The following is a 115343-nucleotide window of genomic DNA, read 5'->3' on the forward strand; positions in this document are numbered from 1 at the left end:
TATGGTTATTATAGCAGTGCTCGGATTTTTACTGATTATCAAGCAGCTTGAAGTATGGCGTCTTGAACATAATGAAAGAATGTATATTATGGAGCTTTTCGGTGCGCCTTTCTGGTTCAGAGGGGCAGCGCTTTTCAAAATTGCTTTTATTGATTCTATAATTGCTTTAATTTTTACTGTCGCTATAATTTTTTATATGGAAAATTCAATTTATTTTCAAGCGGTTATGAGAGATTTAAATATTACATCCGGGCTTGATTTACAAAAAGAAATTTTAATACTTTTAATTGTCAGTCTTTCTATTTCGTTTATTTCATCGATAGTAGTAGTAATCGGAAGGAAAAAATGAAAAGAATAGTTTTATTGATTGTTTTTTCGGTTTTTGTCTTTGCTTCTGTTACTTCCACTAAAAAAGAGCTTAGATACACTTCTTATAAAATTGCCAAAATGAATAAAAAGCTGGATAACCTGGCCAGACAGATTTTGTCAAAAGAGCGTCAGATAGAACTTTTGAATAAAAAAGAAAAAGACGTCCAAACCGATATCAATACATTACAGCAGCAGTTGAAAAACTCAAACAGAACATTAAACGAGCTGACAGATCTTGCCAAAGGTTTAAACAGAAAAAAAGAGGATATAAAAGCGGAAGTGATTAAATTTATTTCTCAGAATTATTACCTTGATACGAAACAAATAGATTCTCTGAATGACCTCATTTACAGTGAAATAAATAAAAAAGCGCTTGAGCTTTATTCCAGACAGATATCAAATCTGCTTTTCCAGTATAAAAAAATTGATAAAAATCTTGCAAGCACCAATAAAAAAATTTACGATATCAAATCCAAACAGGCTGTTCTAATAAAAAAAAGAAACGAACTCGCCAAACTGAGAAGAGAAAAAGTCATAGAGCTTGCTTCTTTGAAAAAACAAAAAGAAGACTATAAAAAGAAACTTCTTTCTATGATAAGAAAACAGCAGAGTTTGAGAAAAAAACTGCAGGAACTTAAAATTGTTAAAAAAAGAACCCCTCAGATTAACGTCAAAAAAGTGGGATCTGTATATTTTAAGCCTAAAACGGCAACTTACAAAGGAAGAAAAACCATTCCTCCGGTATACGGCAAAGTAATTAAAAAGTTCGGTTCATACATTGATCCTATTTACAAAATAAGAATATATAACGATTCCATTACAATAAAAACAAAGCCGAATTCCGTTGTCAGATCCATTATGAGTGGTCAAGTGGTTTATATAGGCGATAACGGGGACAGGAAAGTTGTTTTTATAAAACACCCGGGCAATTTATTCAGTGTTTATGCGAATCTTATAAAAGTTTCGCCGCTTCTTAGAAAAGGAAGTTACGTAAAAAGAGGACAGATAATAGCAAGGGTGAAAAACTCCCTTGAATTTGAAGTAACGTATAAAGACAAGCCTATTAATCCTCTTAAGGTTATAAGGTTGCGTTAAAACTTGACAAAACAGTTCATTTTAACTAAAATCGCAAAACCAAAACACTTCTATTTACTACATTAATCTTACAAGGATATTTATGGAAAACGAAAATCAAAATACCGCAAATAACGGTAATAATAAGAAACAGAGAACTCATATACCGGTTGAAGGGTATACAATTGAAGATTTAAGAAGCAAACCTACAGAAGAGCTTATTAAAATTGCAAACGAACTTCATGTTGAGAATCCTCAGGAATTTAAACGTCAGGATTTGATGTTTGAAATTTTAAAGGCTCAGGTGGCGCAGGGCGGATATCTGCTCTTTACCGGTATACTTGAGGTAATGCCTGACGGATACGGATTTTTAAGAAGTATCGGAGGGAACTTTGAAAACTCTTTAAACGACGTATATGTTTCTCAGACACAAATAAGAAGATTTGCCCTAAGAACGGGTGACATCGTAACGGGACAGGTCAGACCGCCGAAAGACCAGGAAAAATATTACGCTCTTTTAAAAATTGAGGCTATTAATTATCTGCCTCCGGAAGAAGCCAAAAAAAGACCTCTTTTTGACAACCTGACTCCGCTTTATCCTCAGGAAAGAATAAAACTCGAATACGAGCCTACAAAACTCACAGGAAGGGTTTTGGATCTGTTTGCTCCTATCGGAAAAGGGCAAAGGGGTCTTATTGTTGCGCCTCCTAGAAGCGGTAAAACCGTATTTTTAAAAGAAATAGCCCATGGTATTACTAAAAACCATTCTGAAATCGAATTAATGGTTTTACTTGTTGACGAAAGACCGGAAGAAGTTACGGATATGCAAAGAAGTGTAAAAGGCGAAGTGTTTTCATCTACGTTTGACAAACCCGCTCAAAACCATGTCAGAGTTGCGGAGCTTGTTATCGAAAAAGCCAAAAGAATGGTTGAAATGGGCAAAGACGTTGTAATTTTACTCGATTCAATCACAAGGCTTGCAAGAGCATACAACACAGTTACTCCCGCAAGCGGTAAGGTGTTAAGCGGCGGTGTAGACGCAAACGCTCTTCATAAACCTAAAAGATTCTTCGGTGCTGCCAGAAACATCGAAGAAGGCGGAAGTCTTACTATCATAGCCACGGCTCTTATTGAAACCGGCAGTAAAATGGATGAGGTTATTTTTGAAGAATTTAAAGGTACGGGTAATATGGAAGCTGTTCTTAGTCGAAGAATTGCCGATAGAAGAATTTATCCTGCGATTGACCTGCTTAAATCCGGAACAAGAAAAGAAGAACTTCTTTTAACTCCTGAAGAACTTGCTAAAGTATGGGCGATTAGAAACATTATTTCGGAAATGGATGAAATAGAAGCGCTTAAACTTATGTATTCAAAAATGCTCAAAACCAAAAACAATCAGGAGTTCTTAAGTATAATAAATGAATAGATGCGGAGTATTTGACAGCGGAATAGGGGGCTTGAGCGTAGCCTCCGAAATTCTTAAATCCAGACTGTTCGATGAAATAATTTATTTCGGAGATACGGCCAGGGTACCGTACGGAAACAAAAACGAATCTACAATAATAAGATATTCCCTCGAAGCTCTCGAATTTCTTAAAAATTTCGATATTGATTTTTTGGTTGTCGCATGTAATTCGGCAAGTTCCGTTGCCATTGAGGAATTAAGACGCGAAGCAGGGTTTCCTGTTGTAGGAGTTATAGAAGCCGGAGTAAAGGCTTTAAATGCTGAAAAAGAAGCAAATATTCTGTTAACAGGAACTAAAAGAACAATCAACAGTAACAAATATCAGTCTATGCTTAAAAAGCTTGATTATAAAAATATTATATCAGTTGCGACTCCGCTGTTTGTTCCTTTGGTTGAAGAAGGGATTACAGAAGGTAAAATAGTTGATGAGGTTTTTGATCTGTATTTTAACGATATTGATAAAAACGGTATTGATTATGTGATACTAGGCTGTACTCATTATCCTTTTTTAGAAAAAAGTTTTCAAAAGTATTTTCCAAATGCCAAACTGATTCATTCAGGCCAGGCGATAGTCGAACTTCTCAAAAACGAATACGGTTTAAAAGAAAAATCGGACACCTCCATTAAACTCTTCGCAAGCGACAATCCGGAAGAGCTAAGAAGCAAAGCAAAAGAGTGGCTTAATTTGTGATATAATTATGTACATAATTATGTAAAGGATTGGCTATGGAAGTAGTAACGATGAGTGAAGCCAGAAATAACCTTAAAGAAATTTTTGAAAAAGTTTATTTTAATCATGATGAAATAATCATACACAGAAAAGGAAAAGAAAGTGTTGTGATGATTTCTCTTGATGAATTCAACTCTTTAAAAGAAACCGAATATTTAATGAAAAACCAGGCAAACAGAGAGTGGATTAAAAAATCCATAAACAATGCGAAATCAGGTAAAAAAATCTATAAAGAAATATAATGAAAATTGCTTTTACGCTTGAAGGCTGGGAAGATTATATATATTGGCAGAAAATTGATAAAAAAATTGTAAAAAAAATAAACGAATTGATTAAAGATATTAAAAGACATCCGTTTGAAGGTTTAGGCAAACCTGAAGCATTGAAATTTGATTTTGCAGGATGTTATTCGAGAAGAATCAATCACGAACACAGACTGATATATATGATTGATGAAAATGAAGTTATAATAATCGCCTGCAGATATCATTATCAGTAAATTTCTTCATCTTTCCCAATATCTATTAAAAAAATTTTTCATCTATTACGATAAAATCTATAATTATTCTGTATCTCATATCTATTGAAACTGAATAAAATTCATGCATTTTGCCTTTTAGTTTATGAAGTCTTAGAGAAGGATGAAAAGGGTTTGCTTCTAATAAATAAATTGTTTTTTCATATTTTTTAAAAATTTCAGGATGTTTTTTTTTAAAAACTTTTTTAGTTTTCTTTTGTATGTTTTGGTTTCAATTAATTTAAACATTTAATTCTTCTTTTAAAGATTCGATATGTTCTTTTGTACTTAAAACTTTATAGTCTCCATTTTTATAATCTTCCATTACCTCTTTATAAGCAAGCTCAAGCTCTTTCATTCTAAGCTCTTCGTATCTTTTTATATCCATAACTACGAATTTCTTTTTATCCCTGAATGTTATTACTATTTCATTGAATTTTTTAAGCATTTCATCAAAAATTGAAACGCCTCTTTTTTTTACTTCGTTAGCGCTGATAGTCATACGTTCCTTTAAAAGTACTTTTTAAAGTATTGTATAAGTATTTTAATTTTTGTCAAGTTTAAAAATCTGAGGTTTAACTACCACTTCATGCATAACGATATTTTTCGGTGCTTCAATTATATCTTTGACTATTTTGGCTATATCTTCAGGTTTAATGTGTGCGAGTTCGTCGGATGAAGGTTTGAAATAAGTGTTTTTATGAAAATTTGTAAGTGTCATATCCGGCAGTATAGTACATACTTTTACACCGTATTTTCTTACTTCTTCAAACAGTGAAGTGCCGAAATGCCTCAAAGCCGCTTTTGTAGCGCCGTAGACGACACCTTGACGTGCCGGGTGGATTGCTGAAGTGGAAGAGATGTTTATTATAAAACCTCTGTTTTTTTTGATGTCTTTAAGATGGTTTTTGGTAATAATCATAGGTGCTAAAAAGTTAACGTTTATCATTTCTTCTATTTTGTCTATTCCGATATCCTCAAACTGCCCGAAATAACCGGTTCCGGCATTATGTATTATTCCGTAAACGTCTTCAAACTTTAGATCTTTTAATGTGTTTATGTCATTGAAATCTATTTTCTTATCACAGTTTCTGCAAAGTGTTATTATTTCGTAATCTGCAAGTGTTTCTTTTATAGCTCTTCCTATTCCGCTGCTTGCACCGGTAAGAAGTATTTTCATTTATTGCCTTTTTATTTTTTAATTCTCTTATTAAGAAATTATACATAATTTATATACTTATTTAGTGTCTGGCGTTATCCCAGCTATTATTATTTTATTGAGTTAACGATTGAGTTGTTGTGTGTTGAATCCTGTGTTTAAAATTTAAATTCTTAGATGTTATTTTCAAACCGTTAATTATAAACCATAAACCATCAACTATCGACTGTTGTCTATCAATTATCAACTATCAACTATCTACTATCAGCTCCCTCACATACTCGATAATCTCTTTTTCATCCCTGTATCTGGCTTCGCCCTGTTTGATTTCATACGGGTACCATGTAACTTCGCTTAAATTAATTTTGCGCAGGCGTTTTAAAAAATCTTTATTCATTCTAAATGCACCGATTTCTATGTTGATTTTTGAGAGGTCTATTTCGCTTTTCAGATATTCAATAAAGTTTTTATAAATTTCTTTGAAATTTTCTGTTTTTATTACAGGGTCTATTGCTATTTCTACATTGTATCCTTTATCGATTGCAAGCTTAAGGGCTTTTATGCGTTTTTCTAAATTTGGCGCTTTTTTTTCGAATCTGTTTATTTCAACAGGCGAGAGTGAAAATCCAAGCAGAAAGTTTGGCGGGGGATTATCCGGAAGTCTATGTGTATTCGCAGATTTTGTGCGGCTTTCTATTAATAAATCGGGGCATTTTGCGGCTAATTCAATCCACTTTTTGTGAAAAGGATAAATCCCTTCAAAAGCAAGCAAGTCCGATTCGTAGCTTATTGCTATATATGCGTTTTTAAGTTTTTCGGCTTCTTTGATAAAATCGTCTTCGTTTACGAAAACAACGGGATATCCGCACGGATACATGCCTCCTATGTAGCAGTATTCGCAGTTATAGACACATCCGAGTATCTGTGTTGAATAGTAGAAATTTTCATATCCTCTGCTGTTGCAAAAACCGCTGCCTTTATATAAAAATTTATCTTTTTTTTCGGCTAATATAAGTACATTTTTATTCTTTTGCCAGTTAAAATCCTGATGAGAGCGGTTAAAAATATCTTTGTAATGGTTTATCAATATAATTTTTGGGTTAAATTTACCGATTATTTGCTGTGTAATAGGAAAACTGAGAACTTTTTTTTCTATATAGCAGATCAAATTTTGCCTTTTTAAAGAATTATATTACAACTCTTTTACATTTGTTAATATAAGTATTTATTTAATTATATAGAATTTTGTAATTTTATTAAAAAATTGTATAATGTATATAGTAAATTAAGATTAATATAAAGGTATATTATGAAAAAATTTTTAATACTGATAACATCATTTTTAATTCTCTACAGTGCAACAACATATCATGAAGGTTTTCAGGATTTTACCGTAGTCAATCCTGACAATACACGAAATGTAAATGGAAATTATGCTATTGTTGGTAACACAGTTGAATGTGTAACAGATAATGCATATAATTTTGATGGAGAGTGTGTTGGTACTTTTAACTATCATGATAATGATAATAATAGAGTAACAAAATACATTGATATTGACGGAAACAGCTCAACATGGAATTCCTCTGTAGCTACATTTAAGCTGCCAAGCAATTATGACGGTAAAATACTTTGGGCCGGGCTTTTTTGGCAGGGAAACGTAAACGATTATGCATATTATTATAAAAAATATCATTATCCCCAAAGAAGAGCTTATTTGGATCCGAATGCTCAAAACGGATGGAGTTATAAATATATAACAGATTATGAATATTTAAATATTGAAGATACTGATGCAAATAAAGTGTTGTTAAAAATCAACAACGTTCCTTATCAGTCAATAACAGCGGATGTAATAAATTATCATAGATGGTATGGTGATTATGGTATGGTTTATGCAGGATATGCTGATGTAACAGATAAAATAAAAACTATTTTGGAGGGTATGGCTCCTGGCAGTGAAGTAAATGTAACAGTGGCAAATATTACTACAAATGAAGGTCATGAAAGTTCATTAGGAGATTTTTCAGGGTGGAGTTTTGTTGTCATATATGAAACAAGTATGATTGATTTATCAAATTTTAAGAGGGTTATGATTTATAACGGATATAAAATTTTAAAAAATGCAGACGGATACAGAACTAGTGATATTAATATTACTAATTTATATTTACCTCCGGAAGGAGATGTGAATTCTTTTTTGGGAGTATTTACAGGTGAAGGGGATTATCCTTATACTCCTGATACTATGGAACTTGACGGACAAACTATGCCAGGAGCATTGGATACTAATAATATTTTTGATTCACGTATTATAGGAGTAACAAGACCGAATATAGGCGATAATAATCTTACAAATACGGACGGGATAGATATCGACGAATATAATGTAACGAGTGTAATGACTCAAATAAGAAATCAAAATCCTAATACTACTTCAGTAACAATTTCTCTAAGTACAGAAAATGATGCATTTTTCCCTAGTATGGTAGTGTATTCCACAAGACTTTATGTTCCCCATTTTTGCTATGACTATTCATTTATGCAGGACGGTGTATATATAACTACACCGTATGTACCTAATCAGTTTCCTAAATTACCAGAATTTGTTAAAGAAGGTGATGATATAAATGTTTCTATTTATTTAAGAAACACTGAGCAAAATGACTTAATTGCAAAAGATATAAAATTTCATATAGAAGATATTAACACGACCCATTTAGATTTTCAGCCTGATAGTATATATTTATATAAAAGCGAAGACGGTATTACGGAGTATATAGATCCGAGTGAATTTAATATAAGTGTTTCTGGAAGTGATTTAAATGTCACAAATATTCCTTTTGGTGATGTGAACGGTACAGTTTACAGATATCTGTATTTTGCATTAAGACCTCAGACAAATGAACTTAACGATACAATTAACGGATACTTTACATATAGGCTTTATAAAGTTATTAACGGAGAAGTAATTGATATACCTATGCCTAAAACACCTTTAAAACTTTTACCTATGTGTCAGGAAAATTATGTTTATGAACCGGCATGGAGTGTATTTAATGTATCAGATAAAAATATTTATGATATTGACCCAACCAAATATAATATTCCGACTCAGGTAAGCGGAAGAAGTAATGATTATATGGTTGTGTCCTATGATGCTAATAATACAAATCAGGAAAAAGATTATAATTATTCTGTAATTCTTGAAGCTATCAATGTTGGCGGTTTCCATGATATTAATGCATCATGCTTTAATCCAAACACTCCTAGATTTGATATAAATAATATTCTTCAATTACCTGTTGATTTTAACGGTTCAAAACATATAGAAGAGACTTTGGCTATAAACGGAGCAATAAGAAATGCTGCATTTAGGATTAAATATATAGACTGGGAAAAATATTTTGAAAAATTAACGAATGGCTGTAATGACAAAACTCAATCAAATACTTTAAAAGGTGTGCCTGAATGTTTAACAGATGAAAATAATTTTAAAGAAGCTTTTGGAGACAATTCTCCTTGTTTAAATATATGTTTTAACAATACTTCTCCAAATCCTGACGGTTATGACTGTTTAAGATGTTTGGCAGACGATTATGGAAATAAAGTATGTTCAAGGGATAATTTTTCAGTCAGGCCGGACAGCTTTTATGTGATTATTAAAGACCCTGTAAGTAATAATTCAATTATTACAAATACTGTTTCGAACCCTACAGCCAAATTAGCAGCGGGTGTGAATTATAAAGCCGATATAAATGCTACATCTTATCTGTCTACTAACGGTATTAAAGGTTATGTAAGATATTTTAATGCCAATAATATAAATGATTATAATGTGTCTTTACTTTGGAATAGCGATAAAAATTTATCTGTTTGTAACGATATATCCAACAGATTTTTAACTTTTTATATGATAAACGGTGTAGTAAATTCACAGGATTTTAATAATACAGAAATAGGGGAATATAATTTTACTATTTCAGATAAAGACTGGACGAGAGTTGATTGGGACCCCGCGTATTTAACACATCATACAAACTCTGTTCACAGTGCTAATTTTTTTCAAGGTTCTGACTGTGAAGAAAACAGCAGTATTGTTGAGCCTGTTGGAACACAGATAACTGAATCGAATGGAGAACTTGAACATTTAAACGGTTGTGTTATTGATAATAAAAATCATTTTTCACCAGGGCTTAATAGAACATTTAAAGAAATAAATGCAACTTATGTTCCATATAAATTTGTATTTAATACCAATGTTTCATATTCTTTGGCAAATTTAACAAATTTTCCAGGCTGGCTTTATGATACAGATATTAAGCAATATCCTAAAGATGAAAATAATTCACTAAAAATTAAAGGTTATCTATTGGCCGAGGCCAAAGGCGGCAGTATTACTAAAAATTTTGTAAATGAATGTTTTGCAAAAGATGTAAATATCACTATAGGATATGTTAATAATAATCCAACAGCAGTTAAATTTATTTATAAAGTAAATGAGGATAACGGAAGTAAACAATATTATGATATAAACGATACGTTAGTATTAAATAAAAATAATTTTTTAAAATCAAATCAAGGAAAAACAACAGTTAATATTTTAATCAATTATCCAAAAGAATTTAATCAGACTGTAAGGCCGATTGATTTTAATTTAACAGATTTGAATGCTTCTCCTTATAACAATAATGAACTTTCATATGAATACAATAATACTAACATGACAGCAAAAGGTGATATCAATTTTTCAAAAGAAATTGTGTTCAGATACGGAAGAATAAAAGTATCAACTGCAGCCGCTTACAGTAACGATATAAATACTACTTTCTTATATCAGTATTGGACTGATTCTCAGGGATGGGTGACAAATACCGAACATAACAGCACGGCTTTCGGTGATTTTAACCATACTTTAAATTCGGCTATTAATCCTTATGTAACGGTTACAAGTGCACCTTCAATAACAAACGGGCAGGAAAAAGTAGTTTTCCATACCACTCATGCACTGCCGTACAGTGCAAAAGTTCATTTGCAGATTAATTCTTGGCTGTGGTATTATCCTTTAGCCAAAGATTATAAAGATCCTAGCCCTGCAAACACAGACTGCAGGACTCATCCGTGTCTGAAATTAGATTTTCTAAAATCAGGTTCAGGCTGGGGAGGCGTGCAGGCTATAAATAATGCTAAATTCAGCGAAGAAAACAGAACAAGCGATATGAATATGAGCAGACCGGATGTAAACGTATCTAAGTCTCAAGTGAAAAAAATAAACTGGTAATCATTACCGGTTTATTTTTATATTTGTGGATTCTTAATTAGTAACTGGTAGCTGGTAGATGGTAGATGGTGGATGGCAGATAGTTGATGGTGGATAGTTAATGGTGAATGGGGAATTAAGCTCCGAGTACCGGGTTCCCAGTTTAAGGTACCGGGTTGTGAGTTTTGAAAACACTTAGGTGCCTGACACCAATAATTCCGAAAACCTAACTAATTATAATTAGCTCAACAACTTCCAAACTTCAATAACTTTAGTAACCTTAAAAAACCATAACAACTTAATTAACTATAACAACTTTTAATTAACCTCAACAACCTTAATAACCTCAATAACCTTAATAACCTCAATAACTTTTACTCAACGATTCTAAAAACTTTTTAACTTCTTCTTTTTTCTTTACTTCTTTAAAAGTGGGGAAGGGGATGTTTTTTATTTTATAAAGAGTAAGAAGCTGTTTTAATTGGTTTTCCTGTGTTTTTGTAAGTTGCATTTTATTTTTTGCTTCTGTTAAGGCATTATTTATTTCATTAAAAAAATCGTTTTTTTCTGCTGTTTGCATTATCAGGTTTTCAATTGTATTAAGATGTGATTTGATAAGTTCCGGTATTTCATTTTTGTCTGCTTTATGAGAAGGTGTATCACTGACGATTTTGTATAAGATTATTTCATTTACGTTTAGAAATTTATATGCCGCTTCAAAAAAGCCGCTTGATTCCATATCTGTCAGAGTATAATATTTTCCAAGAGCTGAAACGGTATAAATTTCTTCACTGTTTTCGTTAAAGTAATCCGGAAAATAATTAAATCCTGTGTCGGTATCGGTAATTTTATGGATAAAAAAGCCTCTTCCTGTTTCATGTTTATTGCTTCCGGCTAAGCCGATGTTTAAAGTCGGAAAGCGGTGTTTTGAAAGCAGCAGGGCGGTGTTAACAGCACATTTAATTTTTCCCTGGCCTGTAATTATTAAATTGATATTTTCGTTTTGATAAATGCCGTTTCTTGACTTTAATTGAAAATAATTTATAATAGGATCGGCTTCTATTTTAAGAGCGGTTACAATGTTTAACATAAAAAGCCTTTTTTGAAATTATAGTAAAAAGAAGGGTTTATATTATATGACAGTTAAAGTTAATTATTTAAAGGTTAGTTATGAGTGAATTTGAAAAGTATAAAAAATATATTGTAAACGGAGAATATTTTGAAGCTCATGAGGTTTTGGAAGAAGTATGGCAGGATTTAAGGAAAACTGATAATGATTTGCAGTGGGCATATAAAGGTTTGATAAACGCGGCAGTGGCTTTAGAACTCAAAAAAAGAAAAAGGGACGTAAAAGTTTATAAAGCAGTGTGGGGCAATTTTGAGAAATACAGGGAATATTATAACTTGACTGAGGAATTAAAAAAAACGGCTGAATTTATAGAAAAATTCAGACCTTTTTAATAAACTTCCCAGAAAAAGTTAATCCATTCGTTTGTTTCGTGAAAAAAGATATCGGGTTTATATTTTGAAGTAGGTTTGTAAAAAATAGCTATTGTTTTAAAATCTTTATCAGGGTATTTTTCTTTTAGTACTTTTAAAACTTCAATGAAAGTATCTCCGCTGTCGCTTATATCGTCTACCACTAAAATATTTTTGTAATTTTTTAAATCAGGAATATTAAAAATATTAATAGTGTCGAGTTTTTTGTCTTTATCGTAAGATACGGCGTTGATACTGAATACTTCTCTCATGTTTAGTTTTTCTGCAAGATGATGGGCAAATGTAAGTCCTCCTCTTGCTATGGCAAGTATGGCGTCAGGTTTTTTTATTGTTAAATTTTGCAGGTCCGATTTGAATTCCTTAAACGTATAGTCTTTCATTTATGTCCTTTATTGTTTTGATGTCATTTTATTTGGATATAATAATGTAATAATATCAAAAAGGGTGGAAAATGGGATTTTTTTTCAAGTTAATAAGAGAATTAAATAGTTCAAATAACGAAAAGTTTATAACATTAGCTTTGGTACTGGGTTTAATAAGCGGATTTTTACCGTTTTTTAATATATTTACTTTGAGTATACTTTTTTTGGCTTTTATTTTGCGTATACCTTTTGGTCTGTATCTGGCAAGCTGGGGTGTTTTTTCGATTGTCGGCTATTTTCTTGATCCTGTTTTTGCAAAGACGGGATATTATATACTGACTGCTCCGTTTCTAACTCCGTTGTGGGAGTTTATTTATAATCTGCCTTTTATGAGATGGAGCGGATATAACAACACCGTTGTAATGGGAGGACTTTTCTGGGGTGTTGCAATCGGGATTTTTCTTTATTTTGTTTTAAATAAAAGTATTAAAATTTACAGAGACAAGATTTTTGCCTTTTGTTCTAAATACAAATATTTAAAATGGATTGTGCCAGGCGAAGTAAAGAAGAAAGGAATTATCAGGGTTTCTGGTATTGCGGGCTTCATAATTATATTCGGGGGCTTATTTTTGCTTATCTCACTGACATTTGATCCGTTTGTAAAAATGATTATGCAGTATTCAATGTCTAAAATATTTAAAAAGCCTGTAAAAATAGAAAAATTAAACACTTCGTTTTTTAAAGCGGATGTAGATATAAAAAATATGTATATCGGTAGTGTTAAAACAGAACATATTAATTTAAAACTTTCGTGGGACTATCTTGTATGGAGAAAATTTGATATAAAAAATTTACAAATAACAGACATTCATTCGGAGAAAACTTTAAAAGAAATTGCGTCATCAAAGTCCGCATCTTCTGCAAAAGCTTCAAATAGCTCAAAGTTTAAACTGAATATCAGTATTCCGGATCCTAAACAGCTTTTGCAGGGATATCAGCTGGAGTCTTTGCAAAAAATAGACAAACTTAAAAAAGATTATGAGGATTTTATCGATTATGCCAACAGTATTAAAAAAACGGTGGCAAATGACAAAACTCAGATAGAAAAAATAAAAAAAGAAATTAATAATTTAAGCAATACAGCAAAGAATATTAAATCTGCCGGTGATATACAGAATATTATTGCCCAAAGCGATAAAATAAAAAATGAAATACAAAATATGCAAAAAGATATAAAAGATAAAAAAGACAGACTTGCAAAAATGAAACAGCAGATCATAAATGATCTTAATGCTATTAAAAAAGCCGGACAAAACGACTACACAAAACTCAGTAAAAAATACGATTTATTAAAAAGTGGAAAATATTATCAGTTTGCAGAGAGCTTTTTAAAACCTCAGGTTCAGGTATATGTAAATAAAATATTAAAATATTATAAACTAGCAAAACCGTATATTTCAAAATCTAAAAAAGAAGAAAACAGATATGTCAGATCTAAAGGCAGATATATTGTATATAAAGACAAAATTAAATATCCTGATTTTGTATTGGAAAACGCTGATGTGAGCGCTTCGTTAAAAGATGCAGATTTTATTATAAAACTGAAAAACATTTCTTCAGATCAGACTCTTTTGGCTAAAAAAGGTTTAATCAGAGTTGACTCTTTATCTGATTATTACAAAAAAGCTTATTTGGAAATTACTTATTTAAAACAGATAAATATAAGATATTTAATTAAAAATATGCATTTTGAAAACTTTAAATATAACAGATTTGTTTTACATAATGTTAACATTGACGTTGACGGTAAAGGCTTTATTAACGGGCCTAAAATAGTATTAAGTACAAATGTGCTATTAATACCGGGAAACATTGAATATAACGGCAATAAGTATGTTTCACGAATAGTGAAAAATATTAAAAAAGTTAATTTAAACATTATAATTGACGGAAAAATTGATGATTTTAAAATTAAGATAAAATCAAACATTGACAAACTGTTTTCAAAACTTTTAAAAAGTGAACTTAACAAACAGATAGCTGAAAAAAAATCAGAGCTTCAAAGTATGCTGAATGAAAAAATTCAAAAACAAATTAAAGAAACCGGATTTGATTCAAATAAGTTAGGAGTATTAAAAGACCTTGACTCATTAAACGGGGATCTGAATTCTTTAACCGAGTCGTTAAAGCAATATTCACAAAAAGAGCTTCAAAAACAGCTGTTAAAAAAAGGCGTTGGAAATTTTATTAATTTCTAACACTTCCTCTTGAAATTCAAATAAAAAGTAGTTATAATTTCAGTCCACTGAGTGGACTCGTAGCTCAGTTGGTTAGAGCAACCGGCTCATAACCGGTTGGTCGCAGGTTCGAGTCCTGCCGAGTCCACCACTTTTGCCCAGGTAGCTCAGTCGGTAGAGCAAGGGACTGAAAATCCCTGTGTCGGCGGTTCGATTCCGTCCCTGGGCACCATTTAGAAGTTTTTATATCGGTGTCTGTCACTAAATCTTGCTTTTTCCAGTAACTAAAACTTTTTTTTTATTATAAGTTATTAATGATATAGATATATTTGTTAAAGTTTACTGTAAATAATTAGGTATATATTATTTGCAATTTCTCTGGCTTTATTATGGAAAAATTTAAATTTTAAATAGAATTTTATTAATAAGAAACTGTTAAATGATTTATCATCAACCGTTAATCATAAACATTAACTGTCAACTATCAATCATAACTATTGACTATCAACTATCAACCATTAACCATCAACCATCGACTATTGTCTATTGTCTATTGTCTATTTCACTCCGTAAGTATGTATAAATTCTTTTTTGCTGATTAAATTTTCCAAAATAGCAAAAAGTATCATAAAATTGATAAAACTGGTCCCACCATGGCTTATGAGAGGTAATGGCACGCCGACGACTGGGGCAAGGTTCATAGTCATTGCAATATTGATGTAAGAATAAATAAAAAGCATCAATCCTACACCCGCAAACATAACTTTTGCAAAATAGTCTTCTTTAAGTTTTTTTGCTATTCGCAATAAATAAAAAATAAGTATAAAATATAAAAATATAACGGAACTTGCACCTATAAAACCAAATCTTTCTACCAGATAAGCGAAAATAAAATCACTGCTGGCAATAGGTAGAAATTTAAGCTGGGTTTGAGTGGCCTCATCTTTACTTTTACCGCTGAGTCCTCCGCTTCCTATGGCAATCATAGACTGTCTGACATGGTAGCTTGGTTTATTTAAAAAATCTTCGATTCTCTGTTTTTGATAGTCTTTCATTATATATTTGTAGTATATCGGTGCGAATAAAACTGCCCCTATACTGAGAGTGATCCATATTTTTTTATCTACTCCTACGATAAACAACACTCCAAAACCGATAATAAGTGTAATTAATGCCGTTCCTAAATCAGGTTCTTTCGCAATAAGTATAAACGGAAGAATAATAAAAAAAGAAAGTTTTAAAAATTCTTTAAAATTATACTGGGGTCTTGGAGGATACTTATATATTAAATATCCAAGCATAAGAAGAAGCGTGGTTTTCATAAATTCGGAAGGCTGTATTGTAATATTTAAAAGAGGTATTTTAAGCCATCTTTGTGCACCTAATATTCTAAGCCCCACAGTGTCCACGAGAATGAGTAAAAATATATTAAACCAATAGATTATCGGTATAAGCCATAAAAGCTTTCTGATAGGAAGTATATATGTAATAACGAATACTATTACTCCTATACCGATATATATCAGCTCTTTAATAAAAAGCCTATGGGATATTTCATTAACCAGAAAAAGACTTAAAAAAATAAAAGGGAGAATGAGTAAGATGAGAGTTATATTGAATTTTTTGCTCACTTACACGGCTCTTTTGAATATTTTTCAAATACGTTGTCGATAGTTTGAGAAAGTTTATGAGAGATGTTTTCGATTTCTTCAAAGTTTTTAATTGTCTGATCTTTATTGGAAATACATGTTTTTTCTTTAGTACATTCAAGAGCTTTTTTGGTAAGTTCATGAATTTGTCTATGAAGATTGTCTTTGATTAGTTTATATTCAGGATAACATCCGATTTTTTGTATAGACTCTTCGCTAAGCAGCCATTTACCGAAATCACATTCTGTATCTGTCGAAATTTCTATCGGTTTTTCTTCGATAATAGCGGCATGAGCATTTAATTTAAATATCAGATGTGAAATTTTTGCTAAGTCCATAAGCATTCTTGTAAGTGCTAAATCTACGTTTCTTCTGTTTTCAAGAGATTTGTCTCTGAAGCCTATAACCATGTTTTGAACAATTTCTATATCTTCTCTCGAAGTAGTGGCCATTTCTGTTATTTTTTCAGAATTTGCCTGAATATCGCTTGTTTCCTGCTGCAGTGTTTTAATTGTAATGGAAATTTCGCTTGTTGCTTTTTGGGTTCTTTCAGCAAGTTTTCTTACTTCATCAGCAACTACGGCAAATCCTCGTCCGTGTTCTCCGGCTCTAGCCGCTTCTATAGCTGCGTTTAGGGCAAGAAGATTTGTCTGATCCGCAATATCGGTAATAAGTTCTACTATTTTGCCTATTTCATCTGTTCTTTGAGAAAGCATGTTAATCGCTTCGTTGGTATGTGCAATAAAATCAATAAGTTCGTTTAATACATTAGTAAGGTTTTCTATTTTAACCGCACTGGCGTCTGCGCCTTCATATATTTCGCCGGAAAGCTCATCGATTTTAATCATAAATTCTTTAAGTTTTGTATCGAGAGAAGTTTTTATCTCATTTATTTGAGTTTTTATTCCTCCTCCTAGATTGTTTAAAGTCATTGCGAGTTCGCTTCTCGCCTGTTCTTTAAGGGCTGTTGAGATAGCGTCAATTGCGTCGTTTAGCATAATTACCGTTCTTCTGAATGTTCCCTTATATCCCTGAGGAGCGATATCTCTGTAATCGATACCGTTTTTGGCTGCTTCAATAGATTCTTTTATGTCTCTTTCGAAAGCTTCTAACTGATCTAACAGATCATTTAAAGCCCATGCGGCTTTTGAAGAAGGATCAGAAAGATCGATATGAGTTATTCTGTTTTCAAAATTTCCGTTTGACGCTTCTAATAATATCTTTTCTATTTCTTCTTGAAGATTGCTTTGTTTTGATGAAGATTTTTTATTGTTGGATATAAAAATAAGTAACGTTATTATCAAACCTACCGCTGAAATAACTGCAGACACGTAATCAGCATTGATTCCAGTGTAAATGCCCAGAATTAAAAATATAACCCCGCTTATTGCCGCCAATACTTTATAGTTCATTGATTATTCCTTTTTGGATTTTTAGCATTACTTCGTTAAAACTCATATTGTGTTTTTTGAGCAGATCATCGACTGCTTTCAAACTTCCGTCCATGCCTTCGCTGTTTTCTATGTTGAGCAATGTTCTGTAAAGCGGTTCGATAATAAACTTGAATCCTTCTTTTGGTTTTCTTCTGACCGAATAATATCCGATCATGTTTCCGTTGTTGTCGTATGTAGGCGAAATGTTTGCGAATACCCAGTAATATCCGCCGTCTTTTCTTAAGTTTTTAACATATCCAAACCATTCTTTTCCGTTTTGGATATGATCATAAAGAACTTTGAATGCACATCTAGGCATATCCGGATGTCTTAAAATATTATGAGGCTTTCCTAACAGTTCTTCTTCTTGCCATCCGCTCATTTGAATAAAGATCTGATTACCGTATAATATTCTGCTTTTCAGATCTGTTTTGGATATGATAAAATCTTCTTCGTTTAAAACAACTTCCTTTTCTATAGGAGTTACAGCCGGTTTTTTCATCTTTTCCCCTTTAATTTGATTGCGTCGATGTTATGTTTTGCTATTTCTTCAATATTGTCGAAATTATCGACTAAAAGAACAATTTTAGCATCCAGTAAATAATTATCGGCAATTTTTTGAAAATCTTTTGCATTTTTTATTGTATCACAAAAAATATATTTTGCGCCTAAATTAGTGCAGAAAATCATTTCTTTTACGTTTGATGCAATAACTCCGTAAGGGATATTGTTTATTTTACAAAAATTGTACAGTTCAATAGAAGAATCGCAGTAATGAAAAATGAGCGTGGCGTTATTTGGGGAGTTTTTAATGTCTTCCAATGTGTCGGCATAAAAAAACTCTTCATTGCTAAAAGGTTTTTCAAGAATCAGCATAGCAGTCCTTGCATAAAAGTTTGCCGTTTTTTTCTTTCATTTCTTTTTTCAATACAAAAGTACCGCATTTTTGGCACTGAATAAATTCGTTTTCCTCTTCACTGTTTTTATTGTTTTTAGGCTCGTCTTTCGGTTTTATGAAAAAATAATAAAATCCGAAGCCTATCAGCAGTAATAATATCAGTTTACCCATTGACGTCCTTTAATATTAAATAATTTCTGTGGCCTTTTGAAATGATTTCGGCTTTTAGATTTAAATCTTTCAGTTCGTCCAGTACGCTTGAACCTTTGTATAAGAGTATTTTACCATCTTTTTGAAGGCAGGGTTTTGATATTTCTATAATTTTAGCTGTCGGCATTACTGCTCTTGTTGTTATCAGTTCTACAGGTTTTATGTCTGCATTTTCCAATCTGGAAGGAATAATTTCTACATTTTTCAGACCGAGTTTTATTTTCATGTAATTTAAAAAGGAATACCGTTTTTTAAGAGGTTCTACAAGATACCATTTTGTTTCGGGCATGGCAATTGCCAGAATCAACCCTGGAAAACCGGCACCGGTGCCTATATCAAGTGCGCTTTTCGTATGAATGATTTTATCTAGCGGATACAATGAGTCTTCAATCTGTTCTTGAATTTCCTCTTTTGTTTTGTAGTTGGTAAATTTGTGTACTTTGTTCCATTTTAAAAGTTCGTTTGTAAATATTTTTAATTGCTCATTTTCAACTTTCAATTTTCAATACTCCATTTCTAAAGTTTGTGCCCGAGTTTTTCTTTTTTTGTTTTTAAATAATTTTCGTTGTAAGGATTGGGTTTGATTTTAATAGGTATTCTTTCTATTACTTTTATATTTTTAAAAGCAAATTCTTTTCTTGGGTTGTTAGTGAGTAGTTTTATCTGTTTGATACCGAAGTGGCTGAGTATTTTTTCTACAATAGAGAAATCTCTCATATCGGCTTCAAATCCAAGCTGATGATTGGCTTCTACGGTATCTAACCCCTTATCCTGAAGAGCGTATGCGTTTACTTTGTTAAAAAGACCTATGCCTCTTCCTTCCTGTCTTAAATAAAGTACTATTCCGCCTTTCTCATTAATGATTTTTAACGCATAAGCGAGCTGGTCTCCGCAGTCGCATTTAAGGCTTCCTAGTGCGTCTCCCGTCAGACATTCGCTGTGAATTCTTATATAAGGAGTTTCGGGAAGGTTTTCTGTAAATATAGCTAAGTGCTCTTTATCCCCTTCTTTAAAAGACTGAATTTTAAATGTGCCGTATTTTGTAGGAAGAGTAGCTATTTCAGATATTTTCAAAAACGCTCCTTTTTTTGATAAAATTATACCTTAAAATATTTAATTAAAAATGAGTTGTAAAATCTGTAAATAAAAACCATTATGAATAAAAGGATATAAATTGAGACATTTTTTATGGTTGTGTGATTACACAAAAGAAGAAATAAAAGAGATTATTGAATTGGGTTTTCAGATTAAAAAAGAAACAAAAAACGGCGTATACAAACCGTATTTAAAACATCAGCAGCTTGCCATGATTTTTGAGAAAAGTTCTACACGGACCAGAGTATCGTTTGAAGCCGGAATAAATCAGCTGGGAGGCAACGGGCTGTTTTTAAGTTCGAGAGATATTCAGCTCGGACGAGGCGAGCCTCTTAAAGATACGGCGAGGGTAATTACAAGAATGGTTGATTTGGTGATGATAAGAACATTCGGTCAGGAAAGACTTGAAGAGTTTGCCGAATATTCTAAAGTACCGGTAATAAACGGTTTAACGGATTTATGCCATCCGGTACAGCTTCTGGCTGATTTAATGACAATGATTGAATTTGATAAATTCGATTTTAATTCTCCTGAAAGTACGACTGTCGCATATGTGGGTGACGGTAATAACATGGCTAACTCATGGGCTGTTTTGGCTGCTAAATTAGGATTTTCTCTAAGAATAGCGACACCTCAGGGTTATGAGATTGATGAAAGTATAAGAGTAAAAGCGTTGGAATTTGCAGAAAAATCAGGTGCTAAAATCGAGTTTTTATATGATCCTAAAGCCGCTGTTAAAGATGCGGATGTCGTTACCACCGATACTTGGGTCAGTATGGGACAGGAAGACGAAAAAGAGAAAAGAATAAATGATTTTAAAGGTTTTGAGGTAGATGCCGGGTTGATGAGTTTAGCTAAAAAAGACGCGATATTTTTACACTGTCTTCCTGCGTACAGAGGATATGAGGTTAGCGAAGAAGTTTTTGAAAATCACGCTGATGAAATATTCAGCGAAGCGGAAAACAGATTACATGCTCAGAAAGGATTGATGGTTTGGCTGAAGAAGTAGCAAAAAAACTGAATATAACTGAAAAAACGGTTGTTGAGTGTAAAGATTTTGAAGTGATTGAAGGTAATCTGGACAGTCCTCTTTGGATTTTAATGATTCAAGACAAACTTAAAATAGTTTTGGAAGTTGATGAATATATGAAACTTATGGAAACGCTTAAAAATGTTATGAAAGAAAACTTTGAGCTTAAATTGGAAAAAGCGATATTAAGTGAGTTTCCGGTAGATTATGATGACGTTAAAGCTGTTGTTTTGGAAGAAATGAAACAAAATGAAAACGCGACTATTGATGAAATATTAAATAAAGTAAAATTAGAACATCCTAATCTTTTTTATAATCTGGATTTAGATAAAATCTTCTAAAGGAAAATTTTTTTCCTTTTTGTTAAATTATCCTTGACAAAAAAGTTTTTATTGATTATAATTGCAATGTAAAAAATAATGGAGGTGCCGCATGGCATGTGAAAAAGATACAAAAACAGCAATAAAAGATGAAAAAACAACAAAACCAGAGGAGGTAATTATGGAAGAAATTAAAACACAAGAAGGCGTATTGGTATTAAAAGAAATGCCTGAATTTAAAATGGAAGCATATAATGCGGAAACAGGAAACTATACAGAAGTGTCTAGTGAAGATTACAAAGGTAAATGGACTGTAGTATGTTTTTATCCTGCAGACTTTACATTCGTATGTCCTACAGAAATAGCGGCAATGAATGCAGCGTTACCGTTTTTGAAAGAATTAGACGTAGAAGTTTTAGCGGTGTCAACTGATACAAAATTCTCACACAAAAGATTTGTTGAAACTGAGCCTTTATTAAAGGATCTAAAACTTACTATTGCAGCTGACCCGACTGGTGAAGTTACAAGAAAATTCGGTGTAATGATCGAAGGTGCAGGTCTTGCTCTTAGAGGAAGATTTTTAATTAATCCTGACGGAGTGATTGTTGCTCAAGAAGTTCAAGCTCCGCCTGTAGGTAGAAGCGTAAAAGAATTCTTAAGACAAATTATTGCTCATCAGCACGCATATAAAACTGGTGAAGTTTGTCCTGCAAACTGGAAACCTGGTAAAAAAACATTACCTGTAAACACTGATATTGAGCCAATGACTGGAAATGTTGGAGCTTATGTAACTTTAGCTGATTTAGTAGATGCTGAAGACGTTAAAGAAATGGAAGAAATGGTAAAAGCTTTTAAAGCTTAATTTCTTCCTTTTTTATATTTGAAAAAGTATAATTTCATATATTTTTTCAAATATAAATTATGAAAGGCATTAATGAAAGAACTTAAAACACTGTTGGAAGAATCAAACCTCAAAATAACTCCCCAAAGACTTGCTATTCTTAAAGAACTTGAGAAAAAAGGGCATGCCAGTATTGAAGAAATATATGAAGATATCAGAGATTTTTTTCCTTCCATATCACTGGCTACGATTTATAAAAACATAACTGCTTTAAAAGATGAGAATATAATAAGTGAAATTTGCCTTCATCATAAACCTAAATTCGAAATTACAAAAGAGCCTCATGCGCACTTTATATGTAAAAAATGCGGCAAAGTGGAAGATGTGCCTTTTAGCGATTTAATTAAAGGCGAAATAGAAAAACAGTATCCTGATGCACAGAAAGAATTATATATTTATGGAATATGCAAAGAGTGTAAAAACTGTAAACAGTAATGGTAATAGTTAACCTGATTGCCGATTTTGATCTTCCTTTTGTGTTTTCTTTAAAAGAAAGACGAAAAATAGTCAATTCAATAAAAGATAGACTCAAAAAATTTAACGTATCGGTATTGGATATTTCAGACGAATATCCTAAAGAAGCATCAATAGCTATTATTTTTGCGGCTCATAATGAAAAAATAGCAGGAGAAATAAAAAGAAACATCGAAGAATTTCTTTTTAAAAATTTTCCTGAAATCGAATTTGTTTTTGATGCAGAAATTATTTAAATTTCAATAACCCTTATCATGTTTGTAGTACCTTCTTTTCCGACTAAACTTCCCATTGTGACTATTACTATATCGCCTTTTTTAAAACATCCCGTTTTAATAGCAAGAATTTTAAATTTTTCAATCAGTTTTTCAGGGTTTTTTATTTTAGGAATTTCAAAAAGCGGTTTTACACCCCATACCATATTAAGTTTTCTGCTTGTTTCTCTGCTGTGCGTTACGGCAAAAATAGGGGCTTTAGGTTTATATTTTGCGATGCTTTTTACTGTTGTACCGCTGCTTGTAAAACAGATAATGCCTTTTGGAGATATTCCTCTGCATAGATCGGAAACACTTGCGGCTATTGCGTCTTTATCTTCTATTTCATATTTTTTATAGTAAGGATAGATATTTTGTGTTTCGAGGATTACATTTTTTAAAGTTTCAACCGCTTTTACCGGATATTTTCCGACTGTGGTTTCGTCGCTGAGCATTACTCCGTCGCTTCCGTCCATTACAGCGTTTGCCACGTCGCTTACTTCCGCTCTGGTCGGAAAAGGCGAATTGACCATAGAAAGCAGCATCTGTGTTGCGGTAATTACAGGTTTTTTCAGTTTATTTGCGCGTCTTATAATCTTTTTTTGGATAACAGGCACTTTTTCTATTCCCACTTCTATTCCCAAGTCACCTCTTGCAACCATTACACCGTCACTTACTTCTAATATTTCATCAAGGTTTTCAACTGCCTGTTTTGTTTCAATTTTCGCTATCACCCACGGACTTGCACCGTTTTGTTTAAGTATTTCTTTAGCTTTTAAAATGTCTTTTTTTGAATTTACGAATGAAATTGCCACTATATCAACGCCGTTTCTTGCTCCAAAAGCCAAATCCTTTTCGTCTTTTGGAGTAATGGCGGAAATTTTGAGTTTTGAATGAGGGAAATTTACTCCTTTTCTGCTTGATAAAACACCTTCGTTTTTTACTTCAAGCGTAAGTGAATTGCTGTCTTTGTCTATAACCTTTGTTCTTATGCTTCCATCAGCAAAAAATACATATTCTCCTATATTAACATGGTCTATTATTTCGGGATATGTAAGAGTTAAATCATACAGACTCTCTGGATGTTTTTTTACAAGGCGTATTTTGTCTCCTCTTTTTAATTCTAAAAATCCGTTTATTTCTCCTATTCTTATTTTTGGACCGCTTATATCCTGCAGAATTGCAGTTTTGCTGTCCAGCTGTTTGGATATGCTGCGGATGGTTTTTATAGAATGTCTATGGGCTTTATGATCAGCGTGTGAAAAATTTAGTCTGAATATATCAACACCCGCTTTAATCATCTGTTCGATTTTATCTGATGATGAAGGTCCGAGTGTGGCTACAATTTTTACTTTTTTCATATATTCCCTTTATGCATTGTTGTAATATTATATCAAATTATAAAAAGTAAGATTAAACTTGTATGATAGTATATATGTAAAGGAGGAAATGGGAAGAAATTAATATTTCTTTTTTAAACTTCCGAAGTATGCCACTTCTTCAGCTTTTTTATCTTTATTTAATTCTTCAACAGTGTTGTTTAAATCAATATTTTCTCTTAATTTATCAAGTTCTTCTTCACAATAGCTCATATGCATATCTGCACTGATTATCATAGGCATCTGTTCTATTTTTGAGAGCTTTTCTATTTCTTCTTCAACGGTTTCACCTTCAATTGTAATAATAATTACACCTTTTTCTTTTTCACCGAAATGTACGTCACAGAATTCGCATTCCTGTAAATTAAGCCATACTGCGTCATAATTTTCCGGTCGTGTTTTAACGATAATACTTGAAATGTTCATATTGCTCCTTTTATTTTAATTTCCATATGAGTATTTCTGCCGGAGAAAAACTCAGTATTGTTTTGTCATTTAAAAAAATAATACCGTTTAAAGCCATAGTGTGGCCTTTTAATTTATACAGAAGTTTATTATATATTGAATAAACAGCTATGTCGTTGTTTTCGTCATATTGTAATGCGAATAGCGATGCATCGGGACTTAATGCTGCTCCGTAAGGTAAAAAATTCATTTTCAGCGTTAATTTAGAATAGCCAGTATTGAGATCGTATATTCCAACTCTCATATCGCTGCTGCCGTTAATAACCAGATTTTTTTTAATATCGCAGCTTATTGTTTTGTCTTTGTTGAAACTGTTTATTTCTTTTAGTTTTTTGCCCGTATTGATGTCTACTATTTTTAAAGCGCCGCTTTCATCGCCAAAAACGGCAATATTTCTTTTTTTATCCAAAGCATATGTTGAAAAAACGTAATTTCCTATCTGTTTTCTGTATATGTTTTTTTTATGTTTTAAATCATATAAAATAGCTTCATCGCTTAAGAGGGCGAAAAATATTTTGTTATTGCCAATAAAAGTACCTTTCATTAATGTTTCTTTGGTTGTGAAGATATGATCAAGTTTATGTGTTTTAAAGTGATATATAAACAATACTCTCTTTGCATCCTCACCTTCAGCCAATATCATCAATTTTTGATTATCCGGTGAAATATCAAGCGAGTAAATAGGCATAGAAATCAAATCTCCCATAAAATCATGTATTTTAGGAAGTTTTATTTCATATAAATTTTTAAGAGTTTTAAAATCTTTTATAATTATTTGTCCGTTTTCGAGTCCGGCAATCAGATATTTTTTGTTTAAAGTAACTTTTGATATATATCCGTCGTATGTGATTTTTTTAACCGGTGTCAGTGCAAAAGCAAATATTGCAGTTAATAATATTAATAATTTTTTCATATTTTACCCCTATAGAGTTTTAATTTCTATAGCGTCTGTCGGACAGACGCTTACGCAAAAACCGCAGCCGGTGCATTTATCCAAATCAATTACAGGATTAAACATACCTTTATAAATTATAGCATATTCTTCGCATATATCCTGGCATGAGAAACAGATTGTTTGGTTCCATGCAATGCATTTTTTAGGATTGATTATCATCTGAGCATTTATAGTTTCTTTTTTATTTACTATTGATAATATACCTTTAGGGCAGGCATAGGCACATTCGTCGCAAAAAGTACATCCGGAACTGCTAAAGTCAAGTATCGGATATCCATTTTCAGTATTTATTATTTTTTCTTTACATGCAAGCAAACAATCTTTACTTTCACATTCTAAACATTTTAAAAAATCTTCTTTTTTATCGTAATAAGGAGGATAGACAAAAGATTTAAAAGGAGAGCTTTTTACTCTCCCGAAAAAAGATCTTCTATCCATTACTTTCTTAATGATTCGAATTTGTTTTCTACTACAGGGTTTAATTTAGCCTGAGGCGTATGACAAGTTGTACAGAAATATCTGCTTCCTGCTACTTTTGGTTCTTTTTTGTCTCCTGCAAAGTTGTCAACAAAATGGTCTGCAGGCATAGGTGTTACTCCCATTGCTTTCGCGTTTGACGGCAAGTGGCAGTTTAAACACATATTGTTTCCTACTGTAATTGGAACCATTCCTTTAACACTGTGCGGTATCATTGGAGGCGCAGTAACAAAAGAAGTTTTATAAGTTTTAACTTTTCCAGGAATCGGAGCCTGATTGTTATATTGAATTACTGGCAGATTTTGAGAGTCTGCATTTAAGCTCGCTTCTCTTATTCCTGTAACTTTTACTTCTTTATTTGAAGAAGCGGTTGTTGTTGTCTGACAACCTGTAAATATAAATCCTGCAATTAATGCAGAACTAATTAGTAGTTTTTTCATTTTTTTCTCCTTTTGAGTTAATATAATTTCTTAATGAAAATTTTAGTGCATTATCCTCACACACTTCAATACATCTGCCGCAGTTTGTGCATTCTATCCCGTTAATAAAGCTGTTTTTTTTATCAATTACCGGTGTTAAAACCTGTACTTCCGGGCAAACCATTAGACATTCACCGCAGTTCGTACAGTTGTCTTTATTATGATAAACACGAATTAAACTTTTAGAGCCTATTATGCTGTACATGGCTCCGACGGGACAAATATGACCGCACCAGCCGTTTTTTAAGACAAATGCGTCAAAAATAAAAATAGTTACAAGCCATACCCAGCCAAAACCTACGCTAAAAGCAACACTTCTTGTAAAAATACCGATAGGACTGATAAATTCAAAAGCCGCCGCACCTATAAAAACAGAAGCTAGCAGCAGTACAATCATAAAGATATATCTAAATTGTCTTGTTTTTGTAGGGCTTATTAAATTATCTTTTTCATGATGGGTTTTTTTTCTTACCCATGATGCCAAATCTGTAATCAAATTAACAGGGCATACCCAGCTGCAGTAAGCTCTTCCGCCGATTAAGCCGTAAAAGAATAAAATAATCAGTGTTCCGATTATCAGATCTGCACTTATAGCCGCTCCTGCAAACAGCATTTGTAATACTGCATAAGGATCTGCCAGAGGTATTTTGTCAAACAGTTTTGAAAAACTTAAATTCCCTACTAATATTTTTAATCCCCAAGTATTTGCAGCAAAATATAAAAACAGAATTGTAAGCTGAGATATTCTACGTAAGATCAGATATCTGTGTTTTATTATTGATCCCATGTTACGCCTTGATTAAGATTTTGTATAGCATTTTCTTTGCTTCTTCCGGTTACTGTTTTAGTGTTGGTTGAAGCATTTTTTACTCTTTGCTGATCTTGTTTATCCCAGCCTTTTACATATCTGTCTCCGGCTTTGCCTAACACAACTTCTCTTGGGAAAACTTTAATAGCGGCTTTTTCTGTTACACATGCCTGTTCACACATGCCGCATCCCGTACATGCATCTTCATGCACTACCGGTATTCTGTAAGCGTGTTTACCGGTTCTTTTATTCTGTTTCCATTCTATTGTAATGGCCTTATCCATTTCAGGGCATGCTCTATAGCATGCTGTACACTGTAATCCCCAAAATGCAATACAACTACTTGGATCTATAACTGCAACGCCCATTTTAGCGTAATCGATTGCAACTTCCCCTTTATCATTTTCACACTTTTTAGGTGTAAGAGCACCTGTTGGGCAAGCATACATACAAGGAATGTCGTCGCACATAAAGCACGGCCCTGTCCTTGCGATAAAGTATGGTGTGCCGATAGGCGTACTGTCACCCGGTGCTCCCAATTTTAAGGTAATTATTTCTTTACCATCGATTATTATTTTATTTTCTCTGTTTTTACAGGCATCTACGCATAGTCCGCATCTGATACATGTTTTTAGAAAATCTTTTTCATCTAACGCACCAGGCGGTCTTAACGTCAGTTGCTTGTCTTTGTTCTCTTCAGCAAATCCGGCGACAATAGTGCCTGCAGCCGTAGCCGCAGCACCAGCCTGAATTAAATTTACTAAAAATGAGCGTCTTTTATTATCCATTTATATCCTTAAGCTTTATAAATTTTAACCGCTGCTTTTTTATAGTCAGTTTCTTTACTCATTGGACATGTTGCATCAAGACATACTTTGTTGATTAAGATTTTTTCGTCAAACCAAGGAACGAATACCAATCCTCTAGGAGGTTTATTTCTTCCTCTTGTTTCAACTCTTGCTTTTACTTTACCTCTTCTTGATTCTATTACAACAAGGTCAAATCTTTCAACACCTAATTCTTTTGCGTCTTTAGGGTTCATGTAACATAATGCCTCAGGCATTGCTCTATATAATTCAGGTACTCTCATTGTCATAGTACCACTATGCCAGTGTTCAAGAACCCTACCTGTACATAGCCAGAATTTGTATCCGTCTTTATCGTATCTTGGATCTTCAGGGTGTACCATAAACGGTCTGAAGAATATTTTGGCTTTGTTAGCAAGGTGGATTTTACCTTTGCTTGCAATAGGATGTTGCAAGTTACCGATTTTAATTGTTTTTAGTAACGGTCCGTAGAATGCAAATTTTTCACCAGGTTTAGCGTATTTTCTTGCATACGGGTCGTATGAAGTGTTAAATCTCCATTTAGTTTCTTTACCGTTAACTACAGGCCATCTAAGTCCTCTTACTTTTTGATAAGTATCAAATGATGCTAAGTCGTGACCGTGACCGATACCAAATTTTCTGTATTCTTCCCATAATGCTTTTTGAATGAAGAATCCGTAACCTTTCCATGGTTTACCGTCTTGTCCGATAATTTCTCTTCCGTCTCCTGCAGCTTCAGTGTTAGGATGAAGTTTTCCTGTACCAGGGTTTTTAGCAATTGGATCCGGCCATGGGAAGTTTTTGCGGTATTCAGGTCTGTTGAATAATACGTCAAATAGAGTATCGTCAGGACTGTAACCCATAGCTTTAGCTTCTTCTAATACGTCTGGAAGAACTGTTCCATTAGGAAGTTTCCATTCATGCCATACTTCTTTTAGTTTGAATCTTTTTGCAAATTCAGCCATTGTCCAGATATCAGTCATTGCCATACCCGGTGCAACAACCTGTTGTCTCCAGTGCTGAGTTCTTCTCTCTGCGTTACCGTAAGCTCCCCATTTTTCATAGATCATAGCTACAGGAAGAATTAAGTCTGCAACTCTTGCAGAAACACCAGGATAACATTCGTTAACTACAATAAAGTTATCCATTGTTCTGGCCATTTTTAACCAGTGGTTTGCATTTGCAGTATTTTGCCATGGGTTGTTTACGTGTACCCAAGCCCATTTGATTTTGCCTTGTTCCATGTCTCTCATAATTTTAACAAAGTGGCTTCCGACTTTAGGATTTAATGTTCCGTGAGGTAAATGCCATAATTTTTCAGTAATTTTTCTGTGTTTAGGATTTGCTACTAATAAGTCTGCCGGTAATCTGTGTGCGAATGTACCAACTTCCCTTGCAGTACCACAGGCACTTGGCTGTCCAGTTAATGAGAATGCGCCATTTCCAGGAAGTGACTGTTTACCAAGCAGTAAATGAACCATGTAAACTATTTCGTTGATCCAGCTTCCTCTTACGTGCTGATTGAATCCCATAGTCCAGAAAGATACTACTTTTCTGTTTGGATCACAGTAAAGGTCAGCAAGTTTTTGAAGTTTAGTTTTGAAGCTTTCTAATGATTCGTCAGGATCGCCTTTTGCTACTTTAGCAACATAATCTAAATTATAAGGTTCAACCGCTTTTTTGAATTCTTCAAATGTGATTTGCCAGTGGAAGAACGGTGCTTTACCTTTTCTATGTTTCATTTCCATCATTTCGCCGGCTTTCCATTTACCGATCGGGCTAAGAGCAACCGCTTCTTCTTCTGTTACTACTTTTGCAGCCTGTTTTTTAATAGTCTGCATTTCTTTATTAGAATATCCTAGTTTTTCCGCAACACTAGGTTCTCTCATACCGTAACCTGTATCTACTGTACCAGTTGCGAATATAGTGTGTTTTTTAACGAAATCCCAGTTTACTGCGTTTCTTTTTAAGATTTCTCTACCAATGTAGTTCATAATAGCAAGGTCTGTATTAGGTCTGAAAATAATTTCCATATCTGCAAGGTTTGAACATCTGTTTCTGTATGTTGATAGGTTTACAACTGTATATTTATCAGGGTTGTTCAGTTTTGCATCAGATACCCTTGACCATAAAATTGGATGCATTTCTGCCATATTTGCACCCCATGTTACAACAGTATCAGTAATTTCGATATCGTCATAACATCCTGCAGGTTCGTCAATACCGAATGTTTGATAGAAACCTACAACCGCACTTGCCATACAGTGTCTTGCGTTTGGATCGATGTTGTTACTTCTCCATCCGCCTTTTACTAATTTAACAGCTGCATAACCTTCTTGGATAGTATATTGTCCTGAACCGAATACCGCTACTCCGGTAGGACCTAATTCATTATAATATTTTTTAAACTGTTTTTCCATCTCATCGAAAGCTCTTTTCCAGCTTACAGGTCTGAATTGACCGTTTTTATCAAACTCGCCTTTATCGTTCATTCTAAGTAAAGGCTGAGTAAGTCTGTCTGCACCGTACATAATTTTTGCATTAAAATAACCTTTAATACAGTTAATACCTCTGTTGACCGGACTCTCAGGGTCACCTTTAACCGCTACGATTTTACCGTCTTTTACTGCTACCATAATACCGCATCCGGTACCGCAGAAACGACAAACCGCTTTATCCCACTGCCATCCGGCCTGAGTATTGTCAGCTGCCGCTTTTGCTTCGCTAGGAATTGAAATTCCGACTGCTGAAGCCGCTGCCGCCGCTGCTGTTGTTTTTAGAAATTCTCTTCTATTCATTGACATAAGCACTCCTTTTAAGCTTTTTACATAGTAATAATACAACTTTTTTCTTTAAATTTTACTTTTTTTTGACAGTTAGCCTTAAAAAAGGCACATTATTGGCACTTTTAAATTCGATTGATGTCTTATTTGAGTAAGATTTTGAGTAAATTTTTATTAACTTTTTTTAGTGCCGGATAAAATTTATAATTAAATTATTTTTTTATTACATAATAAGTTATGCTATAATTTTTCAAAAAAGGGCGTTAATGAAGATACTTTTGGTAGAAGATGACGAATTTATCGGAGAGAGTATAAAAGACTATTTAGAACTTCAAAATAACAGGGTCGATTATTACAGTTCGCCTTTAAAAGCGCTTGAAGAAGTTTATCCGAGTCATTATGATATATACTTATTAGATATAAATATGCCGGAAATGAACGGATATGAGTTTTATAATGAATTAAAAAGATACGCTAGCGATGTTCCTGTTATTTTTATTACAGCTTATTCCGATATGGACCACGTAGAAAAAGCTTTCGAGTTAGGAGCAGCGGATTATATAAAAAAGCCTTTTGAACTTAAGGAGCTTGAACTTAGAATAAAAAGACTTGTGTTTAAGAAAACAAGTGAAGTTAAAATTACAGATGATTATAATTTTGACATTAAAAATTTAAAACTTTTTTATAAAGGTGAAGAAGTTGAACTTACTCCGAACGAAAAATATTTTTTAGAAATTTTAGTTAAAAATATCGGTCAGGTCGTTGACATGGAAACACTTAAAGATTACATCTGGGAAGAAAAAAGCGTATGTGACAATACATTGAGGACACAGGTCAAAAAATTAAGAGCGAAACTTAAAGAAAATTTCATTAAAAACGTAAGAGGAAGCGGGTATAAAATTGAGAAACAGTGATGATTTTAAATTTGATATAACGGTTGCGTTTGTAATTTTTGCTTTTTTAATTGTTGTTTCGCTAACATATATAAGTATATTTTTCTTTAATAAAATTTCCACTCAGGAATTTCAGGAAAAAGTTAAAATTTCCGCAGACAATATAGTACAGATTTATAAAACTAAAGAAGATCTTATAAGAAAAAGTACGCTTGCAATTGCAAACAGTGAACTTTTTTCTAACAATTTTAATATAAATCCGGAAATCATCTCTTCAATATTTAAAATATTTTTATCCGCAAACAGAGACTTTCTTAAAATAAAATATGTAAATCAATACGGTAAAACAATTGTGTACTGTAAAAAAATTGATAAAGAAATAATATGCGGGGAAAATGATAAAAACAATTTTATTTTCAGAGATTTTAAACTTCAGACTTCTCTTTTTACAAAAGAAATAATGACGGATGAAGGTTTGAAATTCGAAACAATTTCTCCGATAAAAAAAGATCCAAAAAAAGGGTTTATTTTATTAGAATCCACGTTAAAGAGGCTGTTTTCAGGATCAAATAATTTTTATAATTTGTTGCTTATAGACAATAACGGCAATATTTACTACAGCAATTTTCTAAAGGCCAAAAGTATATTTGATCTGTTTACCTATACACTTGCGGACAGAATAAAAAAGGCGGCAGATAAGTTTGTAACGGACGATATTTACGTCGTTCCCCTTAATAAAAAATTTAAACTCGTATTTATACAGAACAAAAAGCTGATTAACAAGACAAATGCTGTTTCTCAAAAACTTGCGATGATTATGATTTTGATTTCTATATTTTTGGCTATTCCTTTAGGTGTGTTTTTCTCAAAACCACTTTATAATTTTTATAAAGATCTTGATAAACGCGTTAAAGACGAAATAGAAAAAACCAAAGAAAAAGAGCAGATACTTATGCATCAGAGTAAATTAGCCGCATTAGGGGAAATGCTTGGAAATATAGCACATCAGTGGAGACATCCGCTGACAAGGCTGTCACTGCTTATTCAAAATATAGAAATGGCTTATAAAATGAATAAATTAGATGATGAAAGGTTTGAAAAATTTAAAAATAACGCATTAAGCCAGATTGAATATATGTCGCAGACTATTGACGATTTTACTAATTTCTTCAAAAAAGACACCAAGAAAGAAACCTTCTGTCCTAAAGAAATAATTGATAAAGCATTACAGCTGATGGAAGCAAGAATAAAACAAAACAAGCTTGAAATAATATACGACGTCAAAAACACTACGCCGATAGAAGGTTATAAAAGCGAATTTTCCCAAGTTATATTAAATATTATAAACAATGCGATAGACATACTTAAAGAAAGAAATATAGAAAATAAAAAAATATGGATAAGAATCAACGGTAAAACTATAGAAATAGAAGACAATGCGGGAGGCATTCCTGATGAAATTAAAGATAAAATATTCGAACCTTATTTTACGACAAAATTTCAGTCTCAGGGTACAGGAATAGGGCTTTATATGAGCAGGGTTATTATTACTCAGCATTTTGACGGAGAACTGTATGCCTATAATTCTTCTAACGGAGCCGTGTTTGTTATTAAATTTAAATAATGTAGTATTTGTGTAATACACTTAAAAATGAACGATTATTTAGCACTCTTTTAGCACTTTACTTATTTATAATTCCTTTAAAAATTGAAAAGGTGAAGAATGAAAAAAGCAACTTTAGGAGCGTTAATCGTTGGTGCTATAATCGGTCTTGGTATTTCTTATGTAGCGGCTGTGTTGGTGGATGTTACAGGTAAACCTAATTTTTGTGCTAGTTGTCATACAATGAAACCAATGGTAGAAAGTTTTCATCAGAGTGTTCACGGAGGAAACAATCCTCATGGATTTGCAGTTCATCACTGTACGGACTGTCACTTACCTAAAAATTCTTTAATAGGATATTTAATTGCAAAAGGTATAAGCGGTACAAGAGACGCAATGGCTGAATTTGGAATTATTTCAAAAGTTGATTTTAAAGAAAACTTCTGGGAAATGAAAAATTATACATATGACAGTGCTTGTTTACAGTGTCATCATATGGTAAAAGAACCTGAAAAAGCATTCGGAATGAGTGAAGAGAGCAGATATGCCCACGAACAATACTGGAAAGAGAAAAAAGCAGGGAAAGATATCAGCTGTGTAAGCTGTCATAATGATTACAGCATGGTTAATTTTGCCCACCCTAACTTATTGGAAAGATTAAACGACGAAGAAAAATAAAAATTTTCTTCTTTTTTTTCATATAAATTTTTCTTATACACTTCAAATTTAATTTTAAAAGCTTCATAAACCGAAATCCTTTAATAATCGTAATTTATTTGTAACATAATATGTGATAAAAATATATTTCATCTATTTTTGGAAAAAAGCATATAAATTATTGTTATATTGTGAACGATAATTCATAAAAAAACCCGAAAAATCGGTTGTTTTATGTAAAATTTTTGTTAAAATTCATAAAAAAAGGTTTGCCATGAAAAAGTTGTTTCTAGTTTTGATGCTAGCCGGCAGTCTGTTCGCAATAGACTGGAGCGGTAAAATTAACTGGGCTATGAGTTATAGTGTAGCTCAGAATATTGCGAAGTCCACCCATAAACTGGTAATGGTGGATATAGGTCTGACGACATGTCCTCCTTGTATGTACTTAGCTGAAAAAGTATATACGGATCCGAAAGTCTCATCTTATATCAATAAAAATTTTGTTCCTGTATTTTATTTAGCCGATCAGGACGTGCTTCCTCCTACCGTACAGAATTACTTTACGGGTTCTACTCCTACAATTCTCTTTTTAAAACCTAACGGCGAGCTTGTTTACTCATTAATCGGCGCTAGACCTCCACAAACATTTTTACAAATTATTAAAAACGTAAATGAAAAATATAAAGGAAACAAATGATTAAAAAGTTATACAATGTGTTTTTCTCATTGGAAACTGCTGTAGTTCTGTCTTTGGTTTTTATATTAGGACAGATGTATGCAACTTTAGGTTTCAGCACTATGGCTCAGGCCTGGGGTTACGTTTATGAAACAAAATGGTTTGAAGCTATTATGTGGCTTTTAGGTATTAATTTAGTTGGTGTGATGTTAAGATATAAAACTTATAAAAAGCTACCGGTGTTTATACTGCATTTATCGGTGATTATTATATTGATCGGAGCGGCTGTTACCAGATATTTCGGGTATGAAGGCACGCTTCATTTAAGAAACGGTGAAACAAAAAACGTTATTATGGTGGAAAAAAGTAAATCGAACCCTTCAAACGTTTATCCTAAAAAACTAGGTTTTGAAATAAGACTGGATAAATTCGTATTAAGAAAATATCCGGGAAGTATGCAGCCAAGCAGTTATGACAGTTATGTCACTGTTATAGACAAAGCTCATAATAAAACTTTTAAATATCATATATATATGAACCATATTCTGGTTTACAGAGGTTACAGATTTTATCAGGCAAGTTACGATATGGATGCTCAGGGAAGTATTTTATCAGTTAACCATGATCCCGGAATGTATATAACCTATTTCGGTTATGCTTTAATGGCTATTGGATTTTTCTGGAGTATGGCTTACAGAAGAAGCAGATTTATGCTTACAGTTAAAAAACTTAAACAAAGCGGACTGTTTGCATTTTTATTAATGATGCTGCTCGGCAACGGTTATGTACATGCCAATGAAATCAACAATCTGCCTAAAATATCAAAGCAGGCTGCAGATTTATGGGCCCATGTACTTGTCCAGCAAAGCGGTAGAATCGAACCTATGGATACGCTTGATTTGGATATTATCCATAAACTGACACTTAAATCCAAAATGTATGGCTTAAGTTACAATCAGCTGGTAGCTGGAATGGTGGCATATCCTTCTAAGTATCAGAATCTGCCTCTTATTTACGTAGGACATCCAAAAATCAGAAAATTACTCGGAATTAAAGGTAAATATGCACCTTACAGCGCATTTTTCCTTCCTAACGGAGATTTCAGATTTTCAAAAGAGATTGATGAAGCGTTTAAAACACCGAATAAAGACAGAAATGTCCTACAAAGGGAATGGATTAAAATTAACGACAGGGTTTATGTGGCTTTTGAAGTATATACGGCCAAAATATTTAAAATATTCCCGACTCCAAAAGCGGAAAAAATGAATTACAGATGGTTTAGTATTGCGGATATTGCACAGGCTGTGAAAATGAATCTTATGAATCCGATGGACGCACAGTTTTATTACAACATGTTTGCAAATCTTGCGGAAGCTATGAAAAACAACGATTTAAAAGCAATGAAGCAGATAGAAGAAAAAATTTACGCGTTGCAAAAAAATTACAGCGGAAAAATTTTACCTAGTGAAACAAAAGTAAAATGGGAAATTATTTATAACAGACTTCAGATATTCCCTAAACTTATAGGCGCATATACTCTTTTAGGTTTAATTGCGATCTTCTTAGGATTTTTTGAAATTATTAAACTGAAAAGATATAAAAAAGTTGAAACGGCTGTGGTTCTTTTCGGTTATTTGGCTTTATGTGTTCATACGGCAAATATGTTGTTAAGATGGTATGTTGCCGGTCATGCTCCTTGGTCGGATGCTTATGAGTCAATCATATTTATTGCATGGGGCAGTGCATTTGCATCGCTTGTCTTCTTTAGAAAATCTATGCTTGCATTGGGTGCGGGTCTGTTTGTTGCAGGTATGTTTATGATGGTTGCACACTTAAACAACATATCTCCGCAGATTACGAATATGGTGCCGGTGCTTAAATCGTACTGGCTGCTGATACATGTTGCGGTAATTACATCAAGTTACGGTTTCTTGGGTGTGGGAAGTATGCTTGGCCTGTTGAATCTTATTCTGTTTGCTATGAATAAAAAATATAAACTCGAAACACAGATAAAACAGTTAAACAACATCATTTACATTTCATTATATATCGGACTGGCTTTATTAAGTATCGGTACTTTCTTAGGCGGTGTATGGGCTAACGAGTCATGGGGTAGATACTGGTCTTGGGACCCTAAAGAAACATGGAGTCTTATTTCTATGATTGTTTACGCTTTGGTTATTCACGGAAAAATGATGCCGAAACTAAGAGGAGAATTTATATTTTCATTAATGAGCTTTTTAAGCTTCTTCTTTATTTTAATGACATATTTCGGAGTGAATTTCTATATTGCCCAGGGTCTTCACAGTTACGGTCAGGGAGTTGCGGACGGTTACGGATGGATCAATATTATCTTTGCGGGAATGGGTGCATGGTTTGCTATTTTGATTTTAGGGCTTGTTCAGAATATTTTAAACAAAGTGTCAAAACCTGTAAAAATAGACAATAACGAATATCATCCAGATAAAGGGTAATGATGTATTTTGTAATTAGTTTTAATTATAGAAACTCTGATGTAGTATTAAGAAGCAAATTAGCAAAACTCACTTTAGAAGATTTCAAAGACTTTAAAGAAGTCTTTCTTCTTTCCACCTGTAACAGAATAGAAGTTGTATTTGATAAAAAACAGGATTTAACAGAGCTTTACGATAAGGTATATAAAAAAGTTATAACACCGGAAGAGTTGGTAAAAGCCGAAGTTTATGAAGATGGAGATGCTATTGAGCATGTTTTTAAAGTTGCGGCCAGTCTTGATTCGATGGTTGTAGGTGAAACTCAGATTACGGGGCAGTTAAAAGAAGCTTTTTATGAGGCTTATGAAAAGCATTTTATCGGGCAGGATTTAACAAGGCTTATACATTTTTCTTTTAAATGCGCAAAAAAAGTCAGAAATCAGACACAAATATCAAGCGAACCTGTAAGTGTGGCTAGTATAGCCGTAAGAAGGGCAAAAGAGGAATTAAAAGATTTAAGCGGTTACAGCGCGGTTGTTGTTGGTGTAGGAGATACTGCAAGAATTGTATGTAAAAATTTAATAAAAGAGGGCGTAAATATTGTACTTGTAAACAGAACGGTTGAAAATGCTTTTGCTTTAAAAGAAGAATTAGGAGATGATGTAAATATAGATATACATTCTATTGAAAAACTTCCTAAATTAATAAACAATTACCGATTACTTTTCAGTGCTACGGCCTCGAATTATCCGATTATAAGAAATGAAGACGTTAAACCTACATCTTTTAAAAGATTATGGTTTGATTTAGCGATACCAAGCGATATTGAAGATGATTTATGTGACAGTATTACATTAATAAAAGTAGATGACTTAAAAGAAATAAGTGAAAGAAATTTACAAAAAAGACAAGAAGAGCTTAAATGTGCGAATGAACTGATTAAAAGATGTGTTGAAGAATTTGAAAAATATCTTCAGTCTGTTTCAATTGATCCTGTAATTAAATTCTTGCAGGAAAAAGCACACGAATGTGCAGATACGGCTCTTAAAAATGCCGTTAAGAAAAAATATATTCCGGCAGAAGTGGCGGATGAAGTTGAAAAAGTATTGCATAACGCTTTTAAAAGATTTCTTCATCATCCGAATATTACTCTTAGAAAAATGGCTGACAGCGCGGAAGTGGATGTTTTGGTCTCATCTGTCAAAAGACTTTTCGGTATGAATGGGGAAAGTATAGATATGAATAAGTGTGAGTATCATATGGAAAAAGGTATATTTAAATAAACAGGAAAGTTGACAAGTAGTTAAGCAGATAAGTTGTTATGATCATATGAAGAAAAAAAAGGAGAATAAATGATATTTGTAGATGCATGTTTTGGTAAAGAGACGGATTATACTCCCGTATGGATGATGAGGCAGGCCGGAAGATACCTGCCTGAATATATGGAAGTAAGGCGTAAAGTCGGAAATTTTCTTGATATGACGAGAAATCCGGAAGTAGTGGCGGAAGTGACTATTCAGCCTATTGACATACTTGACGTTGATGCGGCAATACTTTTTAGCGATATATTAAATCTTCCGATGGAAATGGGGCTGCCTTTAAGATTTGAAAAAGGCGTAGGACCTGTATTTGATAAAACGATAGATACTGAAGAAGATATTGAAACGCTTGACAGCAGTGCCGATGAAAAGCTTGAATACGTATATAAAGGTGTGAAACTTATTAGAGAAAGACTTCCTGAAGAAAAAGCTCTTATAGGATTCGCCGGAAGTCCTTGGACTATTGCTACTTATATGGTGGAAGGAAGAGGAAGCAAACAGTACGCAAAGATTAAAAAAATGGTTTATTCAAATCCTATGATGCTTCACAGACTTCTTGCGTTTAATACAAAAGAGACTATTGAATATCTCTCAAAACAGATTGAAGCCGGTGCCAATGCAGTTATGGTATTTGACAGCTGGGGAGGCGCTCTTGAGAAAGAGAAGTTTTTTGAATTTTCATGGAATTATATGAGAGAAATAGCTAAAAATATCAAATCAAAATATCCTCATATTCCTGTGATTTTATTCTCTAAAGGAGTAGGACTGTATATGGATGAAATGGACGGCGAATTTGACGTCGTGGGTGTTGACTGGGCTACACCGATTGACCATGCTTTAAGAATATTTAAAGACAACTATACCCTCCAGGGGAATATGGAACCGACCAGACTTTATTCGAAAACCGCCACGAAAGAAGCTGTACAGAGGATAGCTGACATAATGAAAGGTCACAGACATATATTTAACCTTGGGCACGGAATACTTCCGGATGTTCCTGTTGAAAATGCAAAATATTTTGTAAATTTATGTAAAGAACTGACAAGGAGAGGTTAATGAACCTGAGAAGACTTAGACTAAATTCAAATTTAAGAGATATGGTCAGAGAAAACCATGTACACAAAGAAGATCTGATAATGCCTGTATTTATTAAAGAAGGGCTTGAGGGCAAAAATGAAATAAAATCTATGCCCGGAATTTATCAGTACGGTGAAAAAGAATTTTTGGATGAAATAGGAGAATGTATTGATCTTGGAATTAAAGCGGTAATACTTTTCGGTATTCCTAAACTAAAAGACAGTTGCGGCAGCGATGCACTTGATGAAGAAGGTCTTATTGCTAGAAGCGTAAGGACTGCAAAAAAAGCATTCGGAGACAAAATAGCTATTATTACTGATTTATGCTTTTGCGAATTTACGGATCACGGACACTGCGGTATTATAAATCCTCATCTTAAAACTGTGGATAATGAAGCAACCTTGGAAATAAGCGCAAAACAGGCGATCGTTCACGCAAAAGCGGGTGCCGATATGATAGCGCCGAGCGGTATGATGGATAATATCATAGAAACGTTAAGAACAGCTCTTGATGAAAACGGATTTTCTCATATTCCTATTATGAGCTATTCAACTAAATTTGCAAGTGCGTTTTACGGACCTTTCAGGGATGCGGCTGAGAGTGCGCCTGTGGATAACGAATATGTGCCTAAAAACAGAAAAACATACCAGATGGATATAGCAAATTCGCGTGAAGCTCTGCTTGAAAGCATTATTGACGAAGCCGAAGGCGCAGATATTTTAATGGTAAAACCGGCGCTTGCGTTTATGGATATTATAAAAGAGATAAAAGAAAACACTCTTAAGCCTTTATGTGTATATAACGTAAGCGGTGAATATTCTATGGTAAAAGCGGCGGCTCTTAACGGATGGATGGATTATGATACTTTAATGATGGAAATACTAACATCATTTAAAAGAGCGGGTGCGGATATGATTATTACATATCACGCAAAAGACGCAGCAAAATTAATTAAGTAATGGTATAATTTTTAAAAAAATATAAGCTATAAAGGGAGAAAATGAAATTAACAATAGCAACAAGAGGCAGCAAGCTTGCATTATGGCAGGCAGAATGGGTTAAAAGCAAACTAGAAAGTATGGGTCATGAAATAGACCTTAAAATAGTGACTACAACAGGAGATAAAATTCTTGACAAACCTCTAGCGGAAATCGGAGGAAAAGGGCTTTTCATTAAAGAAGTGGAAGAAGCTCTTTTAAGAGGCGATGCGCAGATAGCGGTCCATTCACTAAAAGATTTTCCTACTCAGTATGAGACTGATCATTTTACATTAGCGGCAATTCCTGTGAGAGAATCTGTTGAAGATGTGTTTTTAAGTGAAAATTTTGAAACATTGGCGGAACTTCCTCACAATGCCGTTGTGGGTACGAGTTCAATCAGAAGAGCAATGCAGCTTAAAGCATTCAGGGAAGATCTTGTGATAACTGATCTTAGAGGTAATGTGGATACCAGAATCAATAAACTGAAAGACGGAAAATACGATGCTATTATATTGGCTAAAGCCGGCGTTAAAAGACTTGGACTGCTTAAAAGCGTTAAATATTTTGAAGTGTTGGATACAGATATAATGATTCCTGCAATGGGTCAGGGTGCGCTCGGAATTGAAACAATTAACGATTCGAAAGTTATCGAAGCTGTTAAACCTCTTAATGATTTCAGAACGCAGATCTGCGTAACGATTGAAAGAGATTTCGTTGATACCCTGAATCTTGGGTGTCATGCTCCTGTAGGTGTTTATGCGAAAATAATGACAGACGATTCTATAAAAGTAAAAGCTGCGTTACTAAAAGATGACAAAATGATAAAAAAAGAGATTGTAATACCTTTTGACGAATGGGAAAATGCAGGTAAAGAATTTGCAAAAGAATTTATGTAATTGGAGACAACATGCAAAATAATAAATTTCAAAATGAAAAAATAGATTTTAAAAAACTTAGTAAATTTTCAAGGCATGCTCCTAGATACACAAGTTATCCTACGGCTGTGGAATTTAAAGATTTAAGTGAAGAGGATATTCTTCCTTTTTTAAAAGGCGACAAGCCTCTTAGTCTTTATTTTCATCTTCCTTTTTGTAAAAGCGCATGTTATTTCTGCGGATGTAATGTTGTATATACTTCAAAAGCGGATAAAAGAACAAGGTATATCGAGTATCTTGAAAAAGAACTTGAAACGCTGAGCAGACACCTTAATACTGACAGACTGGTAAGACAGGTTCATTTTGGCGGAGGAACTCCTACATTTTTTACTCCTGAAGAGCTGGCCGAGGTATATTCTCTTATTAAAAAACATTTTAAAAATTATGAAGAAGATGCTGAAATCAGCGTAGAAATCGATCCAAGATTTTTTTCAAAAGAGCATATGGACGTAATGAGGGAATTTGGTGTAAACAGAATAAGTTTCGGAGTTCAGGATTTTAATGAAGAAACTCAAAAAGCGGTAAACAGAATTCAGCCGTTTGAAATTACAAAAAACGCTGTCGACATTGCCAGAAATGCCGGGATTAATTCAATAAATATCGATTTAATTTACGGATTGCCGTATCAGTCGCTTGAAACGTTTAAAAAAACTCTTGATTTAGTATTAAAACTAAATCCTGACAGACTGGCGGTATTTAACTATGCACACGTGCCTTGGATGAAAAAAGGCATGAGAAAAATCGACGAGACAACTCTTCCGAGTCCTGAAGAGAAACTGAAAATATTTAAATACGTTATTGATTTCTTTGAAAATAACGGCTATATAATGGTTGGAATGGATCATTTTGCAAAACCTGAAGACGAACTGTTTAAAGCTATTGCAAAAGGAGAACTTCACAGAAACTTCCAGGGATATACGACAAAAGGCGGGGCCGATTTAATAGGTGTGGGGCTTACGTCTATCGGTGAAACCGAAGATGCGTATATGCAAAACTACAAAGATCTGAAATCTTACGAAAAAGCGGTTGATGAAGGTAAAATTCCCGTATTCAGAGGAGTTATATTAACTGAAGAAGATAAAATAAGAAAATATATTATTATGGAAATGATGGCAAATTTCAGCTTTGACATAAAACGTTTTGAAGAAAAATTCGGAATCAGCTTTTTTGATAAATTTGAAAATGAAATTAAAGAGCTTCAGGAGTTTGTTGACGAAGGTCTTGTAGAAATTACTCCTGAAAAAATAGAAGTGAATAAAACAGGAAGTCTGTTAATTAGAAATATTGTGCTTCCTTTTGATGAATATTTCAAAAAAATGGCGAATCAAAAGGTGTTTTCAAAATCTATTTAAAGGTTTAAAAATGGTTATATCAATAGGTAATTTACCACTAAAAGATATTAAAACGGATGTCTTTTTACATCCGATAAAATATAAAGACAGCATTACATACGAACCGATGGCGGAGGAAGCCGTTATCGCGCTTATTGCCAAACATTTTACGTATGACAGTGTTCCGGAGGATGTTAAAGACTATTTTGACGAAATGGATGACGGTTATCTGTTTGGAGAAAGCAACTTTGATGAATTCGATCTTGAACAGCTTCAAAAAGGCAAAATATTAATAGGAAAAGACGTGCTTGCACATCCTAAACTTGAAAATATCAAAAGATTTCTTTGTCTTTTAAGGGATTTCGGAGGTTTTGAAATAGAGGGAATTGATCTGCCGGTATTTTTTGAACCAAGCGATCCTATACTTGAAGAAATTGTAAATGTAGAAAGAGAATATGAAATTGAATTGGAAGAAATAGACGAACTTGATACGTTTGACGGAAGTGTAGTATATTGCTGTTCTGACAGATTTGTTGTGAAAAAAGATGAAATTTTATGTTCTCAGCAGTTTGTTGTCGCAAATAAAATAAAATCTTTAACTATACTTGTGGACGGTGAACCTAAAAAACTGCATAAATTAAAAGAATTAAAAGGGACATTCGGCATTATTTTAAAAGATACTGATGATTATCCTTTTATAAGGGTTAAGATAGAAAACAGTTGATTTTCTTCTTTTTCTTTTATTAATAACTTACATTTTTCTTACATCTGTCTGATAAGATTAACTTATAATTAATTGTTTTTTATGCTTTTATGTTAGACTAATGTTACGAATAAATATTCATATAAAAGGATTATTAATGTCTCAAATTAAATTAGATCCAATTACGAGAATAGAGGGACATTTAAAAGTAGAAGTAAATGTAAACAACGGTAAAGTCACGGATGCCAAATGCAGTGCCGACATGTATCGGGGTATTGAAAAAGCATTAAAAGGATATGATTATTTAACCGCTATTCACATAACTCAAAGAACATGCGGATGCTGTCCTTACGCTCATGCGGAAGCAGCGGCTTTAGCAATAGAAAACGCACTCAAAATAGAGTTAAACAAAAACGGAAAGCTTTTAAGAAACATGGTAATCGGAGCTTACAAACTAAAAGACTATCTTTTGCATTTTTATACATTGAGTCTGCTTGATTTTATGGATATTAAGGCGATTTTGGATTATGAAGGCAACGACAGTGATTTGCTTGAACTCAAAAGATGGGTTTTAAAAGAAATTTCATCTAACAAAGTGTTTCCATCTCCTCTTTTTTTACAGAGATTCAAAGCCAATTATATAACACTCAAAGAGTTAAATATAGTTTTAATTAAACATTATTTGGAAAGTTTTGAGATAATGAAAAAAATAGACACGATGGTGAAAATTTTCGGTTCCAAATCTCCGCATATGGTTTCTATAGAAGCAGGGGGAGTCACCACTATGCCTACCGCGGACAGGTTAATAAAATATATCGATCTGGCGAAAGAAACCAGTGTGTTTATACAAGAGAAATATTTAAATGATGTGATAGAAGTGGCAAAACAGTATAAAGAATATTTTAAAATAGGTAAAGGACCGGATAATTTTCTTACTTTTAACACTCTTTTAAATTTAGACGGTTCGTATGAATTTGTTCAGGGAATCAGCACGGATTATAAGCTGAATGAAAACATAGACCCTTACAATATTGTAGAGTATAACGGATTCGCCTATTACAAAGAAAGCGGAGGTTACAAGCCTCTGGAGCTTACCCAGCTGACACCTATCACTCTTGAGGAATTTAAACATGAAACAAAAAAATATTCCTGGTCAAGAGCTCCGAGATTTGAAGGACGTGTAGTCGAAGTTGGACCTTCGGCCATTATAATTAATACTTATTTAAGCGGCAAAAATAAAAAATTAAATTCATTGGTGGATAAAATCAACGCTGAACTGGGAATTACACTCCAGGATTATAATTCGGTGATGGGAAGGCACCTGGCAAGAGCTATTATTTCACAGCTGATAATGGATAAAATTTTCAACGATGCTTTAAATGTTGATGAGGGGGTTTTAGGATTTATTCAGCTTCCGGAAATACCTAACAATGTTAAGGGTATAGGGCTTACTGAAGCCACAAGGGGAGCGCTTGCGCATTTTATAGAAATAGGTGAAAACGGTTTTATTAAAAATTATGAAATGATAGTGCCTACTACATGGAACATTTCACCAAAAGACAACAGCGGTATCCACGGCGCCCTAGAACAGATGCTAATAGGCACTGAAATAAAAGATGAAAAAAATCCTATAGAAATAGCCAGAATAGTTAGAAGTATCGATCCTTGTCTGGCTTGTGCCGTGCATTAAACTCTAAGGAGAAAAATAATGATGAACAGAAGAGAATTTTTAAAAGCAGTGCATAAAGCTCTTATTGCTGCCGGAGGTGCAGGGTTTTTCAGTATGGAAGAATTAGAAGCTCTAGAAATAGGAGATATTAAAAAACCGGATATTATTTGGCTGCAGGCAATGAGCTGTGACGGATGCTCCACTTCGTTTTTAAACGCCGATATCTCTATACTTGATATATTAACGTCGTTTACAAATGTTATTTTTCATCCCACTTTAATGGCCGCAACAGGTGAAATGGCTACGGATATTATTGAAAAATATAAAAGTGACAACCTGATTCTTGTTGTTGAAGGTGCGATTCCGACTCAGCTTCCGCATGCATGCTTGATGGGGGACAGGTTTATAAACGACTGGATTGCAAATACCGCCAAAAAAGCAAAAGCAGCTATTTCGGCAGGAACATGTGCGACTTTTGCGGGTATATGTGATATGAAGGGAATGATGACCGGTGCCGGCAGTCTGAGATATTTCTTAGAACAGGAAAATATATCAACTCCTGTAGTCAATCTGCCTACATGTCCTATGAAACCTAATCATTTTCTTTATACACTGTTTTTTTATATTAAACATAATACTCTGCCTCCTATGGACGATTCGAACAGACCTCTCAGATTTTTTGGAGAAACGATTCATGACAGATGCGTATACTATTATGACTATCAGGAAAAGAATTTTGCAGAAAAAATTGGAGACAGAGGATGTCTTTTTAAATTAGGATGTCAGGGACCTGTAACAAAAAACGACTGTGTAAGAAGTTCAAATACATATGATAAATATAACTGCATTAAATCTGGGCATCCTTGTGTAGGATGTGCCAGTGAAAATTTTCCTAGGACCATTATGTTCAAAAGAAGCGACGATAAAAGAGAAATAAAAAAATATAAAACGTTTAAAAGGATATAAAAATGAAAGATTTTTTTAAGTCCGCGCTTTTTTTTAAATTAATAATTATTCCTATTATTCTGCTCAGTGTATCCATTATAGGTTCAATTATTTATTTGGAAAAATTCGGAAAAGAGCTTGTGCAGAAAAAAGGAGCGGAATATACAAAAAGCGTTTTGTCCTCTTATATAAAATTTTCAAAAGACTCTATAGAAAAAGGACAGAGAAAAACGTTTCAGGAAGTTGTTAATGCCGTAAAAACAATTGACGGAGTGGAAGACGTTTACGCGTATTCATGCGACGGGTTTTTAAAGTATAAAAACAATCAGGTGTCTGTTGGGCTTCCTTTTTTAAAACAAAACGGGAAATTAATCAATCTTAACGTTCCTTTGTATAAAAAAACAAAAGGATTATGGTTAAGGGACGACTGGTTTTATAAAGATCTGATAAATTCCAAAGTGTCAAAAAAATGTGTTGATAAATACGGTAAAAACAGCTGTGCGAGATGTCATGTCATGCTTCCTAAAGGGCTTCATTTTAAAAATGATGTAGCAATGGTTAAACATAAAAATTTAATGACCGCTTATTATAAAATACCGGTTGAAAACTTTTGTATAAAATGCCATACACACTGGCATGTTAATCAGCCTTCCGGGTATTTGGGCATAAAAGTGAATTTAAAAGGGGAACAGGCTAAAATAGAAGCCATAATAAATAAACTTAAACTGATATTCTTGTTTTTATCTTTAGTCGGAATGGTGATATTTATTTATTATATTTATGTTGTAGGAAAACTCAGAACCAGTCTGATAGTATTGAAAGACATAACAGCGGATCTTGCTAAAGGCGAAGGTGATTTAACTAAAAGAGTTAAAGTCGCAACCAGCGATGAAACTAAAGATATTGCTGACAACCTTAATGAGTTTATTGAAAAAATCCAGCTTATTGTAAATAATCTTAAAAATACAATCAGTGTTTCGAATTCAACTTCCAAAGATATTGAAAACTCGGTAAAAATAATTGAGGACACTATAGAAGAGCAGTCAAAACTTATTGAAAAAAACAAAATAAACACCAATGTGATAAACGACAGTATTAAAGTTACCAATGACACTATTTATGCAGTCGTGAACGATATTTCCAAAACTCAGGAAACTTTGGACAAAACGTTAAAGTCACTGCAAAAAGTTATATCTAAAATAGAAGAGGAAACATCACAGGAGCAGGAACTTTCAAATAAAGCCACTCAGCTGGTTCAGCATAGCTCTCAAATAAAAGATATATTAAATATCATTAAAGAAATAGCCGATCAGACTAATTTGCTTGCCTTAAATGCTGCAATAGAAGCTGCAAGAGCGGGAGAGCATGGAAGAGGTTTTTCTGTAGTTGCGGATGAGGTGAGAAAACTTGCAGAAAAAACTCAGAAAAGTTTAGGAGAAATAGATTCTGTTGTTAATGAAATTGTAAGCGGCATAGAAGAAATAGAACAGGAAATCCAGCATAATGCCAGTGAAGCAAATGAGATTCTTGAAATTGCCACAATGCTTACAGAAGAAACTAATCTTACAAAAAACAATCTCGATAAAACTATAGAAAATGTTGAAAACGCCGCCGAACAGAGTGCAAAAACAACTGAGAATATCGATATGCTTCTTAAATCGTCCGAAGATTTGTATGTGCAGGCAAAAAGAAGCAGGGAAGTTGGGGAAAATTTAAAAAACGTTTCAAATACTCTAAAAAATATTTTGAATACGTTAAAAGACGAAACGAATAAATTTAAGTCTTAAATTTGATATAATATTTTAAAAAAGGAGTAGGCAATGGCTGTAAACGTATGTGTTCCTTTGGCAAACGGATTTGAAGAAATTGAAGCGATGAGTTTAATAGACGTAATGAGAAGAGGCGGATTAAATGTAATAGTTGCCGGAGTAGGCGGTGACGTTATTTACGGTGCTCACAATGTAAGGGTTATTCCGGACACTAAGATTGAACTCGTAAATGCGGATGAATTGGACCTTGTTGTATTGCCTGGGGGGCTTCCGGGGGCCATTAATCTTGCAGAAGATGAAGCCACACAAAATCTTCTTAAAGAAATGGATAAAAAAGGCAAATATGTCGGTGCCATATGCGCAGCTCCTTATGCATTGGAAAAAGCAGGAGTGTTAAAAGATAACTATACCGCATATCCGGGATGGGAAGGCAATATTAGAAAAGAAGGTTATGTAAGTGACGCTAAAGTTGTAGAGGATAAAAATGTGCTTACTTCTAAAGGGCCTGGGACTGCAATATGTTTCGGACTTGAAATTGTCAGAAAATTTGCAGGTGAAGAAATTTATCAGCAGTTAAAAGCCGGACTTTTAGCAGATTTTTGTTAATTAATATTTTAAAGGAGGGGAAAATGAGAGGTTTGGAGGCTCTGGAGTTTTTCCTTGAGAATTGGCATTCTAAAATCAGGGATTATGATAATTTTTGCGAATTTGACGCAATGGTTGAATATCATTTTGGAAACGATACTAAACTTTACAGCACAAACGTAGTTGTTGAAAAATTTTTTGAAAGAAAAATATCAATTAACAATATTGAGGATATAAACGAATTTTTACCCGAAGAAGTGGAATTTGATTCTTCCACGGGTAATTTATATATAAAAAGAAATCTTTTCGAAATTAAGATAGCTCCTAGAATTTGCTAGGAGTCTTCATCCATTTCGAGTTCCATACTCATAAGATACATGTCTTCGCCGTCTATTATTTTAATCTGGGGAGAATTGCATTTAGGACAGAGATATTCGTCTTTTTTCAATTCGCTTTTTTCTCCGCATTCTTTACATTCAACTACAACCGGCTGAATGTGCATAACAAATTCGGCGTTTTCACACATTGTGCCTTCTTTAAACGTTTCAAAAGCTGTTTTCAATAAATCAGGCTCTACGCCGCTTAATATACCTATTTTTATTTCTAATTTAGTTACGAATTTCGCATTGTGTTTTTTTGCGTTTTCTTCCGCTAATTGGAGCAAAGAGTCTACGATTGAATATTCATGCATAGCAATCCTTTAAATATTTATCTGAAAATGTAATATTAGCAACCTTTTTTATAATAAAAAGTTATCTAAAAACGACTTATTTATGAAATTATATTATAATAATAGAAAAAAAGGCGTAAAAGTGAGTAAAGAAGAAAAAAAAGAACTGATAATGAAAACTGCTCTTAATCTTTTTGCCAAGCAAGGTTTTTACAATACTACAATCGCTGATATAGCGAAAGAAATGGGAATGAGTGTTGGAAATATGTACAATTATTTTCCTTCTAAAGAGTCTTTAGCCAAGGAACTGCTGATTTATACTTCTAAAAAATTCGGAGATGAAATCAGAAAAATAAACGAAATGGATATAAGCAGCAAAGAAAAAATAAGACATATTGTCGAACTCTATTTTAATATGGCTTTAAACGCGCCGGAATTAGTGGATTATTTTATGAGAGTTTACCTGTCCAATAAAGAAATATTTGCAAACGGATGTGAGGGAATGCTCTGCGTATCTGCTTTTGTAACGGAAATTATGATATTTTTTGAAGAAGGTGTAAGAAAAAAAGAGCTTAAAAACCAGGATTTTTTTGCGGCGTTCGGTCTTTTTATGGGATATGTGGGAGGACTGGCGTTTTTAAATAAAGAAGGTATTCTTTCTAAACCTCTGTTGGAATATGTAGAACCTGTAAGCGAGAATATATACAATGCGCTCAAAGCTTAAAGTTATATGGATTGATGCGGTAACATGTTACGGCTGTACCCATTCGTTTCTTAATTACAAAGAGATTTCTTCTCTTTTTGATAAAATCGATTTTAAATATCATCCTATATTTCTGTCCGAAGAATTTGAAATTCAATCTTGCGATCTGCTTATTGTCGAAGGAGCTTTGAAGTTAAATTATCCTAGGCTTGGATTTTCATTAAATGAATTGATTTCAAAGCTCTTTTTTAAAGCAAAAAAAGTTTTGGCTTTGGGTACATGTGCGGTTTACGGAGGTATATACGGCGAAGGGCTGATGTTTAACAGGGAAAACAGGGGACATTATCATAAATGCAGGGATAAAATTATAAATCTTCCGGGCTGTCCTCCTCATCCGGACTGGATAGCGTTTGTAATGGACATGGTAAGCGAAGACAAAAAAATAGAACTGGATGAATTAAACAGGCCTAAAGATATTTTTGCTTATACATCACATATGGGATGTACCAGAAACGAATATTTCGAATGGAAAATTGATGCCGAGGAATTTGGTACCAAAGAAGGGTGTCTGTTTTATTTTCAAGGCTGCCAGGGTCCGTTTACGCATAGCAGCTGTAATAAAGTGCTGTGGAATGAGGTGAGTTCCAAACCGAGAGCCGGGACTCCTTGTTTTGGATGTACTGAAGCCAATTTCCCTAAAAACGAACTGTTTAAAACAGATACCTTTATGGGAATTCCGGCAAATATTCCTTTAGGTGTCAGCAAAAGGGCGTATCTGACGTTAAGCGGAATAGCAAAAAGTTTGAATAACGAAAGACTCAGCTGCAAACTCATTAATTATAAATGCGGGGATAAAAATGAAAATTAATAAAAAGATCATAAATAAAATAGAAGGAGAAGCTACTTTAAAAATCCACGGTGATAAAGAAGTAGAGTTTGTAGAAATAGAATTTTGGCAGTATCACGGTATTGAAGACTATTTGAAAAACAGGCATTTTATGGACGCTCTTGTAATCAATCCCAGAGTATGCGGTATTTGCGGCCATTCTCATTTATATGCTACAGTAAAGGCTATTGAAAAAGTCTTTAAAGCGAAAATTTCTCAAAAAGCCCAGATTTTTAGAGAAATAACAACTCTTTTGGAAATTGTCGAAAATCATATCAAATGGTTTTATATTACTATATTTCCGACTCAGGTAAAAGATAAAAGCTATATTTTCAAAGCTGTAAAATTTTCCTCTAAGATATCTAAAGCAATTGCAATGCTTGCCGGACAGTTTCCTCATAATTCTTATATGATTCCTGGGGGAGTCACATGCGATCCGACTTATATGGAAATTATGAGACTTAAAGATTTAATTAAAGAAATCCTTGATGAGTATAAAAATGAAATAATGGATGAAGAAGTTTATTCTAAAGATTTGGAGCTTTTTTTTGAAAACCTCCCTAAAAATATAGGTAAAAGTTTAAACAGATTTTTGGTTTTAGGTGAATCGGCAGTTTTTAAAAGTAACGGGGATTATGAGTTTGTTACGGAAGAAAAAAACAGATCTTTAAGCAAAAACGCTTTATATAAGAATGAATTTTATGAAGTGGGACCACTGGCAAGAGCCATTGTGAACGGAAATGAAAATATAAAAAAAATTTATGAACAGTTAGGTGATTCCATCTATACAAGAATGGCCGCAAGGGTATATGAGCCATTAATTCTTTTAGAATATATTATGGAAAAGATTGATAAAATAGATTTATGCGAGCCGTCTTTTATCAAACCGGAAATAAAAAACGGAACTGCAAAAGTTGCCGTTGAAGCTCCAAGAGGAAGCTTAATCCATGAAATATCAATAAAAAATGAAAAAATCGAAAACTATAATATTATAGTTCCTACGCAGTTTAACCTTGCATCTTCTTCTAAAGAAAATCCTGCAGCCGCACAGGCGGCGTTAATGAATGAAAACAGCGAATATGTTGATTCAATATTCAGATGTTTTGACATTTGTGCCGTTTGTATGTCCCATTGATATAAATTTTTTTAATATCTATTGAAAAATGAATGTTTATTTATGTATAATAAACATTGAGCAAATTTATTTCGGAGGGACAAAATGAATGAAGCAACTTTACAAAGAGTAAAAGAGAGATTAGAAGCTCTCAAAAAACTTCCGGGAATCGGAGAAAAAAGCGTTTCTAAAATGCTTGAAGAGAGCGGATTTACAAGAAGGGATTTTCTAAAATGGTCTGCAGCAATGGCTGCAATGTTAAGCCTTCCTACATCATTTACTCCATTAATTGCCGAAGCGGCAGAAGTAAGTGACAGACTTCCGGTAATCTGGCTAAACCTAGCAGAATGTACTGGATGTAGTGAAAGTTTAATCAGAAGCGATGCTCCTACAATTGATAATTTGATATTTAACTATATCAATCTTCAATATCATGAAACTATTATGGCAGCAGCCGGATGGCAAGCTGAAGAAAACTTAAAAGAAGGTATGTCTAAATTTAAAGGAAGATACATCTTATGTGTAGAAGGTGGTGTTCCTACAAATATGGACGGTGAATTTTTAACAATCGGACCATTCGCTGAAACAGGTCTTGAATTAGTTAGAAAAGCGGCAAATGACGCTGCAGCTGTTATTTCAGTTGGTACTTGTTCAAGCTTTGGTGGTATCCAAGCGGCAGCTCCAAACCCAACTGGTGCAAAAGGTGTATATCAAGTAATTAACAAGCCTGTTATTAACGTACCTGGATGTCCTCCAAGTGCTAAAAATATCGTAGGTACAATTTTATATGTAATTTTATTCGGACAGTTACCTGCAGTTGACAACTTCAACAGACCTAAATTCGCATACGGACTTAGAATTCACGATTTATGTGAAAGAAGAGGGCATTTCGATGCAGGTGAGTTTGTTCAAGAATTTGGAGACAAAGGCGCACAAGACGGATTCTGTTTATATAAAGTAGGATGTAAAGGTCCTTATACGTTTAACAACTGTTCAAGAGAAAGATTTAACCAGCATACATCTTGGCCTGTACAGGCAGGACACGGTTGTATAGGTTGTAGTGAACCAGATTTCTGGGATTCTATGGCTCCATACGAAGAACCTCTTGCAAATAAAAAATATGATTCGCCTTTAGCTGACGCAACAGCAGATAAATACGGCGTAACAATTTTAACAGTAGCTGGTGTAGCAATTGCAGCACATGCGGCACTTAGCGCAATTAAAAATCCTAAGGAGTAATAAATGGCAAAAAGAGTAGTAATTGACCCGATAACTAGAATTGAAGGTCACTTGAGAGTTGAAGTAGTTATTGATGAAAATAATAAAATTACAAACGCTTTCTCAAGTGCGACACTTTGGAGAGGTATCGAAGTTATTCTAAAAGGTAGAGATCCTAGAGACGCAGGATTTATGACACAAAGAATCTGTGGGGTATGTACATATTCTCACTACAAAGCTGGTATTACAGCTGTTGAAGACGCATTAGGAATTAAACCTCCTCTAAATGCATTATTAACTAGAACATTAATGGATTTTGCACTATTCTTCCATGATCATATCGTTCACTTTTATCAATTACATGCACTTGACTGGGTTGATATTATCAGCGCACTTAAAGCTGATCCTAAAAAAGCCAGCGAAGAAGCATTCAAATATGTTCCTAAAGGTTATGAGCCTATCGCAACAGGTGAAGATCATTTAAGAGAAGTACAAAAAAGAGTTTCTAAATTTGCTGAGAAAGGTGACTTAGGTCCGTTCAAAAACGGATACTGGGGACATAAAACAATGAGATTTACACCTGAGCAAAACCTAATTGCTCTTAGCCATTACTTAAAAACACTTGAAATGCAAAGAATTGCAGCTCAAATGATGGCTATTTTCGGTGGTAAAAACCCACATCCGCAAAGTCTTACTGTTGGTGGTGTTACTTGTATTATGGACCTTAAAGACCCAGCAAGACTTGGTGAATATCTAACTAAATTTAAAGAACTTGCTGATTACGTAAACAGAGCTTATTATGCTGATATCGTAATGGCTGCCGCTGCTTACGGAAATGAGCCAAGCGTAGTTCAGAAAAATAATTTAGGAAATTACCTAACATACAAAACAATGCAGACTGGACCAAACTCATGGTTATTCGATGCATGCGGTTATATTAAAGATTTCGATTTAGGTAAATTCTATCAAATCGATGAAAGCAAAATTACTGAAGAAGCGACACACTCTTGGTATAAAAACCTTGATAATCCTACTCATCCATACGATGAAACAACTGAGCCTGAATATACAGGTTATGTTGAAGGTGAAAGTGTTGACGGACAAGGAAACCTTGTTAAAACTAAAGTAGTTAACGAAAAAGGTAAATATTCTTGGATTAAATCACCAAGATATAACGAAGAACCAATGGAAGTTGGACCTCTAGCATGTATGGTAGTTAACTATGCTGCCGGAAACAAAAAAGTACAGAAAGTTGTTAATGAGTTCTTAGCTCAGACAGGTCTTCCTGCAGAAGCGTTGTTTACTGTACTTGGAAGAACAGCAGCTAGAATGCTTCAAACTAAAACAATTGCAGATTACGGTCTAGAAGCATTTAACAACCTTGTAGAAAACCTTAAAAAAGACGATTCAACAGTAGCTCCTTATGTTATTGATGAAACTAAAGAATATAAAGGTAGATACATCGGTGACGTTCCAAGAGGTATGTTATCTCACTGGTGTAGAATTAAAAACGGAAAAATCGAAAACTGGCAGGCTGTAGTTCCTTCAACTTGGAATGCAGGTCCAGAAGACGGTAGAGGTAAAAAAGGTGCTTATGAAGCTAACCTTATCGGTATGACTTTAGCAGATCCGGCTAGACCTCTAGAAGTTATTAGAAGTATCCATTCATATGACCCATGTATTGCTTGTGCGGTTCACGTAATGGACGTTAAAGGTAAAAAATTAGGTGAGTTTAAAGTAGATCCGCTATACGGCGCATGTTAAGGAGTTAACAATGAAATTTTTAAAACCTATGGGAGAATATCTCGGCGGAATAGAATTTTCTGCCGGATATAGATGGCAACACTGGATAAGAGCAATTTCAATTTTTGCTCTTATAGCAACAGGATTGTACATTGCTAATCCTTTTATTACATATGCCAACGTCTCATCTGAACCAACTAGATTTATTCAGGCTTATATCAGAGAATGGCATATTATTTTTGGATTTGCAATGATAGGTGCAGTTCTTTACAAAACATTTTTCTTCTTCTTTTTCAGAGAAGGAAAATACGAAAGAGCTTCACTAAAAGATGCGTTTAATATTAAAGTGGCTCTCCAGCAAATCGGATATTATTTATTAGTAGCTAAACACCCTCATACTAAAGGTGTTTACAATCCGTTACAGTTCTGGGCATATACAATGCTGTATGTGTTCTTTTACGGAATTATGATTACTGGACTTGCTCTTTATGCCGAAGTTTATCATAACGGTTTAGGTGCGGCATTATATCCGTTCGCTAAATCTGTTGAAACATTCTTTGGCGGTCTTGCATATGTCAGAATCTGGCATCACATTTTTATGTGGGCTATTATCGTAGTAGTGTTCATCCATATCTATATGGCTGTTTATAATGCAGCTTTCGGTAAAAACGGCGGTATGGATGCGATTTTCTCAGGAATGAAATGGGAAAAAGAAGACCATTAATTTTTCTTTCCCCTTTGGGGAAATACAGTGAAAAGTGAAAAGTTAAAAATGTTTTTTAATTCTTCACTTCTCACTTACATTTTCACTTTAATATGAAAGGTTGTTATGAAAATATTAGTACTTGGTATAGGTAATATACTGTTTGGAGATGAAGGTATAGGTGTTCATTTAGCGAATTTTATTGATGAAAAGTATGAATTTAAAGGCCCACATCAGGTTGACATAATCGACGGAGGAACGCTAGCTCAAAGGTTGATTCCTATTATTACAGAATACGACAAAGTATTTGTGTTTGACTGTGTTGATGTTGATGAAGCAAATATAGGAGATGTTTATTTCTTTGATTTCAGGGAAGTTCCGGAATGTGTAAGCTGGCAGGGGAGTGCCCATGAGGTTGAAATGCTGCAGACGCTTCAAATGATAGAAATGATGGGAGATCTGCCTGAGACTAAAATAATAGGCGTTGTTCCTTTTGTGATAGGCGAAGATACGACTTTTTCTATTACGCCTGAAGTACAAAAAGCGGCTGAACTTATGGAAAAGATTTTAATTACTGAACTTAAAAAGCTGGGAGTGGAGCCTAAAGTTAAAAATGAAAATGTTACTTTAACCCAGATAGCAAAAGAATCATACAGAAGAGGAGTTCCGGAAGAGTCATTAAAAGGTTTAGAAATACATAATTAATAAAGGAATGAAATATGGTATTAAAATTTATTTTCCAGCTGGACAGCAATAACGGAATAATAGAAAAAATTTTGCTAAGAGCGGCAAAAGAATTAAATATAAAACTAGGTTTAAGCAGAGATATTAAGAATTTATATGCTTTTATCGAAGGAAACGAAAACGATATAGATAATTTTTCCAGAAAAATATCAACTGAAATGCCTTTGAGTATATTTTTAAAGTCATTAAATGCAGAAGTTGTTGAAGAATTTCAAAATGATCTTAAAATTGATTTTCCTGATCTTAACGTTGCTCCTTGCCCTAGATGTTTAAAAGAAGTAAAAGATCCGGAAAATGAAAACTATTATAATCCTTTTCATCATTGTGAAGTGTGCGGATATCATGTAAATGAAAAGTTAAAAATTGAAAATGAAAAATGGAAAGAAAAATTTGAAAACTTGGCCGATAAACTAAAAAAAGAAGGCAGAATTTATATTCAGACAATGAACGGCAGGTATGAAGTTACTACTGATTTAGAAGATGCAGAACAGGTTGTTGCTGTTGATTTGGCCGCTGTCGCAACATATTTTATGAGTTTTGACGGTGACGCCAAAGCATTGGCAAGTATAGAAAAACCGCTGGTAAGACTTAAAACGAATTTAAGTTTTAAAAAAGAATTCGGATTATCTGTTCCGGCTTATTTTGTAAAACTGCCTGACTGTATGGTATTGGAGCTTTTATGTGAAGAGATAAAAAACGATATAAAACTGTTGGGACTTAAAAAAACGGATAAAAATGATGATTTTTCATTTGAAATAGACAATAATGACGAAATTCCGGTTGCGGTTGTTACCGATACGAGAAATCATGATATTCTTATTGAAAGCGGTGAAAGAGGGCTTCTTCCGAAATATGAGAAATGTTTGGGGAAAAATATAGAAGGCTCATATTCTAATTATATTGCCGTATCCAAAGACGATAAGACGGTAATAAAGAAAGCAGAAAACACTGAAGAAATCAAAATTAAAATTCCGTTTGCAGGTTATTTTGGCGTATTAAACCAATGGAATCTTGAAGATAAAGTAACGATGGGATTTGCATTTTACAAAAAAGACGAAAATAAAATAATGATTAACTCTCCTAAGTTCGGACTGGTTGAATATGTTGATTTTAATTTTAAATTCGAAAAATTTGAAGATGTGTTTGCGGCAATAAAAGTTATGAACGAAACAGGAGAGAAACTTATTGAAAACTTTTCAAATAAAGAGCCTGAACTGTTTAAAAACGCTTTAAAGGCTGATTTAAATACTGACTCGCAGGGAATAGCATATTTGTGGGGACTAATCGGAATTGTTTTAGGTTTTGCCGACAATATTGATGATGCTTATAAAAAATTATTGGAATACGCCAACTTTGCCATGGCTAAAAAAGGTCCTAGAATAGATTATAAAATGAAAGATAAAAATCTTGATCCTCTATGGGCGATCAGAACCGCTATGAGTTTTAAACTGGCCGGGGTTGACAATTATCTTTTAAGCTTCGGGGTAGTTGAGAGTTTTGCTGAATTTTTAAGCAATACTTACGAACAGGTTAATAAAGAATCTCCGCTTGACGGAGCCGTAATTGTGGGAGATCTGTTTGAAGGAGAATTTTTAAATAAAATTTATACAAGTATCAAAAAAAATTATCCTACTTTTACTCCGAGAGCATTGCCTATCAGCGGTCCAATAGAAGCATACGGCAGTGCTGTAATAAATGCAAAGAGTTAATGCCATTTTAACTTTAAAGATGTATAATTTCAGAGAAAGCAAGTTGCTTTTTTCATTTTTTCTCCTTTTTCCTTTTTCCTCCTTTTTAATTGTTGTTATAATTTTAAAAAAGGCGCAGCCGTGAGAATTAAATATAAAATAAACGGTATAGTGCAGGGTGTAGGATTTAGGCCTACCGTTTATAAAATCGCCAAGAAACTTAATCTTTGCGGATATGTTTTAAACTCTTCCGACGGTGTAATAATTGAAATTGAGGGTGAAAATAAAGAGCGTTTTATAAATGAGCTAAAAAACAATCTGCCTCCTTTAGCAAGAATCGACACTATAGAAGAGACAGTTTTAAGAGCCAAAAATTATACCGATTTTCAGATAATAGAATCAAAAGAAACTACAAAAACCACTTCAATTTCTCCGGATATAGCTGTTTGTGAAGAGTGTCTCAAAGAGATGTTTGATAAAAACAACAGAAGATATCTGTTTCCTTTTATTAACTGTACAAACTGCGGACCGAGATATACGATTATTAAAGATATACCGTATGACAGGAAAAACACTTCAATGGCTAAATTTAAAATGTGTGAAGAGTGTTATAAAGAATACACAAATCCTCTTGACAGACGTTATCACGCCGAGCCTACCTGCTGTTATGACTGCGGACCCGAATTAAATGTAAAATGTAAAATGGAAAATGGAAAATGGCAAGAATTGAGAATTGAGAATGGAGAATTGAGAATTAAAAAAATTGAAGTCATTGCAGAAAAAATTAAAGAAGGAAAAATTGTAGCAATAAAAGGTCTGGGCGGGTTTCATCTTGTATGTGATGCCACAAATGAGAATGCAGTAAAAGAATTAAGACGCAGAAAACAAAGACCAAGCAAACCGTTTGCCATGATGTTTAAAAATATTGAAACTATTAAAAGATACTGTAAACTTACGTATAATGACGTGAATTTAATAACTTCTAAAGAAAAACCTATTACTTTGGTTAAAAAACAGGTTGAATTAAACGGTATAGCTGACGGAATAGACAGATACGGCGTTTTTCTTCCATATACGCCTATACATTATCTTCTGTTTGAATATATCGATTTTCCTATTGTGGCTACAAGCGCTAATATATCGGATGAACCTATAATAAGAGACAGTGATGAATTAATAGATAAACTCGGAACAGTAGTCGATTATATCCTGGACAACAACAGGGATATTATAAATGCCTGTGACGACAGTGTTGTCCAGGCGGTAGGCGACGGAGAGTATATCACAATGAGATGTGCGAGAGGATATGCGCCATTAATGAAGAATGTAGAATGTAGAATGGAGAATGGAGAATGTAAAGAAAATATTACTAAACATAAAAATAAAAAAATAAATAAATTCTCAATTCTCAATTCTCAATTCTCAATTTTAGGAGTAGGGGCAAATCAAAAAAATACTATTTCTCTTGCTTTTAAAGAAAAATTTATACTTTCTCCTCATATAGGAGATTTGGGTACGCTTGGCAGTATAGAATATTTTGAAAGGACCATTGATACATTCAGAAGACTTTATGATTTTAAAGAAGATGTGATAATATGTGATAAACATCCTTATTACGAATCTACAAAATGGGCTCTTAATCAAAATAAAGAAATTTATCAGCTGCAGCACCATTATGCTCATGCGCTTGCGACAATGTTTGAATATGATTTAGAGGGAGATTATCTTGCTTTTATATTTGACGGGACAGGATACGGTGATGACGGAAGTATTTGGGGCGGTGAAGTATTTATTTGTAACAGGCATAGTTATGAGAGAATTCATTATTTTAAACCTTTTAAATTGATAGGCGGGGAAAAGGCTGTAAAAAATCCGGCTAACATGGCTGTGGCTTTATTAAACGACGATTTAGCCAAAATATATAAAAATTATAAAATTGCAAAAAATCTTTCAAAAGGCAATTTCCCGTTAACTTCTTCTATGGGAAGAATTTTTGATATGGTGGCTTTCCTTGCCGGAATGATAGAAAGAAACGAATGGGAAGGTATGAGCGGGCTTTTAATAGAAAAAAACTATAATCCGGAAATAAAAGAAATTGTTAATTTTGAAATAAACAAAGAAATTGATTTTATTGAGATGTTAAACTTCGCGGCTAAAAACAAGGGCAGTTTTGAACTTGTCTCATCAGTGTTTATAAATTCTCTGGTACAGAGTATAGTTAAAATTTCAGATATGTATGATTTGGATATTATTGTCGGAGGAGGGGTGTTTCAAAATAAAACCCTGTTAACGCAGGTATTAAAAAACATTAAAAATAAAAAGGTATATTTTAATAAAAACATACCTATAAATGACGGAGGGATAAGTGCAGGCCAGACGGCCTGGGGAATGTGGAATTTGTAATTTAATTAGAACTGGTCTAATATAATAGGCTCTTTTGGATGTTCTACAGCTTTTAATCCTTTAAATCCTCCAAATTCAGTAACTTTGTTAACCACGCTGTAACCTGTGTTAAGCCATCCGTTTATTCCTCCTCTAAGTACGTATACGTTTTTTTTAGGTATACCGAACCATTTTACAAGCTGTCCTCCTGCAATTACCGCTCTGTGTCCTGTTGCACATAAAAACACATATACGTGATTAGGTTTGAACGCACCCATTGCAGCATATACAGGAACCTGTCCTAAAGGATATTCGTCATAATCAGGCCAGTCAATTTCTCCCGCTTTCATTTCATCAACGCTTCTAACGTCAACTATAGTGAAATCTTTGTCTTTTTTCATCCAGTCTTTTAACTGATCCGGTGTAATATAGTTTACGTATTTTTCGTAAGATCTGCACATTTTGTTAAGCTCTGCAACTTTTGGCCCCATACCTTTAATTGTATTTGCAAGTTTAAATGTATGGGCGTATGCAAAGCTTCCGGCGATTGCCAAACTTAATGCTAAATATCTGAATTTCATCTTTTCCTCCTTGTTTTTTGTTATAATTCATAATGAATTATAATTCACTATGAATAAAAAAAATGTAAAAGATGTGACAAAATGGAAAATTGCAGAGTATTAATCGCTTCTAAAGAGTTGGAAAAGCTGTTCAGTGAAGATGTTTTTTCCAATATTCCAAAAAGATATTTAAAAAAAGGGGAGGTATGTTACCCTGAAACCCCTAGAATTCTTGTTTTAAAAGAGGGTGAGCTTAAAATATCACTTATAGAAAACAATAAAGAGCTTATTTTATATTTTTTGCATAAAAATAATTTTTGTTTTTGCAATAATGATATTATGGTGTATGCCAAAAAAGACAGCGAATTTTATTTTCTTGAATCTCATCATTTTATTGAGCTGTTTGGAAATACGGATTTTTGTAACGTATTGCTTAACAATTTAAATCAAAATATTGAAATAGAAAGAGATATATTAAAATCCCTAGCTTTTAAAAGTTCCAAAGAAAGAATAAGCGAATTTCTTTTGGATTTAGCATTTAGTATTGGTATAAAAAAAGAAGAGGGTATTTTATTGGACGTACATTGCACAATGGAAGAAACAGCTTCATTTTTAGGAATGAGCAGACAGAGATTTTCTACTTTTATTAATGAAATGATTAATGAAGGAATACTTGAAAAGTTGGGTCAAAAGAAGTTTTTAATAAAAAATATAGATAAATTAAAAGAATTTTCTAAAGAATAAATCTCCCAGCTCCGATATCAGCATTGCCAATATAACCAAAACTGCTCCAGTGATTTGTATTAAAGAAAGTGTTTCTCCGTAAAAGTATGCAAAAATAGCAGCACTTACAGGCTCCATTGCGAATATGATAGCTGTTTTCGTTGAAGTGGTGAATTTTTGTGCGTATGTCTGTATAAAGTAAGCAAATACTGTTGCAAACAGTACCGTTACCGTTAACGCAATAATTACGTCTTTGCTGAAAGTTACGCTGCCTTTTTCAAAAGGTATAAATATCAGACTAAGCAAAGCCACTGCCAGAAACTGAAATGTTACGAGTGTGTAAAGATTGTATTTTTTACTGAATATATCTGTATAGTTAATGTGCAGAGCGACAAATACCGTAGCTATAAATGTATACAGTTCGCCTTTTCCGAAACTTCCAATATTAGCGCCGGTAAGTAGGTATATTCCTAAAAAAGCCAAAATAACCCCTATTATGGCATATGGAGAAATTCTTTTTTTAAATATAAAAAAAGCAACTATAGGTGTAAGTATTACATATAAGCCAGTTATAAACGCAACTACAGATGAGGGTGCATAAAGAAGCCCGAAAGTCTGAAAAGAAAAAACCAAAAAATTAAAAATACCCAGTAACAATGCGGCTTTTAAACTTTCTTTATCAAAAGAGATTTTTTTGTAAAAAAGTATAAACATAAGTAAAAACGACAAGAAAAATCTCCAGAAAAGAAAAATAAAAACCGGCATATCCGCAATGGCGTTTTGTACCAGTTTAAATGTTACACCCCAGAAGATTGCAACAATAAGGAGCAAAAAGTCGGCGAAGTTTATCAAATACCGCCTTTTGCTTTCATTTTTTTCTCAAGTCTGTGTCCTATGAAACTAAGAATGGAAGTAAGCATTAAATATAATGCCGCGACAGTCAGCCATGTTTCGAATGGCGAGAATGTATTAGCAACTATTTCGCGTCCTACTTTCGTAAGGTCGGTAATAGAAATAATAGATACCAATGAACTGTCTTTGATTAATGATATCAGTTCACCAACTAATGCAGGAAGCGCCTTTCTAAGTGCCTGAGGAAGTATTATAAGCTGCATTCTCTGAATAGAGGTAAATCCTAAAGATTTTGCAGCCTCATGCTGTCCTTTGTCTATAGACTGAATGGCGCCTCTTAATATTTCGGCGATATATGCGCCGTAAAAGATAGATAAACTCATTACCCCTGCCCAGAATCTCGGCAGGTTAAATATCGTTGCAACTATAAAATAAAAAATAAACAGCTGCACGAGCAGAGGAGTTCCTCTTATTACGGTTACATATACGCTTCCGATATAATCAAGAGCCGGAATACCGCTTAGTCTCATTATCGATATGATTAAACCAATGATAAAAGCTATAATCATAGAAATAATGGATATTTTAATTGTAACCCATATACCTAAAATAAACGGTCCGGGTTCCAGTTTTTGTTTGTAAGCAAATTCGTCACCCTGATAAACGTATTCCCCGTTTTTAAATTCAAGCTTATATCCTGCGATATTATATGTTTTTACCACATGATTTTCATCACATATTACTTTAGCCTGATTTTTTGTAATTTTTAGGGTTCCGTCACAAGGTGAGGTAAGAGGTATTTTTTGTTTATACACGAAATATTTTGGGATCATATCCCATTTCCATGTATAGTTTATTTTACTTGCAGCCTGATATAAAAACCATCCAAGCAGCACATAAAAAAGAAGGGCAATAAGCTGCCCGAATTTTCTATCCCTTATAATAGACTTTTTCATTGCACTCTTTTCAACCAGTCAGTACTTCTAAACCATCTGTTGTAGAATTTTTGATAAGTACCGTCGTGTTTAATTTGTCTTAAGAAGTTGTTTAGCCAGTTAAGAAAATCAGGGTCGCCGTGATTGATAGCAAATCCTAACGGTTCATAAGTTAAATCTTGTCTTAAGAAAATAAGTTTACCTTTTCCTTTGCCAGCCATAAACAGTTCGTTGTAAGGTTTGTCATAAATGAATGCATCAGCTCTGTTGTTTAGAACTTCCTGAACCGCAGCGCTTTCACTGTCGAATGTTTTAATTGTAGCGTGTTTGAAAAGTCTTCTAGCAGCTATTTCTCCGGTAGTTCCTAATTTAGTAGTAATTACCATACCTTTTTTGTCTAAGTCTTTATAGCTTTTTACACCTTTGTGTTTTTTGTTGACAAGTAGTGTTTGACCTACTAGGAAATAAGGATTAGTAAATGTTACTTTTAAGTTTCTTTTTTGAGTAATAGTCATACCTGAAATAATGATATCGCATTTTCCTGTCATAAGTGCAGGAATGATACCGTCCCATGCAGTAGGAACAAGTTTAAGTTTTACACCCATGTCTTTTGCCATTTTTTTAGAAATATCCACGTCAAAACCGATTATTCTTCCGTGTTTGTCTCTCATTTCAAACGGAACGTACCCAGGTTCTAGACATACTCTAAGTTCACCTTTTTGTACGATTGAGTGAAGCGTCGAATTTTTCCATACGTTAAAATCAGCCGCGAAAAGCATTGATGCTAACGCTAATATTGCGATTAATAGTTTTTTCATGTTTTACTCCTTTGTTTTTTTAGTTTAAAGATTGAAAAAAGGTAATGATATTTTACCTTTTTTTACTGTATTAGTGATGCAATATCTCACTTAGGAATTTTTTTGCTCTGTCGGTTTTAGGATTGTTAAAGAACTCTTCAGGCGTGTTTTCTTCTACTATTTCACCTGCATCCATAAACACGATTCTGTCACTGACTTCTCTTGCAAATCCCATTTCGTGCGTAACGCATACGATTGTATAATTTTCCCTTGCGAGTTCTTTCATAACGTCAAGTACTTCTCCGATCATTTCCGGATCAAGTGCGCTTGTCGGTTCGTCGAAAAGAATAATTTTAGGTTTCATTGCAAGAGTTCTGGCAATTGCAACCCTCTGTTTCTGTCCACCGCTGAGCTCGCTTGGATATTTATTTGCCTGATGAGGTATTTTAACTCTTTCAAGCAGTTTCATTGCAAGCTCTTCGGCTTCTTTTTTTGGCATTTTTTTTACTTTAATAGGTGCAATAGTTATGTTTTCTAATATTGTTAAATGAGGAAACAGGTTGAAATGCTGGAAAACCATTCCGACTTCCTGACGAAGCTTGTTAATATTAGTTTTTTTGTCATAAAGGTCTTGATTGTCAACGATTATTTTCCCGCTGTCAATATCTTCAAGTCTGTTGATACAGCGGATAAGTGTAGATTTACCGCTTCCGCTAGGTCCGCAGACTACAACGACTTCACCTTTGTCAACATTAAAATTTACACCTTTTAAAGCATGAAAGTTACCGTAATATTTTTCAATGTCTTTCATTTGTATAATTTGTTCCATCAAATCTCCTATGCGTTAAGCTGTTTTTCTACTTTTTTTTCTAACATATGAGAAAATTTACTCATACTGAATGCTATACTGAAATAAACAAGTGCGACAAAACTGAATATTTCAAAACTTAAATATAATCTGTTGTTTATAATTGTCGCTGCTCTGAAAAATTCGATAACACCGATGGTGTATGCTAAAGATGTATCTTTGAACAGAGCCACGAACTGCGATACGAACGCAGGTATCATTTTTCTGTATGCCTGTGGCAGTATTATATGTATAAATGTCTGTGTTGAATTAAATCCTAAAGATTTGGCAGCTTCAAACTGTCCTTTAGGAATAGAATTTATACCGGCTCTTACTATTTCCGCTACATAAGCGCTGGTAAATAGTGTAAAGGCTATAATCGCCGCTACAGTTGGCGATACGTGAGCCTGAGTATGGAAAAATGCCATAGAAAATACAGGTATGGCAAAAAACACCCAGAATATTACCATAAGTAAAGGTGTCGCACGTAAAAGTTCAATATATAAAATTGCAGGAATTTTAATTATTTTGATTTTACTCCATCTTGCGATACCGAAAATAGATCCGATTATAAAACTTAGAAAAATAGAAGTAATCGCTAATATGAAAGTAAGAGCAAGTCCTCCTATTTCACCTGGTTTTCCAAAGAAAAGAAATCTCATGTTGTCTTTTGTAAATATTTCTTCAAAATGCGTTTCTGGATATGCAATCATCTGGAATATTTTAAGCAGCGTTGCAATTACAATTATGTTGAATATCCAAAACTGGACTTTGTGTTTTTTAAAATAGTTTTCAATGTTTTTAAGCATTTTTAACACCTTTTGAGAACTTAATCTCAACTAAATTCATAACGAATGAGGTTGACAGTGTTAAGATAATGTAGAGTATTGTAACTGCTGTTGCCGCTTCAAATCCTCTGAATGTTTCCGCATCTATCTGCTGCGTTGCAAATGTAAGTTCCGCAACCCCGATTGTCATAGCTAATGACGAGTTTTTAATAAGATTTAAAAACTGGCTTGTAAGAGGCGGAATAATAATTCTTATGGCCTGAGGGTATATTATATACCACATAACCTGGAATCTGTTCATTCCGAGTGACTGGGCAGCTTCAAACTGTCCTTTCGGAATAGAGTTTATACCTGCTTTTACAACTTCACCAATATACGCTCCGGTATATAAAATAAGAGCAAGTAGCGCTGAAAAAAACGCATCCACATCCTGAATATGCAGAAATTTGCCCCAACTGTTTAAAAAAGGAAAAATTTGAGACAGTGTAAATGTAAAATAGATAAAAAACATTTGAACAATAAGCGGTATGTTTCTAAAACTTTAAACATAATAACTGGAAAATAATGAAAGCCAGAAATTTTTTGACGCTCTTCCGATTCCTACGATAGAACCGATTAAAAAGCTAAAAAATATACCTAATACAGAAAGTTTAATAGTAGTAATAAGACCTTGAATAAGCAGGCCTTTATATTCAATTAATACACCCCAATCAAATTCATAACCCATTTAATTACCTTTTTGATTTTTTCCCCAAAAGAGGGGATTTTAAATTATTTAGGCCAAACTTCCGGAAGTCTGTTAGGCTCAGTACCAAACCATTTTTTGTAAAGTCTTTGGTAAGTACCGTCTCTAACTGCGTCTTGAATAGCGAAGTTTACTGCGTCTCTGAAGTTAGATTCGTTTTCTCTTACACCCATTCCGTAAGGTTCGAATGTAAACGGTTTACCGATAACCTTGAATTGACCGTGAGATCTTTTTGCCTGAGTCGCACACCAAGTGTAGTCAGTTGAAACTGCGTCGATTTTACCTCTTTTTAAAGCCATAATAGCTTGAGGGTATTCTTGGAAATATACAAGTTTAACTTTAGGACATACTTTTTTGAAGTTGTCACCGCTTGTTGCACCTTGAATTACACCGACTCTTTTACCTGCGAAATCTTTGTAGCTTTTAGCTTTGCAGTCTTTTCTTGCCAAAATTGACTGACCGTCAAAATAGTAGCTGATTGTAAAATCGATTGGTAAATCTCTTTTAACTTTGTGAGTCATACTAGCTGCGGCTATATCGATAGTACCGCTTTGTACCATCGGAATTCTTGTTTTAGAAGTAACCTGGGTAAATTCAGGTTTAACACCTAATTTTTTTGCAATATATTTAACCAGGTCAATGTCGAATCCTACAACCTGACCTTTAGCGTTAACAAAACCGAACGGCGGGAAGTCATATTTCACACCTGCCTTTAATACACCGCGACTTTGAACGTCTTTAAGCAAATCAGCACTTGCCGACGTTAAAAACATTCCTAGAATCACTAGAAAAGCAAATAGCTTTTTCATTTTCTCTCCTTTGTTGATATTTCAACATAAATTATACCGAAAAAATTACATTTTTGTTACAAAAATATTAAAAATAAGTGATTGTTATAGCAACAGTAACTCTAGGGTTTCCGGGTTGATTGTAGAATAATCAAACGCCTGATACGTCGAAGTAGGGTAATAAATACTGTAAGGGTTGAATGTTGTCTGGGTAGGAAGTGTGAATGTTAAATTTTGAAGTGTTGAATAGAGTGAATTATATTTATCGCTGATGACTTTTTCATATTCTTCTATAGTATATGTATCAGGATTATATAAAGGAACACTCAGATTGACATTTTGACCGTCAATATTTAATGTTTGGTCAAATACGTTTAAATTATCGTAAGTAGTGTTTTTTAAAATATCGTTTATTTCAGTTTCAAACTGGTTAATAATATCCTGTGTAGGGTCATTGATGTTTTTTAAATCATCAATAAGTGTCAATACTTTTTCGAGTGAAGAAGTGGCTGTTTGTAAGATACCTACGTTTTGATTGAAACTGTCTACATTTGCAAACAGAGGGTTTGTAACAAACTGTGTAGGTGAAAAATAATCCGTAACTCCTAGTGATATTAAATTGTTAATATAGTCGCTGTTAAATGTAATAGGTTCGGTGTTATACGGATATGTAGGTAAATAGCTTATAGGATAATAGCTGCTAACTGTCATTTTTAGCCTCCGTTTAAAAGGTTCATTAAGCTTTGAGTATTGGCATTTATACTGTGTGCCTGAGCTAAAAGCTGTGCGTTTAGTTTAAGCTCGTTGTTTTTTAAATCGGTAACTGTTTTTGACAGATCCGTTTCATTCTGGCTTTTGGCTTTTGAAGTGTTTAGCACATATTCGGACAAATTATTTATTTTGGACTGCGCTTCATTTGTGAATGCGCCAATGAAATTTCTCGCATTATTTAAAGAATCTTCGAAATCATTTATATTGTTAATATCAAATTCAGGCATAGACGTATCAATTATAGTGCCGTTAAAATCAAATTTTCCGAAAACGTTTTTATCGTTATAAACAGTTTGGGTAAGCGTGTTGTTTATGTTTTCAGAAAGTTTGTTTATCTGAGAATTTACAGCTGACAGATTATCGCTGTTGAGCGTTGCGTTATTCGCCTGTACCTGCAGTGTTTTAATCTGATTTAAATCGTCCCTTATACTGTTTAACGCTCCGTCGGCTGTTTGCACAAATCCAATTGCGTTATTGAAATTGTTTATCTCCTGTAATGAAGTATTAATATCGTTTTCATAAACATCCTGTATAAATGCATTAACGTTTTTCATTACTTTTGAAGGGTCGGCTATTTTTTGGATGTCGCTGTCTATTTTAGATGTGTTGTTGTTTAAATAGGCAGTGTTAAATTCATTGATTTTCATGACCGCCTCCTTCGTTATATTTATATATATTATACCATATTTTTGATAAAATGTTTAAAAAACTTTTAAGGTTTTCAATGATAGAAATAAAGCATCTGAAAAAAGTATTCGGAACAAAAACTGTATTAAAAGACGTCAATTTAAAAATAGAAGACAATAAAACGACTTATATTTTGGGAATGTCTGGACAGGGTAAATCTACGATAATTAAACATATCGTAGGACTTTTAAAGCCGACTGCCGGAGAAGTTCTGGTAGACGGAGTTGATGTCGGAAAAGCTGATATCAAAACACTTTATGAAATCAGGAAAAAAGTAGGGTTTACATTCCAGGAAGGCGCGCTTTTTGACAGTATGAGTATTTTTGACAACGTCGCGTTTCCGCTTGTTGAACATACTAAACTTTCTAAAGAGGAAATAAAACAAAGGGTATACGACACTCTTGAAATGGTCGGTTTGGAAGCGCAAAGAGTTGCAGGTCTGTTTCCCCATGAATTAAGCGGTGGAATGAGAAAAAGAGCCGCTACGGCAAGAGCTATTATTCTAAAACCTAAATATGTTCTTTATGACGAGCCTACAAGCGGATTGGACCCTATTATCAGCGATAAGATTACAAGAATGATAGAAAGTCTTACAAAAAATTATAATATGACAAGCGTAGTGATATCTCATGATTTAAAAGAAACGTTTAAAAGCGCAGATTACGTTGCAATGCTTTATAACGGTGAGATTATTGAATACGGCACCGTTGAGGAATTTAAAAATTCTAAAAATCCTATTGTTCAGGCTTTCATAAAAGGAGAAAGCGAAGAATACGAAAAAATGGCGGAAGCAATTTAAGAAAAAGGAAAACAATGAAAAAAACGTTTATGTTTTTGAGTATAGCCGCAGTCTGTATGGCGTATGAAGCTAAAGTACAGCCTTTTGAAAAATATAAGATAAAAGCGGCGGTTTCCGGTACTGTAGTGAAATCGGAAAAAACACTTGAAGCTAAAAATATAACAGATAAAATAATTGTAAAAATAGACGACAGGCAAAATAAAATAGATTTGAACAATCTGAAGCTACAGTATGAAATATTAAAAAAAGAAATTGAAAACCAGCAGCAGATAGTAAAAAGAAAAAAAAACGTTTATGAAAAATATAAAAATTTAAAAACAAAATCTCAAATGGAAAAAGATTTAAAGTTTTACGATTATATGAATGCCTTAAACCAGCTTTTAAATTTAAAGTCTCAATTAGACAACACATCCGCAAATATCGATAAAATAAAAGACATTATCAACAAAAAGAATATAAAAGCAAACGGTTATGTGTATAAAATTTACGTTAATAAAAACGACTACGTGGCACCAGGCGTTTTAGTAGCGGAAGTAGACGATGTATCAAAACAGAAACTTACAGTTTATGTTCCTATAGAAGATATCGGATCGATTAAAAACAAACATGTTTACATAAACGGTAAAAAAAGCAATTTTAAAATTTATAAAATCTGGAATATTCCTGACACTCAGTATATAACAAGCTATAAAGTCGAACTTGTAGGCAATGGACTAAAGTTTGGAAAAATTGTAAAAGTGGAGTTTAAATAGGAAGAAATGTTAAATTCTGAATTTAACTATTTCTTCTCCTAAAGATTTTGAAATTTCTTTTAATTCTTCCGCTTTTTTATAAGCGACGTCGATTTCTTTTTTATTTTCGTTTACCATTTCATTAATTTTTTCTATATGATGTTTGATATTTAAAATAGCGTTTTCACTCTCTTCAAACTCTTTTACGCTTTCATCAAATACTTTATTGGTATTGGTCATAACTTCGCTTACTTCTATTACAGAACTGTTTACTTCGCCGGAAATTGTTGTTAAAGAGCTTATATCGTTTGTAATAGTATCCATCTCTTTAGCTGCTTCATCGGATGTGCTCAGAAGGTTTGAAATACTTGAGTTTATTTCATTAAGAGCTTCCTGTGTTCTTTCGGCAAGTGTTCTTACCTCATCTGCGACAACGGCAAATCCTCTTCCGTGTTCTCCCGCTCTGGCGGCTTCTATAGCGGCATTTAAAGCAAGCAGATTAGTCTGTTCGGCAATATCATTGATAATGTTTAAAATATTTTTCATCTCTTCTACGGAATTTGAAAGAGATTTGATTCTTTCACTTAATTTGTTTTCATTCTCAACGTTTATATTTATTACATTTTCGAGTTTTTGCATTAGAGTCTGTACTTTTTGAATATTATCAAAAGCTTTTTTAACTTCTTTTTGAGACTGGATTATTTTCTTTTCCACAACTTCTATTTTTTCTGCAACTTCATTGCTTTCTTCATAACTGGTATCAGAATGCTCTTTAGTTTGAGTGATGATTTCTTCAAGGGATTTTGAAATATTTAGTATCGTGTTTGAAACGTTGTCGTTTCTTTGTATTGTGTTTATGAGTTTTTCAAACAGGGAAACAAGGCTTTTTCTCATACTTTCGAGTGAAAAAACAAGTTCTGAGAGTTCATTTTTGGCATCGTATTCGAGTTCTTTTGAAAAATCCAAATCAGCGAGCTGGGAAATATTTACTTTTGTTTTTTTAATTGCGGACATAATTGTTTTATAAATGATTTGTAATTGGACAAATCCGAAAATAATAAACAGTATTGCGATAACAACAGTCGCCATTAGGATAAAATCCAAATCTTTATTTAAAAGCTCTTTTTTCTTTTTAAACTGTTTTATTAGAAGATTGCTTATGTTATTTAAATTGTTTATAAACGTTTCTACGTCATTGTCAAGCTGCATTTTTAAATCGAGATTTTTTTGATTGTTAAGATAAGTGTTTGCTAGTTTTAGAGATTCATTATAAATTCTTGAAAAAACGGCTTTTAAATCATCAGTATTGTTGATAATCTGATGTTTTTTGATTATTTCCAAGGTTTTAAGACCGCTTTGATAGTCGTTTTTAATTCTTTGAAGAAGTTCTTTGTTTTTACTGAGACCTATATCTTTTGCATACTGCTGCATCTGCAGGGTTTTTGCTTCAAGTCTGTTTACAAGAATATTTACGTGAGCGGTTTTTTCTTCTAAAATACTTTTGTGTTTTATATCCGTAATAAAAAAATAAAGATAAGCGCTGTAAAACAGAAAACCGACTACCATTCCTGTAATACCGATAATTAAGATCTTTTTAATGGAAAAATTTTTTAAAACCTCCATAATAGTCCTTTTGACATAATTTTAATATTATTTTAACATGAATCAATATTCAAAACAAGGTTGGCGTGGCGGTTTCCTGAGTCACTTTCATGTCTCCCGTCAGCAATATTCCGATTTCGTCTATATCAAGATAATCGGGATATTCTATCTCAATACCCCAGCTGTTGTAAAAAATCGCTTTATCTCCTCTTATTTCTTCAAATTCCAGTATTTCGTCATCTACAAGGATCTGCATTCCTTTTTGTAATTCGTATACTTTTCTCAAACTAAACCTTTTTATGGTTTTTTTTAATTATAACACTTAATTTTTTAATTTTACTTAAACATAACAAAATGTTAATCCCAGCTTTCAATAACGTCTTTGAATATATCGGCAAGTTTTATAACTTCTTCAGGTGTGGTGCGTTCATTCGGAGCGTGTATTGTATCGTTGATTACGCCGAATTCCACAACTTTAACACCGTATTTGGCAAAAAACCTCGCATCGCTTGTACCGCCCGCCGTTGAATGCTTAGGCGTAATATTTGTATGCTTCTGAATAGACCTGTCCAGAAATTTGACAACTTTTGTATCAGGTGAGGTTATGAAAGGCTCCGCGCTTTGTTTAAGCTCGAGTGTATAGTTCATGTCTTTAAAATATTTATGTATAAACTCTTCTATTTTTTTCTTGTCTGTATGAGTGTTGTTTCTGACGTTAAACATCATTTTAAGCTCTCCCGGAGTTACGTTTGTAACTTCCATTCCGGCTCTTATGTCCGTAACGACAAATTTGCTAGGTGCAAAAAATTCATCTCCGCTGTCTAAATCAACTCCGGCTATTTTATGTAAAACCTGAGCGACTTTATGTATCGGATTGATCGATTTTTCCGGATATGCGGCGTGCCCCTGAAGGCCTATTTTTTTAAGCATTCCGTTGATTGAACCTCTTCTTCCTATTTTTATAGCATCTCCAAATGTTTTTTCACATGTAGGTTCCGCCACTATGGCGTAATCCGGAATCATGTTTTTTTCTTTTAAAATTTCAAGCATATGTTTCGTTCCCCATACCGCGTCGCCTTCTTCGTCGCTGGTAATAAGTGCCGAAAGGGTTCCTTTAAAACCTTTGGCGTTTTTCATAGCCCATAAAAACGCGGCAAGTCCGCTTTTCATATCCTGTGCGCCTCTTGCGTAAATAAAACCGTCTTTTTCAGTCGGAATAAAAGGGTCTGTGTTCCATCCGTCACCCGGAGGCACTACGTCAATATGCCCTCCGAAGCATAAATGGTCTCCATCTCCGTATTTTTTATAGATAAAAAGATTTTTTACGCCTTCTTTTTCGGTTTCTATTGTCTCAAATCCGTTAAGATATTCTTTTATAAACTCCATTCCTCCGTCGTCATCCGGTGTTATGGATTTGAATTCAAGCAGTTTTTTAAAAAGATCTATTACATTCATTATAAGCCTTTATAAATATTTTTGCAATTATATTATTTTTTTCCGATATATCTAAAAGGTCTTTCTGTGAAATATACCGTTTCTAAATCTTTAAATATTTTAAAAAACTTTTCTTTTGTTATAGGATATTTTCTAATAGTTTCAAATACAAAATAACCGCCTTTTTTCAGTGCCGAAGGAATCTGCTTTAAAAGATTGAAATTGTAATATTTTATCATCAAAATCACATCAAATTCGTTTTTCGGAATAATGAAATTATCCAGATCCATACATATTGTCTTTATTCTGTTATCGTTGATTTTTGCAATTCCGACTTCGCTTATGTCTATGAGTGTGACGTCATAGCCTTTATCCGCCAGGACTTTTGCGTTTCTTCCGTATCCTCCCGCAAGATCCAGAGCTTTGCCTTTTTTGGAAGGTATATAATTTATTAATATGCTGGGAGGTTTCGGTGTAAGGGTTTTATATTTTTCGTTCCATTTTAGTTTTTCTTTTATCATTTTATACCTTTGAGACAGTGTAATATAAATCCGCTTGTATGTCAAAATGTGCTATAATATATAAATAAGCATTAGGAGTTTTTATGAAAAAAATTTTAGCTAAAATGGATGAATATAAAGAAAAAATCATTTCAATTAGAAGACATATTCATATGTATCCCGATCTTTCAGGTGAAGAGAAGCCGACAAGAGATTATGTCAAAGATATTTTAGAATCAAACGGAATAAAAACAAAAACGTTTAAGGATAATTATGCATTGGTATCAGAAATAATAACGGATGAGAAAAAGCCGTTTCTCGCTTTCAGAGCTGATATGGACGCTCTTCCGATACAGGAGGAAAATCACGTTTCTTATGCTTCAAAGAAAAAAGGCGTTATGCATGCCTGCGGACATGATGCTCATACTGCGATACTGACGGGGGTTATGCTGTTTTTAAATGAAATAAAAGAGAATCTTAATATTAATATCAGGGGTGTATTTCAGCATAAAGAAGAGGTGTTTGAAGGAGGCAGCAGCGATTTGATAAAAGTCGGTGTGCTTGAAAACGTAAAGGAAATATACGGACTTCATATGTATCCGTATTTGAAAACGGGAGAAATCGGATATAAATACGGAGAAATGATGGCGAGTGCGGATATGTTTGAAATAGAAATATTCGGTAAAAGCGCTCACGGAGCCAGACCGCACGAAGGAGTTGATGCTATTCTTACGGCTTCAATGGCTGTTAATTCAATTAATCATATCGTCAGCAGAAGAATTGATCCTCTTCATCCGGCGGTAATATCGTTCGGAACTATTGAGGGTGGAAAAGCTCCGAATATAATATGTGATCACGTAAAACTTAGCGGAACGGTAAGAACCCTTAACGATAAAGTAAGAAGTGATATTAAAAAAATGACAGAAGACGCCGTAAGCGGTATAGCAAAAAGCATGGGAGCAGAATATAAATTTCATTATTATTACGGCAACAGCGAACTTATCAATACAAAAGAGTGTGTCGATAAAATTATAAATAATGCAAAAATGCTCGGAATTAAGCCTGTGGATTTAGTACAGCCGGTTATGGGAGGTGAAGATTTCGCCGAATATCTAAAAGTCGTAAAAGGAGCATATTTCAGACTCGGATGCTGCAGTAAAATAAAAGACACCTGCTATCCTCAGCACCATCCTAAATTCAATATTGATGAAGACTCTTTATTACTCGGAGCCAAAATTTTAGCTTCTTTGGCATTGGACGAAAAATGAAAAGCAATATTTATTCGCCGTTTTTTATATATCAAAACGATATTGAAGTAAAAATAAGAGATTATCAAAAAGGTGACGGAAAAGGGATTGTTGAACTTTTTGAAGAAAATTACGGCAGAACGTATTATAAGCATAGTTTTTACAATCCCAAGCACTGGGATGAAATGGCTGAGAGTTTAAAGTATTATCCGATAATTGCCGAGATTGATTCAAAGGTTGTCGGGCAGTTTTTACTGACGGTATATGACGAGTTTATAGGTGAGGTAAGCGCTGTAGTGGTTCATCCGGAATTTAAGGGCAGGGGAATAATGAATAAAATGTTTGCTTATCTGCTTAAAAAAGCGCAAGATTTGGGATTAAGTACGGTATACGGGGAAGCAATCATGTTTCATCCCTTTTCCCAAAAGGCGAATTTAAAACAGGGAATGGTTGAAAGCGCTTTACAGCTTGGGGAAGTGGCTTCATGGATAAGCCAAAAAGAGGTCAAGTTCCAAAAACGTTCGGCTGCGCTTGTCAGTTTTAAAATTTTTCATAAAAAAAGAAGATTCATAAATCTACCCAAAAGATATAAAAGAATAATAAAAGATGTATATAAAAGAGCCGATATTAGACATTTTCCGGCATTAAAAAAAATAAAACCCGATATAAGAGCTGTAGAAAATGATTTATTAAAACTCGGAAGCATTGTAATTGACTCAAAAGTTAAAAATTTCAAAGAAAAGTTTAATAAAAAGTTTGCTTATCTTAAAACCAAGCATGATATGATTTATGCGGATATTAATCTGAAATCTTCAAACATAGACGATCTGGTTGAATTTTTGAATAAAAAAAGGTTTTTTTACAGCGGGGTTTTGTTTTATAAATATAACGGAGACGATTATTTGAGACTGCAATATGAAAATACTCATAATATAGAAGAAAAACTGAATGTATGCTATAGTAAATATTGTAAAAAACTTACAAGATATGTTTATGAAGACAAAAAAAGAGTTAATCGTTTATAAAATTTTTAATTAAACATAAATAATCGCCGATGTTTTCAAACCGGTGGTTTCCTCCATATTCGACAATTACTCTTGCATTTTGCCTTTTTTTGAATTTTTTTAAAGTTTTTTTGTAATGTAGAATTTCGTCGCCGCTTTGTAATAAAACGAGATATTCGACTTTATCGGGAGCGGTTTTATATTTTTTCAGTTCTTTTAAATATCTTTTTTTCCATTGAAATTTTTTATTGTCGCAATATCTGTATTGTATTCCTACATAAGATTTTAAAGTTTTATAAGGTTTAAGAGAAGGGTTTATAAGGACGGCTTTAAGATTATATTTTTCTGCCAGGTATATGGCGTAATATCCTCCGAGAGAACTTCCTATAAGTACGGTGTCCGGAGTTATGAGTTTTTCCAGAAAATTTATAGCTTTTTTGGGTGAAAACGGCAGATTGGGTGTTAGTACGTCCATATTTAGGTAATTTTTCAAGGCTTTACTTTTTTCTCCTACGCCGCAACTTTTGAATCCGTGAATATATATTGTTTGCATTTGTCACCTTTAATATAAATATTTTGATTATATCAAATTACTGTAATGTCATTTAATTAATATTTTATTTTTAATTCTCTATTTTTTGTTATAATCAAATTAAAAACGGAGTGATTAATGATTAAAAATCATGAAGAATATAAAAAAGCCGTTGATACGCTTAAAAAATGGGCGTATTATTATTATGTGCTTGACAATCCTCTTGTAACCGACGAAGAGTATGACAAGTTATACAAACAGGTCGAAGAGTATGAAAAAAACCATCCGGATGAAACAGACCCTTCATCCCCTACTCAAAGAGTAGGAGACGTGGTGCTTGAAGGCTTTGAAAAAGCAAGGCATTTAAGCCGTATGTGGTCTATGGAGGATGTGTTTAACGAAAACGATTTTTTAGACTGGGTTGCCAGGGTTAAAAGGATATTGGGACATAGTGATTTCAGTTATTATGTAGAGCCTAAATTCGACGGTGCGAGTTTAAATCTGGTATATGAAAACGGCAGACTGATAAGGGCGGAAACCAGAGGAGACGGAGAAATCGGCGAAGATGTGACTCTTAACGCCAAAACGATAAATTCCATACCTCTTGAAATTAAAGAAAAAAGTCTTATAGAAATAAGAGGCGAAGTAGTAATTAAGAAAAAAGATTTTGAAAAACTAAATGAAGAAAGAATAAAAAACGGAGAACCCACCTTTGCAAACCCTAGAAATGCGGCGGCGGGAAGTCTTAGACAGCTTGATCCGAAAATTACGGCAAAAAGGCCTTTGATGTTTTATCCGTGGGGAGTGGGAGTTAATTCTTTGAATTTTGAAAAATACAGCGAGCTGATGACTTATATTTATTCGCTGGGCTTTAAAGAGCCTCCTTTAAGGGCGGTATGCAGGGATATAGAGTGTGTTGAGAAAAAATATGAAGAGTTTGTGAAACTAAGAGACAGTTTTGAAGTAATGCTCGACGGTATGGTGGTAAAAATAGATGAAATAAAATACCACGATATTTTGGGATATACACAGAAATATCCGCGCTGGATGGTGGCGTATAAATTTCCGGCTGTTGAAAAAGAGACTATTATAGAAGATGTTGTCGTACAAGTCGGAAGGACAGGCGTTTTAACGCCCGTTGCGGTTCTAAAACCGGTTGAAATCGGAGGCGTTATCGTTGAGAGGGCGACTTTGCATAATTTTGACGAAATAGAAAGAATGGATATAAGAATAGGAGATCATGTAATTATCATAAGAAGCGGGGATGTGATACCTAAAATCACTAAAGTGCTTACATGGAAACGTACTGGCAATGAAAAACCGATACCGCGTCCTACCCGTTGTCCCGTATGCGGTGCGGAAGTTTTGGATGAAGGAGCGATAATTAAATGTCAAAATCTTTCGTGTCCGGCAAGGGTTGTGAATACGATAATCTATTTTGCCAGTAAAAACTGTCTTGATATAGAAGGGCTCGGCGAAAGCGTTGCTAAACTTTTATACGAACACGGGCTTGTAAAAGACATAACGGATATATTCAAACTGAGGGTTGAAGATTTGGAAAAACTTCCTCTTTTTGCAAAGAAAAAAGCCGAAAACCTTATAAATGCCATAAAAAAAGTAAAAGGAGCTCCTTGCTGGAGATTTGTAAACGCGCTGGGAATAGAGCATATAGGAGAAGTTGCGAGCAAAAAGATTTGTGAAAAATTCGGTGTGGAATTTTATAAACACGATCCGGAAGAATTTGAACAGATAGAAGGCTTCGGTCCTGAAATGGTTAAGTCAATTGCCGAATATATCAGGGTAAACAGGGATAAAATAGAAAAACTTATAGAGTTGATAGAGCCTAAAAATCCTGAAAAAAAAGAAATAAAACAAACACCGTTTACCGGTAAAACCGTCGTTCTTACGGGAACTATGAGCAAGCCTAGAAGCGAAATTAAAAAGATGCTTGAGGATATGGGGGCGAAAGTGACTAACAGTGTTTCGAAAAAAACCGATTATGTAATATACGGAGAAGACGCCGGAAGCAAATACGACAAGGCGAAAAAACTCGGAGTTGAACTTTTAAAAGAAGAAGATATGTGGAAAATGGTTCAAAATTGAGAAAAATTATCTTTTTTGATATAATAAATAATATATATAAATTTTAATAAAGGATAAAAATGCCGACCAAAACGGTTGTGAAAGACGATGTAGAAGTTATAATGCCTAAACTTTATAAAGTTATGCTTTTGAACGATGATTATACGACGTTTGATTTTGTAATTGAAGTGCTTAAAACAATATTTCATAAAAACGAAGAAGAAGCTATCAACATAACGCTTAAGGTTGACAGGGAGGGAAGTGCCGTTGTAGGGGTTTACCCTTACGAAATAGCACAAATGAAAGTGGAAAAAACGCATACTATTGCCAGAAATGCGGGATTTCCGTTAAGAGCAACAATGGAGGAGGTTTAGATGCAGATTACTGAAAATTTGAGAAATATATTTAATGAAATAGTTAACGAGGCAAAAAGAAGGCAGAATGAATATATTACCGTTGACCATGCTTTTTATATTTTATTGAAAGATAAAAATATAAGATTTTTGCTTGAAGACGTTGGAGTTGATGTGGATTATATCAGAAGGGGACTTGATTATTACCTTGACAGATACATAGAAAAAGTTCCGGTAAGCGTCACTCCTACCGAAACTCTTTCTTTTCACAGAGCGACTGAGAGGATGATTAACCATATTCAGGGAATCAGAAAAAACGTTGCAGATGAAATAGATTTTTTTGTGGCTCTTTTAGAAGACGAGACAAGCTATACCAATCAGCTGCTTAAAGAGTTCGGTCTTGAAAAAGTGGAAATAGTGGAATACATAACAGAAACGAAAGAAACAAAAAAAGAGGACAAAAAAGAATCGCCTCTTGAAGAGTTTACAACCGAACTTACCGAAATAGCCAAAGATTTTGACGATGTTATCGGAAGAGATAAAGAAATCGACAGGGTTATGCAGGTTTTGTCCAGAAGAAAGAAAAACAACCCTATTTTAGTCGGAGAGCCGGGAGTCGGTAAAACGGCCATAGTGGAAGGGCTTGCTAAAAAAATAGCGTTAAACGAAGTGCCAAAACAGCTTAAAGGAAAGAAAATATATTCGCTTGATCTGGGCTCACTGGTGGCCGGAACGAAATACAGAGGGGAATTTGAAAAAAGAATGAAAGTAATTCTGGATGAACTTAAAAAGCAAAAAGAGCCTATTTTGTTTATTGACGAAATACATATGATTGTAGGGGCCGGAGCGGCGGGAAACGGAAGTATGGATGTGGCAAACCTTCTTAAACCGGCTCTGGCAAAAGGTCAGATCAGATGTATAGGCGCAACTACTTATGAGGAATATAAAAATCATTTTGAAAAAGACAGGGCCCTAAATAGAAGATTCCAAAAAATAGACGTTAAAGAGCCGAGTATAGAAGATACTATAAAAATTTTAAAAGGTCTTAAACAGAGATATGAGGAATTTCACGGTGTAAGATATTCGGAAGAAGCGCTTAAGAGTGCAGCGACACTCGCTAAAAAATATTTAAGGGAAAAATTTTTACCGGACAGCGCTATTGATTTGATAGACGAAGCGGGTGCTAAATTTAAACTCAGAGGCAAAAAGCTGATTACTAAAAGCGATATTGAGGGAATTGTGGCAAAAATAGCCAATATTCCTAAAGAAAACGCTTCAAATAACGAAATAGAAAAACTTAAAAATCTTGAAAGCAGTTTAAAGGCAAAAGTATTCGGCCAGGAAAAAGCGATAAAAGAACTGGTAAAAGTAATCAAAAGAAAAAAAGCGGGATTAACAAGAGAAGATAAACCGATAGGAAGCTTTTTGTTTGTGGGGCCTACGGGTGTGGGTAAAACCGAAATAGCAAAACAGCTTGCAAATACGCTTGGTATTAATTTCTTAAGATTTGATATGAGCGAATATCAGGAGAAACATTCCGTAGCCAAACTTATAGGTTCTCCTCCGGGATACGTAGGATATGAAAAAGGAGGACTTTTAACCGAAGCTATAAGAAAACAGCCGCATACGGTGCTGCTGCTTGACGAAATAGAAAAAGCCCATCCGGATATAGTCCAGATACTTCTGCAGGTAATGGACAATGCCACGTTAACGGACAATGACGGTAGAAAAGCCGATTTCAGAAACGTAGTTTTGATAATGACAAGCAATCTTGGTGTGGGAGAAGGCAATAACCCTGGCTTTTTACAGGAGTTCAGCGAGTTTAAAGAAGAGGCGATTGACAGATTCTTTGCGCCTGAATTTATAAACAGACTCGATGCCATAGTAAGATTTAAACCGTTAAACCATGAGAGCGTATTAATGGTTGTTGATAAATTTATAAATGAACTGCAGGATAAGTTAAGCGCTAAAAAAGTAAAAATGACTCTTACAAAAAGAGCGAAGAACGCTTTGGCAAAAAAAGGATATTCTCCGAAGCTAGGAGCTCGTCCTTTATCAAGAATAATAGAAGAAAACATTGTAGAGCCTTTGAGTGATGAAATACTTTTCGGAGAGCTTAAAGGAGGAGGGGAAGTGAAAATAGATTACGTTAAGGATAAATTCAATCTTAAAGTTAAAAATAAATGATAAAAGTTAACGAAAATCCCCCTCTTTACCTCCTTGACGATTTTGAGTTTCCCGATCCTTACGAGCCTTTTGACGAGGGATTTGTGGGAGCGAGCTACGATCTGTATCCAAAAAGGCTTTTAGAAGGGTATTCAAAAGGATTTTTTCCCTGGTATCAGGATGATGAGGGTATGTATCACTGGTTTGTTTTGAATGAGAGAATGCTTTTAAAAACGGATGAGGTTAAAACAACCAAAAAACTGCTAAGAAAACTAAGAAGTTCAAAATGGGATTTTAAAATCAATACCAGGTTTGAAGACGTTATAAGACACTGTGCTAACGTAAAAAGAAAACATGAAAACGGTACCTGGATAAGTGAAGGATTTATAAAAGCATACAGTGAACTGCATAATTACGGATTTGTTATTTCTGTTGAAAGTTATTATGAAGGCGAGCTTGTAGGAGGATTTTACGGGGTAGCCATAAATAAATATTTCAGCGGAGAGAGTATGTTTCATTTAAAACCGGATGCCAGTAAACTGGCGCTAATATATTTCTGTGATATTTTAAAACAAAACGGTATAGAATTTATTGACTGTCAGGTGCCAAGCGAACATCTTGGCAGCATGGGAGGAAAAGTATATAAAAAAGAAGAATTTATTCCTATGATTTGGGAAGCAAGCGGTTATAATAACAGATTTGAAACTAATATAGATACGGAGACGGAGAAGGTTTATGATTAAATTTAAGCATTATTTTGAGTATGAGAATAAAAATCTGCAAAATTATGCCTATGAACAGCTTCTTAATGAAAAAGAGAGCGGAGAGATAGGCTATTATCATCTTCCGGATAGTTCAAAAGAGATAATAAAACAGCTTAAAAATTATAAAGCTGATTTTGAAAATATAGTAATAATAGGTATCGGAGGATCATCACTTGGTACCAAAGCTATATACAGACTTTTAAAATCAAGCTATAAAAACGTTAAAAAAATAATTTTTTTAGAAAATACCGACCCTATTGAATTAAAAAACAAATTTACGGAAATAGATCCGGACAGATCCATATTTTTGGTGGTTTCCAAATCCGGAACGACCATTGAGACTGTTTCTATTTTCAAAACGGCGCTTGATCATTTTAATTTGAATCTAAGTGGCGATAAAGAAAAGTTTATTGTAATTACCGATCCAGGATCTTCTCTTGAAAAATTGGCGGATGAATACGGTATTGTCGTTTTTAATATTCCAAAAAACGTAGGAGGAAGGTTTTCTGTTTTCAGTGCGGTGGGGATAGTCCCTTTATATCTTGCAGGATTTGACGTTGAAAAAATATTATTTTATGCGGGGGAGTTTTTTAAATCATTTTTTGAAAGAAAAGAAGAACATCTGCTTATTAAAGCGGCATTTTTGTATGAAAGAAGCAGATGTTATAAAATGAATGTGGTGTTTTCCTATTCTTCTTTGCTTGACGAATTTAATAAATGGTATGTTCAGCTCTGGGGAGAGAGTCTGGGCAAAATAAATAAAAAAGGTCAAAGAGTAGGGCTTACTCCTATAGGACTGCTAGGTTCAATTGACCAGCATTCGTTTTTACAGCTGCTGATAGAAGGTCCGAAAGATAAAACGGTTACATTTATAAAAATAAACAATTTCGAAAGTTCTCTTAAAATTCCCAACATATCTCTGCCTTATCTTGAAAAGACAGATTTTGTTAACGGTTATACTTTTAATGAACTTATAAACGCCCAGTGTGACGCAACGAGGGAAAGTATTATAAGAAGCGGTATCGATGTTGATGAAATAGTATTGGAAAAGCTGAACGAAGAAAGCGTCGGGGAGCTCATAAGCTATTATGAACTGTTGACTTCCGCTCTTGGCGTGCTGTTTGAAATTAATACGTATAATCAGCCGGGCGTGGAGCTTGGCAAAAAAATACTGAAAACTAAATTTAATTAATAATTTTTACCACTTTTCCTATAATTTCCGCTTCTTCCACCGTTTCGTTGGGATACAGCTTGTTATCTGAAATCAGTTCTATTTTTCCGTCGCTTCTGAGGTTTATTCTTTTTACAAAAACTCCTGCGGGTGTAGATACAACAAAAATACCTCCATTTTGAATATTATTGTCGTTTCTGTCTATAAAAATAATGCTTCCGTCTTTAATAGTAGGCTCCATTGAATCTCCGATTACGTTTACGGCATCCAGATTTTTGTCTATTATTTTTCTGTCAATATATAAAATTTCATAATTTTCGTCAAAATTAATGGCACCTCCGCCTGCGCTGGCGTTTATGTCTTTAAAATATCTGATTTTAGAAAATTTTTCGGTTTCACCTCTTATGGTTTCTATTTCCTGGTCAAATAACAGCCAGTTTAGGGATATTTTTCTTTTGGCGCAGAAATATGCAAGTTCTTCAAAAGGTATTTTGTTTCTTTTTTTCAAAACCGAGAGATGTTCTGGGGAAATACCCAAAGCTTTGGCTACGTCTTTGTTTAAAACTTTTTTTTCTCCTACTTCCTGAGAAATAATATCTTTTATTTTTTCTATTATTTTGTCAAATTCCATTACAATCCTTAACAAATTGTTATTTTTTAATGTTTTATTATATCTATTTGTTAATATTTCTGTCAAGATGTTAATGGGTGTGAAGAATTTGTTTTTTAAGCCGGAAATCAAGCGACATAGATAATCCGTTATAAGGAGAAAATATGAAAATACATTTGGATTTGGACAGTTTTTTCGTATCTGCCCACAGGGTTTTAAATAAAGATTTGAATAATAAACCGGTTGTTGTCGTAAAGCGAAACGATAAAGAAATATTTAAAAATCAGAAAACAAAATATTACACAATGAATGAAGGCGCTTTTACCGGAGATTTGATAGTAGGAGAGGAGAATAATGACAAAAGTTATTTTTTGGAAAACGGCAGAGTAAGGGGTATAGTTGTAACGGCCAGCTATGAAGCCAGGGAACTAGGAATAAAGACCGGAACTACTCTTGCGGAGGCTCTTAGAATATATCCCGGGCTTGAAGTTGTTGTACCCGATTATAAGCTGTATCATCTGCTTTCTTATAAATTAAAACTGTTTTTAAAAAAAAGAATTCCGGTTATAGAACAGTACAGTATTGACGAATTTTTTGGAGATTTGGAGGGCTGGATACAAAAGCGGGACACCATGGAATTTATTAAAAATTTAAAAAACGAAATAAAAGAGAAATTTTCACTGCCTGTTTCAATAGGGGCGGCTGAAAGCAAATGGACTGCAAAACTTGCCACTTCATATGCAAAACCGGACGGTATAAAAGTTGTATCTGATATTAACGCTTTTATAAAAGATGTACCTGTGGGCCGCTTTCCCGGAATAGGAAAAAGAATCGAAAAACGTCTTAAAGAAAAAGGAATTTTAACATTAGGAGACGTACTGAGAGAAAAAGAGTATTTTTATTCATGGGGTAAACCCGGAATACAGCTTTATAACAGGGTATGCGGCACAGACGGGGAAGAAGTGGCAGAAAAAAACGAAAGAAAAAGCATAGGAATTTCAAGAAGGTTTGACCCTGTGCTTGACAGAGGCGAGATAGTAAGAAGAATTGCGGTATTATGCAGATATCTCTCTTTTCTTGTGAAAAAGAAAAAAGTAAATCCCACTTTTTATTATTTAAATATAAGATATAAAAGCAATAAAAAATCAAAAGCCCATATAACTGTTGATAGGATATTTAACGAACTGCTTTTAAAAGAAATAATGACAATGCTTTTTTACAGAGCGGATACGGAAGACGAATATATTATTTCAATAGGACTCAGTGTGTCCAAATTTAAAAAAACATCAAATCTTTTTGATTATAAAAAGGATAAAAAAATGGAGAAGCTGAATGAAGCCCTTTACCGGTTAAGAAGCAAATTCGGACTTTCTTCGCTTGTAACGGCTTCAGAAATTATTTAAATTACCTTTTAAGGTTATTTACGGTCTGGAGCATTTCGTCACTGGTTACAATTGCTTTACTTGCCGCATCATAAGCACGCTGGCCTGTAATAAGGTCTGTCATTTCATCTACCAGCTGAACGTTGCTCATTTCCAGAAATCCCTGTCTAAGCTCTCCTGCTCCGTCCTGTCCCGGAGTAGTAACTATAGGGTCTCCCGACGCTGTAGTGTCAACATATAAATTGCTTCCTAAAGAATGCAGACCGGCGGGATTTACAAATTTGGCAATTTCTATCTGTCCTATCTGCTGCATCTGAGTCTGTCCCGCTTCCAAAACGGATACCGTACCATCTGTTCCTATAGAAACCTGTACGGTGTCAGCCGGAAGAGTTATATTAGGGATTATTTTATATCCGTCGCTTGTAACCAGATTCCCGTCGGCATCCAGTTTAAACGCTCCGTCCCTTGTATAACCGATTCTTCCGTCAGGCAGCTGCACCTGGAAAAATCCGTCTCCCTGTATAGCCACGTCAAGATTGTTTCCTGTTTCTTTAAAGTTTCCCTGCGTGAATATTTTGGTTACTGCCGTAGGTCTTACACCAAGTCCTACGTTTATTCCTGTAGGAGACTGTGTGGTTGTGGAAGTTGATGTTCCTGCGTATTCCATTGTCTGATAAAAAAGATCTGCAAATTCCGCACGCTGTTTTTTATATCCTATAGTGTTTACATTTGAAATATTGTTGGATACAACGTCTATTTGCATTTGCTGTGCCATCATCCCTGTGGCTGCAGTGTATAAACTTCTTACCATTTTAAATCCTTTTTAAAATATGTTGTTTTTTCAAAGCAAAATCCGTTCCAAATCATAAAATGATAACCCTTTACCAACTTCACCACTTATTAGCTTTACAACTTGCCTATGCTCTGATGTTTGCCAGTTTTTCAATGGCGTCACGGTTTAGATCGTCCATAAATGTCGTCATTACTTTTTGATACTGTTCAACCAGTCTGTTTGTTTCGATCAGATCAGTCATTTCTCTGATAGGGTTTACGTTTGATTTTTCCAAAAATCCCTGAAGAGTTGAATTCTGAGTATCCACTGTTGCAGTGTCCGGAATAAAATCGTACATATTGTCGCCGACTTTTTTAAGTGTGTTTAGATTATCGATCCTGACTATTTTAAGTGTGGCTATTTTTTGATGGTTTTGATAAATATTGCCGTTTTTATCTATTGTTACGCCGTATGCCGGGTCTATTTTTATGGGGTTGTTGTTTGTCCCAAGAACTTTAAAACCGTCTTTTGTAACTAAATATCCCTGTGAGTCGAGATTAAAGTTTCCGGCACGGGTCAGTTTTTGCCCGTCATTTGTCTGTATGGTAAAAAACTGGTTTTTTTCTTTTAAGGCTACATCTAAAGGATTGCCTGTTTTTTGGATGTCTCCTACGCTGAAATCTGTATATTCTTCCACAACGATAGGAACTTTATTTAAATTTCTGTTTAAAAATTTCGCAGCTTCTTTAGTATTGTTTTCTAAAGGCAGTTCATCTCTTTTTTCGCTAAACAATCTTTCAAAATCGCCGATTATAATATCGTCCTGCTTATAACCCGACGTATTGACATTAGCCAGGTTGTTTGAAATTACATTAAGTCTGTTAAACTGTGTTACCATGGCGCCTGTAGCGTCATAATATCCGTTAATCATACCGTGCCTTTGTTTTTTGAAGATACGAAGCAATAAGCGTTCCAAAAAAATTTAGTATAATTCCACTCTTAAAATGAGTGGTTTGCAGTTGATACCCGGCAGATGTTAACTGCACACTACTTATAAAACAAAAGGAGAATTAATGGCATTGCCAAAAGAACTCGAAAAACTCTTTAAATCCAACAAAAACGGTATTGTTACGTATGAAACGATTGTTAATATTTTACCAAAAGTACCTACAAAAGCTCAAAGTAAAGAAATTCTTAAAGCTGCAAAAGAATACAATATTAAACTTATGACTGCGGCGGAAGTTGCCAAGCTTAAAAACCTTGAAGACGTTGTTAAAAACGAAGAAGAAAGAGAAAGAAAAAAAGAAGAACTTGCTGAAGATATTCTTAAAGATAAAGAACTGCTTGAATGGAGCAGATCGGATTCTCCTGTTAGGATGTACTTAAGAGAAATGGGACATATTCCGCTTCTTGACAAAGATGAAGAAATTGAAATATTCAGAAGAATCCAGCTTGGTGAAGAAATTATTCTTGACGCCATCTGTTCGATTCCTTTTTTAATTGACCTTGTGCTTAAATATAAAGAGCCTCTTTTAAACAGGGAAAGAAGGGTAAAAGAATTGTTTAAAAATTTTGTTGATGAAGAGGAAGTTGAAGACGAAGATTCAAAAGAAGGAAAAAGACAGAAAAAAATCTCAATCCGTGAAAAAAGAATTAACGAACTGTTTAAAAATCTTGAAAAAGCGAAAAAAGAATGGGAAAAAGTTCTTGATGAATACGACAGGGTGATTAACGCAAAAGATATGGACGAGCTTGAAAGACTTCATAAAATCCTGCAGCTTACATTTAAAAAGAAAAAAGTAAAAGAAGCTCTTAACGAACTCGGTTATACGTCTAAGCTTATCAATGAAATCGTTAAAACAGTTGAAACTGCCCTTAAAGGCGATAAGGATTTTGAAAAAGAACTTAAGAAAAAAGAATACAGACTGCCTCTTTTCAACGAGCAGCTTAGAAAACTGCATAAAGAAATCTTAAGCAAGATTACGGAACTCAGCAAAGAGGATATCGCGGCAATGGTTCCGGAACATACAATGGTTAACGTTTATATGGATATTAAAAAGCTTGTAGAAGCCAAAAAAGCCAGTGAAAATATGTTCGGTATGGAGCCTGAAAAACTTGAAGTAATCCTTGAACAGCTAAAACGCGGTAAAAAAATCACAACAGAAGCCAAAGAAAAAATGGCAAGGGCGAACCTCAGACTCGTTGTAAGTATCGCTAAAAAATATACAAACAGAGGTCTTCCGTTTTTGGATTTGATTCAGGAAGGGAATATCGGTCTTATGAAAGCGATTGACAAGTTTGAATTTGAAAAAGGGTATAAATTTTCAACATATGCGACATGGTGGATAAGACAGGCTATTTCGCGCGCCATAGCGGATCAGGCAAGAACGGTAAGAATTCCTATACATATGATTGAAAACATCAACCAGATTAATAAGATTGTCAGAAAATACGTACAGGAAGAAGGAAAAGAGCCTTCTTTGGAAGTAATTGCAAAAGAGATGAAAATGCCTATCGAAAAGGTAAAACAGATTCTGAAAATTTCAAAAGAGCCTGTGTCTCTTGAAGCTCCTGTGGGAGAAGAGGAAGACGGAAAATTCGGAGATTTTATTGAAGATAAAACATTTACGAATCCTTATGAAGAAGTTGTAAACGAAGATCTCAGAAAACATATCGAAGAGATTTTAGAACAGTTAAATGAAAGAGAAAGAGCCGTAATTAAAATGAGATTCGGTCTTATGCCTGATAAGAGTGAAAGAACTCTTGAAGAAATCGGAAAAGCATTAAATGTAACAAGAGAGAGGGTAAGACAGATCGAAAGCAGCGCGATAAAGAAACTAAGACACCCTAATATCGGGAAGTTTTTGAAAAATTATATTGAGAGCTGATGGGTAAGTAGTGAAGTTGTGAAGTGGGTAAGTTGTGAAGCGGTTAAGAGGAAGGAAGTGATATGAAAAAATGGCAGTTAATTGAAAAATTTTTGATTAAATTTATACAAGAAGAAATTACAAAAACCGGGCTTAAAAAGGGTATATGCGGACTTAGCGGAGGGATTGACTCCGCCGTTGTTGCCGTACTTGCCAAAAAATCTCTCGGGGATAATTTCAAAGCCTTTTTACTTCCTTCTCAGTTTTCAAGCAAGTCGAGTGTTGAAGACGCGCTTAAACTCTGTAAAAAATTCAATATTGAACATGAGACTATTTCAATTGCGCCTTTGCTTAACGCATATCCAATTGACGACAAAGTCAGATTCGGTAATTTTTCCGCACGTATGAGAATGGCGGTGCTTTACGATAAAAGTGCGGAACTCGGAGCTCTTGTGATAGGAACGAGCAATAAAAGCGAGCTTCTTTTGGGATACGGTACTTTATTCGGAGATCTTGCGAGTGCATTAAATCCCATTGGGGATCTTTATAAAACAGAAATATTTGAGTTTGCCGAATACCTCGGAGTTAACGAAGAGATTATAAATAAACCGCCGAGCGCGGATCTTTGGGAAGGCCAGAGCGATGAAAAAGAGCTCGGATATACATATGACGAACTTGATGCGGTATTGAGGGATTTTGTGGATGAAAGAGCCACAAAAGAGGAGCTTTTAAGAAAATACGATAAAGATTTGGTTGAATTTGTTTTGAAAAAAGTTTATTTTAACCAGTTTAAAAGAAAAATGCCTATAATAGCAAAACTTAAAAGCAGAACGATAACACATGACTTTTTATATGAAAGAGACATAAAACTCTAAGTGAAAAGTGTAAAGTGAAAAATTTAAAGTTAAAATTTCATAGTTTCGCAGAAGAAATGCTTTTTTATCCTAAATGGTATCACTGGCCTTTAATTATCCTCCTGCTTCCTTTTTCTTTAATCTATATGACGATAATACATTTTAAATTTCCCCGCAAATATGAAGATTTGGGTATTCCGGTTGTGTCTGTCGGAAACATAATAATCGGAGGCAGCGGTAAAACTCCTTTTTCCATAGCGCTTGCTAATGAGTTTAAAAATTATAAACCGGCTGTAATATTAAGAGGATACGGCAGAAAAAGCAGAGGACTTGAGGTGGTAAGCGAGTGGGGAGATATTAAAACCGATGTAGATACGAGCGGTGACGAGGCAATGGAAATCGCTCTTAAAACAGACGCGCTTGTAATTGTAAGCGAAGACAGAAAAGAAGGAATATTGAAAGCTAAAGAAATGGGAGCCGGGTTTGTCATACTTGACGACGGTTTTGACAAACCTTTTAAAAAGTTAAATATAGTTATTGATTATAAAATTAAAAATCCTTTTTGCATACCTGCAGGAGGTTACAGATTTCCGAGACTTGCTTTAAGATATGCCGATATGGTTTTGGAAGAGGGCAGGGATTTTAAAAGGGAAGTCAAGTGTCCCGAAGGAGAAATCCTAATAACCGCGATTTCCAAACCGGAAAGACTGCTTCAATACTGCAAAATTCCTTATGTTTTCTTTCCGGATCATTATGAATTCAAACAGAATGATATTAAAAAGTTTGAAAACAAAACAGTCGTAACAACAATGAAGGATTATGTAAAACTTAAAAAATTTAATCTGGATTTAAGAGTTATAGAGTTAAATATCACAATAAAAGAAGAGATTTTAAAACAAATCGAACAATATTTGATAAAATTACATAAAAAAGGCTGACAGTGGAGATAAAAGAAAAGCTAAAACAGGAAGAAGAACTATTAATTAAAGTTTTTAAATTAGAAAAATTTATAAAAAAATATAAAAAACAGATTATAGCCGGTGTGATAATAGCTGCTGCGGTATTAGTCGGTAATGCGATATACGGATATATACAGCAGCAAAAGCTGATTTCTTCAAATAACGCATTTGACGTTTTAATGAAAAATCCAAACGACAAAGAAGCTTTGGAAAAAGTAAAAGTAAACGAAAAGCTCTATCAGGTATATCTTCTGCAGAGCAATAAAATAGAAAATCTGAAAAAAATCACCGCGCCTGAGCTAAAAGCCATAGCCGCTTATAAAATAGCAATGCTAAAAGGCGATAAACAGTCTCTTGAAAACTATCTGTTAAATCCTGATTATAAGATTCTGAAAGACCCGGTAAGGGTGGCTTTGATTAAAATTTATCTGAAAGATGGCAACAGAAAAAAAGCTGAAGAACTTTATGCACAGATTTCTCCTAATTCGCAGTTTGCTCCGATTGCCAAGTTTCTGCTGCATTACGGAGTAGCTAAATGAAATACAGATTAATTTTATTAGCGGGGTTTATTTTTTTTGCCGGATGCAGCAGCAAAGTGTACGAACCTGAAAAAACTCAGCCTTTAAAACTTCATTCAAAAGACATATCCAACAATTTAAGCGAATATACTAAAAACACGCTTACATTTTCAACCCTTAAACTTAAATATGTAAAGAAAAAAGGTTTATTAGACGACGGTATTAGAGTAGTAAAAGTTTATTATGACGCAAAAGGTCATTATCTCGGGAAATTTACAAAAATTAATAAAGATCTTGCAGTAAACGGAAACAGACTGCTTGTTATATCAAGTAAAAAAGTATATAAACTGCCTTATTTAATATACAGCGCCACCAAAAAAGACGGTTTAGTTGCTGTAGTGTTTGAAAACGGCAAATATGGACTGTATGATCTGAAAAATTCGAATATGAAATTTACGTTTGACGGAGACAGCGTAATAAGCGTAAAATACATGCATGCCAGTCCTCTGTTTTATAAAGATCTGATTTTATATCCTATGCTCAGCGGAAACGTTGCCGTTGTTGATGCCGTGCATGACCAGTTTATCAGAACTCTTAACATATCCCAAAATCAGTTTAACGACAATGTTATTTTCCTAAAAATTGTAAACAATCAGCTTTTTATGGCGACTCCCAGCAGACTGATTTTGTTTAATCCTCAGTTCTTGATTGATTACAGCGCAGACATCAAACATATTATCGATTACAAAGGATATCTGTATATTTTTACAAACGACGGGCATATTATAAAACTTGACAGTAATTTAAAAGAGATTAAAAAAATAAAACTTCCTTATGCAAGCTTTTTTGCCCCTAGCGTATGTAACGGATATATATGGACTGTTGAAAGAGGCGGATATCTTATCAGGATATCCCCTGATTTGAACATAACCGTTTATACAGGAAATAATTTTGATACAACTAGTGCAGGAATGCTTAAACTTCAGGGATGTAAAATATACAACGACAACAAGGTTTTTATGATTGAGTAGGTATCTTGAGGCGTTTTTGGAATATCTCCAGATCAACAAGGGCGTAAGCAAAAATACATATAACGCATATAAAAGAGACCTTCTTCAGTTTGAAGAATTTATCAAAAAGCCTATTATTCAGGCCGATAATATGGATATTATCTCTTTTCTTTCTTCTATCGACAACAAAAGATCCCTAAACCGTAAACTGAGTGCGATAAATTCCTTTTTTGATTTTGCTTATAAAAAAGAGTGGACTGATACGAAACATAAAATCAAACAGGCAAAAATACCCAAATCCCTTCCTAAATTTCTTACAAAAGAAGAAATTTTAAATGCAGTTAATTCCATTGAGGTTAAAAAATGGTTTGATCTCAGAGATAAAGCCATGATTATGTTTATTTACGCTACCGGGCTTAGAATCAGCGAAGTGCTTAATACTAAAATCAGCGATATAGAAAACGGCTGGGTTAAGGTAACTATGGCAAAAGGCGAAAAACAAAGAGTCGTTCCCATTGCTGAAACGGCATTAAAACTTCTTGAAGAGTATTTGCAAAAAAGACCTTGTCAGAGCGAATACCTGTTTGTGAATAAAAACTGTAAACCTTTAAGCAGAATCAGCGCGTTTAATATAACCAAAAAATATTTAAACGTCTCTCCGCATGTTTTAAGACATTCATTTGCCACCGCACTTGTTTTAGGCGGTGCGGATTTGAGAGTCGTTCAGGAACTTTTGGGTCATTCTTCATTAAACACCACCCAGATATACACACATATACAAAAAGAAAATTTAAAAGACACTGTTTTAAAATATCATCCTCTTGAATTAATGGAAAACTGAGAAAGGAAAATTGAGAATTGAGAATTGAAAATGGAGAGTTTAAAGATTTAATAGAGCTCCTTAGAAAAAACAATATTATTTGTAAAAAAATAGATGAAATTAAATTAAATACGAGAAAAAAGTTAAAAGCGTATCTGGGTGTAAATTTAAAAAACGAATACTGTTTTATTTTAAAGCTTGATAAAAAAAGCAGGTTTTTAAGTAAAGATATTGATGTTTTGTATGAATTTTTGCCGGATAGGATCAATTTCAGATATAAAAAGAAAATTCTAATTTTAAACGGGCCTATATGTTCTAAGGCAAAAGAAAAAATAAGCGATTGGAAAATAATAAATGGTGCTGGTTGATATAGGGAACACCAATATACATATTTGGATAGACGGAAAAACAATTAATAAAAAATCTCCGGAAAAATACAATGGCAGGGTTTATTACATTAGTGTAAATAAAGAAAAAGAAAAAATATTTAAAAAATTAAATCCTGACGCTGTAAATCTTGAAAAATATGTTTTATTCGATACAGCTTACAAGGGGCTGGGAATTGACAGAATTATGGCCTGTAAAAGTATAAGCGACGGCGTTGTAGTAGATGCCGGAAGCGCCGTAACTATAGATATTATGCAGGAAAATAGACATTTAGGCGGAATAATAATGCCCGGTATTTATGCTTTTAAACAAGCTTTTGGTACAATTTCAGAAGTTTTACAATTTAATCCGGATATAATAAATACGTTTTATCCGAATAATACTTCCGAGGCTCTTAATATGGGAAGTGTCGGAGCAATCAAATGTATGATTGAAAAATATTCTCAAAACAGAAAAGTCTATATTACCGGAGGTGACGGAGAGTTTTTGTCTCGGGTGATTGAAAATTCCGAGTATATTGAAGATTTGGTTTTTCTTGGGATGTTAAAAACAATAAAGGAATTGGAGAAAAAATGAGTTTGACTATTGCTTTGCCAAAAGGCAGAATTGCCGAAGAAGTACTGCAGATATTTAAAAAAATATTTAATGAAGATTTTGAATTTGAAAACAGAAAATTGATTTTAAAAAAAGCCGGCTTTACGTTTTTGAACGTCAGAAACTGGGATGTGGCCGTATATGTCCAGAATCAGGCTGCTGATATAGGTGTTGTGGGATTTGACGTATTAAGCGAACTTGAAAGCGACGTATTGGAGCTTATGGATTTAGGTCTTGGAAAATGCAGGGTTTCCGTGGCCGGAATAAAAGGCGATGAAAGCTATAAAAACAAAACGGAAATTACCGTTGCAAGCAAATTACAAAATATAGCCAAAAAATATTTTTCTAAAAAAGGCATACCCGCCAGTATTATAAAGCTTAACGGTTCTATAGAACTTGCTCCTTTAGTGGGGCTTAGCGATGTTATTGTTGATATAGTCGAAACCGGAAACACATTAAGAGAAAACGGGCTTGAAGAAAAAGAAACTATTATGACCTCAAGCGCAAGACTGATAGCCAATAAAAACTCTTTTATTGAAAAGAAAGAACAGATAATGGAAGTAGTTGAAAAAATAAAGGCGGTACATGGGGCTTGAGCTTTACGGAAAAATCGAAGATCTTTTTCTGGATAAAGAAGCCGCCCATATTTTGTGGAGCAAGTTTATTTCTGTTTTAATTAGTCTTGACGTGAAAAATATTCTTGATATAGGCTGCGGAAGCGGAGATTTTTGCGAACTAGCTTTAAATAGCGGACTTAAGGTAAAAGGTATAGATTTAAGCCATACGCAAATCGAGAGGGCAAAAATAAAATGCGACTGTGAAGTTAAAGACGTATGCGATATGGAAGATAAATTTGAAGCCGCCGTTGCAATATTCGACGTTATAAATTATATGAACGACAAAGAGCTTAAAAAGTTTTTTTCCTGTGTTGAAAACGTGGTGGAAAAATATTTTATTTTCGACATAAACAGTTATTTTGCCATGAACGATCTGGCTATAGGAACATTAAAAGCCGAAGATGAAAACAGATTCGGAGTACTCTATTCGGATTTTGAAGACGACGTGTTAACAACAGAAATTACATTGTTTGAAAAAGACGGAGGGTGCTATAAAAAATCACAGGCGAATATCATTCAGTATTACCACAGTATTGAAAAAATTTCTAAATTTATGAAAATGAAACTGATTAACAAAATTCCGGTTTCACTGTACGGAAGCGGAGAAATAGAAAAGTGGATTTTGGTTTTCGAGAAGTGATTATCTCGCTTTAAAACTTTCTTTTGTAACGCAAAAATCCGGAACAAAACATTTATCGCATTTAGGGTTTTTGGCAGTACATATATATCTTCCAAACAGTACAAATCCCTGATGCAGTTCGTTAAGGTCCGTTTTAAAAGCTTCTATAAGATCCTTTTCCGTCTGTTCCACCGTTTTTGCATCCGTAATTCCTAGTCTGTGAACCACTCTGAATACATGAGTGTCTACTGCCATTCTGTTTTCACCGTTCAGTTCTATTAAAAACACATTTGCTGTTTTGTTTCCGACTCCCGGAAGTTTAATAAGCTCTTTATGATCATGCGGGATTTTGCAGTTGAATTTATCCCTTACGATTTTCGCCATTTCAATTATATTTTTTGCTTTGTTGTTAAAAAACGAACAAGATTTTATCAATTCTTTTACGTCGTCTAAATTTGCACATGCAAGACTTTTAATATCAGGGTATTTTTTAAAAAGTGCAGGAGTGATAATATTTACTCTTTTATCGGTACACTGTGCGCTTAAAATAATCGCTATTAAAAGTTCATAATCGTTTTTATAGTTGAGCTCAGTCTGCGAACCTTTGTAATGTTCTAAAAAACGTCTTTTAATCTCTTCTAACTCTTCAGGTTTTCTTAAAACCATTAAATCCCTTTTTTTCAGTAATTATATCATACGGTACAATAACCTTAATAGCGTACCGTTTCACAACTTATCGACTTAACTACTTATCCACTTACACACTTTTATAGTATAATAACAAATATTTTAGCAAAGGAGAATTATGGCTGGACACAATAAATGGTCTAAAGTAAAACATATAAAAGCAAAAGAAGACGCTAAAAAATCGAAAATATTTACTAAACACGTAAGAGCGATTATGACTGCCGCAAGACAGGGCGGAGGAAATCTTGAGAGTAACGCGGCTCTTAGACTTGCAGTTGAAAGAGCTAAGGCAGACTCGATGCCTATGCAAAATATTCAAAGAGCGATAGATAAAGCCACCGGTAATCTTGACGGAGTTACTTTAAGCGAAGTCAGTTATGAAGGATACGGTCCGGGCGGAGTCGCAATAATGGTTGAATGTCTGACAGACAATAAAAACAGAACTGTTGCGGCTATACGTCACGCTTTTAAAAAAGCGGGGGGAAGTCTTGGTACAAGCGGAAGCGTTGCATGGATGTTTGAAAAAAAAGGTGTAATTGTAGTTAACAGAAGCGATAAAGACGATGAGGTTATGGAAGTAGCCATTGAAGCAGGAGCGGAAGATATAAAAGAACTTGACGAAGTATTAGTTATAGAAAGCGCTCCTGAAGATTTCAACAGTGTACTGGAAGCTGTAAACGGAATAGACGGAATAGAAATTCTTGAAAGCAACGTTCAGCTTGTGGCTACAAATGAAAGCGAAGTTGATGATGAAACTGCTGAAAAAGTCGAACATCTCATAGAAGTGCTTGAAGAGCTTGACGATGTGCAAAACGTTATCCATAATATGGCGTAATTAAGGTATAATTAACGTTAAATAAATACAATAAATAAAAATAAAAAAATTAAGGAGATTTTATGAAAAAAATAATTTTAGGCGGACTAGTAGCGGCAGCTGCATTTGCATTTCCAGGAATGGCTGGAGGAATGGGAGGGGCTGCTCCGTTAAACGGTAAACCGATGAAAGGCTTGACTGACAATACTGTAGTGGCAGTACTTAACGGTAAAAAAATCACTGTAAAAGACGTAAATAACTTTTTACAGGGGATGACTGCTGATAAAAGAATTAAACTTCAAGAACTTCCTGCTCAGCATGTAGGTCAGTTCGTAAAACAGTATGTTGATACTTTAGTTTTATATAAAAAAGCAAAAAGTGTAGAAAAAACACCTCAGTTTCAAGCTTTAATGAAAAAAATGGCTGTTGACTACTGGCTAAAACAGCAGCTTAACAATATGAAAATATCTGATGCAGAAGTTAAAAAATTCTATGAGGCAAACAAAGATATATATTTTAAAACTACTCCAAAAATCAAAGCTAGACATATTTTGGTGAAAAGTGAAAAAGAAGCTGAAAAAATTATTAATGAACTTAAAGGTTTACACGGAAAAGCTTTAGAGAAAAAATTTGCCGAACTAGCAAAAAAATATTCAACAGGACCTACGAAAGTAAACGGAGGCGAACTTGGATGGTTTGATCCTAAACAGATGGTACAGCCGTTTGCACAGGCTGTTGAAAAAATGAAACCTGGGCAAATAACACTTAAACCTGTACATACGAGATTCGGATATCATGTAATTTTGGTTGAAGCTAAAAACGAGAAAAACTATATGCCTTTAAATCAGGTTAAATTACAAATTATTGAATATCTAAAAAGAGCAAAATTACAAAAAGAAATTCAAAAATTAAAAGACTCTGCAAAAGTTGAAATTAAAGTAAAATAAAAAAGGGGTTTAGATGGATTTTAGTTTTGTAAAACCTGGGGTTTTAAGCGGCAGCGAAGCTGCAAAAGTTCTTGACTACTGCAAAGAAAAAGGCTTTGCTCTTCCTGCGATAAACGTTGTGGGAACTAACTCTGTGAATGCCGTAATGGAAGCCGCAAAAGAAGTGAACCTTCCAATTATTATTCAGTTCAGTAACGGAGGAGCGCATTTCTGGGCGGGTAAAGGTCTTGATAATGAAGGTCAAAAAGCAGCAGTGCTTGGAGCTATTGCAGGGGCTAAACATATTCATACTCTTGCAGAAGCATACGGTGTGCCTGTAATTTTACATACCGACCATGCCGCAAGAAAACTTTTACCTTGGATAGACGGTTTAATTGAAGCAAATGCTAAACACAAAGAAAAATACGGTAAACCTCTTTTCAGCTCTCATATGCTTGATTTAAGCGAAGAGCCTCTTGAACAGAATGTTCAGACTTGTAAAGAGTATCTGAAAAAATTAAGCGCACTTGATATTATGCTTGAGATTGAATTAGGCGTAACAGGCGGTGAAGAAGACGGTGTGGACAATACGGGAATTGAAAATTCAAAACTTTACACTCAGCCTGAAGATGTGGCGTATGCATATAAAGAATTAAGCGAAGTGAGTGATTTGTTTACTATTGCCGCTAGTTTCGGAAACGTTCACGGTGTATATAAACCGGGACATGTTAAACTTGAACCTATAATTCTTAAAAATTCTCAGGAATATGTAAAAAAAGAATTTAACCTAAATGATGACAAACCTATCAGATTCGTATTTCACGGCGGAAGCGGAAGTGAACTTTCTAAGATTCACGAAGCTATCGATTACGGTGTGGTAAAAATGAATATCGACACCGATACCCAGTGGGCGTTCTGGGCAGGAGTCAAAGGTTATATTGAAAAATTCAAAGATTATCTTCAAAGCCAGATAGGCAACCCTGAAGGTGAAGACAAACCTAATAAAAAATATTATGATCCTAGAAAATGGCTAAGAGAAGGTGAAAAATCTATGAAAGCCAGAGTAATAGAAGCATATAAAGATTTAAAAGCCATTTAATGAGCACAAAAACCTGGAGATTGGAAAATTCTCCAATCACTCCTTTTTTCTTTCAAAACAATTTTTTTCATATTAAGCGCGACGATTTGTTAAGTAATGATTTTAACGGCAACAAAGCCAGAAAATTTTATTATTTTCTGAATAATGAATTTCCGAATGTAAAAAGAGTTGTTTCATTCGGATCTAACCAGTCGAATGCAATGATGAGCCTGAGTGTTTTGTGTAAAATAAAAAAATGGGAATTCATATATTATACGAACCATATTCCGAAATACTTAAAACAAAATCCGGAAGGAAATTATTTAAAGGCTCTTCAAAACGGTGCTAATATAATTGAAACGGATTTAAGAGGCGAGAAACTGATCAGATTTGTTAAATCGTTAAAAGATGAAGAAACACTGATAATCGAAGAGGGCGGAAGAATTCAGGAAAGTGAATACGGAATAAAACTTTTGGCCGAAGAAGTGAATGAATATGCACTTAATCATAATTTAAAAATTTTTCTTCCAAGCGGTACCGGTACAACAGCTTATTTTCTTTCAAAACACGTAAATGTGGAGGTTCTAACGGTTCCTTGTGTCGGTGACGAAAACTATTTAAAAAAGCAGTTTAAATGGTTGGGAGGAGGGAAAATACCTACCATTCTTAAACCCAGAAAAAAATATCACTACGGAAAACTCTATTCTGAACTTTATTTTCTGTGGAAAGAACTTAAAAATTCAGGAATAGAATTTGATCTTCTTTACGACCCTATAGGATGGGATACGATTATGTTCCACAATTTAAAAGATATACTATATGTCCATCAGGGCGGTATTTTCGGCAACAAAACAATGATTAAAAGATATAAAAGAAAACTAAAACTCAACTCTTATAATTAAACTTTCCAATCTGTTTAAAATTAAGTGTAACTTTTTTATACAAACCGCATATCTTTTTAATATAAGTTTAATTTATAGTATTCATAAATGAATGTTCATTTTGATATTATTATATAATCAAATTTATTTTGGAGGGTAATATGGATACATTTATTGTTCTAAGTATCGTATTGCCGTGGATTGCCGCTTTGGTGATTTATCTGGCAAAAAACGATTTTGTAACTAATCTGCTTTCATTTGCAATGCTGCCTATTTTAGGTTATTTTGCATGGATGATTTATTCAAGTGGCAATTTGCCTTATTACATGGATACACCTAACTGGGTCGGATATCTGATAACGGTGTATGATTTCGGTTTGCTGGGATACTTTTTTTATCAGGGTATAAAAAATAAAAGTATGCTGGTTTCTTCACTTGCCGTTTTACAGCTTGTTCTTTTAACAATTGTTGTATTTATGATTAAAGAGAGCGATACAGCCAACATATATGTTGATAAATTAACGGCGTTTATGTATATGATTGTAGCAATTGTCGGTGTTCCTATTGCGATTTTCGCAACTAAATACATGGAATATGACGAAAAAGGAAAACATAGCTTTGTAGCTATTTTGATCTGGTTTTTGGGTGTGATGAATTTCGCAGTAAGCGTTAATAATATCGAATGGTTTTTTGCGCTGTTTGAGACAACAACACTTGCTTCATACGTACTCATCAGATTCAGAATGGACAGTGAAGCTGTTAATAACGCAGTTTTGGCTTTATGGATGAATCAGATTGGAGGGGTTGCTATTTTATTAGCTCTTCTGACTTTAATAAAAACAAGCGGTATTTATGATTTTACGGATCTGTTAAACGCATCTCCGAAGGTTGTTTCACTTACGGCTTTAGGGTTTTTATCTTTAAGCGCGCTTGTAAAAGGCGCTCAAATGCCTTTTCACAAATGGCTTTTAGGTGCGATGGTTGCGCCGACACCCGTCAGTGCGATACTGCATTCGGCAACAATGGTAAAAATCGCTCCTTATCTGCTGCTTAGACTTTCACCTATTATTAAAGGCACTCTTTTAGCAAAACTTTTAATTATTACAACAGGTTTCGTGTTTGTTGCAGCTGCCGTTATAGCATTAACACAGGACAATTTCAAAAAAATTCTTGCATATTCAACCATTTCTCTGCTTGGACTTATGATGCTTGCCGCTGTTGTAGGTACGCCAATTGCGGTTACCGCAAGTCTTATTCTTATTTTATTCCATGCGTTTGCGAAAGGTTTTCTGTTCATCGAAGCCGGGGTTTTGGAAAAAGTATTTCACGTTAAATATATAAAAGAAATGAAAAGATTAATAGAAAGAGCTCCTCTTACTCTTATGTTTATTTTCTTTGGATTTTTAAATATGACGTTCGTTCCTTTCGGAACTTTTATAGGTAAATGGATTATGATTGAAGAGGCAAGTGGTTTCCTCTCTCACGGCAGTTATGTTCTGTTAATTCTTTATGTGGGTGCGGGAAGCGCATTTTTGAGCGTGCTTTATATGAAAGTATTGGGTATCAGTGTCAGAAAATCTCATGGAATAGAAAAAGTTAAACTTCTGCCTCTGCCAAAAAGATTTAACTTTGTATCAATCTGGTATTATGTGTGGCTATTGGCTCTGACAGTATTTATCGCTCCGTTTATTGCTACGCAAATCGTTCCTGTTGCCACTGAAATAACCGGAAGCGTAGCTAATATTTATTCAGAACATCTGTCTTTGATTATTAACAATTCAACATTGTATTTCTGGCAGATTATGGGAGCATTGATTATTTTATTATTAATTCACGCTCTTCCGTTTTTCGTACATTTCAAAAATGTAGATACCGCTATGCCGTATAACTGTGGCGAAGCGTTCCCTAGACATATTGAAACATATAATTTCGTATGTATTTCAAAATATGAAAACTATCTGATAGCATTCAGTATTGCTCTGTTTATTATGGTATTAGTTCTTGGAGGAGGTTTATTATGAAGTTTGAAACGTTAATGATACTGCTTACGCTTTTTGCGCCTGTTATAGGCGGTTTTGTGTATGGTGTTGAAAGAATAGTAAAAGCCAGAATGCAAAGCAGGGTGGGACCTCCTGTAATGCAGCCTTTTTATGATTTTTTTAAATTAATGGACAAAAGGCCTTTAATGGTGCATTCTCTGCATGCGGTAATGGGTATTATGTATTTTGTGGCGTGCTGGTTTGCACTTTTAGTGCTGTTTTTGGGAAATGACTTATTGGTTGCCGTTTTTTTCCATGTAATAGCGGTACTGGCTCTTACAATCGGTGCTTTTAGCGTAAGAAGCCCTTACAGTGTAATAGGTGCGATGAGAGAACTTATGCATATGATAAGTTATGAGCCTTTAATGGTATTGATGGTGGTGGCTTTTTATCAGGTTGTAGGCAGTTTTAATCTGAAGGATATTTTGACATATCCTGGAGTTCCTTTATTTCAGATTCCTGTAGTGTTTGTAGCATTTGTTTTAGCGATTCCTATGATGCTTCACAAATCTCCTTTTGATGTAGCAGAAGCGCATCAGGAAATTATCGGAGGTCCGGAAATAGAATACAGCGGACCTTTTTACGAAGCTGTTTACACAGGAAAATGGATTGAATATGTGTATGTATTTTTCTTTGTGTTTTTATTCGGAGGAAGCCATTACTGGCTGGGAGCGCTGCTGGTGTTTTTAGTGTTTATTTTTGTCAATGCACTTGATAACGCGACTGCAAGGCTTGATTTCAGAAGAATGGTTAAATTTTCCTGGTTTGTATTAATTCCGATATCAGCGCTTAATATAATCTTTTTGGCACTATGGAGGTAGTTATGGGTATATTTAGTAAATTCAGAAAAAAATCCCCTTGGATATTGCATTATAATACAGGAGGGTGCAACGGGTGTGATATTGAAATTCTTGCGGCTCTTGCTCCAAAATTCGATATCGAAAGATTCGGTATGCTCAACAGAGGAAATCCGAAACAGTCTGATATTTTATTGGTTACGGGCCCTGTTACAAAAAGATGCAGAGACGTTTTAAGAAGACTTTATATTGAAATGCCCGAGCCAAAAGTGGTCGTTGCAATGGGCGCTTGTGCACACGGAGGAGGTATTTTCAGGGATTTTTATCACGTAGAAAACGGCGTTGACAATATAATTCCTGTGGACGTATGGATACCGGGATGTGCGCCGAGAGTCGAAGCTGTTATCGACGGAATGGTTGAAGCGGTTAAAATCTGGGAGAAAAAAACAAAAGAAAAAGAATATATGAGGGGTCACAGTGTAGAATTATTAGAAAAATTAGGAGCTAGAAATGATGATTAATCCGGAAATAACATTTATGGAAGCTACAATAGAAAATGTGGTTGATTTAATAAAAGACTGGTATGACGAAAATCAGTATCATTATGTAACCGTTAACGCCACTGATAACGGAGGAAATGTTACGATTGACTGGATATTTTCAAAATATAATGACAAAAACAAATTAACGGTGTTCAGAGCCGAAAACGTACCGTACGATGCTAAAATTCCTTCAATAGTCAGTGTTGTTCCTAGCGCATGGATTGCAGAGTGGGAGCTTGCGGATCTCTTTGGATTAGATGTTGAAAATGCGGCAAAAGGGGTGTTTATCGAACCTGACGCACCTCAGGCGCCTTTAAGAAAAGGGGAAGCAAATGGGAAATAAAATTATTGTACCTTTCGGATCACAGCATGTTGCGCTGCCTGAACCGGTAAGCTTTTTGTTTGAAACTCAAAACGAAGTTATTACAGACGTTACCGTTAATATAGGTTATGTTCACAGAGGAATAGAAAAAGCGGCAATTACGAGATTTGAATATACTCAGCTTCCATATCTTGTAGCAAGGGTGTGCGGGCTTTGTTCTATTACGCATGCGGGAGCTTATACTCACGGTATTGAAAAACTGCTTGGAATTGAAACAAATAAAAAAATAGACTATTTAAGAATGCTTGTTGTGGAACTTGACAGAATTCACTCCCATATGCTTGCGAACGGGCACGTTGCCGAGGTAGTCGGATACGAAAACCTGTTTATGCAGACATTCAGATACAGAGAAGACGTAATGGATATTCTTGAAAGAATTACCGGTAACAGGGTTCAGTACGATTATCAGATAATCGGAGGAGTTGCGAGGGATTTTGATAAAGAAACGGAAAATTTTGCAAGAGAAAAACTTTTAACTCTTAAAGCAAATACAGAAAAACTGATTGAGTTTTTCGAAAACGACTATACTTTCGGAGTAAAAACAAAAGGTGTCGGTACTATTTCCAAAGAAATGGCTGCGAAGTTTAACGCTGCGGGACCTATTGCCAGAGCCAGCGGCCTTGAAACTGACGCAAGGGCTGAATATGACTATCTGCCGTTTGAAGAAGTGGGATATAAACTTCAGACACGAACGGAAGGTGATGTCTGGGCCAGAAATATGGTCAGATTCGATGAGATTATGAATTCAATTGAAATGTGTCTTAATATACTTGACGGTATACCTGAGGGAGAACACAGGGTTAAAGTTAAAGGAAGACCGGACGGCGAAACGTTTGTAAGGGTTGAAGCGCCTAGGGGAGAATGTTTTTATTATCTCAAAGGTAATAAAACGAAAGTTCTTGAAAGAGTCAGAATCAGAGTGCCGACATATGCGAATATTCCTGTACTTAAAGAGCTTTTTGTAGGTGAAAAATATTCAGATGCGCAGGCGATCGTGCTAAGTTTCGATCCATGTATGAGCTGTACGGCCAGATAAAGGAGTAATTATGATACAAATGTTTATCGAATCGTTAAAAAATTTAGTTTCAAAACCTGAAACAATAAAATATCCTTTTGCTCCTTCACCTGAGCCTAAAGGATACAGAGGTACTATTCTTTATAATGAAGAGCTTTGCATTTTTTGTGACAAATGTGAAAATATATGCCCTCCGGGAGCTATTAAGTTTGAAGTGGTTGATATAGAAAGCGGAAAAAAACAGTACAACTACAACCCGTATCTTTGTATTTACTGCGGAGCATGTGTTGATGCGTGTCCGAAAGCCGAAGAGGGATGCCTTACCCAGTCGGAAGCAAGAACTCCCGTAATGGGAGAAAGCGTGATAAAAGATCCTAAACTAGGATATTTTATAAACGAAATAAATAATCCTAAAGAAGTTGAAAAAAAATGGCGTGAGCTTGAAATAAGAGCTGCCGACAGCCGTGAAAAACTGGCTGAATACAAAAAAGCAAAAAGAGCTGCGGCAAAAGCTGCAAAAGCAAAAGCGTCTGCCGAATAACATTTAAACCTTCCTTTTTTTTCTCTTTAGGTGTATAATATATTATGAATCTTTATTCATAAAGGAACCGTTATGAAAATAGCCTTTTTTGAAATCAAACCTGAAGAGAAAACTTTTTTTGAACAAAATCTAAAAAATCAGGAGCTTTATTTTTTTGAAGAAACGATAAATGAATATGCCGGGTCTGCAGATTTTGATGTGATTTCAGTATTTATACATTCGAAACTCGATAAGAATGTACTTGATAAATTTAAAAATCTTAAATATATACAAACCCGCTCTACCGGAGTCGATCATCTCGATTTGGAAGAAATATATAAAAGAGGACTGTTTGCAAGCAATGTAGTAGGGTACGCCGGTCCGTGTGTAAGCGAGTTTGCTTTTTCTCTTTTGCTGGAAGCTTTAAGAAAGACGTATATAGCAATACAGAGGGTAAAAAACGGAGATCTGTATTATTCTGATTTGAAAGGCAGCGAAATACAGGGTAAAAGAATCGGTATTTTAGGGCTTGGCACAATCGGGACCCATATTGCTCAAATCGCAAAAGGTTTCGGTGTTCAGAGCATAATAGGCTTTAACAGAAGCAAGAAACTGATAGAAGGCGTGGAATATACCGATAATCTTGAATACACTCTAAGAAACAGCGATATACTTTTTATCGCCCTTCCGCTTACTAAAAGCACAAAAAATTTAATTAATTCTGAAAATATAACTTTTTTTGACGGGAATATAATTATAAATCCGGCGCGTGCCGAAATTATCAGTTTTGAAGTTTATAACAGTTTTGAGGGTATAATTGCAGCGGATGTATTGCCGGATTGGAATCTGGCTAAAAAAGAAAATATAATAGCAACACCGCATATGGCTTATTACACTAAAGAAGCGCTATTTAGAATTATGGAAATTTCTCTTGAAAATATTAAGGATTTTATAAACGGTAAAAAACCTAGAAACTGTTTAAAAATATTTTATGAAAAGGAGAAATAATGCTAAAAAAAACCGTCTGTTTAGCATTATTTGCAACTGTATCGCTTTATGCGTGCAGCAGCGACTGTCTGGAATGTCATCCTAAATTAAAACAGTTGGAATACAATAAAACAAATAAATATTATAAAGAGCATCATTTTTTGATTACCTGCACAAAATGTCATAAAAACCATCCTAGTAAAGGTATGGATGAATGCGGAGCAGACTGTTTTGACTGTCACAGCAGAAAAAAACTTATAAATACGCCCGTTCCGGAACATCAGAAGTTAAGTACTTGCACAAAATGCCATAAAGATACGCTTCAGCAGATTATTCCGGCTCAGCCTAATAATGACTTTTTAAATTTCAAGCAAAAATAAAATTTAAATTTTATTTTTGTTCACTTCTTTTAACATTGCGTTTGCCATAGTGTTGACTTTGTTTGCAATATTGTCGACTGTAAGGATATTTTCTTCCATTTTTTGTGTTTTTTGATTTACATTCATTATCTTTTCGGAAGTAGTATTAATTTTGTCGGCCTGATTTACAATACTTTCTCCTATTGTCGTTATAGACTGGGTTAAAATATTTATATTGCTATCAATTTCATTTAAACTTTTTTGTGTTTTTTCAGCTAATTTTCTGACTTCGTCTGCAACAACGGCAAAACCTCTTCCGTGTTCTCCGGCTCTTGCAGCTTCTATAGCGGCGTTTAAAGCAAGTAAATTGGTCTGATCGGCTATTTCCTGTATTATTTTTACAATATTTTTAATATCGTGAGACTGTTCTACTACATTTTTGGTATCGTTTGATATATTTAATACTTCTTCGTTTATCATTTGAATATCGTTTGTTACTTCGGAAAGCTCCTCAGACGCTTCTTTGGCAAAATGTTTCAGCTGATTCATTTTTTCTTTTAATTGATTGGCTGAAGCGTTTAACTCTTCACCGTTTTCTTTATTTTTGCTTAATATATTTACAATGGTTTCAAGCACGGAATTAACGGCTTTTTCAACTTTACCTACCGCATGTTCTATTTTTTTGCTGAAGTCCCTTTTCATAGCCCTGTCGAGAACATATACCGTTTTATTTATGTCTTTGCCTATTATCATTTGAAAATTTTCAAGCATCGCATTGAATATATTTCTTATTTTTTCCAATTCAGGATCTGCCGCTTTTTCACGGATTTGTCCTTCGAAAATGCCTTTTTTCATTTTTTCAACTTCATTTCCTAAAGCCGTAATCATTAAATTGTCCTGGGCTAGTTTCTGTTCTATTTTTACAATGTTTTCATTTACTGTTTTCGCCATTTTTCCAAATTCGTCCATGGTGTTGATTTCTATTTCTTTTGCTGAATCGGTTTCTTTGTTTATAAATCTGAAAAACTCGTTTAATCCGTCTTGGAATATTTGAATGTTTGTTATTATGTTTTTAGATGTTAAGAAGATCATAAATGCGATAATAATAAATAAAAGCAGATACAGCGTGCTGATTAGTATTATAAGCTCTATGTTTGTTTTATAGTCGGAATCAACAATTTTTAATATATCTTTTTTTATATAATTTATAATATTGTTTAACGTTTTTATTTTGTTGTTAATTATTTTTAAAAACTGTTTGTTGTTTTCTTTTAAAAAGAAGAAATTGCTTAAATTTCCTATGATATTTAATACATCCCCGTCATGTTCTGATAGTTTGTCATTTAATTTTTCTAAAGGAAGGTTGCCGTTTTTTTCTAATATTTGTATTTTTTGATTATAGATATTTAAAAGTTTGTGTAATAGATTTTTTTCTATGTCGGTAACATAAGGTAGGGCAAGATAAGAGTTAATATCGTCTTTTAGATCGTCTACGTCGCCTTTCATATCGTCAATAAGATCTTTGTCTTTTGTTGCGTAATAATTTCTTAAATCTGTTTCAAAGCCGTTTGCTCCTATATCGTCTTTAATAAAACTGACCTGGATTTTTTTGTCTATATCATGCAGAAGTACGTTTTCAATATAAATTATTTTTCTAAAAATATTCTTATTGGCATTTATCTGTGAACTGTAATAATCCAATATGTTTTTGGGTGCATTTTTTTTGAAAAAGTTAATAAAGGTTTTTTGTTTGGTTATAACCTGTGAAAAAAGTTCATAACTTTCCGGGCTGAACAGACCGCTTGAAATAGCTTCGGAGGCTATGATTTTTTCTATTTCAGTTTTTTCTTTGGTATTTAAAATAGCAAAATAAGAATTTATTATTTTAGAAAGTTTTTCATCCGGGGATAAATATGAAAGTGTTTCAAAAAGGGAGATTAAATTTGAATTTAATTGAGAATAAAAGGTAATAACCCTGTTTGTTTTTACTAAACCTGTATCTATCTTTTTTCTGACGGTGTTTAAATTTGAAAGATTATCCAGAATGATTTTTATTTTTTTATAAAAGTCGTAATTTATGTTATTTATTTTCTGCAATGTTATGTGATTTAAAGTAGTAATAAATATATTTTTGCCGGTATCGGTGTTTTTTCTTTGTTTGAGCATTGCGTTTTTATCGGAAGGGTCTTTTGAATATAAATAAAAAACGGATAATGTTCTTTCTTTTTGAAGTTCGTTTACTAATTTTTCGGCTTTCAAAGTTAACTGCATTAAGGTCTTGATATTATTAAGCCGGTTTATGTTTTCATATCTTTTATAAATAGAACTTATCATAAGCCATAACAAAAAAGCGGACGGAATGACTGTTATAAGCATTATCTTTCTTTTAATTGACAGGTTTTTGAAGAAATACATTTGACATCCTTTATGAATAGTTGTTCATAACTTTGTATTATACACATTTTTTCTTCAAATTCAATAAATATATTTTTAATTTATATTTAATTTGAATTTTTTGAATTTTTTTCATAAATTCTCTTGACATTGAAAAATAATTTCCATATAATTTCAGTCCACAACGACAAGTTGTGAAAGAAAAGCTGACCCGTTAGCTCAGTCGGTAGAGCATCTGCCTTTTAAGCAGAGGGCCGTTGGTTCGAATCCAACACGGGTCACCACGCTAAATGGCCCCTTCGTCTAGCGGTTAGGACACCGCCCTTTCACGGCGGCGACACGGGTTCGAGTCCCGTAGGGGTCACCACTTCACAAAGTCCTAATCCATTAATAAAATTTGTTGGTCGCTTAGCTCAGTTGGGAGAGCACCAGCCTTACAAGCTGGGGGTCGCAGGTTCGAGCCCTGCAGCGACCACCATCTACAATGCCAAGAGTGGAGCCGTAGTTTAGCTGGTTAGAATGCCGGCCTGTCACGCCGGAGGTCGCGGGTTCGAGTCCCGTCGGCTCCGCCATCACTTCAAAAACTCCGTAATTTCGGTATCTTTTAAAAATCAACGAGGTAAGTGTCAGTCGTTTTTGGCGGATTTTTACTGACAATTTAACTGACAAATTTTATTTGTTTTTAAAAAATTATTTTATTTTTATAAATGTATAATTTCTATATTAAAAAATTTTTTTAAATATTCTGCACTTAATCTTCTGTGACATTTATCAGCTGTCTTTTCACTACATAATAAAACTGCATTTTCAAAATCATTAATATTTATTTTATCTTCTATTTTTCTTTCTTTTAATAAGTTTAAAAAAATATTTTCATATTCTTCCCATGTTATTTTTTTATTTTTATAGTTTTTCAATAATTCTTCTGTTGGAAAAAAAAGTTTGTTATGTTCATATTTAATACCATGTAATTTTAAAAAATAAGGAAAATGTTTTATATTTGTAAAGCCAGCAAGTTGTGACTTATTATTTAATCTTATATCTATAACTTTTTGTATATTATTTCTAGTTAGTAAATTAAAAAATTCTTCCGCACTTTTTCCAGAAAATCCAATTGTAAATAATTTCATTCATTATCCCCTTCTTTAGTAAATATATTGTAAGCTATATCTATATTTCTAAGCTTATATGCTTTTTGTAATCTTTCTTCATCGCTGATTTCAGGATGAAATAAATTTTTTTCTGGTAAAAATTTTATATATTTTTCCAAAAGTTTTTTTTCAAGGTAGGCTTGGGATAGTATTTTATCAGGATAAATATGATAAATATTAAATTTATTTCTTAGGAATCTTGAAATTAAAGAAAATCTGTGGCAATCAAACGCTTCTTTTTCGCTGCACATTAATGCGATTTTATAACCTTTTTTTACCCCGTTTAAAATTCTATCAATTCCGTCTTGAAATTTTTTAGTTTGCATTACTTTTTCAAAATTTACTTTTCCATCTTCAAAAATTAAATTTTTATCTTCCCATCTTGCACCTAAAGAATTGCCCATAAATATATAATAAATTTTGTTTTTCTTTAAATAAAATTGTAAATCTTCTTTATTGAACCAGTAAGCATATTTTGAATAAGGAATACTTCTTACATCTACAATTACATCAATATTATTTTTTTGAAGTAATTTTATAAAATCTTCTAATTTATGTGTAGAATGCCCTATCGTGAAAATTTCTTCCATTTTAATTAAACTCCTATATCTATAAACCTAGGATATCCCATACCTTCTTTTCAGGAAGTATATCTACAAATACTTTTGCAATAATTTTATAACAGTTGCCGTTAAATGGTTCTCCTAAACTAACAACGAGATAAACATCTTCTATAACTTGTTCTTTTAAATATTCAAAATCCGGATCAGTTAATGGCAAATCGTAAGTTATATTATTATATATAAATTTTCCTCTTCTTTGCAAAGATTTATTATTTCCTCTATCTTTCCAATATAAACTGATTTTATTAACCTTAATTAAAAAAAGAGAATAATTAATTTTAAGGTTTTCATCATACTTTATATAATTTTCTTTTCCCCATAAGCTTTTAGGAGTATACACAAAATTTTCTAATTCCTTTAAGTCAATTTCATTTATAAATTCAATTTTTTTATCAATAATAACATTTTCTGGTTGACAATTTAAAGGAACTTCTTTTAATATTTTTATTTTTGCCAAAAAAGGAAGATTATTTCGTATTGGAAATATGCAATTATATCCGAGTATATTATAGTCACTCCAAATAATTTCTTTTCCGTTTTTATCTGCAACTATTCGGTAAAATTTTTTATTATGTATGTCAATTACTGCTACACAATTTTCTGAATGTTTTACTGATGAAGCTACAAAAATTACTTTTTTTTCCAAAATCATTCCTTAATTTTAAATTATATTATATATTTTACTTTAATACTTTTTTAAAAGCAAGGAATAAATTTTCAACTTTAAGTTTTAGCTTTATAAAAAATCATTAATCTCCAATATTTTTACTGCTTTTTATACGTTTTTTTGAAGTATGCGTTAATGTTTTGTTTATTTCATTTTTTCCGTTTTTTTCAGCTTTATTTTCTTTATTAAATTCATATTCCATTTCCGTATAATCCCTTTCAATTTTAAGTTTGACATTTTCATTTTCTAAATCTTTGATTTTTGTTTTTAAGATTTGATTTTTCTCTTTTTCCTGTTTCAGTTCTTTTTGAAGCTGTTTTACTCTAAAAACGGCTTCGATGAATTCTTTGCCATAGTCTTTTTTGGTTGATGTTGTGGATTTGATTATCTTTTTAGCCTTATCGGTTTTAATAACTTTTTCTTTTTTAATCAATCCTGTTTCGGTTGAGTGTTTTTCGATAAGCTCAAGCTGTCTTTTTCTAATTCTCTCTTTGATTGAATTTTCAAATTCGTTTAGCATATGATTTATGTCTTTAAGGGTTGAGACTTTTAAAAGTTTTTTGATTTGAGATAACGTTTGGTAATCATCTTTGGTAAATAGTTTATATTGTTCGTTTGCTTCTTGGAGTTTATTATAGTCTTTCATCTGGTTTCTTAATTTTTGGATTCTTTTTTCAAGTCCTTTTTTGGTAAGTTCGAGTTTTCTGATTTCGGCGTCTTTAAGTAATAAATCTTTTTTTAGTTTTCTGTTTTTCTCTTCAGTTTGTTTTCTTAAATTTTTTTCTTTTTCAAGCTCTTTTTTTAATTTTAAAACTTCATCGTTTTTAATTTTCATGGCTCTTTTGTATTCGTAGGTGTCAAGTCTTTTTGGTCTTTTTTTCTTTTCTTGCGTATAGTTTACGCCTCTAGGCATGTTTAAGAGTTTTGCGACTTCATCCTGAAGGGTAATTAAATCTTTTTTGTCCATTTTTCTTCTGACACTCACACCTTCGTTGTCTATTCCTATAAAGAGTATATGTGCATGATAGTTGATAATTTTATTTCCGTTTTCATCTATGTGTCCTTCGTCTTTATGGATGGCAAACTGGATTACTTTTGTGTTATATCTTTTCTCAATAAATCTGACTATTTTTTCCAAATCTTCTTTTGTGTGTTTTTCGTTAAGGTTGATTACGGCACTGAAAAGGGTAATCGTTTTTTTATGAAGTTTCTTACCTGTTCTTCTTTGATAAAGTTCCGTTCTTTTTTTAAGTTCATTGAAATATAATTCCATTGCTTCGTTTGCTTTAAGACTGCAGTAATTATCATCTTTACTGAATATTGAATTGTTTGTATCCTTTTCCCTGCTGTTGTGATAGAATTCACCGATATTCGCTTTTTCAATATGGATTGAGGATTTTCTAATCATTACGTAACTCCTTTACGCACTTGCGATTGTAAGCTTGCCGAACAATTGCGTAGTGCGTACGCACTACACGTTTTCGTAAACTCAAACGCTTGTGCTTTTTAATCTATTTATATGAGTTTAAATTTTTTTAATGGGTTACAAGAAAAAAGAAGAAGAAATTAGGAAAGATAAAATTGTGAGTCAGTTATTAGTTTATCGTAGAAGATGTTTGAGGTTGTTGAATGTTATTATTTGGAAGTGAGAGAAGTTTGTTTAATTCAGATTGAGTAATATTAATCTGTTCTTTTATCTTTTTTATTTTCGATTCCAGTAGGGCTTCTTCTTTTTGCAGTTTTTCTAACTTATTGATTAGCTGTTTTATTTTTCTGTAATCCATGGGATAACTCCTTTTGAGATTAATTATAATAAAGAAGTTATCTTTAAATCGTTTTAGTAAAAAAATTTAAGAAATTTTCAGAAATTTTTTCAATTTCGAGTTTTTTTGAAATTCTTTATTATAATTAAGTAACAAAAAGGATAAGCCTATGAAGCCTTTTTGTTACTCTACATCTAAAATGGCAGACTATCTCGGTGTAAGTAAAGACTTTCTTCTTAAAAACAAGAATAAACTCTTCAAAAAAGGAATCCACTATTACGAACCGTATGGAATAAAGAAAACCTTATGGAACGTAGCACAGATGGAAAAATGGATAACGGGCAGGGAGGAAAATCCTTTTAAAGAGATTTTAAATGAGCTATAATTGTATTACGATTGACACTTACCTCATAGGAGGTAAGAGATGATAGAAAATCCAAAAGTTAGTTTGTTTAATAGAAAAGGGAGATTATACGTTCAGTATTATATAAACGGCAGGTGTGTTCAAAAGTCACTTAAAAGGGATTACACCAAAGAAAACGTTAAGCTCGCTAAAAAATACGTTATTCCCGAAATCGAGAGGAAAATACTTTTAGGCGAGATTCAGGACAGTAAATTTAAACCCAAAGAATTCAAACATTACGCCGAGCTGTATCTGAAACAAAAAGAGTCTCTTAAAACATGGAAAGAGTTTAACAATATGGTTTCAAACCAGTTGATACCCGTTTTTGGAAGTTATACGATAGATAAAATCTCAAAAGGCTTCATCAAGCAATGGGTTGATGAGAGATTAAAAGAAGTCTCACCCATAAGAATGCAAAAATTTCTTGGAATTCTTAAAGCCATATTTGAAATAGCAATTGACTATGAGCACATAAAAGAAAATCCTTGTGACAGAATCAAACTTCCAAAACATAATCCGATTAGGCAGATGTATCCTTTCAGTAAAGAGGAAGTAACTCTTATACTTAACAATGCTGACGGATGGTTTAAAAACTATTTGGCAATCGCTTTTATGACTGGTATGCGTCCGGGTGAGATTATCGCTTTAACGATTGATGATATCGATTTGGAAAATAAAACCATTAACGTAGATAAAAGAATCAAAAAAGGCGAAATAGGCACACCCAAAACAAAACACTCAATAAGAAAAGTTCCTATAATGGATGAGCTTATCCCTTATTTAAAAAATCAAATCGAAACTCAAAAACAAAAAGGTCTTGATTTACTCTTTACCACAATCAATAACAGGATGTATTACGACAGCGATAAATTCCATCCCTTCTGGTACAGACTGCTTGATAAGTGCGGTATTGAGAGAAGGGTAATGTATAACACCAGACACACGTTTGCCTTAAACGCAATAAGAGCGGGTATCAATATACTTGACGTATCACAGATACTCGGACACAAAGATTCATACGAGACTCTTTCAACCTATGCGAAATACATAAAAAACGAACATTTAAAGATTAAAAGAGACATAAAACTTTACTGACAGTTCTACTGACAACATAACGAAAAACACCATAAATTCAATGTTTGAGAAATTTCCCGTCGGCTCCGCCATTTAATGCTTCTCAATGTTTAGTGTCTGTCACTTAAAGTTTTATATTAATTCATCTTTTCTTTACAGTAATTTTACAATTATTAAATTAAATTAAGTTAATTTTTCTTTATTTGTTTATTTATTGTCTCCGTACTGATATAATTTAAGTAAGAGAAATATATTTTTATAGGAATGCTGTATGATGCCTGAAGAAAAAATACTAATTAAAAATTTAAAACATGAAGGTATTGATTTAAATTTTAAACAAAAAGCAATAGAGGCATTGAGTATAAACAACTTGGAAGATTTAAAAAAATATATTGAGAGATATAATATTAATATGATTATAGATATAACAGAAAGTATTGAAGAAAATAAAGAAAGGCTTTATTATTTGCTTAATGAAGAATTTTATAATTTGAGAGAAAACAATATTAATCTGTTTTAAAATAATTATGTAAATGTTTTAACGAATTAATATGATAAAGATTGTATTTGTCGTTATTTTTTTCTAAAGTAAAAAACTCGATATTTTTATATGATGTCAAAAATATCAGTTTTTGGGTTGAGAGCCATTTATGCGTTGCTTCTATTTTTTTATTTATTTTTTCAAATCTTTCTTCATAAAATGAGGAATTATAAAACTCTTTTTTGTTTAAAGGCAGATATTCGCCTTCACACCCGACGCCGCTGCAGCTTAAATCTAATAATATTTTATCATACCAA

The 115343-nt window shown here is 33.7% G+C and carries 123 protein-coding genes, 6 tRNA genes and 2 pseudogenes (2 of these 131 only partly in view); 81 read left to right on the forward strand and 50 right to left on the reverse strand.

Annotation, left to right across the window (positions count from 1 at the left end):
* The 6 genes from C3L23_RS02715 to C3L23_RS02740 form a co-directional block, all read left to right on the forward strand.
* A protein-coding gene (locus C3L23_RS02715; RefSeq protein WP_127679626.1) for an FtsX-like permease family protein crosses the window boundary here: on the forward strand, nt 1–349 show its final stretch. Its footprint begins 437 nt before the window's first position; 349 of the gene's 786 nt are visible here — the last part of the coding sequence; its start codon lies beyond the left edge, outside the window; it ends in the stop codon at nt 347–349.
* A complete protein-coding gene (locus tag C3L23_RS02720; RefSeq protein WP_127679627.1) occupies nt 346–1464 on the forward strand; it encodes a murein hydrolase activator EnvC in 1119 nt (372 codons plus the stop codon). Before C3L23_RS02715 ends, C3L23_RS02720 begins: the two co-directional genes overlap by 4 nt.
* An 82-nt stretch (nt 1465–1546) precedes the next feature.
* On the forward strand, nt 1547–2869 hold the full coding sequence (gene rho / locus C3L23_RS02725; RefSeq protein ID WP_127679628.1) for a transcription termination factor Rho: 1323 nt from the start codon (nt 1547–1549) through the stop codon (nt 2867–2869).
* Nucleotides 2862–3599, forward strand: a complete 738-nt coding sequence (murI, locus tag C3L23_RS02730; protein ID WP_127679629.1) for a glutamate racemase — start codon at nt 2862–2864, stop codon at nt 3597–3599. Before rho ends, murI begins: the two co-directional genes overlap by 8 nt.
* Nucleotides 3600–3634: 35 nt before the next feature.
* Complete coding sequence (locus tag C3L23_RS02735; RefSeq protein ID WP_127679630.1) at nt 3635–3880, forward strand: type II toxin-antitoxin system Phd/YefM family antitoxin; 246 nt, start codon at nt 3635–3637, stop codon at nt 3878–3880.
* On the forward strand, nt 3880–4137 hold the full coding sequence (locus tag C3L23_RS02740) for a Txe/YoeB family addiction module toxin (RefSeq protein ID WP_127679631.1): 258 nt from the start codon (nt 3880–3882) through the stop codon (nt 4135–4137). The genes C3L23_RS02735 and C3L23_RS02740 overlap by 1 nt, the downstream gene beginning before the upstream one ends.
* 259 nt (nt 4138–4396) lie before the next feature.
* Here the strand turns inward: C3L23_RS02740 and C3L23_RS02750 are convergent, their stop codons facing one another.
* The 3 genes from C3L23_RS02750 to C3L23_RS02760 form a co-directional block, all read right to left on the reverse strand.
* Nucleotides 4397–4657 carry a type II toxin-antitoxin system Phd/YefM family antitoxin gene (locus C3L23_RS02750; RefSeq protein WP_127679632.1) on the reverse strand — a complete coding sequence of 87 codons (261 nt, stop codon included), beginning with the start codon at nt 4655–4657 and terminating at the stop codon, nt 4397–4399.
* A gap of 42 nt (nt 4658–4699) precedes the next feature.
* Nucleotides 4700–5335 carry an SDR family oxidoreductase gene (locus C3L23_RS02755; protein WP_127679633.1) on the reverse strand — a complete coding sequence of 212 codons (636 nt, stop codon included), beginning with the start codon at nt 5333–5335 and terminating at the stop codon, nt 4700–4702.
* A gap of 229 nt (nt 5336–5564) precedes the next feature.
* Complete coding sequence (locus C3L23_RS02760) at nt 5565–6482, reverse strand: radical SAM protein (protein WP_127679634.1); 918 nt, start codon at nt 6480–6482, stop codon at nt 5565–5567.
* A gap of 141 nt (nt 6483–6623) precedes the next feature.
* Here C3L23_RS02760 and C3L23_RS02765 point away from each other — a divergent pair, with 141 nt between their 5' ends.
* Nucleotides 6624–10595 (forward strand): hypothetical protein, encoded by a 3972-nt coding sequence (locus tag C3L23_RS02765; RefSeq protein ID WP_127679635.1) that lies wholly within the window; start codon nt 6624–6626, stop codon nt 10593–10595.
* 343 nt (nt 10596–10938) lie between these two features.
* On the opposite strand, the gene C3L23_RS02770 is transcribed toward C3L23_RS02765, so the two are convergent.
* Nucleotides 10939–11664 carry a hypothetical protein gene (locus C3L23_RS02770; RefSeq protein ID WP_127679636.1) on the reverse strand — a complete coding sequence of 242 codons (726 nt, stop codon included), beginning with the start codon at nt 11662–11664 and terminating at the stop codon, nt 10939–10941.
* A gap of 80 nt (nt 11665–11744) precedes the next feature.
* Here C3L23_RS02770 and C3L23_RS02775 point away from each other — a divergent pair, with 80 nt between their 5' ends.
* Nucleotides 11745–12035: a DUF309 domain-containing protein gene (locus C3L23_RS02775; protein ID WP_127679637.1), complete on the forward strand. Its 291-nt coding sequence runs from the start codon at nt 11745–11747 to the stop codon at nt 12033–12035.
* Here C3L23_RS02775 and C3L23_RS02780 read toward each other — a convergent pair.
* Nucleotides 12032–12454: a phosphoribosyltransferase gene (locus tag C3L23_RS02780; RefSeq protein WP_127679638.1), complete on the reverse strand. Its 423-nt coding sequence runs from the start codon at nt 12452–12454 to the stop codon at nt 12032–12034. The genes C3L23_RS02775 and C3L23_RS02780 overlap by 4 nt on opposite strands.
* Before the next feature lie 71 nt (nt 12455–12525).
* Here C3L23_RS02780 and C3L23_RS02785 point away from each other — a divergent pair, with 71 nt between their 5' ends.
* The 3 genes from C3L23_RS02785 (at nt 12526) to C3L23_RS02795 (ending at nt 14905) form a co-directional block, all read left to right on the forward strand.
* On the forward strand, nt 12526–14694 hold the full coding sequence (locus C3L23_RS02785; protein ID WP_127679639.1) for a TIGR03545 family protein: 2169 nt from the start codon (nt 12526–12528) through the stop codon (nt 14692–14694).
* Nucleotides 14695–14747: 53 nt separating this feature from the next.
* A tRNA-Ile gene (locus C3L23_RS02790) sits at nt 14748–14824 on the forward strand.
* 5 nt (nt 14825–14829) lie between these two features.
* Nucleotides 14830–14905 (forward strand) — tRNA-Phe (locus tag C3L23_RS02795).
* A gap of 325 nt (nt 14906–15230) precedes the next feature.
* Here the strand turns inward: C3L23_RS02795 and C3L23_RS02800 are convergent.
* The 8 genes and pseudogenes from C3L23_RS02800 to ribA all read right to left on the reverse strand — a co-directional run bounded on the left by C3L23_RS02800 (nt 15231) and on the right by ribA (nt 19937).
* Complete coding sequence (locus tag C3L23_RS02800; protein WP_127679640.1) at nt 15231–16304, reverse strand: FtsW/RodA/SpoVE family cell cycle protein; 1074 nt, start codon at nt 16302–16304, stop codon at nt 15231–15233.
* Nucleotides 16301–16774 carry a CZB domain-containing protein gene (locus C3L23_RS09690; protein ID WP_371264359.1) on the reverse strand — a complete coding sequence of 158 codons (474 nt, stop codon included), beginning with the start codon at nt 16772–16774 and terminating at the stop codon, nt 16301–16303. The genes C3L23_RS02800 and C3L23_RS09690 overlap by 4 nt, the downstream gene beginning before the upstream one ends.
* A 42-nt stretch (nt 16775–16816) precedes the next feature.
* Nucleotides 16817–17014: pseudogene (locus C3L23_RS09695) on the reverse strand (methyl-accepting chemotaxis protein); the annotation flags it as partial.
* Nucleotides 17015–17723: 709 nt separating this feature from the next.
* Complete coding sequence (locus C3L23_RS02810; protein ID WP_127679642.1) at nt 17724–18257, reverse strand: PAS domain-containing protein; 534 nt, start codon at nt 18255–18257, stop codon at nt 17724–17726.
* Nucleotides 18254–18631, reverse strand: coding sequence for a hypothetical protein (locus C3L23_RS02815; protein WP_127679643.1), 378 nt, complete (start codon nt 18629–18631; stop codon nt 18254–18256). The genes C3L23_RS02810 and C3L23_RS02815 overlap by 4 nt, the downstream gene beginning before the upstream one ends.
* Complete coding sequence (locus C3L23_RS02820) at nt 18618–18824, reverse strand: LIM domain-containing protein (RefSeq protein WP_127679644.1); 207 nt, start codon at nt 18822–18824, stop codon at nt 18618–18620. The genes C3L23_RS02815 and C3L23_RS02820 overlap by 14 nt, the downstream gene beginning before the upstream one ends.
* Nucleotides 18817–19362: a 16S rRNA (guanine(527)-N(7))-methyltransferase RsmG gene (rsmG, locus tag C3L23_RS02825; RefSeq protein ID WP_127679645.1), complete on the reverse strand. Its 546-nt coding sequence runs from the start codon at nt 19360–19362 to the stop codon at nt 18817–18819. The genes C3L23_RS02820 and rsmG overlap by 8 nt, the downstream gene beginning before the upstream one ends.
* 17 nt (nt 19363–19379) lie before the next feature.
* Entirely contained in the window at nt 19380–19937 is a 558-nt protein-coding gene (gene ribA, locus C3L23_RS02830) for a GTP cyclohydrolase II (protein ID WP_127679647.1), read from the reverse strand.
* A 100-nt stretch (nt 19938–20037) separates the two neighbouring features.
* On the opposite strand from ribA, the gene argF reads away from it, so the two are divergent.
* The 5 genes from argF to C3L23_RS02855 all read left to right on the forward strand — a co-directional run bounded on the left by argF (nt 20038) and on the right by C3L23_RS02855 (nt 22919).
* Nucleotides 20038–20967 carry an ornithine carbamoyltransferase gene (gene argF, locus C3L23_RS02835; protein WP_127679649.1) on the forward strand — a complete coding sequence of 310 codons (930 nt, stop codon included), beginning with the start codon at nt 20038–20040 and terminating at the stop codon, nt 20965–20967.
* Nucleotides 20952–21329, forward strand: coding sequence for a DUF2603 domain-containing protein (locus tag C3L23_RS02840; protein ID WP_127679651.1), 378 nt, complete (start codon nt 20952–20954; stop codon nt 21327–21329). Before argF ends, C3L23_RS02840 begins: the two co-directional genes overlap by 16 nt.
* A 91-nt stretch (nt 21330–21420) precedes the next feature.
* Complete coding sequence (locus C3L23_RS02845; protein WP_127679653.1) at nt 21421–22170, forward strand: peroxiredoxin; 750 nt, start codon at nt 21421–21423, stop codon at nt 22168–22170.
* Nucleotides 22171–22242: 72 nt separating this feature from the next.
* A complete protein-coding gene (locus tag C3L23_RS02850) occupies nt 22243–22644 on the forward strand; it encodes a Fur family transcriptional regulator (RefSeq protein ID WP_127679655.1) in 402 nt (133 codons plus the stop codon).
* A complete protein-coding gene (locus tag C3L23_RS02855; protein WP_127679657.1) occupies nt 22644–22919 on the forward strand; it encodes a DUF503 family protein in 276 nt (91 codons plus the stop codon). The genes C3L23_RS02850 and C3L23_RS02855 overlap by 1 nt, the downstream gene beginning before the upstream one ends.
* Here C3L23_RS02855 and pyk read toward each other — a convergent pair.
* The 8 genes from pyk to napA form a co-directional block, all read right to left on the reverse strand.
* The gene (gene pyk, locus C3L23_RS02860; RefSeq protein WP_127679659.1) at nt 22916–24298 is read right to left on the reverse strand and encodes a pyruvate kinase; all 1383 of its coding nucleotides are present in this window, start codon (nt 24296–24298) and stop codon (nt 22916–22918) included. The two genes, C3L23_RS02855 and pyk, sit on opposite strands and share 4 nt — an antisense overlap.
* 99 nt (nt 24299–24397) lie before the next feature.
* Entirely contained in the window at nt 24398–24742 is a 345-nt protein-coding gene (locus tag C3L23_RS02865; RefSeq protein WP_127679661.1) for a chaperone NapD, read from the reverse strand.
* A gap of 10 nt (nt 24743–24752) precedes the next feature.
* A complete protein-coding gene (locus tag C3L23_RS02870) occupies nt 24753–25694 on the reverse strand; it encodes a nitrate reductase (protein ID WP_127679663.1) in 942 nt (313 codons plus the stop codon).
* A 9-nt stretch (nt 25695–25703) separates the two neighbouring features.
* Entirely contained in the window at nt 25704–26174 is a 471-nt protein-coding gene (locus C3L23_RS02875; RefSeq protein WP_127679665.1) for a 4Fe-4S dicluster domain-containing protein, read from the reverse strand.
* Complete coding sequence (locus C3L23_RS02880; RefSeq protein WP_127679667.1) at nt 26174–26653, reverse strand: nitrate reductase cytochrome c-type subunit; 480 nt, start codon at nt 26651–26653, stop codon at nt 26174–26176. The genes C3L23_RS02875 and C3L23_RS02880 overlap by 1 nt, the downstream gene beginning before the upstream one ends.
* Nucleotides 26634–27479 carry a quinol dehydrogenase ferredoxin subunit NapH gene (gene napH / locus C3L23_RS02885; RefSeq protein ID WP_127679669.1) on the reverse strand — a complete coding sequence of 282 codons (846 nt, stop codon included), beginning with the start codon at nt 27477–27479 and terminating at the stop codon, nt 26634–26636. The genes C3L23_RS02880 and napH overlap by 20 nt, the downstream gene beginning before the upstream one ends.
* Nucleotides 27467–28288 carry a ferredoxin-type protein NapG gene (gene napG / locus C3L23_RS02890; protein WP_127679671.1) on the reverse strand — a complete coding sequence of 274 codons (822 nt, stop codon included), beginning with the start codon at nt 28286–28288 and terminating at the stop codon, nt 27467–27469. Before napG ends, napH begins: the two co-directional genes overlap by 13 nt.
* Before the next feature lie 8 nt (nt 28289–28296).
* Nucleotides 28297–31131 (reverse strand): nitrate reductase catalytic subunit NapA, encoded by a 2835-nt coding sequence (gene napA / locus C3L23_RS02895; RefSeq protein WP_127679673.1) that lies wholly within the window; start codon nt 31129–31131, stop codon nt 28297–28299.
* A 245-nt stretch (nt 31132–31376) separates the two neighbouring features.
* On the opposite strand from napA, the gene C3L23_RS02900 reads away from it, so the two are divergent.
* The 16 genes from C3L23_RS02900 (at nt 31377) to C3L23_RS02975 (ending at nt 49043) form a co-directional block, all read left to right on the forward strand.
* On the forward strand, nt 31377–32024 hold the full coding sequence (locus tag C3L23_RS02900; RefSeq protein ID WP_127679675.1) for a response regulator transcription factor: 648 nt from the start codon (nt 31377–31379) through the stop codon (nt 32022–32024).
* On the forward strand, nt 32011–33627 hold the full coding sequence (locus tag C3L23_RS02905; protein WP_127679677.1) for a sensor histidine kinase: 1617 nt from the start codon (nt 32011–32013) through the stop codon (nt 33625–33627). Before C3L23_RS02900 ends, C3L23_RS02905 begins: the two co-directional genes overlap by 14 nt.
* Nucleotides 33628–33726: 99 nt before the next feature.
* Complete coding sequence (locus C3L23_RS02910) at nt 33727–34284, forward strand: NapC/NirT family cytochrome c (protein ID WP_127679679.1); 558 nt, start codon at nt 33727–33729, stop codon at nt 34282–34284.
* A 253-nt stretch (nt 34285–34537) separates the two neighbouring features.
* Complete coding sequence (locus C3L23_RS02915; protein WP_127679681.1) at nt 34538–34960, forward strand: DUF255 domain-containing protein; 423 nt, start codon at nt 34538–34540, stop codon at nt 34958–34960.
* Complete coding sequence (ccsA, locus tag C3L23_RS02920; protein WP_127679683.1) at nt 34957–37413, forward strand: cytochrome c biogenesis protein CcsA; 2457 nt, start codon at nt 34957–34959, stop codon at nt 37411–37413. The genes C3L23_RS02915 and ccsA overlap by 4 nt, the downstream gene beginning before the upstream one ends.
* Before the next feature lie 2 nt (nt 37414–37415).
* Nucleotides 37416–38675: a glutamyl-tRNA reductase gene (gene hemA / locus C3L23_RS02925; RefSeq protein ID WP_127679685.1), complete on the forward strand. Its 1260-nt coding sequence runs from the start codon at nt 37416–37418 to the stop codon at nt 38673–38675.
* A gap of 69 nt (nt 38676–38744) precedes the next feature.
* Nucleotides 38745–39767, forward strand: a complete 1023-nt coding sequence (hemE, locus tag C3L23_RS02930) for a uroporphyrinogen decarboxylase (RefSeq protein WP_127679687.1) — start codon at nt 38745–38747, stop codon at nt 39765–39767.
* Nucleotides 39767–40747: a porphobilinogen synthase gene (gene hemB, locus C3L23_RS02935; protein ID WP_127679689.1), complete on the forward strand. Its 981-nt coding sequence runs from the start codon at nt 39767–39769 to the stop codon at nt 40745–40747. The genes hemE and hemB overlap by 1 nt, the downstream gene beginning before the upstream one ends.
* A 41-nt stretch (nt 40748–40788) precedes the next feature.
* The gene (gene hemC / locus C3L23_RS02940; protein ID WP_127679691.1) at nt 40789–41664 is read left to right on the forward strand and encodes a hydroxymethylbilane synthase; all 876 of its coding nucleotides are present in this window, start codon (nt 40789–40791) and stop codon (nt 41662–41664) included.
* 11 nt (nt 41665–41675) lie between these two features.
* Complete coding sequence (gene hemN, locus C3L23_RS02945; RefSeq protein ID WP_127679693.1) at nt 41676–43055, forward strand: oxygen-independent coproporphyrinogen III oxidase; 1380 nt, start codon at nt 41676–41678, stop codon at nt 43053–43055.
* Nucleotides 43056–43065: 10 nt separating this feature from the next.
* A complete protein-coding gene (locus tag C3L23_RS02950; RefSeq protein ID WP_127679695.1) occupies nt 43066–43758 on the forward strand; it encodes a hypothetical protein in 693 nt (230 codons plus the stop codon).
* 136 nt (nt 43759–43894) lie between these two features.
* Nucleotides 43895–45427 carry a nickel-dependent hydrogenase large subunit gene (locus C3L23_RS02955; protein WP_210402426.1) on the forward strand — a complete coding sequence of 511 codons (1533 nt, stop codon included), beginning with the start codon at nt 43895–43897 and terminating at the stop codon, nt 45425–45427.
* A gap of 18 nt (nt 45428–45445) precedes the next feature.
* Complete coding sequence (locus tag C3L23_RS02960; RefSeq protein ID WP_127679699.1) at nt 45446–46372, forward strand: oxidoreductase; 927 nt, start codon at nt 45446–45448, stop codon at nt 46370–46372.
* A gap of 2 nt (nt 46373–46374) precedes the next feature.
* A complete protein-coding gene (locus C3L23_RS02965) occupies nt 46375–48138 on the forward strand; it encodes a methyl-accepting chemotaxis protein (RefSeq protein WP_127679701.1) in 1764 nt (587 codons plus the stop codon).
* Nucleotides 48139–48171: 33 nt separating this feature from the next.
* The gene (locus tag C3L23_RS02970) at nt 48172–48726 is read left to right on the forward strand and encodes a DJ-1 family glyoxalase III (protein ID WP_127679703.1); all 555 of its coding nucleotides are present in this window, start codon (nt 48172–48174) and stop codon (nt 48724–48726) included.
* Between the two features lie 23 nt (nt 48727–48749).
* Nucleotides 48750–49043 (forward strand): hypothetical protein, encoded by a 294-nt coding sequence (locus C3L23_RS02975; RefSeq protein ID WP_127679705.1) that lies wholly within the window; start codon nt 48750–48752, stop codon nt 49041–49043.
* Here the strand turns inward: C3L23_RS02975 and hypA are convergent.
* On the reverse strand, nt 49040–49396 hold the full coding sequence (hypA, locus tag C3L23_RS02980; protein WP_127679707.1) for a hydrogenase/urease nickel incorporation protein HypA: 357 nt from the start codon (nt 49394–49396) through the stop codon (nt 49040–49042). The genes C3L23_RS02975 and hypA overlap by 4 nt on opposite strands.
* 82 nt (nt 49397–49478) lie before the next feature.
* Here hypA and C3L23_RS02985 point away from each other — a divergent pair, with 82 nt between their 5' ends.
* The 9 genes from C3L23_RS02985 (at nt 49479) to hypF (ending at nt 60577) form a co-directional block, all read left to right on the forward strand.
* Nucleotides 49479–50099 (forward strand): TetR/AcrR family transcriptional regulator, encoded by a 621-nt coding sequence (locus C3L23_RS02985; RefSeq protein WP_127679709.1) that lies wholly within the window; start codon nt 49479–49481, stop codon nt 50097–50099.
* Nucleotides 50083–50946 carry a hydrogenase gene (locus C3L23_RS02990; RefSeq protein WP_127679711.1) on the forward strand — a complete coding sequence of 288 codons (864 nt, stop codon included), beginning with the start codon at nt 50083–50085 and terminating at the stop codon, nt 50944–50946. The genes C3L23_RS02985 and C3L23_RS02990 overlap by 17 nt, the downstream gene beginning before the upstream one ends.
* Nucleotides 50936–52099, forward strand: a complete 1164-nt coding sequence (locus tag C3L23_RS02995) for a nickel-dependent hydrogenase large subunit (protein ID WP_127679713.1) — start codon at nt 50936–50938, stop codon at nt 52097–52099. Before C3L23_RS02990 ends, C3L23_RS02995 begins: the two co-directional genes overlap by 11 nt.
* Nucleotides 52100–52183: 84 nt before the next feature.
* The gene (locus C3L23_RS03000) at nt 52184–53317 is read left to right on the forward strand and encodes a hydrogenase small subunit (protein ID WP_127679715.1); all 1134 of its coding nucleotides are present in this window, start codon (nt 52184–52186) and stop codon (nt 53315–53317) included.
* A 3-nt stretch (nt 53318–53320) separates the two neighbouring features.
* Nucleotides 53321–55060 (forward strand): nickel-dependent hydrogenase large subunit, encoded by a 1740-nt coding sequence (locus C3L23_RS03005; RefSeq protein ID WP_127679717.1) that lies wholly within the window; start codon nt 53321–53323, stop codon nt 55058–55060.
* 10 nt (nt 55061–55070) lie between these two features.
* Nucleotides 55071–55763, forward strand: a complete 693-nt coding sequence (cybH, locus tag C3L23_RS03010; protein ID WP_127679719.1) for a Ni/Fe-hydrogenase, b-type cytochrome subunit — start codon at nt 55071–55073, stop codon at nt 55761–55763.
* A gap of 105 nt (nt 55764–55868) precedes the next feature.
* Nucleotides 55869–56447 carry a HyaD/HybD family hydrogenase maturation endopeptidase gene (locus C3L23_RS03015; protein WP_127679721.1) on the forward strand — a complete coding sequence of 193 codons (579 nt, stop codon included), beginning with the start codon at nt 55869–55871 and terminating at the stop codon, nt 56445–56447.
* Between the two features lie 14 nt (nt 56448–56461).
* Complete coding sequence (locus C3L23_RS03020; protein WP_127679723.1) at nt 56462–58195, forward strand: hypothetical protein; 1734 nt, start codon at nt 56462–56464, stop codon at nt 58193–58195.
* A 120-nt stretch (nt 58196–58315) separates the two neighbouring features.
* Nucleotides 58316–60577: a carbamoyltransferase HypF gene (gene hypF, locus C3L23_RS03025; RefSeq protein ID WP_127679725.1), complete on the forward strand. Its 2262-nt coding sequence runs from the start codon at nt 58316–58318 to the stop codon at nt 60575–60577.
* 5 nt (nt 60578–60582) lie between these two features.
* Here the strand turns inward: hypF and C3L23_RS03030 are convergent, their stop codons facing one another.
* Complete coding sequence (locus tag C3L23_RS03030) at nt 60583–61137, reverse strand: rhodanese-like domain-containing protein (protein WP_127679727.1); 555 nt, start codon at nt 61135–61137, stop codon at nt 60583–60585.
* Between the two features lie 81 nt (nt 61138–61218).
* Between C3L23_RS03030 and C3L23_RS03035 the strand changes: the two genes are divergently transcribed.
* The gene (locus C3L23_RS03035) at nt 61219–61860 is read left to right on the forward strand and encodes a Crp/Fnr family transcriptional regulator (protein WP_127679729.1); all 642 of its coding nucleotides are present in this window, start codon (nt 61219–61221) and stop codon (nt 61858–61860) included.
* On the opposite strand, the gene C3L23_RS03040 is transcribed toward C3L23_RS03035, so the two are convergent.
* The 10 genes from C3L23_RS03040 to C3L23_RS03080 all read right to left on the reverse strand — a co-directional run bounded on the left by C3L23_RS03040 (nt 61837) and on the right by C3L23_RS03080 (nt 69009).
* Nucleotides 61837–62691: a DMT family transporter gene (locus C3L23_RS03040; RefSeq protein WP_127679731.1), complete on the reverse strand. Its 855-nt coding sequence runs from the start codon at nt 62689–62691 to the stop codon at nt 61837–61839. The genes C3L23_RS03035 and C3L23_RS03040 overlap by 24 nt on opposite strands.
* Nucleotides 62688–63647: an amino acid ABC transporter permease gene (locus tag C3L23_RS03045; protein ID WP_127679733.1), complete on the reverse strand. Its 960-nt coding sequence runs from the start codon at nt 63645–63647 to the stop codon at nt 62688–62690. The genes C3L23_RS03040 and C3L23_RS03045 overlap by 4 nt, the downstream gene beginning before the upstream one ends.
* The gene (locus C3L23_RS03050; RefSeq protein ID WP_127679735.1) at nt 63644–64444 is read right to left on the reverse strand and encodes a transporter substrate-binding domain-containing protein; all 801 of its coding nucleotides are present in this window, start codon (nt 64442–64444) and stop codon (nt 63644–63646) included. The genes C3L23_RS03045 and C3L23_RS03050 overlap by 4 nt, the downstream gene beginning before the upstream one ends.
* Nucleotides 64445–64514: 70 nt before the next feature.
* Nucleotides 64515–65252 carry an amino acid ABC transporter ATP-binding protein gene (locus C3L23_RS03055; RefSeq protein ID WP_127679737.1) on the reverse strand — a complete coding sequence of 246 codons (738 nt, stop codon included), beginning with the start codon at nt 65250–65252 and terminating at the stop codon, nt 64515–64517.
* Between the two features lie 8 nt (nt 65253–65260).
* Complete coding sequence (locus tag C3L23_RS03060; protein ID WP_127679739.1) at nt 65261–66079, reverse strand: amino acid ABC transporter permease; 819 nt, start codon at nt 66077–66079, stop codon at nt 65261–65263.
* On the reverse strand, nt 66072–66587 hold the full coding sequence (locus tag C3L23_RS03065) for an amino acid ABC transporter permease (protein WP_256385452.1): 516 nt from the start codon (nt 66585–66587) through the stop codon (nt 66072–66074). Before C3L23_RS03065 ends, C3L23_RS03060 begins: the two co-directional genes overlap by 8 nt.
* Nucleotides 66588–66599: 12 nt before the next feature.
* Nucleotides 66600–66785: a hypothetical protein gene (locus C3L23_RS09540; protein ID WP_210402428.1), complete on the reverse strand. Its 186-nt coding sequence runs from the start codon at nt 66783–66785 to the stop codon at nt 66600–66602.
* A 44-nt stretch (nt 66786–66829) separates the two neighbouring features.
* Entirely contained in the window at nt 66830–67612 is a 783-nt protein-coding gene (locus C3L23_RS03070; protein ID WP_127679741.1) for a transporter substrate-binding domain-containing protein, read from the reverse strand.
* 84 nt (nt 67613–67696) lie between these two features.
* Nucleotides 67697–68302: a hypothetical protein gene (locus C3L23_RS03075; protein WP_127679743.1), complete on the reverse strand. Its 606-nt coding sequence runs from the start codon at nt 68300–68302 to the stop codon at nt 67697–67699.
* A 2-nt stretch (nt 68303–68304) separates the two neighbouring features.
* A complete protein-coding gene (locus C3L23_RS03080) occupies nt 68305–69009 on the reverse strand; it encodes a flagellin (protein ID WP_127679745.1) in 705 nt (234 codons plus the stop codon).
* Nucleotides 69010–69086: 77 nt separating this feature from the next.
* On the opposite strand from C3L23_RS03080, the gene C3L23_RS03085 reads away from it, so the two are divergent.
* A complete protein-coding gene (locus C3L23_RS03085; protein WP_127679747.1) occupies nt 69087–69848 on the forward strand; it encodes an ABC transporter ATP-binding protein in 762 nt (253 codons plus the stop codon).
* A 14-nt stretch (nt 69849–69862) separates the two neighbouring features.
* Entirely contained in the window at nt 69863–70600 is a 738-nt protein-coding gene (locus tag C3L23_RS03090; RefSeq protein WP_127679749.1) for a hypothetical protein, read from the forward strand.
* Between the two features lie 9 nt (nt 70601–70609).
* Here the strand turns inward: C3L23_RS03090 and C3L23_RS03095 are convergent, their stop codons facing one another.
* The 4 genes from C3L23_RS03095 to C3L23_RS03110 all read right to left on the reverse strand — a co-directional run bounded on the left by C3L23_RS03095 (nt 70610) and on the right by C3L23_RS03110 (nt 74136).
* Nucleotides 70610–72202, reverse strand: a complete 1593-nt coding sequence (locus tag C3L23_RS03095; RefSeq protein WP_127679751.1) for a methyl-accepting chemotaxis protein — start codon at nt 72200–72202, stop codon at nt 70610–70612.
* A gap of 49 nt (nt 72203–72251) precedes the next feature.
* Entirely contained in the window at nt 72252–72467 is a 216-nt protein-coding gene (locus tag C3L23_RS03100) for a succinyl-diaminopimelate desuccinylase (protein ID WP_127679753.1), read from the reverse strand.
* Between the two features lie 71 nt (nt 72468–72538).
* On the reverse strand, nt 72539–73636 hold the full coding sequence (gene dapE, locus C3L23_RS03105; RefSeq protein WP_127679755.1) for a succinyl-diaminopimelate desuccinylase: 1098 nt from the start codon (nt 73634–73636) through the stop codon (nt 72539–72541).
* Between the two features lie 32 nt (nt 73637–73668).
* Nucleotides 73669–74136, reverse strand: a complete 468-nt coding sequence (locus tag C3L23_RS03110; RefSeq protein WP_127679757.1) for a bifunctional 2-polyprenyl-6-hydroxyphenol methylase/3-demethylubiquinol 3-O-methyltransferase UbiG — start codon at nt 74134–74136, stop codon at nt 73669–73671.
* An 83-nt stretch (nt 74137–74219) separates the two neighbouring features.
* Between C3L23_RS03110 and C3L23_RS03115 the strand changes: the two genes are divergently transcribed.
* Nucleotides 74220–75383, forward strand: coding sequence for an amidohydrolase (locus tag C3L23_RS03115; RefSeq protein WP_127679759.1), 1164 nt, complete (start codon nt 74220–74222; stop codon nt 75381–75383).
* A complete protein-coding gene (locus C3L23_RS03120; RefSeq protein WP_127679761.1) occupies nt 75380–76387 on the forward strand; it encodes a GNAT family N-acetyltransferase in 1008 nt (335 codons plus the stop codon). The genes C3L23_RS03115 and C3L23_RS03120 overlap by 4 nt, the downstream gene beginning before the upstream one ends.
* Here the strand turns inward: C3L23_RS03120 and C3L23_RS03125 are convergent.
* Complete coding sequence (locus C3L23_RS03125) at nt 76374–76919, reverse strand: YqiA/YcfP family alpha/beta fold hydrolase (protein WP_127679763.1); 546 nt, start codon at nt 76917–76919, stop codon at nt 76374–76376. The genes C3L23_RS03120 and C3L23_RS03125 overlap by 14 nt on opposite strands.
* A 117-nt stretch (nt 76920–77036) precedes the next feature.
* Here C3L23_RS03125 and ligA point away from each other — a divergent pair, with 117 nt between their 5' ends.
* The 5 genes from ligA to C3L23_RS03150 are packed head-to-tail and all read left to right on the forward strand — an operon-like array spanning nt 77037 to nt 83455.
* Complete coding sequence (gene ligA / locus C3L23_RS03130) at nt 77037–79001, forward strand: NAD-dependent DNA ligase LigA (RefSeq protein WP_127679765.1); 1965 nt, start codon at nt 77037–77039, stop codon at nt 78999–79001.
* Nucleotides 79002–79060: 59 nt separating this feature from the next.
* Entirely contained in the window at nt 79061–79354 is a 294-nt protein-coding gene (locus tag C3L23_RS03135; protein WP_127679767.1) for an ATP-dependent Clp protease adaptor ClpS, read from the forward strand.
* Nucleotides 79355–81520: an ATP-dependent Clp protease ATP-binding subunit ClpA gene (clpA, locus tag C3L23_RS03140; RefSeq protein ID WP_127679769.1), complete on the forward strand. Its 2166-nt coding sequence runs from the start codon at nt 79355–79357 to the stop codon at nt 81518–81520.
* Nucleotides 81517–82242, forward strand: a complete 726-nt coding sequence (aat, locus tag C3L23_RS03145) for a leucyl/phenylalanyl-tRNA--protein transferase (RefSeq protein WP_127679771.1) — start codon at nt 81517–81519, stop codon at nt 82240–82242. Before clpA ends, aat begins: the two co-directional genes overlap by 4 nt.
* Nucleotides 82235–83455 (forward strand): glucose-6-phosphate isomerase, encoded by a 1221-nt coding sequence (locus tag C3L23_RS03150; RefSeq protein WP_127679773.1) that lies wholly within the window; start codon nt 82235–82237, stop codon nt 83453–83455. The genes aat and C3L23_RS03150 overlap by 8 nt, the downstream gene beginning before the upstream one ends.
* Here the strand turns inward: C3L23_RS03150 and C3L23_RS03155 are convergent.
* Entirely contained in the window at nt 83448–84065 is a 618-nt protein-coding gene (locus C3L23_RS03155) for a LexA family transcriptional regulator (RefSeq protein WP_127679775.1), read from the reverse strand. The genes C3L23_RS03150 and C3L23_RS03155 overlap by 8 nt on opposite strands.
* Before the next feature lie 143 nt (nt 84066–84208).
* Here C3L23_RS03155 and C3L23_RS03160 point away from each other — a divergent pair, with 143 nt between their 5' ends.
* On the forward strand, nt 84209–85447 hold the full coding sequence (locus C3L23_RS03160; protein ID WP_127679777.1) for a DNA polymerase IV: 1239 nt from the start codon (nt 84209–84211) through the stop codon (nt 85445–85447).
* Nucleotide 85448: 1 nt separating this feature from the next.
* Here C3L23_RS03160 and flgG read toward each other — a convergent pair whose 3' ends face one another.
* Entirely contained in the window at nt 85449–86237 is a 789-nt protein-coding gene (flgG, locus tag C3L23_RS03165) for a flagellar basal-body rod protein FlgG (RefSeq protein WP_127679779.1), read from the reverse strand.
* A 106-nt stretch (nt 86238–86343) separates the two neighbouring features.
* The gene (flgF, locus tag C3L23_RS03170) at nt 86344–87129 is read right to left on the reverse strand and encodes a flagellar basal-body rod protein FlgF (protein ID WP_127679781.1); all 786 of its coding nucleotides are present in this window, start codon (nt 87127–87129) and stop codon (nt 86344–86346) included.
* A gap of 142 nt (nt 87130–87271) precedes the next feature.
* Here flgF and rpoD point away from each other — a divergent pair, with 142 nt between their 5' ends.
* The 10 genes from rpoD to C3L23_RS03220 all read left to right on the forward strand — a co-directional run bounded on the left by rpoD (nt 87272) and on the right by C3L23_RS03220 (nt 95464).
* The gene (gene rpoD / locus C3L23_RS03175) at nt 87272–89086 is read left to right on the forward strand and encodes an RNA polymerase sigma factor RpoD (RefSeq protein ID WP_127679783.1); all 1815 of its coding nucleotides are present in this window, start codon (nt 87272–87274) and stop codon (nt 89084–89086) included.
* Between the two features lie 62 nt (nt 89087–89148).
* Nucleotides 89149–89940, forward strand: a complete 792-nt coding sequence (locus C3L23_RS03180) for an NAD+ synthase (RefSeq protein WP_127679785.1) — start codon at nt 89149–89151, stop codon at nt 89938–89940.
* A gap of 14 nt (nt 89941–89954) precedes the next feature.
* Nucleotides 89955–90857 carry a tetraacyldisaccharide 4'-kinase gene (locus C3L23_RS03185; protein WP_127679787.1) on the forward strand — a complete coding sequence of 301 codons (903 nt, stop codon included), beginning with the start codon at nt 89955–89957 and terminating at the stop codon, nt 90855–90857.
* 2 nt (nt 90858–90859) lie between these two features.
* Nucleotides 90860–91417 (forward strand): tetratricopeptide repeat protein, encoded by a 558-nt coding sequence (locus C3L23_RS03190; protein WP_168175698.1) that lies wholly within the window; start codon nt 90860–90862, stop codon nt 91415–91417.
* Nucleotides 91414–92427, forward strand: a complete 1014-nt coding sequence (locus tag C3L23_RS03195) for a hypothetical protein (protein WP_127679791.1) — start codon at nt 91414–91416, stop codon at nt 92425–92427. Before C3L23_RS03190 ends, C3L23_RS03195 begins: the two co-directional genes overlap by 4 nt.
* The gene (locus C3L23_RS03200; protein ID WP_127679793.1) at nt 92420–93247 is read left to right on the forward strand and encodes a tyrosine-type recombinase/integrase; all 828 of its coding nucleotides are present in this window, start codon (nt 92420–92422) and stop codon (nt 93245–93247) included. The genes C3L23_RS03195 and C3L23_RS03200 overlap by 8 nt, the downstream gene beginning before the upstream one ends.
* 17 nt (nt 93248–93264) lie before the next feature.
* Entirely contained in the window at nt 93265–93594 is a 330-nt protein-coding gene (locus C3L23_RS03205; protein ID WP_246831092.1) for a hypothetical protein, read from the forward strand.
* Nucleotides 93581–94189, forward strand: coding sequence for a type III pantothenate kinase (locus C3L23_RS03210; RefSeq protein ID WP_127679795.1), 609 nt, complete (start codon nt 93581–93583; stop codon nt 94187–94189). Before C3L23_RS03205 ends, C3L23_RS03210 begins: the two co-directional genes overlap by 14 nt.
* Nucleotides 94186–94803, forward strand: coding sequence for an ATP phosphoribosyltransferase (gene hisG, locus C3L23_RS03215; protein WP_127679797.1), 618 nt, complete (start codon nt 94186–94188; stop codon nt 94801–94803). Before C3L23_RS03210 ends, hisG begins: the two co-directional genes overlap by 4 nt.
* The gene (locus C3L23_RS03220; protein ID WP_127679799.1) at nt 94793–95464 is read left to right on the forward strand and encodes a class I SAM-dependent methyltransferase; all 672 of its coding nucleotides are present in this window, start codon (nt 94793–94795) and stop codon (nt 95462–95464) included. The genes hisG and C3L23_RS03220 overlap by 11 nt, the downstream gene beginning before the upstream one ends.
* Here C3L23_RS03220 and nth read toward each other — a convergent pair whose 3' ends face one another.
* On the reverse strand, nt 95465–96109 hold the full coding sequence (gene nth, locus C3L23_RS03225) for an endonuclease III (RefSeq protein WP_127679801.1): 645 nt from the start codon (nt 96107–96109) through the stop codon (nt 95465–95467).
* A gap of 139 nt (nt 96110–96248) precedes the next feature.
* Between nth and C3L23_RS03230 the strand changes: the two genes are divergently transcribed.
* From C3L23_RS03230 to C3L23_RS03285, 12 genes are all read left to right on the forward strand, one after another.
* Nucleotides 96249–96965, forward strand: a complete 717-nt coding sequence (locus C3L23_RS03230; RefSeq protein ID WP_127679803.1) for a YebC/PmpR family DNA-binding transcriptional regulator — start codon at nt 96249–96251, stop codon at nt 96963–96965.
* A 62-nt stretch (nt 96966–97027) separates the two neighbouring features.
* The gene (locus C3L23_RS09560) at nt 97028–97891 is read left to right on the forward strand and encodes a peptidylprolyl isomerase (RefSeq protein WP_127679805.1); all 864 of its coding nucleotides are present in this window, start codon (nt 97028–97030) and stop codon (nt 97889–97891) included.
* 13 nt (nt 97892–97904) lie between these two features.
* Nucleotides 97905–98969, forward strand: coding sequence for a class II fructose-bisphosphate aldolase (gene fbaA, locus C3L23_RS03240; RefSeq protein WP_127679807.1), 1065 nt, complete (start codon nt 97905–97907; stop codon nt 98967–98969).
* Nucleotides 98969–99850, forward strand: a complete 882-nt coding sequence (locus C3L23_RS03245; RefSeq protein WP_127679809.1) for a 1-aminocyclopropane-1-carboxylate deaminase/D-cysteine desulfhydrase — start codon at nt 98969–98971, stop codon at nt 99848–99850. The genes fbaA and C3L23_RS03245 overlap by 1 nt, the downstream gene beginning before the upstream one ends.
* Before the next feature lie 140 nt (nt 99851–99990).
* Nucleotides 99991–101850: a proton-conducting transporter membrane subunit gene (locus tag C3L23_RS03250; RefSeq protein WP_127679811.1), complete on the forward strand. Its 1860-nt coding sequence runs from the start codon at nt 99991–99993 to the stop codon at nt 101848–101850.
* Nucleotides 101847–102689 (forward strand): respiratory chain complex I subunit 1 family protein, encoded by an 843-nt coding sequence (locus C3L23_RS03255; protein WP_127679813.1) that lies wholly within the window; start codon nt 101847–101849, stop codon nt 102687–102689. The genes C3L23_RS03250 and C3L23_RS03255 overlap by 4 nt, the downstream gene beginning before the upstream one ends.
* Before the next feature lie 2 nt (nt 102690–102691).
* On the forward strand, nt 102692–103186 hold the full coding sequence (locus C3L23_RS03260; RefSeq protein WP_127679815.1) for an NADH-quinone oxidoreductase subunit B family protein: 495 nt from the start codon (nt 102692–102694) through the stop codon (nt 103184–103186).
* Nucleotides 103176–103550, forward strand: coding sequence for an NADH-quinone oxidoreductase subunit C (locus C3L23_RS03265; protein ID WP_127679817.1), 375 nt, complete (start codon nt 103176–103178; stop codon nt 103548–103550). The genes C3L23_RS03260 and C3L23_RS03265 overlap by 11 nt, the downstream gene beginning before the upstream one ends.
* Nucleotides 103540–104625 carry a nickel-dependent hydrogenase large subunit gene (locus C3L23_RS03270; RefSeq protein ID WP_127679819.1) on the forward strand — a complete coding sequence of 362 codons (1086 nt, stop codon included), beginning with the start codon at nt 103540–103542 and terminating at the stop codon, nt 104623–104625. The genes C3L23_RS03265 and C3L23_RS03270 overlap by 11 nt, the downstream gene beginning before the upstream one ends.
* A 10-nt stretch (nt 104626–104635) precedes the next feature.
* On the forward strand, nt 104636–105145 hold the full coding sequence (locus C3L23_RS03275) for a 4Fe-4S binding protein (RefSeq protein ID WP_127679821.1): 510 nt from the start codon (nt 104636–104638) through the stop codon (nt 105143–105145).
* A 72-nt stretch (nt 105146–105217) separates the two neighbouring features.
* Nucleotides 105218–106132 carry an NAD(P)-dependent oxidoreductase gene (locus C3L23_RS03280; RefSeq protein ID WP_127679823.1) on the forward strand — a complete coding sequence of 305 codons (915 nt, stop codon included), beginning with the start codon at nt 105218–105220 and terminating at the stop codon, nt 106130–106132.
* Complete coding sequence (locus tag C3L23_RS03285) at nt 106132–106491, forward strand: hypothetical protein (RefSeq protein ID WP_127679825.1); 360 nt, start codon at nt 106132–106134, stop codon at nt 106489–106491. Before C3L23_RS03280 ends, C3L23_RS03285 begins: the two co-directional genes overlap by 1 nt.
* A gap of 3 nt (nt 106492–106494) precedes the next feature.
* Here the strand turns inward: C3L23_RS03285 and C3L23_RS09700 are convergent, their stop codons facing one another.
* Both C3L23_RS09700 and C3L23_RS09705 read right to left on the reverse strand, forming a co-directional pair.
* Nucleotides 106495–107976 carry a methyl-accepting chemotaxis protein gene (locus tag C3L23_RS09700; RefSeq protein ID WP_371264360.1) on the reverse strand — a complete coding sequence of 494 codons (1482 nt, stop codon included), beginning with the start codon at nt 107974–107976 and terminating at the stop codon, nt 106495–106497.
* Nucleotides 107956–108885 (reverse strand): annotated as a pseudogene (locus C3L23_RS09705) (nitrate- and nitrite sensing domain-containing protein); the annotation flags it as partial. The pseudogene C3L23_RS09705 and the gene C3L23_RS09700, both read right to left, overlap by 21 nt.
* 187 nt (nt 108886–109072) lie before the next feature.
* Between C3L23_RS09705 and C3L23_RS03295 the strand changes: the two are divergent.
* The 4 genes from C3L23_RS03295 (at nt 109073) to C3L23_RS03310 (ending at nt 109436) form a co-directional block, all read left to right on the forward strand.
* Nucleotides 109073–109148 (forward strand) — tRNA-Lys (locus C3L23_RS03295).
* 8 nt (nt 109149–109156) lie between these two features.
* A tRNA-Glu gene (locus C3L23_RS03300) sits at nt 109157–109231 on the forward strand.
* Between the two features lie 35 nt (nt 109232–109266).
* Nucleotides 109267–109342: transfer RNA gene (locus C3L23_RS03305), tRNA-Val, on the forward strand.
* Nucleotides 109343–109359: 17 nt separating this feature from the next.
* Nucleotides 109360–109436: transfer RNA gene (locus C3L23_RS03310), tRNA-Asp, on the forward strand.
* A 129-nt stretch (nt 109437–109565) separates the two neighbouring features.
* Here the strand turns inward: C3L23_RS03310 and C3L23_RS03315 are convergent.
* The 5 genes from C3L23_RS03315 to C3L23_RS03335 form a co-directional block, all read right to left on the reverse strand.
* The gene (locus C3L23_RS03315) at nt 109566–109994 is read right to left on the reverse strand and encodes a DUF488 family protein (protein ID WP_127679829.1); all 429 of its coding nucleotides are present in this window, start codon (nt 109992–109994) and stop codon (nt 109566–109568) included.
* Nucleotides 109991–110605 carry a DUF488 family protein gene (locus tag C3L23_RS03320; protein ID WP_127679831.1) on the reverse strand — a complete coding sequence of 205 codons (615 nt, stop codon included), beginning with the start codon at nt 110603–110605 and terminating at the stop codon, nt 109991–109993. The genes C3L23_RS03315 and C3L23_RS03320 overlap by 4 nt, the downstream gene beginning before the upstream one ends.
* A gap of 19 nt (nt 110606–110624) precedes the next feature.
* Entirely contained in the window at nt 110625–111284 is a 660-nt protein-coding gene (locus C3L23_RS03325; protein WP_127679833.1) for a hypothetical protein, read from the reverse strand.
* A gap of 103 nt (nt 111285–111387) precedes the next feature.
* Nucleotides 111388–112713 (reverse strand): hypothetical protein, encoded by a 1326-nt coding sequence (locus tag C3L23_RS03330; RefSeq protein WP_127679835.1) that lies wholly within the window; start codon nt 112711–112713, stop codon nt 111388–111390.
* 187 nt (nt 112714–112900) lie between these two features.
* Complete coding sequence (locus C3L23_RS03335; protein WP_127679837.1) at nt 112901–113089, reverse strand: hypothetical protein; 189 nt, start codon at nt 113087–113089, stop codon at nt 112901–112903.
* Nucleotides 113090–113267: 178 nt separating this feature from the next.
* Here C3L23_RS03335 and C3L23_RS03340 point away from each other — a divergent pair, with 178 nt between their 5' ends.
* From C3L23_RS03340 to C3L23_RS03350, 3 genes are all read left to right on the forward strand, one after another.
* A complete protein-coding gene (locus C3L23_RS03340; RefSeq protein WP_168175700.1) occupies nt 113268–113453 on the forward strand; it encodes a hypothetical protein in 186 nt (61 codons plus the stop codon).
* A 39-nt stretch (nt 113454–113492) separates the two neighbouring features.
* On the forward strand, nt 113493–114566 hold the full coding sequence (locus C3L23_RS03345; protein ID WP_127679841.1) for a site-specific integrase: 1074 nt from the start codon (nt 113493–113495) through the stop codon (nt 114564–114566).
* A gap of 250 nt (nt 114567–114816) precedes the next feature.
* Nucleotides 114817–115065, forward strand: coding sequence for a hypothetical protein (locus C3L23_RS03350; protein WP_127679843.1), 249 nt, complete (start codon nt 114817–114819; stop codon nt 115063–115065).
* Here C3L23_RS03350 and C3L23_RS03355 read toward each other — a convergent pair.
* A protein-coding gene (locus C3L23_RS03355; protein WP_127679846.1) for a YkgJ family cysteine cluster protein crosses the window boundary here: on the reverse strand, nt 115052–115343 show its 3' portion. 266 nt of this gene lie beyond the right edge of the window; only the last 292 of its 558 coding nucleotides appear in the window; its start codon lies beyond the right edge, outside the window — the gene reads right to left on this strand; its stop codon occupies nt 115052–115054. The genes C3L23_RS03350 and C3L23_RS03355 overlap by 14 nt on opposite strands.

It is taken from the genome of Nautilia sp. PV-1 (genome assembly GCF_004006315.1).
GTDB classification, from domain to species: Bacteria; Campylobacterota; Campylobacteria; order Campylobacterales; family Nautiliaceae; genus Nautilia; species Nautilia profundicola_A.

Coding starts and splice junctions, on each gene's coding strand:
- hemA (WP_127679685.1), top strand. CDS start 37,416: ATGTATTTTGTAATTAGTTTTAATTATAGAAACTCTGATGTAGTATTA.
- ligA (WP_127679765.1), top strand. CDS start 77,037: ATGATTAAAAATCATGAAGAATATAAAAAAGCCGTTGATACGCTTAAA.
- C3L23_RS02810 (WP_127679642.1), bottom strand. CDS start 18,257: ATGAAAAAACCGGCTGTAACTCCTATAGAAAAGGAAGTTGTTTTAAAC.
- C3L23_RS03245 (WP_127679809.1), top strand. CDS start 98,969: ATGAGCACAAAAACCTGGAGATTGGAAAATTCTCCAATCACTCCTTTT.
- C3L23_RS03255 (WP_127679813.1), top strand. CDS start 101,847: ATGAAGTTTGAAACGTTAATGATACTGCTTACGCTTTTTGCGCCTGTT.
- C3L23_RS03285 (WP_127679825.1), top strand. CDS start 106,132: ATGCTAAAAAAAACCGTCTGTTTAGCATTATTTGCAACTGTATCGCTT.
- C3L23_RS03055 (WP_127679737.1), bottom strand. CDS start 65,252: ATGGAACAAATTATACAAATGAAAGACATTGAAAAATATTACGGTAAC.
- napG (WP_127679671.1), bottom strand. CDS start 28,288: ATGGATAATAAAAGACGCTCATTTTTAGTAAATTTAATTCAGGCTGGT.
- C3L23_RS03250 (WP_127679811.1), top strand. CDS start 99,991: ATGGATACATTTATTGTTCTAAGTATCGTATTGCCGTGGATTGCCGCT.
- clpA (WP_127679769.1), top strand. CDS start 79,355: ATGCAGATTACTGAAAATTTGAGAAATATATTTAATGAAATAGTTAAC.
- C3L23_RS02845 (WP_127679653.1), top strand. CDS start 21,421: ATGGCATGTGAAAAAGATACAAAAACAGCAATAAAAGATGAAAAAACA.
- C3L23_RS03210 (WP_127679795.1), top strand. CDS start 93,581: ATGGTGCTGGTTGATATAGGGAACACCAATATACATATTTGGATAGAC.
- C3L23_RS02910 (WP_127679679.1), top strand. CDS start 33,727: ATGAAAAAAGCAACTTTAGGAGCGTTAATCGTTGGTGCTATAATCGGT.
- C3L23_RS02765 (WP_127679635.1), top strand. CDS start 6,624: ATGAAAAAATTTTTAATACTGATAACATCATTTTTAATTCTCTACAGT.
- C3L23_RS03135 (WP_127679767.1), top strand. CDS start 79,061: ATGCCGACCAAAACGGTTGTGAAAGACGATGTAGAAGTTATAATGCCT.
- C3L23_RS03070 (WP_127679741.1), bottom strand. CDS start 67,612: ATGAAAAAGCTATTTGCTTTTCTAGTGATTCTAGGAATGTTTTTAACG.
- C3L23_RS02880 (WP_127679667.1), bottom strand. CDS start 26,653: ATGAAAAAACTACTAATTAGTTCTGCATTAATTGCAGGATTTATATTT.
- C3L23_RS02865 (WP_127679661.1), bottom strand. CDS start 24,742: ATGAACATTTCAAGTATTATCGTTAAAACACGACCGGAAAATTATGAC.
- C3L23_RS03320 (WP_127679831.1), bottom strand. CDS start 110,605: ATGGAAGAAATTTTCACGATAGGGCATTCTACACATAAATTAGAAGAT.
- C3L23_RS03335 (WP_127679837.1), bottom strand. CDS start 113,089: ATGGATTACAGAAAAATAAAACAGCTAATCAATAAGTTAGAAAAACTG.
- C3L23_RS03155 (WP_127679775.1), bottom strand. CDS start 84,065: ATGGAATTTGACAAAATAATAGAAAAAATAAAAGATATTATTTCTCAG.
- C3L23_RS03110 (WP_127679757.1), bottom strand. CDS start 74,136: ATGATAAAAGAAAAACTAAAATGGAACGAAAAATATAAAACCCTTACA.
- hypA (WP_127679707.1), bottom strand. CDS start 49,396: ATGCATGAATATTCAATCGTAGACTCTTTGCTCCAATTAGCGGAAGAA.
- C3L23_RS03280 (WP_127679823.1), top strand. CDS start 105,218: ATGAAAATAGCCTTTTTTGAAATCAAACCTGAAGAGAAAACTTTTTTT.
- C3L23_RS03160 (WP_127679777.1), top strand. CDS start 84,209: ATGAAAATACATTTGGATTTGGACAGTTTTTTCGTATCTGCCCACAGG.
- murI (WP_127679629.1), top strand. CDS start 2,862: ATGAATAGATGCGGAGTATTTGACAGCGGAATAGGGGGCTTGAGCGTA.
- C3L23_RS03315 (WP_127679829.1), bottom strand. CDS start 109,994: ATGAAATTATTTACAATTGGATTTTCTGGAAAAAGTGCGGAAGAATTT.
- C3L23_RS03045 (WP_127679733.1), bottom strand. CDS start 63,647: ATGAAAAAGTCTATTATAAGGGATAGAAAATTCGGGCAGCTTATTGCC.
- C3L23_RS02820 (WP_127679644.1), bottom strand. CDS start 18,824: ATGGGTAAACTGATATTATTACTGCTGATAGGCTTCGGATTTTATTAT.
- hemN (WP_127679693.1), top strand. CDS start 41,676: ATGCAAAATAATAAATTTCAAAATGAAAAAATAGATTTTAAAAAACTT.
- hemB (WP_127679689.1), top strand. CDS start 39,767: ATGAACCTGAGAAGACTTAGACTAAATTCAAATTTAAGAGATATGGTC.
- C3L23_RS02770 (WP_127679636.1), bottom strand. CDS start 11,664: ATGTTAAACATTGTAACCGCTCTTAAAATAGAAGCCGATCCTATTATA.
- C3L23_RS02755 (WP_127679633.1), bottom strand. CDS start 5,335: ATGAAAATACTTCTTACCGGTGCAAGCAGCGGAATAGGAAGAGCTATA.
- hemE (WP_127679687.1), top strand. CDS start 38,745: ATGATATTTGTAGATGCATGTTTTGGTAAAGAGACGGATTATACTCCC.
- aat (WP_127679771.1), top strand. CDS start 81,517: ATGATAAAAGTTAACGAAAATCCCCCTCTTTACCTCCTTGACGATTTT.
- C3L23_RS03125 (WP_127679763.1), bottom strand. CDS start 76,919: ATGCAAACAATATATATTCACGGATTCAAAAGTTGCGGCGTAGGAGAA.
- C3L23_RS02950 (WP_127679695.1), top strand. CDS start 43,066: ATGGTTATATCAATAGGTAATTTACCACTAAAAGATATTAAAACGGAT.
- C3L23_RS02780 (WP_127679638.1), bottom strand. CDS start 12,454: ATGAAAGACTATACGTTTAAGGAATTCAAATCGGACCTGCAAAATTTA.
- C3L23_RS02995 (WP_127679713.1), top strand. CDS start 50,936: ATGAAAATTAATAAAAAGATCATAAATAAAATAGAAGGAGAAGCTACT.
- C3L23_RS03345 (WP_127679841.1), top strand. CDS start 113,493: ATGATAGAAAATCCAAAAGTTAGTTTGTTTAATAGAAAAGGGAGATTA.
- C3L23_RS02960 (WP_127679699.1), top strand. CDS start 45,446: ATGATGAACAGAAGAGAATTTTTAAAAGCAGTGCATAAAGCTCTTATT.
- cybH (WP_127679719.1), top strand. CDS start 55,071: ATGAAATTTTTAAAACCTATGGGAGAATATCTCGGCGGAATAGAATTT.
- C3L23_RS03230 (WP_127679803.1), top strand. CDS start 96,249: ATGGCTGGACACAATAAATGGTCTAAAGTAAAACATATAAAAGCAAAA.
- C3L23_RS03150 (WP_127679773.1), top strand. CDS start 82,235: ATGATTAAATTTAAGCATTATTTTGAGTATGAGAATAAAAATCTGCAA.
- C3L23_RS03030 (WP_127679727.1), bottom strand. CDS start 61,137: ATGAAATTCAGATATTTAGCATTAAGTTTGGCAATCGCCGGAAGCTTT.
- C3L23_RS02720 (WP_127679627.1), top strand. CDS start 346: ATGAAAAGAATAGTTTTATTGATTGTTTTTTCGGTTTTTGTCTTTGCT.
- C3L23_RS02775 (WP_127679637.1), top strand. CDS start 11,745: ATGAGTGAATTTGAAAAGTATAAAAAATATATTGTAAACGGAGAATAT.
- C3L23_RS03115 (WP_127679759.1), top strand. CDS start 74,220: ATGAAAAAAATTTTAGCTAAAATGGATGAATATAAAGAAAAAATCATT.
- napA (WP_127679673.1), bottom strand. CDS start 31,131: ATGTCAATGAATAGAAGAGAATTTCTAAAAACAACAGCAGCGGCGGCA.
- napH (WP_127679669.1), bottom strand. CDS start 27,479: ATGGGATCAATAATAAAACACAGATATCTGATCTTACGTAGAATATCT.
- C3L23_RS02850 (WP_127679655.1), top strand. CDS start 22,243: ATGAAAGAACTTAAAACACTGTTGGAAGAATCAAACCTCAAAATAACT.
- C3L23_RS03015 (WP_127679721.1), top strand. CDS start 55,869: ATGAAAATATTAGTACTTGGTATAGGTAATATACTGTTTGGAGATGAA.
- fbaA (WP_127679807.1), top strand. CDS start 97,905: ATGGATTTTAGTTTTGTAAAACCTGGGGTTTTAAGCGGCAGCGAAGCT.
- flgF (WP_127679781.1), bottom strand. CDS start 87,129: ATGATTAACGGATATTATGACGCTACAGGCGCCATGGTAACACAGTTT.
- C3L23_RS02955 (WP_210402426.1), top strand. CDS start 43,895: ATGTCTCAAATTAAATTAGATCCAATTACGAGAATAGAGGGACATTTA.
- hisG (WP_127679797.1), top strand. CDS start 94,186: ATGAGTTTGACTATTGCTTTGCCAAAAGGCAGAATTGCCGAAGAAGTA.
- C3L23_RS03080 (WP_127679745.1), bottom strand. CDS start 69,009: ATGAAAATCAATGAATTTAACACTGCCTATTTAAACAACAACACATCT.
- rpoD (WP_127679783.1), top strand. CDS start 87,272: ATGGCATTGCCAAAAGAACTCGAAAAACTCTTTAAATCCAACAAAAAC.
- C3L23_RS03275 (WP_127679821.1), top strand. CDS start 104,636: ATGATACAAATGTTTATCGAATCGTTAAAAAATTTAGTTTCAAAACCT.
- C3L23_RS03050 (WP_127679735.1), bottom strand. CDS start 64,444: ATGAAAAAACTATTAATCGCAATATTAGCGTTAGCATCAATGCTTTTC.
- C3L23_RS03260 (WP_127679815.1), top strand. CDS start 102,692: ATGGGTATATTTAGTAAATTCAGAAAAAAATCCCCTTGGATATTGCAT.
- C3L23_RS02900 (WP_127679675.1), top strand. CDS start 31,377: ATGAAGATACTTTTGGTAGAAGATGACGAATTTATCGGAGAGAGTATA.
- C3L23_RS03340 (WP_168175700.1), top strand. CDS start 113,268: ATGGCAGACTATCTCGGTGTAAGTAAAGACTTTCTTCTTAAAAACAAG.
- C3L23_RS02740 (WP_127679631.1), top strand. CDS start 3,880: ATGAAAATTGCTTTTACGCTTGAAGGCTGGGAAGATTATATATATTGG.
- C3L23_RS02870 (WP_127679663.1), bottom strand. CDS start 25,694: ATGAAAAAATTATTAATATTATTAACTGCAATATTTGCTTTTGCACTG.
- pyk (WP_127679659.1), bottom strand. CDS start 24,298: ATGAAAAAAGTAAAAATTGTAGCCACACTCGGACCTTCATCATCAGAT.
- C3L23_RS02975 (WP_127679705.1), top strand. CDS start 48,750: ATGAGAGGTTTGGAGGCTCTGGAGTTTTTCCTTGAGAATTGGCATTCT.
- C3L23_RS03350 (WP_127679843.1), top strand. CDS start 114,817: ATGATGCCTGAAGAAAAAATACTAATTAAAAATTTAAAACATGAAGGT.
- C3L23_RS09700 (WP_371264360.1), bottom strand. CDS start 107,976: ATGAAAGGCGACGTAGACGATCTAAAAGACGATATTAACTCTTATCTT.
- rho (WP_127679628.1), top strand. CDS start 1,547: ATGGAAAACGAAAATCAAAATACCGCAAATAACGGTAATAATAAGAAA.
- C3L23_RS02785 (WP_127679639.1), top strand. CDS start 12,526: ATGGGATTTTTTTTCAAGTTAATAAGAGAATTAAATAGTTCAAATAAC.
- C3L23_RS03195 (WP_127679791.1), top strand. CDS start 91,414: ATGAAATACAGATTAATTTTATTAGCGGGGTTTATTTTTTTTGCCGGA.
- C3L23_RS09560 (WP_127679805.1), top strand. CDS start 97,028: ATGAAAAAAATAATTTTAGGCGGACTAGTAGCGGCAGCTGCATTTGCA.
- C3L23_RS09690 (WP_371264359.1), bottom strand. CDS start 16,774: ATGGCCACTACTTCGAGAGAAGATATAGAAATTGTTCAAAACATGGTT.
- C3L23_RS03265 (WP_127679817.1), top strand. CDS start 103,176: ATGATGATTAATCCGGAAATAACATTTATGGAAGCTACAATAGAAAAT.
- C3L23_RS03020 (WP_127679723.1), top strand. CDS start 56,462: ATGGTATTAAAATTTATTTTCCAGCTGGACAGCAATAACGGAATAATA.
- C3L23_RS09540 (WP_210402428.1), bottom strand. CDS start 66,785: ATGGGTTATGAATTTGATTGGGGTGTATTAATTGAATATAAAGGCCTG.
- C3L23_RS02815 (WP_127679643.1), bottom strand. CDS start 18,631: ATGCTGATTCTTGAAAAACCTTTTAGCAATGAAGAGTTTTTTTATGCC.
- C3L23_RS03120 (WP_127679761.1), top strand. CDS start 75,380: ATGAAAAGCAATATTTATTCGCCGTTTTTTATATATCAAAACGATATT.
- flgG (WP_127679779.1), bottom strand. CDS start 86,237: ATGGTAAGAAGTTTATACACTGCAGCCACAGGGATGATGGCACAGCAA.
- C3L23_RS02915 (WP_127679681.1), top strand. CDS start 34,538: ATGAAAAAGTTGTTTCTAGTTTTGATGCTAGCCGGCAGTCTGTTCGCA.
- C3L23_RS03095 (WP_127679751.1), bottom strand. CDS start 72,202: ATGGAGGTTTTAAAAAATTTTTCCATTAAAAAGATCTTAATTATCGGT.
- C3L23_RS03085 (WP_127679747.1), top strand. CDS start 69,087: ATGATAGAAATAAAGCATCTGAAAAAAGTATTCGGAACAAAAACTGTA.
- C3L23_RS02990 (WP_127679711.1), top strand. CDS start 50,083: ATGCGCTCAAAGCTTAAAGTTATATGGATTGATGCGGTAACATGTTAC.
- C3L23_RS03330 (WP_127679835.1), bottom strand. CDS start 112,713: ATGATTAGAAAATCCTCAATCCATATTGAAAAAGCGAATATCGGTGAA.
- C3L23_RS03035 (WP_127679729.1), top strand. CDS start 61,219: ATGGAAAATTGCAGAGTATTAATCGCTTCTAAAGAGTTGGAAAAGCTG.
- ccsA (WP_127679683.1), top strand. CDS start 34,957: ATGATTAAAAAGTTATACAATGTGTTTTTCTCATTGGAAACTGCTGTA.
- C3L23_RS02750 (WP_127679632.1), bottom strand. CDS start 4,657: ATGACTATCAGCGCTAACGAAGTAAAAAAAAGAGGCGTTTCAATTTTT.
- C3L23_RS03000 (WP_127679715.1), top strand. CDS start 52,184: ATGAATGAAGCAACTTTACAAAGAGTAAAAGAGAGATTAGAAGCTCTC.
- dapE (WP_127679755.1), bottom strand. CDS start 73,636: ATGAATGTAATAGATCTTTTTAAAAAACTGCTTGAATTCAAATCCATA.
- C3L23_RS03075 (WP_127679743.1), bottom strand. CDS start 68,302: ATGACAGTTAGCAGCTATTATCCTATAAGCTATTTACCTACATATCCG.
- C3L23_RS03220 (WP_127679799.1), top strand. CDS start 94,793: ATGGGGCTTGAGCTTTACGGAAAAATCGAAGATCTTTTTCTGGATAAA.
- C3L23_RS02985 (WP_127679709.1), top strand. CDS start 49,479: ATGAAATTATATTATAATAATAGAAAAAAAGGCGTAAAAGTGAGTAAA.
- C3L23_RS03060 (WP_127679739.1), bottom strand. CDS start 66,079: ATGCTTAAAAACATTGAAAACTATTTTAAAAAACACAAAGTCCAGTTT.
- C3L23_RS02855 (WP_127679657.1), top strand. CDS start 22,644: ATGGTAATAGTTAACCTGATTGCCGATTTTGATCTTCCTTTTGTGTTT.
- C3L23_RS02970 (WP_127679703.1), top strand. CDS start 48,172: ATGGCTGTAAACGTATGTGTTCCTTTGGCAAACGGATTTGAAGAAATT.
- C3L23_RS02875 (WP_127679665.1), bottom strand. CDS start 26,174: ATGGATAGAAGATCTTTTTTCGGGAGAGTAAAAAGCTCTCCTTTTAAA.
- C3L23_RS03090 (WP_127679749.1), top strand. CDS start 69,863: ATGAAAAAAACGTTTATGTTTTTGAGTATAGCCGCAGTCTGTATGGCG.
- C3L23_RS03270 (WP_127679819.1), top strand. CDS start 103,540: ATGGGAAATAAAATTATTGTACCTTTCGGATCACAGCATGTTGCGCTG.
- C3L23_RS02735 (WP_127679630.1), top strand. CDS start 3,635: ATGGAAGTAGTAACGATGAGTGAAGCCAGAAATAACCTTAAAGAAATT.
- hemC (WP_127679691.1), top strand. CDS start 40,789: ATGAAATTAACAATAGCAACAAGAGGCAGCAAGCTTGCATTATGGCAG.
- C3L23_RS03005 (WP_127679717.1), top strand. CDS start 53,321: ATGGCAAAAAGAGTAGTAATTGACCCGATAACTAGAATTGAAGGTCAC.
- C3L23_RS03180 (WP_127679785.1), top strand. CDS start 89,149: ATGAAAAAATGGCAGTTAATTGAAAAATTTTTGATTAAATTTATACAA.
- C3L23_RS02965 (WP_127679701.1), top strand. CDS start 46,375: ATGAAAGATTTTTTTAAGTCCGCGCTTTTTTTTAAATTAATAATTATT.
- nth (WP_127679801.1), bottom strand. CDS start 96,109: ATGGTTTTAAGAAAACCTGAAGAGTTAGAAGAGATTAAAAGACGTTTT.